100 protein-coding genes, 1 tRNA gene and 18 pseudogenes (2 of these 119 running past the window's edge) are annotated in these 114,051 nt (G+C 56.8%); 58 read left to right on the top strand and 61 right to left on the bottom strand.

Annotated features, from left to right (window positions below):
* Positions 1-508, bottom strand: the 5' portion of a protein-coding gene (locus N8E89_RS06955; RefSeq protein ID WP_262261533.1) for a LysR family transcriptional regulator. The gene continues 383 nt to the left of window position 1, outside the view; only the first 508 of its 891 coding nucleotides appear in the window; it begins with the start codon at positions 506-508; its stop codon lies beyond the left edge, outside the window.
* Between the two features lie 98 nt (positions 509-606).
* On the opposite strand from N8E89_RS06955, the gene N8E89_RS06950 reads away from it, so the two are divergent.
* Positions 607-1,602 carry an aldo/keto reductase gene (locus N8E89_RS06950; RefSeq protein WP_262261532.1) on the top strand — a complete coding sequence of 332 codons (996 nt, stop codon included), beginning with the start codon at positions 607-609 and terminating at the stop codon, positions 1,600-1,602.
* On the opposite strand, the gene N8E89_RS06945 is transcribed toward N8E89_RS06950, so the two are convergent.
* Both N8E89_RS06945 and N8E89_RS29270 read right to left on the bottom strand, forming a co-directional pair.
* Complete coding sequence (locus N8E89_RS06945; RefSeq protein WP_262261531.1) at positions 1,592-2,131, bottom strand: MmyB family transcriptional regulator; 540 nt, start codon at positions 2,129-2,131, stop codon at positions 1,592-1,594. The two genes, N8E89_RS06950 and N8E89_RS06945, sit on opposite strands and share 11 nt — an antisense overlap.
* Entirely contained in the window at positions 2,058-2,417 is a 360-nt protein-coding gene (locus N8E89_RS29270; protein WP_410010345.1) for a helix-turn-helix domain-containing protein, read from the bottom strand. Before N8E89_RS29270 ends, N8E89_RS06945 begins: the two co-directional genes overlap by 74 nt.
* A 126-nt stretch (positions 2,418-2,543) precedes the next feature.
* Between N8E89_RS29270 and N8E89_RS06935 the strand changes: the two genes are divergently transcribed.
* Together N8E89_RS06935 and N8E89_RS06930 are read left to right on the top strand one after the other, a co-directional pair.
* Positions 2,544-2,942: a hypothetical protein gene (locus tag N8E89_RS06935; RefSeq protein WP_106662227.1), complete on the top strand. Its 399-nt coding sequence runs from the start codon at positions 2,544-2,546 to the stop codon at positions 2,940-2,942.
* A 465-nt stretch (positions 2,943-3,407) separates the two neighbouring features.
* Positions 3,408-4,220, top strand: coding sequence for an aspartyl/asparaginyl beta-hydroxylase domain-containing protein (locus N8E89_RS06930; RefSeq protein WP_106662226.1), 813 nt, complete (start codon positions 3,408-3,410; stop codon positions 4,218-4,220).
* Positions 4,221-4,290: 70 nt separating this feature from the next.
* Here N8E89_RS06930 and pheT read toward each other — a convergent pair.
* From pheT to infC, 7 genes and pseudogenes are all read right to left on the bottom strand, one after another.
* Positions 4,291-6,706, bottom strand: a pseudogene (gene pheT / locus N8E89_RS06925) (phenylalanine--tRNA ligase subunit beta).
* 21 nt (positions 6,707-6,727) lie between these two features.
* Positions 6,728-7,138: an ASCH domain-containing protein gene (locus tag N8E89_RS06920; protein ID WP_106662224.1), complete on the bottom strand. Its 411-nt coding sequence runs from the start codon at positions 7,136-7,138 to the stop codon at positions 6,728-6,730.
* Positions 7,135-8,217: a phenylalanine--tRNA ligase subunit alpha gene (gene pheS / locus N8E89_RS06915; protein WP_262261529.1), complete on the bottom strand. Its 1,083-nt coding sequence runs from the start codon at positions 8,215-8,217 to the stop codon at positions 7,135-7,137. The genes N8E89_RS06920 and pheS overlap by 4 nt, the downstream gene beginning before the upstream one ends.
* 129 nt (positions 8,218-8,346) lie before the next feature.
* Entirely contained in the window at positions 8,347-8,748 is a 402-nt protein-coding gene (rplT, locus tag N8E89_RS06910) for a 50S ribosomal protein L20 (RefSeq protein ID WP_106662222.1), read from the bottom strand.
* A gap of 42 nt (positions 8,749-8,790) precedes the next feature.
* A complete protein-coding gene (gene rpmI / locus N8E89_RS06905) occupies positions 8,791-8,991 on the bottom strand; it encodes a 50S ribosomal protein L35 (protein ID WP_106662221.1) in 201 nt (66 codons plus the stop codon).
* A gap of 194 nt (positions 8,992-9,185) precedes the next feature.
* Positions 9,186-9,804: pseudogene (locus tag N8E89_RS06900) on the bottom strand (methyltransferase family protein).
* 78 nt (positions 9,805-9,882) lie between these two features.
* Complete coding sequence (gene infC, locus N8E89_RS06895; protein ID WP_100000798.1) at positions 9,883-10,419, bottom strand: translation initiation factor IF-3; 537 nt, start codon at positions 10,417-10,419, stop codon at positions 9,883-9,885.
* A 215-nt stretch (positions 10,420-10,634) separates the two neighbouring features.
* Between infC and N8E89_RS06890 the strand changes: the two are divergent.
* The 10 genes and pseudogenes from N8E89_RS06890 to N8E89_RS06845 all read left to right on the top strand — a co-directional run bounded on the left by N8E89_RS06890 (position 10,635) and on the right by N8E89_RS06845 (position 19,924).
* A pseudogene (locus N8E89_RS06890) lies at positions 10,635-11,427 on the top strand (alpha/beta hydrolase).
* A 23-nt stretch (positions 11,428-11,450) separates the two neighbouring features.
* Positions 11,451-12,596: a benzoate/H(+) symporter BenE family transporter gene (locus tag N8E89_RS06885; RefSeq protein WP_113172624.1), complete on the top strand. Its 1,146-nt coding sequence runs from the start codon at positions 11,451-11,453 to the stop codon at positions 12,594-12,596.
* Positions 12,597-12,713: 117 nt separating this feature from the next.
* Positions 12,714-13,166 (top strand): DUF2852 domain-containing protein, encoded by a 453-nt coding sequence (locus tag N8E89_RS06880; RefSeq protein WP_262261528.1) that lies wholly within the window; start codon positions 12,714-12,716, stop codon positions 13,164-13,166.
* A gap of 120 nt (positions 13,167-13,286) precedes the next feature.
* Positions 13,287-14,045 (top strand): M48 family metallopeptidase, encoded by a 759-nt coding sequence (locus tag N8E89_RS06875; protein ID WP_262261527.1) that lies wholly within the window; start codon positions 13,287-13,289, stop codon positions 14,043-14,045.
* Entirely contained in the window at positions 14,045-14,686 is a 642-nt protein-coding gene (locus N8E89_RS06870) for a YdcF family protein (RefSeq protein WP_262261525.1), read from the top strand. Before N8E89_RS06875 ends, N8E89_RS06870 begins: the two co-directional genes overlap by 1 nt.
* Positions 14,687-14,744: 58 nt before the next feature.
* Complete coding sequence (locus tag N8E89_RS06865) at positions 14,745-15,404, top strand: phosphoribosylanthranilate isomerase (protein ID WP_262261524.1); 660 nt, start codon at positions 14,745-14,747, stop codon at positions 15,402-15,404.
* Between the two features lie 100 nt (positions 15,405-15,504).
* Entirely contained in the window at positions 15,505-16,755 is a 1,251-nt protein-coding gene (trpB, locus tag N8E89_RS06860) for a tryptophan synthase subunit beta (RefSeq protein WP_262261523.1), read from the top strand.
* A gap of 2 nt (positions 16,756-16,757) precedes the next feature.
* Positions 16,758-17,597 (top strand): tryptophan synthase subunit alpha, encoded by an 840-nt coding sequence (gene trpA, locus N8E89_RS06855; RefSeq protein WP_106662215.1) that lies wholly within the window; start codon positions 16,758-16,760, stop codon positions 17,595-17,597.
* Between the two features lie 44 nt (positions 17,598-17,641).
* Entirely contained in the window at positions 17,642-18,565 is a 924-nt protein-coding gene (gene accD, locus N8E89_RS06850) for an acetyl-CoA carboxylase, carboxyltransferase subunit beta (protein ID WP_113172628.1), read from the top strand.
* 30 nt (positions 18,566-18,595) lie between these two features.
* Positions 18,596-19,924 (top strand): bifunctional folylpolyglutamate synthase/dihydrofolate synthase, encoded by a 1,329-nt coding sequence (locus tag N8E89_RS06845; protein ID WP_106662213.1) that lies wholly within the window; start codon positions 18,596-18,598, stop codon positions 19,922-19,924.
* A 65-nt stretch (positions 19,925-19,989) separates the two neighbouring features.
* On the opposite strand, the gene trxA (N8E89_RS06840) is transcribed toward N8E89_RS06845, so the two are convergent.
* The 12 genes and pseudogenes from trxA (N8E89_RS06840) to N8E89_RS06785 all read right to left on the bottom strand — a co-directional run bounded on the left by trxA (N8E89_RS06840) (position 19,990) and on the right by N8E89_RS06785 (position 37,616).
* Entirely contained in the window at positions 19,990-20,313 is a 324-nt protein-coding gene (gene trxA, locus N8E89_RS06840; RefSeq protein ID WP_106662212.1) for a thioredoxin, read from the bottom strand.
* 77 nt (positions 20,314-20,390) lie between these two features.
* Positions 20,391-23,894: a double-strand break repair helicase AddA gene (gene addA, locus N8E89_RS06835; protein ID WP_262261521.1), complete on the bottom strand. Its 3,504-nt coding sequence runs from the start codon at positions 23,892-23,894 to the stop codon at positions 20,391-20,393.
* A pseudogene (addB, locus tag N8E89_RS06830) lies at positions 23,891-27,032 on the bottom strand (double-strand break repair protein AddB). The gene addA and the pseudogene addB overlap by 4 nt, the downstream one beginning before the upstream one ends.
* The gene (locus N8E89_RS06825) at positions 27,025-27,756 is read right to left on the bottom strand and encodes a nucleotidyltransferase family protein (RefSeq protein WP_113172631.1); all 732 of its coding nucleotides are present in this window, start codon (positions 27,754-27,756) and stop codon (positions 27,025-27,027) included. The pseudogene addB and the gene N8E89_RS06825 overlap by 8 nt, the downstream one beginning before the upstream one ends.
* Positions 27,757-27,761: 5 nt before the next feature.
* A complete protein-coding gene (gene tsaE / locus N8E89_RS06820) occupies positions 27,762-29,270 on the bottom strand; it encodes a tRNA (adenosine(37)-N6)-threonylcarbamoyltransferase complex ATPase subunit type 1 TsaE (protein ID WP_262261520.1) in 1,509 nt (502 codons plus the stop codon).
* Between the two features lie 7 nt (positions 29,271-29,277).
* Positions 29,278-31,810, bottom strand: a pseudogene (locus tag N8E89_RS06815) (ATP-binding protein).
* A 199-nt stretch (positions 31,811-32,009) separates the two neighbouring features.
* On the bottom strand, positions 32,010-33,410 hold the full coding sequence (gene ahcY / locus N8E89_RS06810; RefSeq protein WP_262261519.1) for an adenosylhomocysteinase: 1,401 nt from the start codon (positions 33,408-33,410) through the stop codon (positions 32,010-32,012).
* A gap of 173 nt (positions 33,411-33,583) precedes the next feature.
* On the bottom strand, positions 33,584-33,898 hold the full coding sequence (locus N8E89_RS06805; RefSeq protein ID WP_106662206.1) for an HPr family phosphocarrier protein: 315 nt from the start codon (positions 33,896-33,898) through the stop codon (positions 33,584-33,586).
* Positions 33,899-33,922: 24 nt separating this feature from the next.
* The gene (locus tag N8E89_RS06800) at positions 33,923-34,324 is read right to left on the bottom strand and encodes a PTS sugar transporter subunit IIA (protein WP_100000814.1); all 402 of its coding nucleotides are present in this window, start codon (positions 34,322-34,324) and stop codon (positions 33,923-33,925) included.
* Between the two features lie 182 nt (positions 34,325-34,506).
* Positions 34,507-34,965 carry an HPr kinase/phosphorylase gene (locus tag N8E89_RS06795; protein ID WP_262261516.1) on the bottom strand — a complete coding sequence of 153 codons (459 nt, stop codon included), beginning with the start codon at positions 34,963-34,965 and terminating at the stop codon, positions 34,507-34,509.
* Complete coding sequence (locus N8E89_RS06790) at positions 34,965-36,752, bottom strand: sensor histidine kinase (protein WP_106662204.1); 1,788 nt, start codon at positions 36,750-36,752, stop codon at positions 34,965-34,967. The genes N8E89_RS06795 and N8E89_RS06790 overlap by 1 nt, the downstream gene beginning before the upstream one ends.
* 144 nt (positions 36,753-36,896) lie before the next feature.
* Positions 36,897-37,616, bottom strand: coding sequence for a response regulator transcription factor (locus N8E89_RS06785; protein WP_162707175.1), 720 nt, complete (start codon positions 37,614-37,616; stop codon positions 36,897-36,899).
* Between the two features lie 308 nt (positions 37,617-37,924).
* Between N8E89_RS06785 and N8E89_RS06780 the strand changes: the two genes are divergently transcribed.
* From N8E89_RS06780 to N8E89_RS06765, 4 genes and pseudogenes are all read left to right on the top strand, one after another.
* Positions 37,925-39,538, top strand: a complete 1,614-nt coding sequence (locus N8E89_RS06780; RefSeq protein ID WP_113172636.1) for a phosphoenolpyruvate carboxykinase — start codon at positions 37,925-37,927, stop codon at positions 39,536-39,538.
* A gap of 116 nt (positions 39,539-39,654) precedes the next feature.
* Positions 39,655-40,093: pseudogene (arfB, locus tag N8E89_RS06775) on the top strand (alternative ribosome rescue aminoacyl-tRNA hydrolase ArfB).
* A gap of 107 nt (positions 40,094-40,200) precedes the next feature.
* Positions 40,201-40,659, top strand: coding sequence for a peptidoglycan-binding protein LysM (gene lysM, locus N8E89_RS06770; RefSeq protein WP_106662200.1), 459 nt, complete (start codon positions 40,201-40,203; stop codon positions 40,657-40,659).
* A 72-nt stretch (positions 40,660-40,731) separates the two neighbouring features.
* Positions 40,732-41,346: an alpha-ketoglutarate-dependent dioxygenase AlkB family protein gene (locus tag N8E89_RS06765; RefSeq protein ID WP_106662612.1), complete on the top strand. Its 615-nt coding sequence runs from the start codon at positions 40,732-40,734 to the stop codon at positions 41,344-41,346.
* Here the strand turns inward: N8E89_RS06765 and coaA are convergent.
* From coaA to hisB, 7 genes are read right to left on the bottom strand one after another with little or no spacing between them, the layout of a single operon-like run.
* Positions 41,333-42,334, bottom strand: coding sequence for a type I pantothenate kinase (gene coaA / locus N8E89_RS06760; protein ID WP_262261515.1), 1,002 nt, complete (start codon positions 42,332-42,334; stop codon positions 41,333-41,335). The genes N8E89_RS06765 and coaA overlap by 14 nt on opposite strands.
* A 2-nt stretch (positions 42,335-42,336) precedes the next feature.
* Positions 42,337-42,660, bottom strand: a complete 324-nt coding sequence (locus N8E89_RS06755) for a phosphoribosyl-ATP diphosphatase (RefSeq protein WP_113172638.1) — start codon at positions 42,658-42,660, stop codon at positions 42,337-42,339.
* A gap of 16 nt (positions 42,661-42,676) precedes the next feature.
* On the bottom strand, positions 42,677-43,462 hold the full coding sequence (gene hisF / locus N8E89_RS06750; protein ID WP_106662198.1) for an imidazole glycerol phosphate synthase subunit HisF: 786 nt from the start codon (positions 43,460-43,462) through the stop codon (positions 42,677-42,679).
* Positions 43,459-44,202 (bottom strand): 1-(5-phosphoribosyl)-5-[(5-phosphoribosylamino)methylideneamino]imidazole-4-carboxamide isomerase, encoded by a 744-nt coding sequence (hisA, locus tag N8E89_RS06745; protein WP_113172639.1) that lies wholly within the window; start codon positions 44,200-44,202, stop codon positions 43,459-43,461. Before hisA ends, hisF begins: the two co-directional genes overlap by 4 nt.
* Positions 44,199-44,849: an imidazole glycerol phosphate synthase subunit HisH gene (gene hisH, locus N8E89_RS06740; RefSeq protein WP_106662196.1), complete on the bottom strand. Its 651-nt coding sequence runs from the start codon at positions 44,847-44,849 to the stop codon at positions 44,199-44,201. Before hisH ends, hisA begins: the two co-directional genes overlap by 4 nt.
* Positions 44,850-44,851: 2 nt before the next feature.
* Positions 44,852-45,346 (bottom strand): DUF2628 domain-containing protein, encoded by a 495-nt coding sequence (locus N8E89_RS06735; RefSeq protein ID WP_106662195.1) that lies wholly within the window; start codon positions 45,344-45,346, stop codon positions 44,852-44,854.
* A 15-nt stretch (positions 45,347-45,361) separates the two neighbouring features.
* On the bottom strand, positions 45,362-45,970 hold the full coding sequence (gene hisB / locus N8E89_RS06730) for an imidazoleglycerol-phosphate dehydratase HisB (RefSeq protein WP_113172640.1): 609 nt from the start codon (positions 45,968-45,970) through the stop codon (positions 45,362-45,364).
* Between the two features lie 198 nt (positions 45,971-46,168).
* On the opposite strand from hisB, the gene hslV reads away from it, so the two are divergent.
* The 4 genes and pseudogenes from hslV to N8E89_RS06710 all read left to right on the top strand — a co-directional run bounded on the left by hslV (position 46,169) and on the right by N8E89_RS06710 (position 49,657).
* The gene (gene hslV / locus N8E89_RS06725; protein ID WP_113172680.1) at positions 46,169-46,723 is read left to right on the top strand and encodes an ATP-dependent protease subunit HslV; all 555 of its coding nucleotides are present in this window, start codon (positions 46,169-46,171) and stop codon (positions 46,721-46,723) included.
* A complete protein-coding gene (locus N8E89_RS06720) occupies positions 46,713-47,249 on the top strand; it encodes a GNAT family N-acetyltransferase (protein WP_113172641.1) in 537 nt (178 codons plus the stop codon). Before hslV ends, N8E89_RS06720 begins: the two co-directional genes overlap by 11 nt.
* A pseudogene (hslU, locus tag N8E89_RS06715) lies at positions 47,230-48,551 on the top strand (ATP-dependent protease ATPase subunit HslU). Before N8E89_RS06720 ends, hslU begins: the two are co-directional and overlap by 20 nt.
* Before the next feature lie 143 nt (positions 48,552-48,694).
* Complete coding sequence (locus tag N8E89_RS06710) at positions 48,695-49,657, top strand: DUF1402 family protein (protein ID WP_106662609.1); 963 nt, start codon at positions 48,695-48,697, stop codon at positions 49,655-49,657.
* A 9-nt stretch (positions 49,658-49,666) separates the two neighbouring features.
* Here the strand turns inward: N8E89_RS06710 and N8E89_RS06705 are convergent, their stop codons facing one another.
* The 4 genes from N8E89_RS06705 to N8E89_RS06690 are packed head-to-tail and all read right to left on the bottom strand — an operon-like array spanning position 49,667 to position 52,408.
* Complete coding sequence (locus N8E89_RS06705; RefSeq protein ID WP_106662191.1) at positions 49,667-50,038, bottom strand: type II toxin-antitoxin system RelB family anti-toxin; 372 nt, start codon at positions 50,036-50,038, stop codon at positions 49,667-49,669.
* Complete coding sequence (locus N8E89_RS06700; protein ID WP_262261511.1) at positions 50,035-50,592, bottom strand: Smr/MutS family protein; 558 nt, start codon at positions 50,590-50,592, stop codon at positions 50,035-50,037. Before N8E89_RS06700 ends, N8E89_RS06705 begins: the two co-directional genes overlap by 4 nt.
* Positions 50,589-51,689 (bottom strand): murein transglycosylase A, encoded by a 1,101-nt coding sequence (locus tag N8E89_RS06695; RefSeq protein ID WP_410010360.1) that lies wholly within the window; start codon positions 51,687-51,689, stop codon positions 50,589-50,591. Before N8E89_RS06695 ends, N8E89_RS06700 begins: the two co-directional genes overlap by 4 nt.
* A gap of 23 nt (positions 51,690-51,712) precedes the next feature.
* Positions 51,713-52,408, bottom strand: a complete 696-nt coding sequence (locus N8E89_RS06690) for a Tim44/TimA family putative adaptor protein (protein ID WP_106662607.1) — start codon at positions 52,406-52,408, stop codon at positions 51,713-51,715.
* Positions 52,409-52,585: 177 nt separating this feature from the next.
* Between N8E89_RS06690 and N8E89_RS06685 the strand changes: the two genes are divergently transcribed.
* Positions 52,586-53,071 carry an FxsA family protein gene (locus N8E89_RS06685; RefSeq protein ID WP_262261509.1) on the top strand — a complete coding sequence of 162 codons (486 nt, stop codon included), beginning with the start codon at positions 52,586-52,588 and terminating at the stop codon, positions 53,069-53,071.
* Between the two features lie 119 nt (positions 53,072-53,190).
* The gene (secB, locus tag N8E89_RS06680) at positions 53,191-53,697 is read left to right on the top strand and encodes a protein-export chaperone SecB (protein ID WP_262261507.1); all 507 of its coding nucleotides are present in this window, start codon (positions 53,191-53,193) and stop codon (positions 53,695-53,697) included.
* 47 nt (positions 53,698-53,744) lie between these two features.
* Here secB and dnaQ read toward each other — a convergent pair whose 3' ends face one another.
* From dnaQ to N8E89_RS06655, 5 genes are all read right to left on the bottom strand, one after another.
* On the bottom strand, positions 53,745-54,461 hold the full coding sequence (gene dnaQ / locus N8E89_RS06675; protein WP_106662188.1) for a DNA polymerase III subunit epsilon: 717 nt from the start codon (positions 54,459-54,461) through the stop codon (positions 53,745-53,747).
* Positions 54,462-54,532: 71 nt separating this feature from the next.
* Positions 54,533-55,114 (bottom strand): dephospho-CoA kinase, encoded by a 582-nt coding sequence (coaE, locus tag N8E89_RS06670; protein ID WP_262261506.1) that lies wholly within the window; start codon positions 55,112-55,114, stop codon positions 54,533-54,535.
* Entirely contained in the window at positions 55,111-55,959 is an 849-nt protein-coding gene (locus N8E89_RS06665) for a shikimate dehydrogenase (RefSeq protein WP_262261504.1), read from the bottom strand. Before N8E89_RS06665 ends, coaE begins: the two co-directional genes overlap by 4 nt.
* Positions 55,952-56,551 carry a Maf-like protein gene (locus N8E89_RS06660; RefSeq protein ID WP_113172647.1) on the bottom strand — a complete coding sequence of 200 codons (600 nt, stop codon included), beginning with the start codon at positions 56,549-56,551 and terminating at the stop codon, positions 55,952-55,954. The genes N8E89_RS06665 and N8E89_RS06660 overlap by 8 nt, the downstream gene beginning before the upstream one ends.
* A 36-nt stretch (positions 56,552-56,587) precedes the next feature.
* Positions 56,588-57,409: a pyruvate, water dikinase regulatory protein gene (locus N8E89_RS06655; protein WP_106662605.1), complete on the bottom strand. Its 822-nt coding sequence runs from the start codon at positions 57,407-57,409 to the stop codon at positions 56,588-56,590.
* A 413-nt stretch (positions 57,410-57,822) separates the two neighbouring features.
* Between N8E89_RS06655 and hemE the strand changes: the two are divergent.
* The 3 genes and pseudogenes from hemE (at position 57,823) to rho (ending at position 60,873) form a co-directional block, all read left to right on the top strand.
* Positions 57,823-58,855: pseudogene (gene hemE, locus N8E89_RS06650) on the top strand (uroporphyrinogen decarboxylase).
* Positions 58,856-58,872: 17 nt separating this feature from the next.
* Positions 58,873-59,412, top strand: a complete 540-nt coding sequence (hemJ, locus tag N8E89_RS06645) for a protoporphyrinogen oxidase HemJ (RefSeq protein ID WP_113172648.1) — start codon at positions 58,873-58,875, stop codon at positions 59,410-59,412.
* Positions 59,413-59,607: 195 nt separating this feature from the next.
* Positions 59,608-60,873, top strand: a complete 1,266-nt coding sequence (gene rho / locus N8E89_RS06640; protein WP_027230937.1) for a transcription termination factor Rho — start codon at positions 59,608-59,610, stop codon at positions 60,871-60,873.
* A 2-nt stretch (positions 60,874-60,875) separates the two neighbouring features.
* Here rho and N8E89_RS06635 read toward each other — a convergent pair whose 3' ends face one another.
* Positions 60,876-62,882, bottom strand: a complete 2,007-nt coding sequence (locus N8E89_RS06635) for a thioredoxin domain-containing protein (RefSeq protein WP_262261501.1) — start codon at positions 62,880-62,882, stop codon at positions 60,876-60,878.
* Between the two features lie 74 nt (positions 62,883-62,956).
* Between N8E89_RS06635 and mnmE the strand changes: the two genes are divergently transcribed.
* The 5 genes and pseudogenes from mnmE (at position 62,957) to N8E89_RS06610 (ending at position 69,290) form a co-directional block, all read left to right on the top strand.
* Positions 62,957-64,291 (top strand): tRNA uridine-5-carboxymethylaminomethyl(34) synthesis GTPase MnmE, encoded by a 1,335-nt coding sequence (gene mnmE / locus N8E89_RS06630; protein WP_262261500.1) that lies wholly within the window; start codon positions 62,957-62,959, stop codon positions 64,289-64,291.
* A gap of 716 nt (positions 64,292-65,007) precedes the next feature.
* Entirely contained in the window at positions 65,008-66,882 is a 1,875-nt protein-coding gene (gene mnmG / locus N8E89_RS06625; protein ID WP_410010344.1) for a tRNA uridine-5-carboxymethylaminomethyl(34) synthesis enzyme MnmG, read from the top strand.
* Positions 66,879-67,521 (top strand): annotated as a pseudogene (gene rsmG, locus N8E89_RS06620) (16S rRNA (guanine(527)-N(7))-methyltransferase RsmG). The gene mnmG and the pseudogene rsmG overlap by 4 nt, the downstream one beginning before the upstream one ends.
* A gap of 54 nt (positions 67,522-67,575) precedes the next feature.
* Entirely contained in the window at positions 67,576-68,370 is a 795-nt protein-coding gene (locus N8E89_RS06615) for a ParA family protein (protein ID WP_262261498.1), read from the top strand.
* Between the two features lie 38 nt (positions 68,371-68,408).
* Positions 68,409-69,290 (top strand): ParB/RepB/Spo0J family partition protein, encoded by an 882-nt coding sequence (locus N8E89_RS06610; RefSeq protein WP_106662177.1) that lies wholly within the window; start codon positions 68,409-68,411, stop codon positions 69,288-69,290.
* Between the two features lie 8 nt (positions 69,291-69,298).
* Here N8E89_RS06610 and holA read toward each other — a convergent pair whose 3' ends face one another.
* From holA to N8E89_RS29265, 3 genes and pseudogenes are all read right to left on the bottom strand, one after another.
* Entirely contained in the window at positions 69,299-70,348 is a 1,050-nt protein-coding gene (holA, locus tag N8E89_RS06605) for a DNA polymerase III subunit delta (RefSeq protein ID WP_262261497.1), read from the bottom strand.
* Positions 70,349-70,428: 80 nt separating this feature from the next.
* A complete protein-coding gene (locus N8E89_RS06600; RefSeq protein ID WP_262261496.1) occupies positions 70,429-70,911 on the bottom strand; it encodes a LysR substrate-binding domain-containing protein in 483 nt (160 codons plus the stop codon).
* Positions 70,910-71,338, bottom strand: a pseudogene (locus N8E89_RS29265) (LysR family transcriptional regulator); the annotation flags it as partial. The pseudogene N8E89_RS29265 and the gene N8E89_RS06600, both read right to left, overlap by 2 nt.
* A 132-nt stretch (positions 71,339-71,470) precedes the next feature.
* Here N8E89_RS29265 and argH point away from each other — a divergent pair.
* The 5 genes from argH to N8E89_RS06570 all read left to right on the top strand — a co-directional run bounded on the left by argH (position 71,471) and on the right by N8E89_RS06570 (position 76,024).
* The gene (gene argH / locus N8E89_RS06590; RefSeq protein WP_262261495.1) at positions 71,471-72,904 is read left to right on the top strand and encodes an argininosuccinate lyase; all 1,434 of its coding nucleotides are present in this window, start codon (positions 71,471-71,473) and stop codon (positions 72,902-72,904) included.
* 43 nt (positions 72,905-72,947) lie between these two features.
* Positions 72,948-73,847 (top strand): amino acid ABC transporter permease, encoded by a 900-nt coding sequence (locus tag N8E89_RS06585; protein ID WP_262261494.1) that lies wholly within the window; start codon positions 72,948-72,950, stop codon positions 73,845-73,847.
* Complete coding sequence (locus tag N8E89_RS06580; RefSeq protein WP_315975678.1) at positions 73,844-74,614, top strand: amino acid ABC transporter ATP-binding protein; 771 nt, start codon at positions 73,844-73,846, stop codon at positions 74,612-74,614. The genes N8E89_RS06585 and N8E89_RS06580 overlap by 4 nt, the downstream gene beginning before the upstream one ends.
* 35 nt (positions 74,615-74,649) lie before the next feature.
* On the top strand, positions 74,650-75,480 hold the full coding sequence (locus N8E89_RS06575) for an ABC transporter substrate-binding protein (RefSeq protein ID WP_262261493.1): 831 nt from the start codon (positions 74,650-74,652) through the stop codon (positions 75,478-75,480).
* A gap of 73 nt (positions 75,481-75,553) precedes the next feature.
* The gene (locus tag N8E89_RS06570) at positions 75,554-76,024 is read left to right on the top strand and encodes a GNAT family N-acetyltransferase (RefSeq protein WP_410010359.1); all 471 of its coding nucleotides are present in this window, start codon (positions 75,554-75,556) and stop codon (positions 76,022-76,024) included.
* A 95-nt stretch (positions 76,025-76,119) separates the two neighbouring features.
* Here the strand turns inward: N8E89_RS06570 and N8E89_RS06565 are convergent.
* Positions 76,120-76,194 (bottom strand) — tRNA-Gly (locus N8E89_RS06565).
* A 201-nt stretch (positions 76,195-76,395) separates the two neighbouring features.
* On the opposite strand from N8E89_RS06565, the gene N8E89_RS06560 reads away from it, so the two are divergent.
* From N8E89_RS06560 to N8E89_RS06535, 6 genes are all read left to right on the top strand, one after another.
* A complete protein-coding gene (locus N8E89_RS06560; RefSeq protein ID WP_262261492.1) occupies positions 76,396-76,908 on the top strand; it encodes a prolyl-tRNA synthetase associated domain-containing protein in 513 nt (170 codons plus the stop codon).
* 61 nt (positions 76,909-76,969) lie between these two features.
* The gene (trxA, locus tag N8E89_RS06555; protein ID WP_410010343.1) at positions 76,970-77,950 is read left to right on the top strand and encodes a thioredoxin; all 981 of its coding nucleotides are present in this window, start codon (positions 76,970-76,972) and stop codon (positions 77,948-77,950) included.
* Positions 77,951-78,011: 61 nt separating this feature from the next.
* Positions 78,012-78,674: an LON peptidase substrate-binding domain-containing protein gene (locus N8E89_RS06550; protein WP_106662169.1), complete on the top strand. Its 663-nt coding sequence runs from the start codon at positions 78,012-78,014 to the stop codon at positions 78,672-78,674.
* Positions 78,675-78,696: 22 nt separating this feature from the next.
* Positions 78,697-78,891 (top strand): Trm112 family protein, encoded by a 195-nt coding sequence (locus tag N8E89_RS06545; protein ID WP_262261490.1) that lies wholly within the window; start codon positions 78,697-78,699, stop codon positions 78,889-78,891.
* A gap of 74 nt (positions 78,892-78,965) precedes the next feature.
* Positions 78,966-79,544 carry a TetR/AcrR family transcriptional regulator gene (locus tag N8E89_RS06540; protein ID WP_262261488.1) on the top strand — a complete coding sequence of 193 codons (579 nt, stop codon included), beginning with the start codon at positions 78,966-78,968 and terminating at the stop codon, positions 79,542-79,544.
* A gap of 78 nt (positions 79,545-79,622) precedes the next feature.
* Positions 79,623-80,045, top strand: a complete 423-nt coding sequence (locus N8E89_RS06535; protein ID WP_106662166.1) for a metallopeptidase family protein — start codon at positions 79,623-79,625, stop codon at positions 80,043-80,045.
* Between the two features lie 187 nt (positions 80,046-80,232).
* Here N8E89_RS06535 and N8E89_RS06530 read toward each other — a convergent pair whose 3' ends face one another.
* Entirely contained in the window at positions 80,233-80,439 is a 207-nt protein-coding gene (locus N8E89_RS06530) for a DUF1737 domain-containing protein (protein WP_106662165.1), read from the bottom strand.
* A 60-nt stretch (positions 80,440-80,499) separates the two neighbouring features.
* Entirely contained in the window at positions 80,500-81,381 is an 882-nt protein-coding gene (locus N8E89_RS06525; RefSeq protein WP_262261485.1) for an HpcH/HpaI aldolase/citrate lyase family protein, read from the bottom strand.
* A gap of 155 nt (positions 81,382-81,536) precedes the next feature.
* On the opposite strand from N8E89_RS06525, the gene leuD reads away from it, so the two are divergent.
* Complete coding sequence (leuD, locus tag N8E89_RS06520; RefSeq protein WP_262261484.1) at positions 81,537-82,142, top strand: 3-isopropylmalate dehydratase small subunit; 606 nt, start codon at positions 81,537-81,539, stop codon at positions 82,140-82,142.
* Between the two features lie 178 nt (positions 82,143-82,320).
* Positions 82,321-83,433: a 3-isopropylmalate dehydrogenase gene (gene leuB / locus N8E89_RS06515; RefSeq protein WP_113171540.1), complete on the top strand. Its 1,113-nt coding sequence runs from the start codon at positions 82,321-82,323 to the stop codon at positions 83,431-83,433.
* A gap of 69 nt (positions 83,434-83,502) precedes the next feature.
* Here the strand turns inward: leuB and N8E89_RS06510 are convergent.
* A pseudogene (locus tag N8E89_RS06510) lies at positions 83,503-85,390 on the bottom strand (MFS transporter).
* A gap of 571 nt (positions 85,391-85,961) precedes the next feature.
* On the opposite strand from N8E89_RS06510, the pseudogene N8E89_RS06505 reads away from it, so the two are divergent.
* A pseudogene (locus N8E89_RS06505) lies at positions 85,962-86,997 on the top strand (aspartate-semialdehyde dehydrogenase).
* Between the two features lie 46 nt (positions 86,998-87,043).
* Here the strand turns inward: N8E89_RS06505 and N8E89_RS06500 are convergent.
* On the bottom strand, positions 87,044-87,514 hold the full coding sequence (locus tag N8E89_RS06500; RefSeq protein ID WP_113171551.1) for a MarR family winged helix-turn-helix transcriptional regulator: 471 nt from the start codon (positions 87,512-87,514) through the stop codon (positions 87,044-87,046).
* A 154-nt stretch (positions 87,515-87,668) separates the two neighbouring features.
* On the opposite strand from N8E89_RS06500, the gene N8E89_RS06495 reads away from it, so the two are divergent.
* Positions 87,669-88,091: an organic hydroperoxide resistance protein gene (locus N8E89_RS06495; RefSeq protein WP_113171537.1), complete on the top strand. Its 423-nt coding sequence runs from the start codon at positions 87,669-87,671 to the stop codon at positions 88,089-88,091.
* Positions 88,092-88,281: 190 nt separating this feature from the next.
* Positions 88,282-89,103 carry an alpha/beta fold hydrolase gene (locus N8E89_RS06490; RefSeq protein WP_262261849.1) on the top strand — a complete coding sequence of 274 codons (822 nt, stop codon included), beginning with the start codon at positions 88,282-88,284 and terminating at the stop codon, positions 89,101-89,103.
* 6 nt (positions 89,104-89,109) lie between these two features.
* Here N8E89_RS06490 and N8E89_RS06485 read toward each other — a convergent pair whose 3' ends face one another.
* The 3 genes from N8E89_RS06485 to N8E89_RS06475 form a co-directional block, all read right to left on the bottom strand.
* Positions 89,110-91,161 carry a M3 family metallopeptidase gene (locus N8E89_RS06485; protein WP_262261482.1) on the bottom strand — a complete coding sequence of 684 codons (2,052 nt, stop codon included), beginning with the start codon at positions 91,159-91,161 and terminating at the stop codon, positions 89,110-89,112.
* A gap of 146 nt (positions 91,162-91,307) precedes the next feature.
* On the bottom strand, positions 91,308-92,531 hold the full coding sequence (locus N8E89_RS06480; protein WP_262261480.1) for an argininosuccinate synthase: 1,224 nt from the start codon (positions 92,529-92,531) through the stop codon (positions 91,308-91,310).
* A gap of 115 nt (positions 92,532-92,646) precedes the next feature.
* Positions 92,647-94,353 (bottom strand): ArnT family glycosyltransferase, encoded by a 1,707-nt coding sequence (locus N8E89_RS06475; RefSeq protein ID WP_262261479.1) that lies wholly within the window; start codon positions 94,351-94,353, stop codon positions 92,647-92,649.
* Positions 94,354-94,646: 293 nt separating this feature from the next.
* On the opposite strand from N8E89_RS06475, the gene N8E89_RS06470 reads away from it, so the two are divergent.
* On the top strand, positions 94,647-95,288 hold the full coding sequence (locus tag N8E89_RS06470; protein ID WP_106662155.1) for a LysE family translocator: 642 nt from the start codon (positions 94,647-94,649) through the stop codon (positions 95,286-95,288).
* 6 nt (positions 95,289-95,294) lie between these two features.
* Here N8E89_RS06470 and N8E89_RS06465 read toward each other — a convergent pair whose 3' ends face one another.
* The 4 genes and pseudogenes from N8E89_RS06465 to N8E89_RS06450 all read right to left on the bottom strand — a co-directional run.
* Positions 95,295-95,729 (bottom strand): hypothetical protein, encoded by a 435-nt coding sequence (locus N8E89_RS06465; RefSeq protein ID WP_106662154.1) that lies wholly within the window; start codon positions 95,727-95,729, stop codon positions 95,295-95,297.
* Positions 95,726-96,966, bottom strand: a pseudogene (rlmN, locus tag N8E89_RS06460) (23S rRNA (adenine(2503)-C(2))-methyltransferase RlmN). The gene N8E89_RS06465 and the pseudogene rlmN overlap by 4 nt, the downstream one beginning before the upstream one ends.
* A 124-nt stretch (positions 96,967-97,090) precedes the next feature.
* The gene (locus tag N8E89_RS06455; protein ID WP_106662152.1) at positions 97,091-97,594 is read right to left on the bottom strand and encodes an invasion associated locus B family protein; all 504 of its coding nucleotides are present in this window, start codon (positions 97,592-97,594) and stop codon (positions 97,091-97,093) included.
* 303 nt (positions 97,595-97,897) lie between these two features.
* Positions 97,898-98,254: pseudogene (locus N8E89_RS06450) on the bottom strand (YkvA family protein); the annotation flags it as partial.
* Positions 98,255-98,408: 154 nt separating this feature from the next.
* Between N8E89_RS06450 and N8E89_RS06445 the strand changes: the two are divergent.
* Positions 98,409-98,879, top strand: coding sequence for a low molecular weight protein-tyrosine-phosphatase (locus N8E89_RS06445; RefSeq protein WP_106662150.1), 471 nt, complete (start codon positions 98,409-98,411; stop codon positions 98,877-98,879).
* On the opposite strand, the gene thpR is transcribed toward N8E89_RS06445, so the two are convergent.
* Positions 98,831-99,427 (bottom strand): RNA 2',3'-cyclic phosphodiesterase, encoded by a 597-nt coding sequence (thpR, locus tag N8E89_RS06440; RefSeq protein WP_262261474.1) that lies wholly within the window; start codon positions 99,425-99,427, stop codon positions 98,831-98,833. The two genes, N8E89_RS06445 and thpR, sit on opposite strands and share 49 nt — an antisense overlap.
* Positions 99,428-99,597: 170 nt before the next feature.
* Positions 99,598-100,269: an arylesterase gene (locus N8E89_RS06435; protein WP_113171532.1), complete on the bottom strand. Its 672-nt coding sequence runs from the start codon at positions 100,267-100,269 to the stop codon at positions 99,598-99,600.
* A gap of 70 nt (positions 100,270-100,339) precedes the next feature.
* On the opposite strand from N8E89_RS06435, the gene N8E89_RS06430 reads away from it, so the two are divergent.
* The 4 genes and pseudogenes from N8E89_RS06430 (at position 100,340) to N8E89_RS06415 (ending at position 105,306) form a co-directional block, all read left to right on the top strand.
* Positions 100,340-101,044: an ABC transporter ATP-binding protein gene (locus tag N8E89_RS06430; protein ID WP_262261472.1), complete on the top strand. Its 705-nt coding sequence runs from the start codon at positions 100,340-100,342 to the stop codon at positions 101,042-101,044.
* A pseudogene (locus tag N8E89_RS06425) lies at positions 101,041-103,609 on the top strand (ABC transporter permease). Before N8E89_RS06430 ends, N8E89_RS06425 begins: the two are co-directional and overlap by 4 nt.
* 192 nt (positions 103,610-103,801) lie before the next feature.
* Entirely contained in the window at positions 103,802-104,578 is a 777-nt protein-coding gene (locus N8E89_RS06420; protein WP_106662144.1) for a Bax inhibitor-1/YccA family protein, read from the top strand.
* Between the two features lie 167 nt (positions 104,579-104,745).
* Positions 104,746-105,306 (top strand): GNAT family N-acetyltransferase, encoded by a 561-nt coding sequence (locus N8E89_RS06415; protein ID WP_262261471.1) that lies wholly within the window; start codon positions 104,746-104,748, stop codon positions 105,304-105,306.
* On the opposite strand, the gene N8E89_RS06410 is transcribed toward N8E89_RS06415, so the two are convergent.
* From N8E89_RS06410 to acnA, 3 genes and pseudogenes are all read right to left on the bottom strand, one after another.
* Positions 105,303-105,674, bottom strand: coding sequence for a DUF2794 domain-containing protein (locus tag N8E89_RS06410; protein ID WP_106662142.1), 372 nt, complete (start codon positions 105,672-105,674; stop codon positions 105,303-105,305). The two genes, N8E89_RS06415 and N8E89_RS06410, sit on opposite strands and share 4 nt — an antisense overlap.
* A 393-nt stretch (positions 105,675-106,067) precedes the next feature.
* Positions 106,068-106,793, bottom strand: a complete 726-nt coding sequence (locus N8E89_RS06405) for a DUF1223 domain-containing protein (protein ID WP_262261470.1) — start codon at positions 106,791-106,793, stop codon at positions 106,068-106,070.
* A gap of 237 nt (positions 106,794-107,030) precedes the next feature.
* Positions 107,031-109,719: pseudogene (gene acnA / locus N8E89_RS06400) on the bottom strand (aconitate hydratase AcnA).
* 290 nt (positions 109,720-110,009) lie between these two features.
* On the opposite strand from acnA, the pseudogene ccmA reads away from it, so the two are divergent.
* The 5 genes and pseudogenes from ccmA (at position 110,010) to N8E89_RS06375 (ending at position 112,866) form a co-directional block, all read left to right on the top strand.
* Positions 110,010-110,619: pseudogene (gene ccmA / locus N8E89_RS06395) on the top strand (heme ABC exporter ATP-binding protein CcmA).
* Complete coding sequence (gene ccmB / locus N8E89_RS06390; RefSeq protein WP_106662139.1) at positions 110,619-111,284, top strand: heme exporter protein CcmB; 666 nt, start codon at positions 110,619-110,621, stop codon at positions 111,282-111,284. The pseudogene ccmA and the gene ccmB overlap by 1 nt, the downstream one beginning before the upstream one ends.
* A gap of 47 nt (positions 111,285-111,331) precedes the next feature.
* Positions 111,332-112,099, top strand: coding sequence for a heme ABC transporter permease (locus tag N8E89_RS06385; protein ID WP_106662138.1), 768 nt, complete (start codon positions 111,332-111,334; stop codon positions 112,097-112,099).
* On the top strand, positions 112,096-112,269 hold the full coding sequence (gene ccmD, locus N8E89_RS06380; RefSeq protein ID WP_106662137.1) for a heme exporter protein CcmD: 174 nt from the start codon (positions 112,096-112,098) through the stop codon (positions 112,267-112,269). Before N8E89_RS06385 ends, ccmD begins: the two co-directional genes overlap by 4 nt.
* Positions 112,266-112,866: pseudogene (locus N8E89_RS06375) on the top strand (DsbE family thiol:disulfide interchange protein). Before ccmD ends, N8E89_RS06375 begins: the two are co-directional and overlap by 4 nt.
* A 7-nt stretch (positions 112,867-112,873) precedes the next feature.
* On the opposite strand, the gene N8E89_RS06370 reads toward N8E89_RS06375, so the two are convergent.
* Together N8E89_RS06370 and N8E89_RS06365 are read right to left on the bottom strand one after the other, a co-directional pair.
* Complete coding sequence (locus N8E89_RS06370; protein WP_262261469.1) at positions 112,874-113,221, bottom strand: hypothetical protein; 348 nt, start codon at positions 113,219-113,221, stop codon at positions 112,874-112,876.
* 183 nt (positions 113,222-113,404) lie between these two features.
* A protein-coding gene (locus N8E89_RS06365) for a septation protein A (RefSeq protein ID WP_106662134.1) crosses the window boundary here: on the bottom strand, positions 113,405-114,051 show its 3' portion. 22 nt of this gene lie beyond the right edge of the window; 647 of the gene's 669 nt are visible here — the last part of the coding sequence; the start codon falls outside the window, past its right edge; it ends in the stop codon at positions 113,405-113,407.

Raw genomic sequence — 114,051 nt, 5'->3', positions numbered from 1 at the left:
CAACAATGCTGGCCCGGATCGGCCGGCTCATTGGCACGGCGATCATGTCCGGCTCCAGGCTTTCACCAAGCCGCATGCCGGCATCGACGCCCGCCGCGACGATGTCCTTGAAGGGCTCTTCGACCCGCAATTCCAGCGTGACCCCGGGGTAGATCTCGCTGAAGGCCGCCAGACGCGGCGCAAGCAGCCAGTGGGCGGCAAAGGGCGGAACACTCAGGCGCAGATTGCCGGCAACGCGGTTGTTCGCTTCCTTTACCGCATCGAGCGCCAGGTCGATCTCCCCCAGGGCCGGGCGAAGCCGCTTGAGCAGCAGCGCACCCTCCTCTGTAACGGCGACGCTGCGCGTGGTGCGGGCCAGAAGCCGCACGCCGAGGCTTTGCTCGAGACTGGAGATGGCATGACTGACGGCAGAGGGCGCAATGCCCAGTTCCTTTGCCGCGCCACGAAAGCCGCCGGACGCAGCAACGGTGGCAAATATTGCCAGTTGGGGAAGCCGGGATCGATCCATTGATCTATCATATAGAACAAGCTGTAAAAAATTAAGGCAATTATCGAACAACGTTTACCCGCTTACCTTCGCCTCACCACACCAGAAGGAGCTCAGTGATGGAAAAACGCAAACTCGGAACGGAACTCAGCGTCTCGGCTATCGGACTTGGATGCATGGGCATGACGTTCGCCTATGGCGGCCAGGACGAAGCCGATGCGATCCGGACGCTGCATCGTGCGGTGGATATTGGCGTTACCTTTTTCGACACGGCCGAAGTGTATGGGCCGTTCGACAATGAAATCCTCGTCGGCAAGGCGATGAAAGGCCGCCGTGACAAGGTTGTAATCGCCACCAAATTCGGTTTCAAGATTGCCGACGAGGGCGAAGGTCCCTCGCGCATGGTCGGCGTGGACAGCCGTCCGGAACATCTGAAAGCTGTCGCGGAGTCTTCGCTTGGGCGGCTCGGCATCGAACAGATCGACCTGTTCTACCAGCACCGCGTCGACCCGAACGTGCCGATCGAAGATACGGTTGGCGCCATGGCCGACCTCGTCAAGCAGGGGAAGGTGAAGGCGCTTGGGCTTTCCGAAGCCAGTGCCGCCACGATCCGCCGTGCCCACAAAGTCCATCCGATCGCCGCCGTCCAAAGCGAATACTCGCTGTGGAGCCGCGAGCCGGAAGACGAGGTCCTCTCCGTCTGCCGCGAACTTGGCATCGGCTTCGTGCCCTATAGCCCGCTAGGACGCGGTCTTCTAACCGGCACGATCAACAAGCCCGATGAACTCGGCGCCGATGACTGGCGCAAGACCCTGCCGCGCTTCCAGGCGGAAAACATGGACGCCAATGCCGTACTGATCGCCACGCTGAAGGGCCTGGCGGCCGACAAGGGTGTCACGCCGGCACAACTTGCGCTCGCCTGGGTCTTGCATCAGGGCGATTTCATCGTGCCGATCCCCGGTGCGCGCAAGATCAAGCATCTGGAAGAGAATGCGGCCGCGGCAGATATTTCCCTCTCCGCAGCCGACCATGCAAAGATCGGCGACGCGCTTTCCCCGACCCGCGTCGCGGGCAAGCGTTACACGGATGCCTCGCTCGCTCTTGTCAACGGCTGATTTCAAAACGCGGGGCGCTGAGCAATCGGCACCCCGCACTGTCTGCAATGGCCCGCGTTGCGTCATCCGCCGGGAAATATTGCTCGATGAAAATCCCCTCCGTCAAAACCTCCTGCGCCGAGCCAAAAGCCGTGAGCGTGGTGATCCAGTTGGTGACCGCTTCACCCAGGCGCAGTTGCACCGTAATCACCGGAGGCGGGTTGCGTTCGCTTTCGTCGTTGCGCAATAGCGCTGCAAACTCAGCATCATTTTCATAGATGGCGATGCGTCTGGCGAGTTCGCTCCGCGGACCGTAAAGCCGCGCCTCGTTGCGTGCCCGCTTGAGAAACAAAACGGCGACCTCAGGCCAGTTGGTTATCGCTGAACGTACTGGCCCATTTTCCAGCACCAGCGCCAATATGTTGATGCCCGGCGCAATGCCAATGCCGAGCGCATCGACAAGTCCCGTGAAACCGTCATTGGCAGCAAGGATGTTGTGATCTGCGTCGAAGGCGACCGCCGGCCACGGCGCATGGCGCGCAAGAATCATAAGCAACGTATCGCGTAGCAACGGCGGCAGACCAGCAATACCCTCGCGCTCGGCGGAAAGATAACGCGGCGCAAATCCGGCGGCAGTGAACAGCTCGTTGCAGAATCTTGAATGGCAATTCGAGCGTCTCGCAGATGCGGACGATCATGCCTTCGGAAGGACGGGCGCGGCCGGTTTCGAGAAAGGACAAATGCCGAGCCGAAATGCCGGCATCGAGGGCGGCCAGATCCAGCTGGCTTAGATGCCTGTGCGAACGCCATTGCTTCAGTTGATCACCAAATTCCATGGATGCTTCCCATTTTCGAACAGGATGCCATTCAACCTGCAGTGTATCCATTACCTCAGAGGTAATTGTTTCGCCTACCTCTTTCTCGCAATGTGCGGTCATCAACACGAACAAAGGAGAATGAACATGATCAATATCAATCTGAAAACTGGCCTGATGATCAATGCGGTCCTGACAGGCATAACCGGGCTCGGTCTTGTGCTATTTGCCGAACTTTCAGCGATTTATTTGATGCCTGGGGCACCGGTCTGGCTCATTGCCACGCTCGGCGTTGCGCTCATTCTGTTCGCAGTGGATGTCGGCCTCATCGCCCGGTGGAAATCCGCATCCGCGTTGCTCGTCGGCTTTGTCTTCGCCGCGGATCTGCTCTGGGTCGTTGGCGTCCCGGCGATCCTGATGCTGATGCCATCGGCATTTACAGCTCTTGGCGTTATTGCCAGTCTTGCCGTAACGGCTGCCGTTGGCTGCTTTGCCCTTGTCGAATGGCAAGGCCTGAAGGCAATTGGTTCCAGTGAACCAGCTTGATCTGACGCATGCAAGCTAAAGGGCGGCCCCCGGGCCTCCTTTCGCGTGCTCTTGACAGACGAATTGCGGTAAGGCCTATTCCTGACCGCCATTGGCGACTTTAAAAAAACCCGCCGGTGGCTCTAGGGTCAGGACCTGTTAATATGATCGAAATGGCGCCTGAAACGGCAAGAAGATGCGAGGAGAAACGTGAAGGGCGGGGCCTTCCCCCGGCCGAACGGTTCTACACTGCAGCTCGCAGACGATTCGGCGCCCGCAGGATATGGTCTTTTCGCCCGGCTACTTTGTCGCAAAGGCTCGAAAATGGATAGACATTTCCATCGCCTTTGCTCCTCGTATCCGAACGAAAAGCCTCATACCATTTCGACCAGATCAACAGGTCCTGACCCTTTATCGCGCAAGATCGATTTGTCTCAACAAGCCGCGCCAACGGTCTCGCATCGCTGGCGCTGAACCTGGAATACCATGGAAAAAGCAACGAAAAAGTCCCTTCGCCGTTGGGCCGTCGGATTGGTTCTTTTGGGCGTCATCGCCTATTTTGTCCCGTATCTGGTGATTTTCTACGTGATCTGCGGCATCTATGATCTGTCGCGCAACAAGAATTTGAACCGTGATGTGGTCGAGCAATATTTCTTTGGTAACGGCATGTTCACCTGGCTTCTGTCGCCGCTGAACATCGTTCTCGACATCCTGTCGCTGCCCTATGTCAACAAGGGCGTTTACAAGTTGCAGGATCTGCCATCCGATTATCAGGCAGAAGTGAAGCGGCTGATTACGGCGACGCAAAAGGAAAATATCGTAGGCCAACTGCAGGCGCGTGCGGAGCAGCAAGCGCGGAGCATGTTTTTCTTCAAGTGGTATGGCAAGGACCAGCCTAGCTTCGCCAATGTGCCGTCCTTCTATGAGAAGTATAATTTCGTCAAGACGATCGGCGTGTCGGTCTTCAACAAGAAGAATTCGACATCGAAGCATTTCGGACCGGTACGCGCGACGATCCGCGTGCTCTACAACATCAACGACATGAATGACCGCACCGCCTATATCTGGTGCGGCGATACAACGAGCTACTGGAAAGACGACAAGCTTTTCATCTTCGATGACACACTGATGCACCAGTCGGTCAACCAGACCGACCAGACGCGCTACTGCCTGTTCGTGGATATCCTGCGCCCGTCCCATATGCCGGCGTTGTTCGCGGCCATCGTCTCGTTCATGGGTGTGATTTTGAAGGGCAGCAATTCGATTTTCTACAAGAACTGGAAAGTTATCCAGAAATAGGTCCGGGCAAATCAAATGAAAGGGGCGCAACGCGCCCCTTTTTTGTATCTGAGATTTTCGGATGGCAGCGTTAGCCCCGCAACACACCGCCGGTTTGCTTGCTGACGCTCTCGACAACGCGTCTGGTCAGCGCTTCCAGGTCCTCGTCGTTCAAGGTGCGTTCCTGCGGCTGGATCGCGACTTCGATTGCCACGGATTTCTTGCCGTCGCCAAGCGATGCGCCTTCGAACAGATCGAAGACCTGAACGCCGGTGATCAGCTTCCTGTCGCTGGCGAGTGCCGCCCGGACAATGGCAGCTGCTTCCACGGACTTGTCGACGATGAACGCGAAATCGCGGCGCACCGCCTGGAAATCCGAAAGGTTGAGCGCCGGCTTGGTACGGGTTGCCTTCTGCTTCGGCTCAGGGATGGCGTCGATGAAGACTTCGAAGCCGCAGAGAATGCCTGCCACGTCGAGTGTTTCCAGTGTCTTCGGATGAAACTCGCCGAAGGTTCCAAGAATGACCTTGGGTCCGAGCTTGATCGTGCCAGAGCGACCGGGATGATACCAGGCCGGTCCGCCGCTTTCGATCTGCAGCTTGTCCACCGGTGCGCCGGAGGCTTCGAGCACCGCCAGCGCATCGGCCTTGGCATCGAAAACACTAACCGGAGCGGCATTGCCCGCCCAGTGACGGCCCGGGCCTTCAAGTTTGGCCGTGCCGCGGCGAACGCCGGCAGCAACGCGGCGCTGGGCTTCCGGCGTGTTGCCTTCATAGGTGCCGGAAACCTCGAACAGCGCCAGATCGTTGAACCCGCGATCGGCATTGCGCTGGGCAGCGGCAAGCAAGCCTGGCAGCAGCGACGGACGCATGTCGGACATGTCGGCCGCGATGGGGTTGGCAAGCTTCAGTTCGCTCTGGCCGCCGCCAAAAGCCCTGGCGGACTCTTCGGAAATGAACGACCAGGTGACCGCCTCCATCATGCCACGCGAGGCCAGCGCCCTGCGGGCATTGCGGGTGCGGATTTGCAAGGTGGTCAGGATCTTGCCGTTCACTGCCGCGTGGCTGAGCAGCGGCTGCGGATCGATGCGATCTACGCCATGGATGCGCATCACTTCCTCGACCAGATCGGCTTTGCCATCGATGTCCGGGCGCCATGACGGCACCACGACATCCACCACCTCGCCCGTACCCTGCGGTACGAAGCCGAGACGCGACAGGATATCGAGACTTGTTTCGGCGGTAACGTCGATGCCGGTGAGGCGCTTGACCTCCGATGCCGGGAACTGCACCGTCTTTGGCGCATGGCCCTTATACCCAACAAGCTGCGTCCCGGAGGGCGTTCCACCGCAGAATTTCAGCACCAATTGCGTGGCAAGTTCGAGCCCCGGGACCATGAACTCAGGATCGACGCCGCGTTCGAACCGGTAACGGGCATCGGTGATAATACCGAGTGTCCGGCCCGTGCGGGCAATGTTCATCGCATCCCAAAGCGCCGATTCAACCACGACATTGGTGGTATTCTCGTCGCAGCCGGAATGTTCGCCGCCCATGATGCCGCCAATCGATTCAACGCCATCAGCGTCGGCGATGACGACATTGTCCGGCCCCAGCGTGTATTCCTTGCCATTGAGACCGAGAATTTGCTCCCCTGCCCTGGCGCGGCGCACCGTGAGACCGCCCTCGACCTTGTCCGCATCGAAAACGTGCAGCGGACGGCCGCGATCGAAGGTGAGGTAATTGGTGATATCGACCAGTGCATTGATCGGGCGCAGGCCAATGGCGATCAGCCGCTGCTGCAGCCATTTCGGGCTGTGACCATTCTTTACGCCCCTGATCGTGCGCCAGGCGAAACCCGGGCAAAGATGCTTATCGTCGCCAAGATCAAGCGAGACATTGACCTGCGCCGGGCCGGCACCTTTGACAGGTTCGACCGGCTGGCCCTTGAGCGTGCCGAGACCGGCCGCGGCAAGATCGCGGGCAATGCCGTATACACTGGTGCAGTCCGGGCGGTTCGGCGTCAAGTTGATCTCGATGACAGGATCGTCCAGACCCGCATAAGCGGCAAAGCTGGTGCCGACCGGTGCATCCGCCGGCAGGTCGATGATGCCGTTGTGCTCGTCCGACATCTGCAATTCGCGCTCGGAGCACATCATGCCATGGCTCTCGACGCCGCGAGATCTTGCCGACCGACAAGGTCAGATCGATGCCCGGGACATAGGCACCTGGCGCAGCGAAGGCGCCAATGAGTCCGGCACGTGCGTTGGGCGCGCCGCAGACAACCTGCAGCGGCTTGCCGTCGCCCGTATCGACGGTGAGGACCTGCAGCTTGTCGGCATCCGGATGCCGGGAAGCGGTCAGCACCTTCGCAATAACGAAGGGCTTCAACGCGGCCTTGTCGTCAAGCTGCTCGACCTCCAGACCGATCATGGTCAAGGTCTCGACGATCTTGTCGAGCGAAGCCTCGGTCTCAAGATGACCTTTCAGCCAGGAGAGTGTGAATTTCATGATTTCACTCGTTTCTCAATTTTAGCGTTTGAGGATTTCGACGAGGCGAAACCGCTCACACAGAAGGTCCATATCCGGCGAAAAACCGCCATTGCGACGAAAATAGCTCTCGTGGCCGTGCCGCCACTGTTCGAGCGTGCCATCGCCTTCACCCTCGTCGCGGGCAAAGGCTGGATCGACCTCGTCGAACCGGCGATAGCTGACCTCGACGGTCTCGATGACCGCCGCTGGCTTGCCCGCGCCGTCGAGCACCACATCACGCCGGCCCACGACAGGCTTGCCGGCGCTGTCCGAAGCATAGTCACGCAGCGCCGAACAGGTCGCCGTCTTCTTGCCGGCAAGCACAAGCGCCAGCAATTCGTCGGCAAGAGCGGGAGAATCGCCGAACGCGAACGTCACCGCATCCCGATACGGATCAGGCAATCCGCTCACGCGCTCAGGCCTCCGAACAGCGTGGGCATGTCGAGCGGGCGGAAGCCGTAATGCTGCAGCCAGCGGACATCGGCATCGAAAAAGGCGCGCAGATCGGGCATGCCATACTTCAGCATGGCGATGCGATCGATGCCCATGCCCCAGGCAAAGCCCTGATATTCATCCGGATCGAGCCCGCCGGCACGCAGCACATTCGGGTGCACCATGCCGCAGCCGAGGATCTCCATCCAGTCCGTACCTTCGCCGAATTTCACTTCCTTGCCGGAGCGGTCGCATTGGATATCGACTTCCAGCGACGGCTCGGTGAAGGGGAAGTAGGACGGACGGAACCGCATCTTCAGCGACGGCACTTCGAAGAACGCCTTGCAGAACTCTTCCAGCACCCACTTCATATTGGCGACGTTGGCGGTCTTGTCGATTACGAGGCCTTCAACCTGATGAAACATCGGCGAGTGGGTGGCGTCGCTATCCATGCGATAGGTCTTGCCTGGAATGACGATGCGGATCGGCGGTTTCTGGCTTTCCATGGTACGGATCTGCACGGGGCTCGTATGGGTGCGCAATACCCGCCGCTCGCCAGTCTCGTCCGGGTTGAAGAAGAACGTGTCGTGCATCTCGCGTGCCGGATGTCCTTCGGGGAAATTCAACGCTGTGAAGTTGTAATAGTCCGTCTCGACATCTGGACCTTCGGCAATGGAAAATCCCATATCGGCGAAGATGGCGGTAATTTCGTCAACGACCTGGCTGATCGGATGGATGCGGCCGCGCTCGGCTGGAGCAGCGCGGACGGGAAGCGTAACGTCGACCTTTTCCTTTTCAAGGCGCAAGCCGATTGCAACATCCTTGAGTGCATTCTTGCGCGCGGTCAGCGCTTCGGCAATGCGATTCTTTAGCCCGTTGATGGCGGGGCCCTGGAACTGGCGCTCTTCCGGCGACATCGAGCCCAGCAATTTCAGCTTTTCCGAAATCGAGCCCTTCTTGCCGAGAGCTGCGACACGGACGGCTTCGATGGCCGCTTCATCATTCGCGGCCTCAATCTGCGCGGCAAGCACGCTTTCCAGTTGTACCAGATCGTCCATGGTTCTTCACCCGTTTCGCGGTTTGCGACTGATCGTAATAGTGCAGAAAATCGAAAAACCCGCGCTAGCCGAGCCAGCGCGGGTTTCCCAAGTCTTAATTTCCGAAATGCTTTGGGAGCGGCGGCTGGCTTAGTGGACAGCGCCTTCAAAAGCGTTCGGAGTGGTGTTCTTCAAGTATTCGAGCGCCTTCTTGGCAGAAGCCACGAGTGCACCGAATGCTTCCGGCTCGTGGATCGCGAGATCCGACAGAACCTTGCGGTCAACCTCGATACCCGACTTCGACAGGCCGTCGATGAAACGGCTGTAGGTCAGGCCATGCTCGCGCACAGCGGCGTTGATGCGCTGGGTCCAAAGCGCGCGGAACGTGCGCTTCTTGTTCTTGCGGTCGCGGTAAGCGTACTGCTTCGAGCGATCGACAGCGGCCTTGGCGGTCTTGATTGTATTCTTGCGGCGGCCACGGAAACCCTCGGCCTGCTTCAGAACTTTTTTATGCTTGGCGTGAGACGTAACGCCCCGTTTTACACGTGCCATGATATGATCTCCTTGTCTTAAGGACTAAATAACGCGCCCGGCTCAGAGGCCGTTGGGCAGGAACTTCTTCACGATTTTCGCATCGGCATCGGCGAGAACCATTGTGCCACGTGCGTCACGAATGAATTTGTTCGAACGTTTGATCATGCCATGGCGTTTGCCAGCGGCGGCGGCTTTGACTTTGCCAGTCCCGGTGATCTTGAACCGTTTCTTGGCAGCAGATTTGGTCTTCATCTTGGGCATTTTGCTACTCCTAATCTTATGAGCCCCGCTTCGCTCTTTTGGAGTTTTGGGGCTTTTGTTTTAATTTCAGGCTGACCAAAGCCTGAAAGCATACAAAACCGCCACGGCATGCCCTGCCGGGCGGTTTGAACGGGTGCTTATTAGCAGAAGTAAGGAAAAGCGCAACTGTTGAATCGCCTTGACCGGCGAAAAGCTCAATAGAGCCGCAACAGAACCGGCAAAGCGCCTGTCGTTTGCAGATACTCCACGAACTCAAGCAACGGATACGAAACGAAGAACACCAGTCCATCGAATAGCGTCTTGTAGAGCACCGACGACCTGACGCTGAGCACGTCGGCTTCCCTGTACAGTGAAATCTTCGGGAAGAAGCGCGGCACCTCGCGCTTGTATGCGCGGTAGGGCTCACCGAATACGTTCTCGAGATAGCCCTCTTCCGCGGCAATGACGAACCGGAAGGCCACGTAACAAAGGATGGCAAGGACCAAGGCAACTGTCAGGCTGCCCGTCAGCATGCCGATGCCGGCGGCACCCAAAGTGCTGAATGCGTAAAGCGGATTGCGACTCATGGAGTAAGGTCCGAGCCGAACAATCTCCGCGCTCTTGCGTCCGCCGATATAGAGCGTACACCACATCCGGCCGAGGATCGCGAGCACAATCGCGCCTATACCGAAGTCCTCGATGTATTCATGGACCCAGTCATTACTCCATGCGGAGCGAGATCGTCAGCAACGCAACGAGAATCAATCCGATGACGACTGCAATCGCGAGGCGTCTGCGCTGCTGATACCGAGCCATTTCGGTGGGAGAATTCAGTGCCATTACGGACTCACATCTGTATCACTCAAGAGAAAAGCCGCCCGTAGGCGGCTTTGTCTTCACGAACGGCTGAATTCAGCGCGGCGCCAGAACCATCATCATCTGGCGGCCCTCGAGCCTTGGTTCGGCTTCGACCTTGGAAATCTCGACCGTGTCCTCCTTGACCCGATCCAGCAACCGCATGCCGAGCTCCTGGTGAGCCATTTCGCGGCCGCGGAAGCGCAATGTCACTTTGACCTTGTCACCCTCGTCGAAGAAACGCTTGATGGCCTTCATCTTCACATCGTAGTCATGCGTATCGATGTTCGGGCGCATCTTGATTTCTTTGATCTCGACCGTCTTCTGCTTCTTACGCGCTTCGGCAGCCTTCTTTTGCCCCTGGTACTTCAATTTCCCAAGGTCAACGATCTTGCACACCGGCGGCTCGGCATTGGGCACGATCTCGACGAGATCGAGACCAGCCTCATCGGCCATGGCCAGTGCTGCTTGTATGGTGACAATGCCGTGGTTTTCACCTTCGGCATCAATGAGCTGTACCTGAGGTACCCGGATATCACGGTTGGAACGAGGTCCATCTTTCTGGACCACCTGTGCTCTAAAGGGTCGGCGAATGGCAGTAGTCTCCTTGAATTATTTCGGTCACGCAAATAGCACCGTCAGACCGTAGCCGCAATGCTTTGAATACGCTGGCTCAAGCCAATATCACTATTTTCAGGATAAATCACTCCAATCCAACATAGGATTATTTCAGTTTTATGCAATGTTGCGGACTTTATCGGTGCAATTGGCCGTGGCAAAAGGCAGTACACCGGTTAGGAGTTCGGCTTATGATTACATCACCACCGCAGTTTCTTGACGTTAACGGTACGAATATTGCTCTGCGCCTCCGTGCCGGGCGTGAACCCGGTATTGTCTGGCTCGGAGGCTACCGCTCGGACATGCTGGGCACCAAGGCCGATTGGCTGGATCGATACGCATCCGAGAAAGGTGTGGCTTTTCTCCGGTTTGATTATTCCGGTCATGGCGAGATCGGGCGGCGAATTCCGTGACGGTACAATTTCGCTGTGGCTCGAACAGAGTCTGGCAGTCTTCAGGCAATTCTCATCCGGTCCGCAGATTCTCGTGGGCTCATCCATGGGCGGCTGGATCGCACTGCGCCTGATCCAGGAGCTGCAAAAGTCAGGCGAAAGTGAACGTGCCGCCGGTCTCGTACTCATTGCCCCGGCGCCAGACTTCACCTCGGAACTGGTCGAGCCGCAACTGACCAACGACCAGCGCCGGCAGATAGCGGAGCGCGGCTTTATGGAAGAGGCGTCTGACTATTCGCCCGAGCCCTATATCTACACGAAGGCGCTCCTCGAAGATGGCAAGGCGAACCAGGTTCTGAAGGGCGTGATCCAGACTGATTGTCCAGTTCATATTCTTCAGGGCATGGAAGACAAGGACGTACCCTATACCCATGCGTTGCGGCTGGTGGATCATCTGCCCGTCGATGATGTGACGATTACGCTGGTGCGCGATGGCGATCATCGTCTTTCCCGCCAGCAAGATCTTGAACTTCTTTCCCGAACCGTGTCTTCAATGGTCGATCGCACCAGAACCCGCTATTCCATCCAATAAATCCCCAACATCAGGTTTTCAGCATGCGCTTCTCCGTGATTGCTTCAGCCGTCGTCGCTGCCGTCGTCGGATTTGGTGGGACGCTTGCACTCATCATCGCCGCGGCGCAGGCGCTTGGTGCGACGCAGGCGGAGACTGCCAGCTGGGTAACCGCGATCTGTCTCGCAATGTTCATCGCCACGGGTTATCTGAGCTGGCGCTACAAAATGCCGATCATCAGCGCATGGTCGACCCCCGGACTGGCGCTGATAGGCGGATCAATCGGCTTCAGCATGCAGCAGGCGGTTGGTGCCTTCATCGTGACGGCCGTCGCGATCATCATTACGGGGCTGATCAAGCCAATTTCGGCGTTTGTTTCAAGGATCCCCGCATCTATTGCCTCGGGCATGCTGGCTGGCGTCCTTTTTGCCTTCCTTACCGGCGCCGCGCGGACGATCCCCGTAGACCCGCTTTTCGTATTGCCGCTCGTCGCGCTGTTCTTCATCATCCGCCTGTTCAATCCGGCCATGGCCGTGCTTGCCGTGCTATTCGGCGGTGTCATCTTTGCCATTCTCAGCGGACGCGTTGCGAGCATACCCGACATCGAACTTTCGACTGTGACGGTGATCATGCCGGTCTTCGATGTGCGCGCCATGATCGGTCTCGCGCTGCCGCTTTACCTCGTCACAATGGCCTCGCAGAACCTGCCAGGCTTCGCAGTCCTGCGTGCGGCAGGTTATGAGCCCCCGACGTCCGCTGCGCTTCTCGTTACAGGTCTCGTCTCGTTGATAAGCGCGCCGTTCGGTGCCCACACCAGCAACATGGCGGCAATCTCCGCTGCAATCTGCACCGGACCCGACGCCCATCCCGACCCGGAAAAGCGCTGGTTGACGGGCCCATTCTATGCGCTGTCCTATTTGATATTTGCGATTTTCGGTGCATCGCTCGTTGCCTTGTTCGCAGTCTTACCCCCGCCTCTGATCGCGCTTGTGGCAGGACTTGCGCTGATCGGGGCATTTACCAATGCGCTGGCACTCGCGCTCAAGACCGAACCTGAACGCCTGGCAGCGATCGTCACTTTTGCGGTTACGGCTTCAGGCATCACGATCGGCGGGATCGGCGCAGCATTCTGGGCACTCGTTGCCGGGCTGGCTGTTGTTTTCGTCGATCACGCAAAGAAAAGGTTCTGAATCCAAGGCCTTGCCGCATTTGGGATCACACTTTCTTGAAAAGCCCAAATATCTTTCCCATGTCGTTATCAATCGACCAATCAGGGTCGGGACTTTCTTGATAGGGAAGGGCTTTAGATGAACAATGCTGCATTGATCCGGCCAGGCTGGACCCCGGCGACCATCGCTTTGATGATTCTCGGTTTCATGCTGTTCTGGCCACTTGGTTTAGCCATGCTCGCCTATATTGTCTGGGGCAACCGTTTCGGTGGCTTCAGGCACGAAATGAGCAACGCAACCGACAATGTCTGCGGTGCGTTCCGTCGTCACCGGCGCAATCATCACTTCGGCAGAGGTCCGTTTGGTACCGGTAACGTTGCCTTTGATGAATGGCGTGAAAAAGAGCTGGAGCGCCTCGACGAAGAGCGCCGCAAGCTCGAAGAAATGCGTAGCGAGTTTGAAGAGTATGCGAGTGAACTGCGCCGCGCCAAGGACCGCGAAGAATTCGACCGCTTCATGGCCGGGCGGAACGCTGCGCCAAAGAAGCCTTCGGGTTCTGTTCCCGGCGTAAACGATACCGACGGAGAATAGCGGCTGGTTGCAGTCAGTTCCACCAGTCCTGATTGCGAAATGTAGCTCCATGGCGGCGCCTTCCGGCGCCGCTTCTGTTTTGTCTCACCGCTTTTGTTCAGAATCAATTAATGTGGTCCCATGGTCCTGTCCCTCTTCCGGAGTCCGCCGAAAAAATCCGCAACGCTTAAAGCCGAGCGGAGCTACGAGGTTGCGGGCCGTGTCCTGCCCTTGCGCGTGATGGAGAATCCGCGGGCGACGCGTCTGACCTTGCGCATCGATGCAGGCGGCAAGGGCCTTCGCATGACCGTCCCTCCGGGCATGCCTGCCCGCGAGATCGACAAGTTTCTGACGCGGCATGAAGGCTGGATCGAAACACGTCTTGCCAAGATGCCCGACCAGCCGAAGGTGCGCCCCGGGGTGAAGATCCCCATACGCGGCGTGCCGCACCTCATCGTCCATGAGCCGGCCAAGCGCGGAACTGTCCGGCAGGAGAACGGAGCAGAGGGCCCAAGACTGATTGTCTATGGCGACCGCCCGCATCTGGCGCGGCGGGTGGGCGATTTCCTGAAGCGCGAGGCCCGGCGTGACCTGGAAACGCTGGTGGCGCGTCACACAGTAGCGGTCGGGCGGCGCGCCAAGGTCATTCGCCTCAAGGATACGAAGAGCCGCTGGGGTTCTTGCACATCGGATGGCACGCTGTCCTTTTCCTGGCGCATCATGATGGCTCCCCCGCCGATCATCGACTATCTTGTCGCACATGAAGTTGCGCACTTGAAAGAAATGAACCACGGGCCGAAATTCTGGAAGCTGTGCGGCGAGCTGTGCCCGGATACCGAACGTTGCAAGGCCTGGCTTAAGCGCAATGGTGGCGCGCTACAAGCCATCGATTTCACCTGATGCGAGCGGCGATTTCTCCTGCCGTCCTGCAGGCGGCCCGAACCCTGTGGGACTTTCATCGCATTCACGACCAATTGTCGTGCGCCGACCTGATCATTGGGCTTGGCAGCTATGATCTGCGTGTCGCGGATCGCTGTGCAGAATTGTTCCATCAGGGTCTGGCCAAGCGGATCATCTTCACCGGCAAATCCGGCAACTGGACAGGCGCACTTTATCCCGGAACCGAAGCGGAAGCATTTGCAGCGCGCGCCAATGATTTGGGTGTTCCTGACGACGCCATTCTGATTGAGCAGCAAGCCACCAACATCGGCGAGAATATAAGGTTTGCGAAGGCAATGGCGGACGATACCGTTCGCCGTGTCATCCTCGTGACCAAGCCGCAGACCCAGCGCCGCGCCTTTGCAACCGTACGGGCCCAATGGCCCGGGATTGAAGCTCTGGTTACCGCACCGCCGACCCGTTTCGAGGACCAGCCAACTGCAGCCTATCCGCTCGATATGTTCATCCATGAAATGGTCGGTGACGTGCAACGGATGATCGACTATCCGGCTAAAGGCTTCCAGATAGCGCAATCCGTCCCTGCATCTGTCGCAGATGCGTTCGATTTCCTTGTCAAAGAGGGCTATCACCACCATCTCTAATAGTTGATCCATGCGCAAAATCCTCGACTTTGACGCATTTTCGTGCGAGTGGCGGCTTATGAGCTTTGATATCAAGATTTGCGGGTTGAAAACCGACGAAGCAGTTGCGGCAGCGCTGGACGGCGGTGCATCGCATGTCGGCTTTATCTTCTTCCCGAAGAGTCCCCGCAATATCGATCCCGCCTTGGCTGGCCGCCTGCGCCGCGCTGCCGAGGGCCGCGCCCAGGCCGTTGCCGTAACGGTCGATGCTGATGATGCGGCGCTCGACACAATCGTCACGGCGATGCGGCCGGACATGCTGCAACTGCACGGCAAGGAGAGCGTCCAGCGGGTCAAAGAGGTCAAGGCGCGCTTCGGATTGCCGGTCATGAAGGCGTTTTCACTGTGTGAACGCAGCGACCTCGACCAGATCAAGCCCTTTATCGGTGTTGCTGACCGCTTCCTTTTTGATGCCAAACCGCCCAGGGGATCCGAACTTCCTGGCGGAAATGGCGTATCTTTCGACTGGCAGGTGCTGTGCGAGCTTGACGCGTCTGTCGATTACATGCTTTCCGGTGGTCTCAATGCTGGCAATGTCCGTGAAGCCCTGGCGGCGAGATTGCCAGGCGGCATCGATGTTTCGTCGGGCGTCGAGTCTGATCCAGGCGTAAAGGATGTCAGGCTGATCGGAGAATTCTTCCGGGCTGTGCGCGCTGCCGGGAGCACCGGCGCAGCCTGAACCATAGAGGCAGTCATTTCGAGAAAGTGACGGGGACCCTTAAGAACAGGGCGGGCGTTTCGGAAAAAACGATACGGACCGCCAACAACGGAGCGAAGCAGTGAACAAGGTGGTTGAGCCCAATTCATTCAAGACAGGTCCAGACGAAGAGGGCATGTTCGGCATTTTCGGCGGCCGTTTTGTCGCAGAGACACTGATGCCGCTGATCCTTGAATTGCAGCAGGCCTATGACGACGCGAAGAACGATCCGTCGTTCAAGGCGGAGCTCCAGGAGTTGTCGACCCATTATGCCGGCCGCCCCTCGAAGCTCTATTATGCCGAAGGTCTGACGCGGCACGTGCGCCAGCTTGCCAGGGACCAGGGTCTCGACGGCGGCGCCAAAATCTATTTCAAGCGCGAAGATCTGAACCATACGGGAAGCCACAAGATCAACAATTGCCTCGGCCAGATCCTGCTGGCCAAGCGAATGGGCAAGACGCGCATCATCGCCGAGACTGGTGCTGGTCAGCACGGCGTTGCATCCGCTACGGTTTCCGCACGTTTTGGACTGCCTTGCGTTGTCTATATGGGCGCGACCGATGTCGAGCGGCAAAAGCCGAACGTCTTCCGCATGAAACTGCTCGGCGCCGAAGTCAAGCCGGTGTCCTCGGGCCACGGCACGCTGAAGGATGCTATGAACGAAGCCCTGCGCGACTGGGTCTCCAATGTCGAAGACACTTATTACCTGATCGGCACGGCCGCCGGCCCGCATCCCTACCCGGAACTGGTGCGCGATTTCCAGTCGGTCATCGGCACGGAAGCCCGCGAGCAGATTCTTGAGCGGGAAGGCCGCCTGCCGGATACCATCATCGCGGCCGTTGGCGGTGGATCCAATGCGATCGGCCTGTTCCATCCCTTCCTCGATGACAAGAGCGTCGAAATCATCGGTATCGAAGCAGGTGGGCGCGGCCTTGATGGCGAGGAGCATTGTGCCTCGATGAGCGCCGGCCGGCCCGGTGTGTTGCATGGCAACCGTACCTATCTGCTGCAGAATGCCGATGGGCAGATTCTCGATGGCCATTCAGTATCGGCCGGCCTCGATTATCCGGGGGTCGGCCCGGAACATTCCTGGCTGCGCGACACGGGCCGCGTATCCTATGTGCCGATCCTCGACAATGAAGCCCTGGATGCTTTCCAGCTGACCACTCGGGCCGAGGGTATCATCCCGGCATTGGAATCGGCCCACGCGATTGCCCACGCGGTGAAGATTGCTCCCCGGATGGCGCAGGACAAGATCATGATCGTCAATCTTTCAGGCCGCGGCGACAAGGATGTGCACACGGTCGGTCAACTGCTTGGAATGGATATCTGATCATGACGACGCGTATCGACCGAAAATTCGCAGCCCTCAAGGCAGAGGGGCGCCCAGCCCTCGTCACCTATTTCATGGGCGGCGATCCTGATTTCGACACTTCACTGAAGATCATGAAGGCCCTGCCAGGCTCCGGTTCCGATATTATCGAACTTGGCGTTCCCTTTTCCGATCCGATGGCCGATGGCCCGGCCATCCAGGCAGCGGGTTTGCGCGCGCTGAAAAAAGGTATGTCGCTGACGAAGACGCTGGACCTCGCCGCACGTTTTCGGACAAGTGACAACACCACGCCGATCGTCCTGATGGGTTATTACAACCCGATCTATATTTACGGTGTCGAACGCTTCCTGAAGGATGCCGTCATTTCGGGCATTGACGGACTGATCATCGTCGATCTGCCGCCGGAAATGGACGAAGAGCTCTGCATTCCTGCGATCAAGGCCGGCATTAACTTTATTCGGCTGGCAACACCGACGACCGATGACAAGCGCTTGCCGAAAGTGCTGCAGAACACGTCGGGCTTCGTCTACTACGTATCCATGAACGGCATTACGGGTTCGGCCTTGCCGGATACGAGCAGGGTTGCCGCCGCCGTCGAGCGCATCAAGAAGCACACGGATCTGCCGGTGGTCGTCGGCTTCGGCGTCAAGACCGCTGAACAGGCCAAGGTGATCGGCTCTGCCGCGGACGGCGTGGTTGTGGGCACTGCAATCGTCAATGCCGTGGCCAATACGATCAACCCCGACGGCTCGCTGGTTGCCGATCCGGCTGAAGCAGTTGCAACCATGGTGCAGGGACTTTCCAGCGGTGTGCGGGCGTCAAGGCTTGCCGCGGCTGAGTAGAAGCCCTAAATCACCGGAACAACGACAGAAGAACAGGACCGATCATGAACTGGATCACAAATTACGTCCGGCCGAAGATCAATTCGATGCTTGGCCGCCGTGAAATGCCGGAAAATCTCTGGATCAAGGATCCGGAATCCGGCGAAATGGTCTTTCACACGGATCTGGAGAAAAACCAATGGGTCGTCCCCTCTTCCGGCCATCACATGCGTATTCCGGCCAGGGACCGGTTGAGGTTCTTCTTCGATGACGGCGTGTTCGAAACACTTGAGCAGCCGAAAGTTGCGACCGATCCGCTGAAATTCCGCGATGAAAAGCGCTATGTCGATCGTCTGAAGGAACATCGCGCCAAGACTGGCCAGGACGACACGATCATCAATGCTCTTGGGTCGATTGAAGGCCTGCCGATCGTCGTCACCATCCATGATTTCAATTTCATCGGCGGTTCGCTTGGCATGGCAGCAGGAGAAGCGATCATCAAGGGTTTTGAAACCGCAATTGCCCAGAAGAAACCCCTGGTACTCTTTGCCGCGTCAGGCGGCGCCCGCATGCAGGAGGGCATCCTCTCGCTGATGCAATTGCCGCGTACAACAGTTGCAGTGGAGATGCTGAAGGAAGCCGGTCTGCCCTATATCGTGGTTTTGACCAATCCGACGACAGGCGGCGTAACTGCTTCCTACGCGATGCTCGGCGATATTCACATCGCTGAACCGGGGGCGATGATCGGTTTTGCCGGCCAGCGTGTCATCGAACAGACCGTCCGCGAAAAGCTGCCGGAAGGGTTCCAGCGTGCCGAATATCTGAAGACGCACGGGATGGTTGACATGGTCGTGCCGCGTACGGAATTGAAGGCAACCATCGCACGCCTATTGAAAATGTTGATGGGCGAACCGGCGACTGAGATCCCTGAAGGATTGCCAAACGGACTGGCGGCCACAATGCCCGTACCGGCCGAAGCCCAATCTTGATGCCATCCTATTTGCTGGATCGGGTGTGCAATGCCGTCGCGTGCTGAACAAGAGATAGAACGGCTGCTGGGCTTGCACCCCAAGGGCTTTGATCTGTCGCTGGGGCGCATTACCCGCCTTCTCGACACACTCGGCAACCCGCATCTGAGGATACCACCGGTAATCCATGTCGCGGGAACCAATGGCAAGGGTTCCGCTGTCGCCTTCTCCCGTGCGCTGCTCGAAGCCGCTGGCTACACGGTTCATGTCCACACCTCTCCGCATCTCGTACGCTGGCACGAACGCTATCGGCTTGGCGCTCCCGGCGGTGGCAAGATAGTCGAAGATGATGTACTCGCCGAGGCGGTCAAGCGGGTCGCCGATGCCAATGCCGGACAGGCCATCACCGTTTTCGAGATTTTGACCGCCGTCACGTTCGTCCTGTTTTCTGAACATCCTGCCGATGCCGTCATCCTCGAAGTCGGTCTTGGCGGCCGCTTTGATGCGACGAATGTAATTCCTGAGCCTGCCGTCAGCGTTATCATGCCGATTTCACTGGACCATCAACCCTATCTTGGCGATCGGGTCGAACTGATCGCGGCGGAAAAAGCTGGAATTATCAAACCGCGCTGCTCCGTGGTCATTGGGGCGCAGGAAGAAGAAGCCGTGCGGATGGTGCTGATCGAGACCGCCGAACGGCGCGATTGCCAATACGCGGTCTATGGACAGGATTTCCTCAGCTTTGAGGAGCGCGGCCGCATGATCTACCAGGACAATACCGGACTGATGGACCTCCCCTTGCCCGCTTTGCTCGGCCGCCATCAACTTGCCAACGCTGCCGCTGCTATCCAAGCTGTCAGAACTGCGGGATTTACCGTTCCCGAATACGCCGTCGAGACGGCAATGACCACGGTGGAGTGGCCTGCACGCATGCAACGGCTCATCAAAGGCAAGCTGGTGGATCTGGCGGTTCCGGGATCAGAGATCTGGCTTGATGGCGGACATAATCCCGGTGCAGGCCTGGTGATTGCCGAGGCTATTGCCACACTCGAGGATCGCACCCAGCGGCCGCTGTTCCTGATAACCGGGATGATCAACACCAAAGACCCCGTAGGCTATTTCCAAGCCTTCACCGGCATGGCGCGGCATGTCTATACGGTGCCCATCCGCTCCAGTGGAGCGGGCATCCCGCACGACGAGCTGGCGCTGGCAGCCAACGAAGCGGGGCTTTCGGCAGAACCCGTTCACTCCGTGGAGAACGCGCTCAAAATACTGCGCGACAGCTGGGACAAATCCGAGCCGGCGCCGCGCATACTCATTGGCGGTTCGCTTTATCTTGCCGGCGATGTTCTCTCGGACAATGGCACACTCCCACAATAATTGTTCTGGACAACAAAAAGCCCGGCAAAGAGCCGGGCTTCTTAATTTCAGACAGGCCTAGCAAATCAGGCCGCCGAATTCTTGATCCAGTCGGTCAACTTGCTCTTGGGAGCGGCTCCAACCAGATTGGCCGCCAGTTCGCCATCCTTGAACATCAGCAAGGTCGGGATCGAACGCACACCGAACTGAGCGGCAAGTTCTGGATTCTCGTCGATATTGACTTTGGCAATCGTAACCTTGCCTTCCATCTCCGAAGCGATTTCTTCAAGGGCGGGTGCGATCATCTTGCACGGTCCGCACCATTCTGCCCAGAAATCAACAACGACAGGCTGGCCTGACTGGATTACATCGGACTGGAAGTTGCTGGTGTCGATCTTGACGGTAGCCATAGGCTTTTCCTTGTGGGTTTGTGAATGTGTTGCACATCATGTGGTGAGTCGGCTCGCCCTCGTCAAGTTTCGTCTTCTCACGATGCGGTGAGACGGGCAAGGGCATCCTGCATCGCGTTCACGGGAATATCGATCAGATAGGGACCTTCAGTAAAAAGCAGTGCTGCCTCGACGATTTTACCGGGATACAGCGGTTCCAGCAATTGCCGATAAAGCGCTAACTGCGCCACGTAAGTATCGGGCACCCCTGCCAATGTATGGGGAGGAGGCCGGTTGGTCTTGTAGTCCACGATGAGTACGCGGCTTTCGCTGACCGCCAGCCGGTCGATCACTCCTGAAACGGCGTGATCCTTGCCGCGCAGATGCAGCGTCCCCATGACCGCTACTTCGGCCAGCGACCCTGATGCAAAGACGGGAGCAAAACCTGAATCATTCATGACGGCGAGAACCGATTGCAGGGCGTTTTCGACCTCCTCTGGCTTCCAGCCGAAAGCGGCACGCGAAAGATAGCGCCGCGCGGCCGGTACGCGTTGATCCGATGGGAGATTGGGCAGCGTCTGCAATAGCGCGTGAATAACCGTACCGCGCCGGATGGCAAAAGACGGATCGCCGCTCTCCCTCACGAGCACCGGTGAACCGGTCACCAAAGGTGCTTCGTCGTCGGGCTCGATCAAAACGGAGACACCCGATGGCGCAAGCGGTCTTGGTAGACCAGCTTCGCGCGGCATCGGCCTTCGATACGCCGCTGGAAAAGGGGCTGCACTGATCTCAGTTGCGATGTCAGGCTCGACAATGGCTGCAGGAACGCGCTCCGTGACGCGGTAGCGCTTGGCAACCACTCCCTCAACCGCATGCTGGAACGGCTCGCTCGCCTCGGCCAGCGCCGCTTCCACCAGATCGTGCCAGGTTCCGGGCGCGCGCCGCGTTCCGCGGTAGCCGCAAACGATCAGGCGGTCTTCGGCCCGGGTCATGCCGACATAGAGCAGGCGGCGATACTCTTCTTCTGCGCGGACTTTCAGGTTGTCAATTATATTTGCCGTGAACGCCGTCGCATGGGTTTTGGACGGAGCGAACAAAAATCCCTTGCCACGCCATCCCTCTTCCTCTGCCATATCGAAAGAAAGCAGATTTGGCGCACGCCCGCCCGCGGAAGCAGCGCTGCCGGAATCGACCAGGAATACAACGGCCGCCTCAAGTCCCTTGGAGGCATGTACCGTCATGATGCGTACTTCGTTGCGGCTCTGATCGAGTTCGCGTTTGATTTCCGGAGCCGCCGCATCCAGCGTTTCGAGGAACGCCTGCAGGCCCGGCAATCCTGTCTTCTCTGTCGCAACAGCATAGTTCTGGAACTCGTCGATGACATCGCCCGCCTCCTGGCCGAGCCGTGCGAGAAGGTCGCGCCTTGCTCCGCCGGGCCCAAGAATATCGGCGTAGAACTCGAACACCGGCACTGTGTCAGCGCGATTTCGCCAATCCTGCAGCCGTTGTGCAATACCATAGAGCGTGAGGTCGTCCTCGGCCTGCGCAAGCAGGCGCTGATAAAGCGTTACATTTTCCGCCCGGTCATGGGCGAGGGCAAACAACTGATCATCGCCCAATTTGAACAATGGGCTCTTGAGGACTGCCGCGAGCGACAAATCATCGGACGACAACAGCATGAACCGGCCAAGCGCCATCAGATCCTTGACAGCGATATGATCAGTTAGCCTCAACCGGTCCGCGCCAGCAACGGGAACATGACGCTTCTTCAGTTCGCGCGACAGGGCCGGCATGAACTGATCACGCTTGCGCACCAGAACCATGATGTCGCGTGCCTCGAGCCGGCGGCCTTGCCCGTCGAGGATTTCGCCATTCTTGAGCCAGAGGTCGATCGTTCGTGCGATCTGCTCGGCGAGACGCACCGGCGGCGCAGGCAGGCTGTCAACGGGCGTACGCCAGTCGTCCTCCTCTGGCGTTGTGACCGGGTCAAGCATGTCCCATATCTGCACTTCGCCCGGATCATGATCGCGTATCGCCGTGTGCACCGTCGCGCCGTGATCCGCGCCGAAACCTCGATTGGCTTCCGGCCGGGCAAAGACCTTGTCCACGGCAGACAGCACATCTGGAGCAGACCGGAAGGAGAAGTTGAGATTGACCCGGGCGAAGCTTAGCTCGGATTGACGGGTCTTCCGTTCGGTTGCCTTGCCATGCTCGGCAAAGTCCTCCGGTACCGCGCCCTGGAATGAATAGATCGATTGCTTCTCATCGCCGACAGCAAAAAGTGTGCGGCGAACGGTACGCGCCGTCTTCCCTGCGAAAAATTCCTCGCTCAACAGACGTATGACGCGCCATTGGTTGGGGCTCGTATCCTGCGCCTCGTCGACCAGTATGTGGTCAATGCCCTTATCGAGCTTGTACTGGACCCAGGGCCCCGCATCCTGCCGCCCGAGGAGCATCATCGTCCGCACGATCAGATCGTCGAAATCGAGAAGACCGTGCGCCCTTTTCATCTGCTGATAGCGACTGAGCAGATCATCAACCAGCGCGAGTGCAGAGAGGGTCAGCCGGACAAGGCGCAATTGCTTAAGCCTGTCGAGCCCTTCGAACACCTGCTGCGCCGCGCGATCATAGCGGTCAATGAAATCCGGTACCCGGTCCGTCACCGCCTTGGACGAAATAAATGAGCCGTTCTTGGGCTCTCCGCTCGCCTTCAGAAATGCCGTCTTCAGGGCCTCTTCGCGCTGGTCAATCTGGTCATTGACCTTGGCAAAACGCAAGGTCAGCGCGAACTCCTGCGCCCGCGTGGCGCTTCTTGGGATGTCGAGGATTTCTCCAAGAATGCCGCCATCAAATTCGCGTACCGGCCAAAGCGTTGACAGGATGCTGTCTTCTGTCTCCGTGCCGGTGAAGCCGAAATGCGCGTAGAAGGTCTGGCGGCGCAACTCATCATGGCCAATATCGCGGATGAATTGTGTCAGGTCATGCCGCTTGTTCACGGCTTCGTCGAGCAGTGCCTGCAAGCCAAATTCTCCGGCAGCATCGAGCACGTCGGCGAAGGCAGCGGCAAGCTCTGTGTTGCTGTCCAAGCGCGCAGACTGCAGCAACTGGCGGCGCGCTTCACCAACGAGTGCAACTTGCATCAGATCGTCCATCAACTCGAAATGGCCGGCGATGTTGGCCTCCAGCGGAAACTGATGAAGAATGGCCTCGCAGAAGGCGTGGATCGTCTGGATCTTGAGACCACCCGGGGTTTCCAGGGCACGCGCAAACAGGCGGCGCGCCTGCGCAAGGCGGTTTTGATCGGGAACCCGGCCGTCAATCTGGTGTATCGTTTCTGACAACGTGGCTTCATCGGTGGTCGCCCATTCGGAAAGCCGGGCAAAAACGCGGTTTTGCATCACCGCGGCGGCTGCCTTCGTATAAGTGAGGCAGAGGATTTTCGATGGATCGGTTCCGTCAAGCAGCAGCCGGATCACGCGCTCGGTGAGAACATGGGTCTTGCCCGACCCGGCATTGGCCGAAACCCAGACCGAATCATTTGGATCTGCCGCCTTGTTTTGGTTCGCTATCGTTTCGAAAGGAATGACACGAGGCTTTTTCATTCCCCCTCGCTGCCATCATCTGCACCGCCTGCTGACCATTCCAGCACCCGGGCGAGATGGTCATAGTCCCCGGTCAGATCAGTTTCCTTGAATGGCAGGGCACGTGACAGGTAGCCTTTTTGCGAATCGCGATAGGCGTTGAGCAATTCATTAAGCCGTTGCCAGGAAAGTTCCCCGAGTTCCGGCGCCGATTTCTCGCTGCCATTCGCTGCGGTGCCAATTTTCAGGATCGATTCCGGGTCCACCCTGCCATTCGGCCGGAGGCGAACATAGAGGAGGTCAGAGGCGTAGCGGTTGCCAACTTCATGAAACGCTCCGCGCGCAAGAAGCGCTGCCTCCAGCGCAAGCTGCGGCGACAGAAGCACATGGGCCTGCCGTTTCGACGGCGTTGAACCGGTCTTGTAATCGATAATGTCCACCGTTCCGTCCCGCCTGAGGTCGAGGCGATCCGCGCGTCCGGAAAGCGTCACGCCTGTCGTCCCCACGGAAATTTTCTTCGAGGCAATTTCGGGATGGCGTTCGGCAATCAATGGAGCACGAACGCTTTCCCAGTCGAGAAATTCGGGTACCAGGGACTGGAACCGCGGCCACCAAACCGCATCGATCTCCTCGGGCAGCGCGATATCGTCGAAATATTGTCTGCCTATGTCCAGCAGCCGTGCCGGAGCATCGGGGCGGACCGGGTCGATACCCTCTTCGGTAAAATGTGCCAGAATGTTGTGGAACAGCGAGCCGCGTTCTGCCACATCCGGATCGCGGATCAGCGGATCGATCGGGCGCAGCCGCAGGATACGCCGCGCGAATATTGCATAGGGATCGCGCCTCAATGTTTCTATTTCCGTCACCGAAAAATGCTTTGGCCGCGCCTCGAAGCGGTGGCCTGGGTTCTGGCCGCCTGACGAAATCTTCGTCCGCCGCATGATCGATCTCGCGTGCCCAATTCAGATACTTTGCGCCGCGCGTCCGCAATTCCGCCGCAGCGGTCTTGCCAAGCACCGTCTCGAGCCGCTGCAGCCAGCGCGAGGCGACTGTCGGCGCATTGGCGGAACGCTGCGACCTGGTAAGGATGACGCGATCCATGCCCATCGCCATCTGGAAATCGTGGGCGGCCAGACCGGTGCGCCGCTCCGGCGGTTCAAGATTGATGATGGATTTCATCGGGCGCGACATGAATGGGTCGTTGCGCGTCTTTCCCGGCCACGAACCTTCATTGAGACCGCCGATGATTACCGTATCGACCGTCTGCAGCCGCGCCTCGAGCGCCCCCCATATGAACAGGCGGGGGTGGGCGCCGGCCTTCGGCTTCACAACCTCGCCTGACATCAGCGCTTCGACCATTCCCGGCCATTCCGGGGCCAGAAAATCCAGTCCGGTATTGGCCGAAACCAGATTGCGCAGAAAGCCGGCAAACTGCTCGCCGGCCGCACCGGAATAGAGCGCGGCGATATCACCCTTGTCGTCGCGCGCCAGATTTTCCAGGCTCGATACGCTGGCGTGAATGATCTCGGCCATCTGCACCGGCTCGGTCCTGTCAACAATGACAGTGAGTGGTTCCATACTATGACTGAGAGCAGCGCAGGCTATCCGGGCTGCTTCGATCTGAGCAACGGAAATCTGCCGCAGCCAGACCGGTTCGAACGGCGCATTACTACCCTCTGCCAGACGTAGCTCGAAGAACGCGGCAAGACCGGAAAGCGAAGCGCGGCCAGTGCCGCCGCGCAAGGATACGAGCTCAATGGTTTCGGCGGCCTGCCGCACCGCCGGGCGTTGCAGCCCAAGCCGCGTCAAGGGATGTTTGAGCAGCGCGAGAAGCGCAACCGGATCACCTGGGTTGAATGCAGTTTCGATCGCCAGCCGCATCAGTGTCGCCGGTTGCGTTTCGCGCAGGGCATGGCCGCCGGAATCGTCTGCAGCAATGTTGAAGCGTGCAAGTTCGGTCGACACACGACGTGCCAGGTCGCGGTCAGCTGTGATCAGGGCCGCAGTCTTGCCCGGCTGATCGATGGCATCACGCAATGCGACGGCCACGGCGAGCGCCTCTTCGCGCTCATTGGCCGCCTCGATCAGGGCCACCGGCGCGACGGCTTCAGAAAATTGGCCGCTGGTGCGGTCGATAGTGCTCCAGGCCTCGCTCGTATCCGCCGGGCGCATGGCCTCGGCGAGCAAATGCTCGCGAGCTCTCTTTTGCGGCGTGACTTTTCCCAAACGGACGACATCGTGGCGCAGCACGCCGAGTTCGCTCAAGAGTTTTCTCAGGCCATATTGCGGATGACCGAAAATCGACGGATTGCCGTCAATATTTGCCAAGACGTCCCAGCTCGCTGCATCCATATCGCGGTCAAGGCCTGGCAGGATGACGGCACCATGCGGCAGTGACGCGATGGATGCAAGGAGCCTGGCTGTGGCAGGTATGGAACCCGTGGAACCGGCAGCGATAACGTGGCCGTCCGGAGGGTTGCGCATCAGACGCTCAGCTTCCAGTTCAATCAGCCGGTTGCGATGGGCCGCGGGGTTCGATCGATGAACATCGGCGAGAATATCGGGCCAGAGACTGGTGACTATGCCTAGAAAATCAAGTGTCACCTGCCACCAGTTCGGCAGTTCCTCCGACACGATGTTCGAGAGAGTCGCCCAGCCGCTGGCTTCGGTTTCCACTTGATCCATCAGTGCGGCAAGGTCACGCGCCAGCCAGATCGCGTCGGCGGTCGTAGCAGGGATGGCAATTTCCTCATTTCCGAACAGAGCCCGGACATGGTCCGGCAAGCGCTCACGCCACGGCCTCACCAGCCGTGCGAGCAGCAGCAGCCGTTCCGTGGAGCTTATCGGTGGCAAGAGATCGAAGAAGGCGTCCGATCCCATATCAAACATCGCTGCATCTTCGTCCACATCACCTAGTGGGCGAATGACGGGAAGAATCGCGGATCTGACTGGACTTTTTTCAACAAGCAGTGAGCGCAAAGTGCGCGCAGCGCGGCGCGTCGGCACGTAGATCGTCACACGCGCCAGCGCCATCGGATCTGTGGGATTGTCGGGGAAGCCAGGTATGAGCGTTCCCGACCGCAGCGCATCTACGAGAGCAGGCAGGAACGGTATGCCGGGCGCGATGGAAAATACCCGTGAATGTTTGTGGTCAGCCATGGATCCCTTGACCGGCGCGGGCGATAGCGGCTTCCGCATCACCGATGGCGCCGGGTGTCCCGACCGTCAGCCAAATACCCTCCATTGGCACACCGTAAAGCCGGTCCGCAGCAATTGCTGCGTCAAAATAATGGTTCAGCGAAGCCTTGCCTGCCGATGCTTCGGCAAAGATGCGCGGGTGGATGATGGCTGCACCGGCATAGATATAGGGCGATGTCTCATCCGCTGCGAGCCGGCGCAACTTACCCTCCGCGTTCATGTTGAAATCCCCGCGGCCGTCATAGCCGGTCGCCTGGTCCTTCGTCGCGATCATCAGGAGAATGTCCATGCGCGCATCATCCCATCCTTCCGCCAGGAGGACAAGATTTGGTATCGCCCCGTCAATCCAGAAAGTGTCCGCATTGATGACGTAAAACGGCTCGGTCCCTATCTGCGGCAGTGCATTGACGATGCCACCTGCAGAATCAAGCAGCTCTGTACGTTCATCTGAAACGAGAATCTCCGGAACGCTCCTCTTCACCAAATGCGCATCCAATTGATCAGCGAGATAGTGCGTATTGACGATCGCACGCTCGACACCATTATTTGCGAGCGCGTCCAGCCCCCAGTCAATTAATGGTTTGCCGGCTACCTTTACCAGGGGCTTGGGGATCGTGTCTGTAATCGGAGCCATGCGCTTGCCGAGACCGGCTGCCAGAACCATTGCGGTACGGGGCTTCGTCATTAAAATCAACTCTCCGAATTTACGATACCTGCCTTTTCGCACCAATCCTTGACCGGCGCCAGTGCAGGGTGGCCAATGACGCGATTGAGGTAAGCCTGGATGCGAGGAAGGTGCTGCAGATAGAAAGGTTTGCCGTCCCGTTCGTCAAGGCGGACAAAGATACCGAGAATCTTGGCATTGCGCTGCGCCGCCATTATGGCAAAAGCCCTGCGGAATCCCTCTTCATCAAAATCCGCATTGCCTGATCGACGCTCGTCGAAATAGGCGGCAAGCAAATGATCCTGCAGTTCCAACGGAATGGTCACCCGCGCATCGAAAACCAGAGATGCCACGTCATAGGCCGACGGGCCGATCATCGCGTCCTGAAAATCGATCAAACCAATGCGGTCGGTGGCTGTCGCGCTGCTGCGCCAGAGAATATTGGGCGAATGCACGTCCCGCAGCAGCAGACTTTGCTCGGCATTGATTAATTGGCTAAATACTTCGTCCCAGGCGGCGACATAGTCCGATATTTTCGCAGATCCAAGTGGCGTTCCGCGCATGCGGGGAACATACCAGTCCGAAAGCAGCTCAACTTCAATCATCATCGCGTCGCGATCGAAGTTGTGGATATGATGTGAATAACCTTCGGCCGCCTCGATATCCCGCGGCCATGATTGCTGATGCACTTTCGCCAGCAGACGAACTACCGCCTCGTAGCGTTCAGGAATTGGTGCACCCGTGGCATCCAGCACTCCATCACTACCGAGGTTTTCCAGGAGCAGAAACCCCCTCTCGAGATCTTCGGCGAGGATCGCGGGCACCTTGAATTTCTTCGATTGCAACAATCTATCGAGGGCAACAAATGCCGTCACCGACTGGGACAGATGAGCGATCTGCATGTAAGTCTTGCCGTCGCGCAAAACAGGTCCGCCAGGATTATATGGCGAGTTCATCAGGATGAGCGGAAGCTCGTCTCCGGTCGAAACTGTTTCATAGCCCCGTGCTGACGCGTCGCCGAGCAGATAGCGCCGACGGGCGGTTCCCAACCCGGCTTCCGTCAGGAAATTTCGAATTTCCAATGAGCGCTGCAGCCGAGCTATCGCGGCGGGTTCACCATCAACCAATGCTTTTCGCCCGTCGCCATCGCTGATCAGGGACAGGTGAAGGCTTGCTGTTGGCAGGACTTGGCCTGCCCGTTCCGGCCACTCGACCAGGACAACACCGTCTTCCAATGCTTCATCCAGGCCAAGCTCATCAATTTCATCGGCAGAGGAAAGGCGGTAGAGATCGACATGGCTGACCGGCACGCGCAGTTCCGGATACGACTGAACGATGGTGAAGGTCGGGCTTGGCACCTCGTAGTCAGTATCGTCGGCAATCGCACGGATCAAACCGCGCGCCAGCGTCGACTTACCCGCGCCGAGGTCGCCGGAAAGCGTGACGAGATCGCCTTTTCTTAACGCAAGCGCCAAGTCCTGGCCAAGGCGTTCGGTTTCTTCTGTCGTTGCGAGCTGAATGCTGATTGACGTCATAGGTGCCTTATTCGGCAGCGATGCTGAATGTCCGCGCTTCCAGGGGGAAGCGACAAGTAACCTGCGTACCCATCCCGGCGGCGCTGCTGATATCGACCGTGCCGCCATGCAGCTCGACAAATCCCTTCACGATTGAAAGTCCCAACCCGGCGCCGCGCTTGCGCCCGCCATTGGGATAGGGCTGGAAGCGTTTGAAAATGCTGTCGAGGACATAATCAGGCATGCCAGGGCCACTGTCGTGTACACTGAAGACCATTTCGGCCTGCTCCCGCCGGCAAGCGAGCGTCACCGTACTACCTTCCGGAGCGTAATTGGCGGCATTGCTCAGCAGATTTGACAGGACCTGTTTGACACGGCTGGCATCGGCACGAAAGGAGCCTGTTCCAGGCTCGATGCGAATATCCAGCAGGATATTATGCTCCTTCAACCGCTCGGCGACCTTTTCGGAGGCCGTCGTCACGGCATCTGTGACCGAGACATCGCTTATGTCGAGCTCCATAATGCCGGCGTCGACGGTGGCAAGATCCAGAATATCATTGACGATGGTCAACAACACCGAAGAGGAGGTGCCGATGTGATCGAGGTAATCGCGCTGGCGATCGTTGAGCGGTCCGGTCATCGGCGTCTGCAGAAGTTCGGTAAAGCCAATGATGTTGGTCAGAGGCGAGCGCAGTTCGTAGGATACGTGCTGCACGAAATCGTTCTTCAGTTCATCCGTTCTTTCCAGCGCCTCGTTCTTTTCCTTCAATGCGCGCTCGACTTGGACTGAGTCGGTAACGTCGACGAAAGTGAGCATGGTTTGGCCGTTCGGCAACGGCGCTGTCGCGTAAAACAGGATCTTGCCGGTGCTGAGTTCGATATGGCCGGAGAGCGATTGACGTTCGTCATCGAAACCGGTGACCGTCGTGACGAAGGTTTCCCAGTGAGCAGCGTCCGAGACAGGCTCGCACAGCCGGCGGATCGCCGAAATATGCAAGCCTTCGGCGATCTGTTCGCGTTTCAACGACCACAACGATGCAAAAGCGGGATTGGAGAGGCGGATCTTGCCATCGGAGCCGAATACGGCAACGCCTTCAGCGAGGTGATCCAGTGTCTGGCCCTGAACCTTGATGAGTGTGTTATAGCGGCTCTGCAGTTCGAGCTTTTCCGTCAGGTTCTCGAAGACCCATGTGACACCGCCCTTCGGCTGCGGATTGACGATGACACGCAGCGTGCGGCCGTCGGTAAGATACCAGACATGTTCCTGCGACTCGACAGAGTGATAGGCCGCTAGAACCTGGTCTTTCCAACGCCGCCAGTCCGGTTGCTCCGGCAGTATGCCGTCGCTGCGGAAGCGATCGAGCAGCATGGCATTGTCGGGGCTGCTCTCAAGAAAAGCTGTTTCCAACCCCCATAGCTTGGCAAAGGCCTGATTGAAGAATTGCAGCTTGCGGTTGGCGTCGAACATCGCGACGGCAGAATTCAACTGATCCAGCGTGTCCGAATGATTTAGCACGGTTCGCTTGAACTCTTCGCGAATCAATTCGATTTCGCTGATATCGGCCGCGAGCCCTGCGGAGCCGGCGCTACCGGCAACGTCTGTCACCCGGAAGACGTGACGGTCTCCGCCGACGACCGTCGATAGCTGATCGTGGAATCGACGGTTCGCTGCTTTGTCCCGCTCAATGCGCTCGCGGGCTTGCGAACCAAACAGTTCACGCGCATCGCTGACTGCAGTGCGCGCGTCGCGAACGTCCACCGCCTTGGCGTAAGCCATGTTCACCCAGGTAAGACGGCCATCGCCATCGCGGTGCCAGGCCGGCATATCAACCGCCTCCAGGAGCCCGCGCAGCGTACCGACGGCTTCACTGAGTTGATAATTCTCGGTCTTGAGCAACGCCTGTGCCGCCCGCGCCTCCCCGAGATTGATGAAGCGGACGATAGCATAGCCGCCGGAGGTGCGACCTTGAACTTCCAGCGGTGCGCCCTTCGAAGTCTCGATCGCAATATCAAACGGCCGCGCCTTTTTCGCGCAATGCCGAGATCGAGCGATCAAGCAATGTCGCCGAGTCGATCTGGAGCCAGCGGCCAAACGCCAGGAATAGTGCCCGCGCCTCCGGAACACCGATCTCGGGCGGCAGGGTGCCGACAAGATTTGGTGTGCTTGAAGCGCCTTCCCAGACGATTATGCGCTGGTCCTTGAGATTGAGCATGGCCTCATTGCGCTGAACGGTGACATTGAGATCTGCGACCTTGTCGCGTAGCTGGCGATTTTCATTGGCAATGCGGCTGCGCTCACGGATCAGCCAACCCGCCGAGAGCAGCGCCGCGCCCATGGCGCCGAGAAACATCGCGAATTGCACGACTTCGAATGTGCCCACCTCCACACCGAATGGCGTGCTGATTTTACCCAGCGCATCCTGGGCGTGCGCGGCAGATGAAGCGGCCAAAACAATGGGCATTGCCGAACTCGCACTGGCAAGCAGTGTCCGCAACTTTCTCAGCACAGGTCGTCCGTATGCTGCATGTTTACTGCGAACATCACCTTCACCAATCGTCATATCAGCCCCATCCTGACGAATGTGGTTGCTTCGATCCTCGCGATTTTTCAACCACTTGGCCCATCCGAAACAACGCCATCCCGAATCACTACAATAAACCTTGAGCGAGATCGACGGGAAGAACTGCGTGCAAAAAAAGAAAGCCGGAGAATTTGTCAATTCTCCGGCTTCCATATCTTGTGGGTATATACTGATCAGATCAATATCTGTAGTGGTCCGACTTGAACGGGCCGCTCGGCGTTACACCGATATAGGCAGCCTGTTCTTCGGAAAGAACCGACAATTTCGCGCCGAGCTTGTCGAGATGCAAACGGGCGACTTTTTCGTCCAGGTGCTTCGGCAGGACGTAAACCTCATTCTTGTACTGTTCACCGCGGCTGTATAGCTCGATCTGAGCCAAAACCTGGTTGGTGAACGAGGCTGACATGACAAAGCTTGGATGACCTGTTGCATTGCCAAGGTTAAGCAGCCTTCCTTCGGAAAGGAGCAGCAAGCGCTTGCCGTCCGGGAACGAAATCATATCGACCTGAGGCTTGATGTTGCTCCACTTCAGATTGCGCAATGCGGCGACCTGGATCTCGTTGTCGAAGTGGCCGATATTACCGACGATCACCATGTCCTTCATCTTGCGCATGGTATCGATGGTGATGACATCTTTATTGCCGGTTGTGGTGATGATGATGTCGGCCGTTGGAGCCGCATCTTCGAGGGTTACCACTTCGAAACCGTCCATCGCGGCCTGCAGTGCGCAAATGGGATCGACTTCCGTCACCTTGACGCGAGCGCCGGCCCCAAGCAACGACGCGGCCGAACCCTTGCCGACGTCGCCGTAGCCGCAAACAACAGCAACCTTGCCAGCCATCATGACGTCGGTGGCGCGGCGGATACCGTCAACCAGCGATTCCTTGCAGCCGTACTTGTTGTCGAATTTCGACTTGGTGACACTGTCGTTGACGTTGATCGCCGGGAAAGGCAGTAGGCCCTTCTTCTGCAGCTGATACAAACGATTGACGCCGGTCGTGGTTTCTTCAGTCACGCCCTTGATCGCATCGCGCTGCTTGGTGAAGAAGCCCGGGGTTTCCTTCATGCGCTTCTTGATCTGCGCGAAGAGGATTTCTTCTTCTTCGCCGCCCGGGTTGGACAGGACGTCTTCCCCGGCTTCCGCGCGTGCGCCAATCAGGATGTACATGGTGGCGTCGCCGCCATCATCGAGAATCATATTGGAAGGCTGGCCATCCGGCCATTGAAAAATCTGATCGGTGTAGGTCCAATACTCTTCAAGAGTCTCGCCCTTGACGGCGAAGACCGGCGTGCCGGTTGCAGCAATAGCTGCAGCGGCATGATCCTGGGTCGAGAAGATGTTGCACGATGCCCACCGGACCTTGGCGCCGAGTGCCTGCAGGGTTTCGATCAGGACGGCGGTCTGGATCGTCATGTGCAGGGACCCGGTAATGCGGGCACCCTTAAGCGGCTGCGACGTGCCAAATTCTTCGCGGCTGGCCATCAGGCCAGGCATTTCGGTTTCGGCGATTTCGATTTCCTTGCGGCCCCAAGCAGCCAGTTCAAGGTCCTTGACGATGTAGTCCTGTTTCTCGGCCATCTAAGTCAGCTCCGTCTTGTGTGTTCCATTTGGCCGCGCGTTTAGAGGCGACCGGAGATGCCGTTGACTAGCAGATTAGGCATCAACGCACAATGGGATATAAAGAAATCCTTATGCGTGCATATGGTGGCGATGATTTAGCCGCGATATTGCCCTTGAGATATGGTTCGACGTCAGGCTTCTTCGCCGAATTTATCAGCTATCAAAGCGCCGAGAGCCTTCATCACTTCAGGCGCCTGAAGTCCGGAAGCGCTGATCTTAATACAGCAGCCCGGGGAGGCTGCAAGCATCATCAGACCCATGATAGATGTGCCGCCAACCGTCATGCCATCCTTTTCGACACGGACGTGGGCATCATAGCCATCAACCAGCTGGACGAACTTTGCCGAGGCGCGCGCATGCAGCCCGCGCCGGTTGATGATCTCGAATGACTCCACAAGGGCATTGTCCGGATCAAATGTGCCGGTCGTTTCAGCAGTCAGGCGCATTTATTACCTCTATGGGGCATAACCCTATTTGGCTGTCAGCACCTGGCTGGCCACGTTGATATATTTCCGTCCCGCATCCTGGCCTTCCCGCAACGACGCCGCCATGTCATTGGTAACGCGGACACTGGAAAGCTTGATCAGCATCGGCAGATTAACTCCGGCGATGACTTCGATCCGCCCTGACTCCATCACGGAAATCGCCAGATTGGAAGGCGTTCCGCCAAACATATCTGTCAGGATGATAACGCCCGAGCCATTGTCAGCCCGGGCCACGGCATCGACGATATCCCGCCGGCGCTGTTCCATATCATCATCTGCACCGATTGATACGGTTTCCAGATATTCCTGCTGGCCGACAACATGCTCCACGGCATGATGAAATTCTTCAGCCAGTCTTCCGTGCGTCACAAGCACGAGTCCGATCATTCTGAAACTGCTCCTGTCGCGCCAGCCCCTTGGATTGGGCTTTTGTCTGCGCCTTGAATGCCCCGTTTGGCAGGTGTCGCATTCTGGCAGGACGAATCGTGAAGGCAAGTGGAAAAATGGCGTTAACAAGACAGAGGGTCATTTTCTCGCAGCTTAATAGGTCAACTATTTGGATTGTTAAGCTATTTTTTCCACTGGGGGCAAAAAAGTCTCGCTTCCACAGCACGGCAGGCAGCCTCGATTTCCCGTTTTGGTAGAAGAATGTGTGGGATCGCGACACCCTGTAGTTGTGCCGTGGCGCCATCCGCAAATCGAACCGCATGATCTCGTTCGATCAATTCAACAACGAGATGTATGACCGCGGCCGTCTCAAAATCCACAGAATGAAGGCCTGAACCGCGGACCTCCAATCCGCCTTGCAACGCGGCGGGGGTGGTGCACATCAGGCGGCCCGACGCTCGCCAAATCTGACATTGATCATCACTGATCAATGCTGCAAACAGCCCCCTGGTCGACGCCCTGTCCATCAGAGCGCGCGCAATCGACGATTTGCCCGACCCGGAGGGCCCACTGATCAGAACGCCGCGGTCGCCGACCAGAACAGCGGTCGCGTGCAAAAGTTCACCACTTTGCTTTTCCATCAGACCTCGACCGGGAGGATAGCGATAAATCGCGCGCCGAGGTAATTGTCCGGATCCTTGGGATCGATAATGTTCTCGGCGTTCAGCGTGCCGCCATGGGCCTCGATGATCTGACGGCTGATGGACAGGCCGAGCCCGGAATTCTGGCCAAAGGCTTCGCCAGAAGGCCGGTCCGTATAGAACCGCTCAAATATCCGGTCGATCTGTTCAACGCGGATGCCCGGGCCATTGTCATCGACAAGAATGCGGATACGGTCGCCCATATGCTGAAGCGTGACTGTAATGACGCCATCTTCTTCCGGAACAAAGGAGCGTGCATTCTCGATCAGGTTGGAGACGACCTGGCCCAGGCGCAAATCATGACCGACAACGTAGAAGCCCTTCTTGTTGTTCGGAAGCTTGCCAACCACGAATTCGATCCGCGTGTCCTTTTTGTTGCGCCTGACCTCGCGCGCCGCAGTAACGAGATTGCCGAGCAGAAATTTCAGATCGACATGTTCTGAATCCTCACGCGCGAGTTCGGCATCGAGCCGTGATGCATCGGAGATATCTGTGATCAGACGGTCGAGGCGGCGCACATCGTGCTGAATCACGTCCATGAGCCGCTTGCGCGACTCGTCGTTCTTGGCGAGCGGCAGCGTCTCGACGGCGCTGCGCAGCGAGGTCAGCGGGTTTTTCAACTCGTGGCTGACATCCGCCGCAAAACTCTCGATTGACTCGATCCGGGCGTACAATGCATTGGTCATGTCGCGGATCGATGTGGAAAGATGGCCGATTTCGTCCTGGCGCTCGGAGAAGTCGGGAATTTCTTCGCGGTTCTTTACGCCATGGCGGACCCGATCGGCAGCTGCCGCAAGACGGCGCAGCGGATTGGCGATGGTCGAAGCCAGAAACAGCGACAGGATAGCCATGACCAGCGCGGCAACCGTGAACACGCGGATGATCGCGAAGCGTTCGCCCTGAACGATCTTGTCGATGTCACCGCCTTCTGTCGAAAGCAGCAGCACACCAAGCACCGCGCGGAAGCGCTGGATGGGCACGGCAACCGAGACGATCTGCTCGCCTTTTTCCGTCATGCGCACAACGGTGGCCGGTGAGCCGGTCAGGGCCTTGACGATTTCGGGATAGGACGAGCCGTTACCGCCTGGCTGTTCCTGATAAATCGGCAAGTCGCTTCGGCGGAGAAGCCGCGTCATCCGGTTGGTCAGACGCTCAAAGAAACTGGGCTCCTCGCCATCGATCGGCGGAAGCTCGTAACGCAGCACCTGGCCGCGCGAATAAAGATGGCGGGAGTCGAGCAGGAGGTTCGAGTCACGATCGTAAATGCGGGCCCGGGTGCGTGTCGGCGAAATCAGCCGGCGCAGGACCGGCGCCACACGTTCCGGATTGATCGGAAAATCGAGATTGTCCAGAACGTCCGGCGACGGGGTCAGGCTTTGACCCGCCTGTAGTTCCAGGAGCTTTTCGGGATCGATCGCAATGGAGTTGGTGTCGACCGTTGCCGACGAGGCGATTGCGCCGGCGATGATCTCTCCCTGTGTCATCAGGCTTTCGACGCGCGCATCAATCAGTCCGTCGCGAAACTGATTGAGATACATTATGCCGGACAAAAGGACTGCCAAGCCAGCGAGATTAAGAAAGAGTATTCGCCGGGTAAGGCTTGAAAACAGGTAATTGCCGAAGACGCGATTAAGCGGCTTGAAGAAGCGCCTCAAGGCAAGCGAACGCTTCCGGCGCATAACGGCGCTCTTGCGCGTAATATTGCCGCTTTGAAGCCCGGCTACCATTTCTGCCTCAGAAACTTGTAAATTGCGTTGCCTCATCGCATTCACGGCGCGTTGAGACAACCTTGTTTAGCGCGGATAACGTGCCTGTGAAAGCTCAGGCTGGTTCCGCGTCATGCATTAAGCAATATTCGCCCGCAAACAATATCAGGTTTCGCGGAAACGATAGCCCACGCCATAGAGGGTCTCGATCATATCGAAATCGTCATCGACGACCTTGAACTTCTTGCGCAGTCGCTTGATGTGGCTGTCGATGGTGCGATCATCCACATAGACCTGTTCATCATAGGCCGCATCCATCAAAGCGTCACGGCTTTTGACGACACCGGGTCGTTGGGCCAGGGAATGCAGGATCAAGAACTCTGTTACGGTGAGAGTGACGGGCTCGCCCATCCAGGTACAGGTATGACGTTCCTGATCCATGACGAGTTGGCCTCGCTCAAGTGATTTTGCCTGGGGACTGCCGGGCTTCACCACGGTATCCCTCGCCGCGACACGGCGCAGGACTGCCTTGACCCGCTCGACCAGCAACCGCTGTGAGAACGGTTTGGTGATGAAATCATCGGCGCCCATCTTAAGGCCGAAGAGTTCGTCGATCTCATCATCTTTTGATGTGAGGAAGATCACCGGCAGATCGGATTTCTGGCGCAGGCGGCGCAAGAGCTCCATCCCATCCATCCGCGGCATCTTGATGTCGAATATGGCAAGATTTGGCGGACGGGCCATCAAACCATCGAGCGCGGACGCGCCATCGGTATAAGTCTCGACCCGGTAGCCTTCGGATTCAAGCGCGATCGATACGGAGGTCAGAATGTTGCGATCGTCATCGACGAGCGCGATTGTCTGCATTGCGGGTACTTCCCTCATGCCCTGCCTTTCCTTGTGCCATTACATTGAGGCTGCTTGTGCCGGACAAATTAGGTACAAAATGTGGCACAGTTCGCGAGTGATGTCATCTTCACCACATTTGGTTACTTTTACGCGCACGGAAGAATCGCGGAAATTTCTCTTACTTAAACCGATTTAAAAAAATTTAAATTCTTTAAATCGATTAAACATTTGATAGTATTCAATTTTTCTGCTTTTGACCAAGTATGACCGCATTCCCGTTGGAAGATGCGAGGTGCGGCATAATCCGAACTTTACCCTTGAACCATCTTAACAACGGCGGACACATGACTAGAGAGACCGGTATTCACAACGCGGCGATCGCGCTCGGCACCTCAGGCTTGAAGGGGCTTTCGGCGGTCTATTATAATCTCGGAGCAGCAGAGCTTTATGAGGAGACATTGCGCCGGGGTGAAGCAGAATTGACGGCACAGGGTGCACTTGTTGCCCGCACCGGCCAGCACACCGGCCGTTCGCCAAAGGATAAGTTTGTTGTCCGCGACGGATCAACCGAAGATCACGTCTGGTGGGAAAACAATTCACCCATGTCGCCTGAGGCTTTCGAGCTCCTCTACGCGGACTTCATGGAGCAGGCAAAAGGCAAAGAACTGTTCGTCCAGGATCTGGTCGGCGGTGCCGATGAAGATTACAAACTGAACACTCGTGTGATCACCGAATTCGCCTGGCATTCGCTGTTCATTCGCAACTTGCTGATCCGTCCGGAGCGGGGATCGCTCACAAGCTTCGTGCCGCAGATGACCATTATCGACCTGCCGTCATTTCGTGCTGACCCGGCAAGACATGGCACACGGACGGAAACGGTTATCGCCGTCGATCTGAAGCGTTTGATCGTGCTCATCGGTGGCTCGGCCTATGCGGGCGAGATGAAGAAATCGGTGTTCACCGCACTTAACTACATTCTGCCGGCCAAGGGCGTCATGCCTATGCATTGCTCGGCCAATGAAGGCCCGGATGGCGACACTGCTGTCTTCTTCGGCCTGTCGGGCACGGGCAAGACGACACTTTCGGCCGATCCGAGCCGTACATTGATCGGCGATGACGAGCATGGCTGGGGCGAACACGGCGTCTTCAATTTCGAGGGCGGCTGCTATGCCAAGACGATTCGCCTTTCAGCCGAAGCCGAGCCGGAAATCTTTGCAACGACCCAGCGTTTCGGCACCGTACTTGAAAACGTCGTTCTCGATGAAAACCGCCAGCCGGATTTCAATGACGGCTCGTTGACGGAAAACACGCGGTGCGCCTACCCACTCGATTTCATTCCAAATGCATCGAAGTCCGGCAAGGCCGGGCACCCAAAGAACATCATCATGCTGACCGCTGATGCCTTTGGCGTAATGCCGCCCATCGCCAAGCTTACCCCGGCGCAGGCCATGTACCACTTCCTGTCCGGCTATACCGCCAAGGTCGCCGGCACCGAACGCGGCGTGACCGAGCCAGAGGCGACGTTCTCAACCTGCTTCGGCGCCCCGTTCATGCCGCGTCACCCCTCGGAATATGGCAATCTCCTGCGCCAGCTCATTGCCGATCACGGCGTCGATTGCTGGCTCGTGAATACGGGCTGGACCGGCGGCGCTTACGGGACAGGCAAGCGCATGCCAATCAAGGCCACCCGCGCACTGCTGACGGCGGCGCTGGACGGTTCGCTAAAGAATGTCCAGTTTCGCACGGATCCGAATTTCGGCTTTGCTGTCCCGGTTTCCGTGCCAGGCGTCGATGAGGCCATTCTAGATCCGCGTTCGACCTGGGTGGACAAGGCCGGCTACGATGTTCAGGCAAACAAGCTGGTCGATATGTTCATTCGCAATTTCGGCAAGTTCGAAAGTCACGTCGATAGCGATATCAAGGCCGCTGCCCCGCACACACCGGTCGCCGCGGAGTAATTCCACGGCAATCCTGACAATCCAAAAGGCCCCGTTGCAAACAACGGGGCCTTTTGCATATGCGGCAATTTTCTGATGCTTTGCTCAGAATCAAAGTTTGGTTTACCAATCCAGTCATGGAAGAGAGCCGGAGCCGAATAAAAATCACCAATCGAGATCTGGATTGACGAGGACGATCTGGAGGAAAATTTCATTCGCTCGGCTGGTCCTGGCGGACAAAACGTCAACAAGGTCTCCACAGCGGTGCAATTGCGGTTTCTGGCCGCGCGAGCGGGGCTGCCGGATGATGTGTTTGCACGGCTGATAAAGCTTGCCGGCCAGAAAGCGACCAAGGATGGCGATGTGCTCATTGAAGCCAATCGCTTTCGGACACAGGAACGCAACCGTCAGGATGCGCTCGAACGCATGATTGCGCTGGTTGCGAAGGCGGCTGAACCACCGCCGCCGCCCCGCAAGAAGACGCGGCCAACGAAGGGCTCCATCGAACGCCGCCTCAAAGCAAAATCCGGCCGTGCCGATGTGAAAAAAATGCGTGGCAGGGTCAAAGGAGATTGAGCGCGCGTCCCTAATATTAACTGCGCCCGTTATTCTCGGCTTTTCAAGCTCTTCGCGGAGTGCCACAACAGCATCTGTCGGTTTGAACAATCAACAAGGAGCCAGACATGGGACTATTTGATTTCGTTAAATCCGTAGGAAAGAAAATCGGCATCGGCGATGACGAGCCCGACGCAGAGGCGCTGAAGAAAGAGCTGGATTCGCACAAGCTTGGCACGGACAATGTCCAGGTCGTTGTTGAAGGCGACAAGGCAGTCCTGAAAGGCAATGTCACCAACCAGGAAATTCTTGAAAAGGCCATCATTGCCGTTGGTAACTCGCTCGGTATCTCCAAGGTAGAGACTGACGGATTGAAGGTTGATGAGACAACCACCGGTTCCGTCACCAAGGCAGCCGTGTTCTACACGGTGAAGAAAGGCGACAATCTGTGGAAGATCGCCGAGTCCCAATATGGCAAAGGCAAAGGCGCGAAGAACACGGTTATCTTCGAAGCCAACAAGCCGATGCTGAGCCATCCCGACAAGATCTATCCGGGTCAGGTACTGCGTATCCCGCCGCTCGACTGAGTCTAACCCTTACGCAATCGCCCGGCTCTGCTTGCAGCCGGGCCGTTGCTTTCGAAAGCCGCGCCCAATCCGATGCTCCTGCTTGCACCCGGCATTCGCTACTATCCGGATCATTTCGATCCGGCCGAACAGGCGGTGCTGGTGGAGGACATCCGAGGTGTCGTCACTGAAGCACCACTCTATGTCCCAGCCATGCCGAAAACCGGCAAGGAAATGAGCGTGCGCATGACCAATTGCGGCCCGCTTGGCTGGGTCACCGACAAGGAGTCGGGCTACCGCTATCAAGCGCGGCATCCGGTGACGCAGAAGCCTTGGCCGGCCATTCCGCCGCGCCTGCTGGCACTGTGGCAGGCGGTCGGTGACTTTCCGCTGCCGCCGGAAGCCTGCCTGGTGAATTTCTATTCGGAAACGGCAAAGATGGGCCTGCACCAGGATCGTGACGAGCAAAACTTTCAGGCGCCGGTCGTTTCCGTGTCGCTCGGCGACGCCTGCCTGTTCCGCTTCGGCGGTGCAAATCGCAAAGACAAGACACAGTCGATACGGCTATCAAGCGGCGATGTGATTGTTCTCGGTGGCGAGGGCCGTCTGGCGTTCCATGGTGTCGATCGTATTTATCCGGGCACGTCGACGCTGCTGAAGAGCCCAGGGCGGATAAATCTCACTTTGCGCCGGGTCACAGCTTCCTGAGCGCGACTTCCTCGACGAGGTGATTGTCGCCCTTGCGCAGGATCAGATCAGCACGCGGCCGGGTCGGAAGGATGTTTTCTCTCAAATTCTTCAGATTGATGTTGGCCCACAGGCTTTCGCCGATAGTGAGGGCAGAATCATCCGAAATAGTCGAATAGCGATGGAAGAATGAGCTCGGATCCTTGAACGCCGTTTCCCGCAGCCGCATGAAACGGCTGATGTACCATTTGTGGATCTGCTCTTCATCCGCATCGATATAGATGGAAAAATCGAAAAAATCCGAGACGAACGGTACCATCTTGCCGTCTTCGGGCAGATCGCGAACCTGAAGTACGTTGATGCCCTCGAAGATCAGTATATCGGGTGCATCCACTGTTTGAAATTCACCCGGCAGCACGTCGTAGGTCAGGTGTGAATAGAGCGGCGCGTTGACATTGCGCTGGCCGGCCTTGATCTGCGACAGGAAGCGCAGGACCATGCCGACATCATAGCTCTCCGGAAAGCCCTTGCGCTCCATCAGGCCCTTGGCGCGCAGGACCTCGTTCGGATAGAGGAACCCGTCGGTGGTTACCAGATCGACCTTCGGGCTCGATGGCCAGCGGGCCAGCAATTCTTTCAGGACACGCGCGGTGGTGGATTTACCGACCGCCACCGAACCGGCAATGCCGATGATGAACGGCGTCTTGAAGGCGTCGCCGGTGTTGAGAAACTGCCGGCGCTGGTAGAACAGCAGCTGACTTGCCTCCACATGTGCGGAAAGCAACCGCGACAGCGAAAGATAAATCCGGCTCACCTCATCGAGATCGATCGGGTCCCCCAAAGAACGCAGACGCTTGACCTCGTCATAGGTCAACGTCATTGGCGTGTCGGCACGAAATTCTGCCCAGCGCTCGGCGCTGAAGAACCGGTAGGGCGAAAACTCGCTGGGTGCCAACTGATCCACGACTTCCCCTTCCGTCTGCCGTACGAATGCCGGTGCTTTGAACATGATCAGTCATGTCCTCGCGCGGCTTTTTCTTCGATTCCGGTCTGAGCCGTCCGCCGGTCGAGTTCCTCGAGGATTTCCTCAAGCTTTATGCCGGAAATCCCGAGAACGACGATGAGATGATAGAGCAAATCTGCACTTTCCGAAACAACACCCTGCCTGTCGCCGGAAACCGCTGCAATGACGGTTTCAACCGCCTCTTCTCCCAGTTTCTGGCTGGCCTTGCCAATGCCCTTGGCGTAGAGACTGGCCGTATAGGATTTGACATCCGCTGAGGCGGCGCGTTCCGCCACAATGCGTTCGAGATCAGCGAGGGTGAATGCGGTCATGAAAGCATTTCTCCATTCAGCGGACGGGGTCGAGGCGCATCGGAATACCCGCTGCCGCCATATGGGCTTTCGCCTCGCTGATCGTATAGGTGCCAAAGTGGAAAATCGATGCGGCCAGCACGGCCGAAGCGTGACCCTCGAGAATGCCTTCGACCATATGATCGAGATTGCCGACGCCGCCCGATGCGATTACTGGCACACGAACCGCATCGGCAATGGCGCGCGTCACCGGGATATCATACCCGATCTTCGAGCCATCCCGGTCCATCGAGGTCAGTAGGATTTCGCCTGCGCCGAGATCGACCACCTTGCGGGCAAATTCCACTGCATCGATGCCCGTCGCCTGCCGTCCGCCATGGGTGAAAATCTCCCAGCGGTCTGTCTCGCCCGCGTGTGACACTTTCTTGGCGTCGATGGCAACGACAATGCATTGATTGCCGAACTTGTCGGCCGCTTCGGCAATAAACTCAGGATTGTTCACTGCCGCTGTGTTGATCGAAACCTTGTCGGCGCCTGCGAGCAGCAGCTTGCGAATGTCGCCAACAGTACGCACCCCACCACCGACCGTCAGCGGCATGAAACATTGCTCGGCCGTGCGGGCGACAACATCGAAAATCGTCTCGCGATTATCCGACGAAGCGGTGATGTCGAGAAAGCAGAGCTCATCCGCCCCTGCTGCATCGTAGGCCTTCGCCGCCTCGACAGGATCACCGGCGTCAATGAGATCGACAAAGTTGACGCCCTTGACGACACGTCCGTCTTTCACGTCGAGACAGGGTATAACACGGGCTTTGAGGGTCATGCGGCGCGCTCCCGTGCTTCGCGAAGGACCTGCAGCGCTTCCGCTGGGTCAATCCGGCCATCATAGAGCGCGCGGCCGGAGATCGCGCCTTCAAGCTTCTTCGCATCCGGCATGGTCATGCGGACGATATCGGCGATCGAGGCAAGGCCGCCCGACGCGATGACCGGAATGGCGACTGTCTCTGCCAGTTGCAGCGTCGATTCCCAGTTGATGCCGGCGAGAACACCGTCGCGGTCGATATCCGTATAGATGATCGCAGCGACGCCAGCGCCTTCGAACTTCTTCGCCAGCTCGACAACGCCGAGTGTCGAGGCTTCTGCCCAGCCTTCAACGGCAACCTTGCCGCCCTTGGCGTCGATGCCAACCGCCACCTTGCCGGGAAAATGCTTGCAGGCCTCGATAACAAGCGCCGGATCGCGAACGGCGACCGTCCCAAGAATGACACGGGAGAGCCCCTTTGCCAGCCAGTCCTCTATATGATCGAGCGTGCGGATACCGCCGCCAAGCTGTACAGGATTTTTCGTGGCCTTGAGGATCGCATCAACCGCAGCACCGTTGACGGACTGACCGGCAAAGGCACCGTTCAGATCGACCACATGCAACCATTCAAAGCCTTGCGTCTCAAAAGCTTTGGCCTGTGCAGCTGGATCGGCATTGTAGACCGTGGCCTGATCCATATCGCCAAGCTTGAGGCGCACACACTGACCGTCTTTCAGATCGATTGCAGGAAAAAGGATCACGGATTCCACCTCAGAAAATTGGCAATGAGGGCGAGGCCCAGCGCCTGGCTCTTTTCCGGATGAAACTGCGTCCCGGCCATATTGTCGTTGGCTACGGCAGCGGTGACTGTCCCGCCATAGTCAGTGACGGCAACCACGTCATTTTCAATCTCGGCATCAAGAAAATAGGAATGGACGAAATAGGCGTGCAGGCCCTGCGGCCCCGTCTTGATCCCATCGAACAGCGGATGCGGACGAGTGAGACGTATGGTGTTCCAGCCAATCTGTGGAATCTTCAGCGCTGGATCTGATGGCACCATCTCGCGGACATCACCCTTGATCCAGTCGAATCCGGTGGAGATCGTCTTCTCCAGACCGCGCGACGACATCAACTGCATGCCAACGCAGATGCCAAGGAATGGCCGTGCCTTTTCCACCGCCACCTCGTGAATGGCATCGACCATGCCCTCGACAGCATGAAGCCCGCGGCGGCAATCGGCGTAGGCGCCAACGCCCGGCAGGACAATACGATCGGCGGTGCGCACCCGAGATGCATCGTCGGTCAGATCAATCGTCGCATTGATGCCGCTTTCCCGCGCTGCCCGTTCGAAAGCCTTGGTGGCCGATCGAAGATTACCGGAACCATAATCGATTATGGCGACACGCATGTTCAATTGTCTCCCCGGTGGCTGACCAGCCCCACCATGCTACCGAGTACCGGATTTGGTCCGCCTCGAAGCGGCGGCATAACCACTTTGGGACCAGCCGCCTCCTGCCGCATCATTGCCGGGGCGAATTTCGGCCCGAGAAACCATGCGGTTTCGGCATCCGCCGCACTGTCTGAATCAACAATTCCTATCTGTTCAAACCCGCGCCGTTCAAGCCGCGACGCCCGCCAGTTATTCGCCTCGAACCCCACCAAAAGCGATAGCAGCGCCGTGGCGAAGGCCGCCATATTGTCGTGACCGGTCAAATTGCCCACAGCTGAAATCACGACCGTCAATCCCATCACGAGCGCCGCCTCGAACCATAGCCGGTGCACCAGCAGCCAAGGGACCGGCAGCACGAAAGCCAGGAAGGCAAAACCATCCCGTATGAAAACAGTGCTGTCGTCGTCACGCTGGCCATTCTGCGGCCGTGGTGCCAATACAAGGAAACTGGCCATGTCTCAGCCCTCTCGTCAGCCGTTCAGCGTGCCCTTGGTTGAAGGAATGGCATCCTTCTGGCGCGGATCGGTTTCGATGGCGCTGCGCAGCGCGCGCGCAACCGCCTTGAAACAGGTCTCGGCAATATGGTGATTATTGGCACCATAGAGGGTCGACACATGCAAGGTGATACCGGCATTCTGCGCCAGTGCCTGGAAAAATTCCCGCACCAGCTCCGTATCGAATGTTCCGATCTTCGGGCTTGAGAACTCCACCTGCCATATGAGAAAAGGCCGTCCCGAGACGTCGAGCGCGGCACGTGTCAACGTTTCATCCATGGCGAGATCAAGGGAAGCATAGCGGTTGATACCACGCCGGTCACCCAGCGCCTTGGCGATAGCCTGTCCTACGGCGATGCCTGCGTCCTCGACCGTATGGTGGTCATCGATATGCAGATCGCCTTTCGCCTTGATGTCCATGTCGATCAGCGAATGACGCGAGAGCTGCTCCAGCATATGATCAAAGAAGCCAACGCCGGTGGAAATGTCGAATCTGCCTGTCCCATCCAGATTGACCGAAACGGCAATACTGGTTTCCTTGGTGCTACGCTCGATCCTGGCACTGCGTGTGCTGACGTTGGTCATTGCTGTTTCCCGCCCCTTGGGTTCTGGAAGCTTGATTGAGGCCTTCTAAAACACGAACGGCGAATCTCCAAATGCTTTGATGGCGCAGCTTCGAATGGCCATTTGCAATTCCGTGACTGCTTCATACATAAGTGTCACATAAGGGGTTCGATCTGCAGCCAATTGGAGCATAATCGAATCCGCTTGAAGGAGCTGAATATGCAAGAACACAATCCCTCGACGATGTATGGCACGACGATTGTCACCGTCCGCAAGAACGGTAAGGTGGTCATCGCCGGTGACGGACAGGTCAGTCTCGGCAACACCGTCATGAAAGGCAATGCCCGCAAGGTACGCCGCATCGGCAAAGGAAACGTCATAGCCGGTTTTGCTGGCGCAACCGCCGATGCCTTCACCCTGCTTGAGCGGCTCGAAAGCAAACTCGAACAATATCCCGATCAGCTGATGCGCGCCTGCGTCGAGCTTGCCAAGGATTGGCGGACCGATCGATATCTGCGCCGTCTCGAAGCGATGATGCTTGTCGCGGACAAGTCGGTGACGCTGGCGCTTACCGGCACCGGCGATGTGCTCGAGCCTGAGCATGGTATCATGGCTATCGGTTCCGGCGGCAATTATGCGCTGGCGGCTGCACGGGCGCTCGCTGATACGGACTTGAGCGCTGAAGAGATTGCCCGCCGCGCCATGCAGATTGCTGCCGACATCTGCATTTACACGAACACGAGCGTCACACTCGAGACCATCGATGCCGAATGAGTCCGACTACCACTATCGCTTCATACCGGTTGAGCCACGCCACCTGAACATGATCTCGGATTGGCTGGCAGAACCGCATGTGGCGAAATGGTGGGGCGAAGATCCCGAGGATGAGATGGCATTGATTGTGGAGCATTTGGACAGCGTCTCGGTCGAGCCGTTTATCATCATGCTTGGCGACGAAGCCATCGGTTATCTCCAGACCTATGACCCACATCTGGAAGATGATCATCCGTACCAGGATCAGCCGACCGGTACGCTCGGCCTCGACCAGTTCATCGGTGAACCCGATTTGATCGGCAAGGGCCATGGGGCCCGGCTGCTCGACGAGTTCGTATCGCTGCTGTTTGAAGAAGGCGTGCCTCGCGTGATCGTCGATCCGGATCCCGCCAACGAGCAGGCTATCAAGGCATACAAGAAGGCGGGCTTCATTGCTTTCGACACCCGCACATCAATTTACGGTCCCGCCCTGTTAATGGCGCGAGACAATCCTGAACTATGGCCAGATGAAACGAGAATACAATGACAACATTTTCCCCCGCGAAATCGTCTCTGAACTCGACCGCTACATTATCGGTCAGAATGATGCGAAACGTGCCGTCGCCATCGCATTGCGCAATCGCTGGCGCCGCCAGCGCTGGAAGGCCAGATGCGCGAAGAGGTCATGCCAAAGAACATCCTGATGATCGGACCGACGGGCGTCGGCAAGACGGAAATTTCCCGCCGCCTGGCCAAGCTGGCTGGAGCACCCTTCATCAAGGTGGAAGCGACCAAGTTCACCGAAGTCGGTTATGTCGGCCGGGACGTCGAGCAGATCATCCGCGATCTGGTAGAAGTCGCCATCGGCCTTGTGCGTGAAAGGAAACGCGAAGAGGTGAAGGCAAAGGCGCATATGAATGCGGAAGAGCGTGTGCTGGATGCACTGGTTGGCAAGACCGCGAGCCCGGCGACACGCGACAGCTTCCGCAAGAAGCTGCGCGACGGACTTATAGACGACAAGGAAATCGAGGTCGAAGTCGCGGATACCGGTTCGGGTATGCCAAATTTCGAGCTTCCGGGTATGCCGGGCGCCAACATCGGTGTGCTCAATCTCAGCGACATGTTGGGCAAGGCCATGGGCGGACGAACCAAAACCGTCAAGACCACCGTCAAGGAATCTTATTCCGTGCTGATCAATGACGAGTCGGACAAGCTGCTCGATCAGGAACAGATTACTCAGGAAGCGTTGCGGTCGGCCGAGGATGATGGCATCGTCTTCCTTGACGAGATCGACAAGATCGCCGCTCGTGATGGCGGCGTCGGAGCCGGCGTGTCACGTGAAGGTGTCCAACGCGACTTGCTGCCGCTGGTGGAAGGAACAACGGTCGCGACCAAATACGGTCCGATCAAGACCGACCATATCCTGTTTATCGCGTCAGGCGCTTTTCATGTTTCCAAACCGTCGGACCTTCTGCCGGAATTGCAGGGGCGTCTCCCGATCCGTGTCGAACTCAGCGCCCTGACGCGCGATGACATGCGGCGTATCCTGACCGAGCCGGAAGCCAGCCTGCTGAAGCAATATATTGCATTGATGGCGACCGAAGAGGTTACGCTCAACATTACCGATGATGCGATCGACGCTTTGGCGGATATCGCCGTCGACCTCAATTCGACGGTGGAGAATATCGGTGCGCGGCGCCTGCAGACGGTGATGGAACGTGTGCTCGACGACATTTCGTTCAATGCACCAGATAAATCCGGTGCCGAGCATACAATCGATGCCAAATATGTCCGCGAGACCGTTGGAGATCTCGCCAAAAATGCGGATTTGTCGCGCTTCATCCTCTAGGGTGACGCATCGCATGTGACCAATGCCCCCTTGAGCTGCGAGGGGGCATTCTTGCGATTCAGCAATGCTGGCGGTGAGGTTTTTCTGGCTTTCGGAGAAGCAAGACGTTATTCGGAGCGCCTGACCGAAACTTTGGACCGATGATGAAACGCCACCTGATCCTTTTCGCGACAAGTTGTTTTTTGCTCTCCGCCATGCAACCGGCTGCAGCCGTAACTGTCGTGCCGGAAGGCAACCGCAACGCGAGCCAGCCCGGCGTTCCCGCCGCATCCGCCAAGCGGACGCGCGAGATGAACACGACCTACGAAGCGAAGTATGAGAAGATTTACAATCTATTGAAAAGCGATTCCAAACTGCGGTCGAAGATAGCCAGCGTTGCCCGCACCTATGGCATCGATCCCGTTCATATCGTCGGCGCGCTTATTGGCGAACACACCTATAATGTTGACGCCTATGACCGCTTGCAAACCTATTATGTAAAGGCAATTTCCTACGTGCAGCAGGGTTTAAGCTTCGACTACCAGGGCGAGAGCATTGGTACGTTTGTCAAGCGGCCGCAATTCGCCTCTTGTGCGCAGTTCAAGGATAGCCTGCGGCTCTGGACCTGCCGCGAAGATGTCTGGGAACAGGACTTCCGTGGCAAGACTGTCGACGGCAAGGGCTTCCCCGACAAGCGATTCAGTGCCGTATTCTTCCAGCCGTTTTACGCGGGACAGAGCTTTGGCCTTGGCCAGCTCAGCCCTTTGATTGCCCTGCAAATGACCGACATGGTCAACCGTTATTCCGGCCTGCCAAAGCTCGATGCAGACCATGCCGCCGATGTCTACAAGACGATCATGGACCCGGATCTGACGCTGCCCTACATGGCGGCAGCACTGAAACATTCGATCGACGTCTATCGCCGCATCGCTGATTTCGACATCTCCAATAATCCGGGCATCACCGCGACCCTTTACAATACCGGTGGCGCGGACAGCCGCGCGCATGCGCTGGCCAATGCCAATGCGGCCCGGCTCGCTAACGGTGAGGCGCTCCAACTGCCGGAAGAGAACTATTATGGCTGGCTGGTCAACGAAAAGATCAATCAGTTGCAGACGCTTTTCTGATCGAAGGACCTAGCGTCTGCGTTTTTCCGGCAAGGTTTTCAACTTCTGGATCAGGCTCTTGGCCATGTCTGTGTCAATCTCGCGGATTTTCGCCGCCAGGAGATTGGCAAGTTCCGTCACTACGGGTGAAAGACCACCCGTATCGATCGTGATGCGGGGGTCCGATATCATCGCCAATCGTTGCAGCTCTTCTGCTTCGTCCCAGATAATATTGAAATACTGGATAATGCGCTGCAGCTTGTCCCATGTTGGCTGACCACGTTTTCCGTGTTCCAGTGCCGAAAGATATGCCGCAGATACACCGATTGCCTTGGCCATGTCCTTTTGCGAAATGCCACGTTCGGCACGCAGGTCTCGGAGTTTCTCGCCGAACGGGGTCATGGCATCTCCATTGGCCGGCGCATACGCACATAGATTGCGCCGGTTCCGCCATGATTGCGCGCTGCATCTTCATAGCCATTGACCAGGATGCGGAAGGCGTGCGTTGCGAACCATAGGGGCACGGCCTGACGCAGCACCCCGTCGCTGCCCATGGACGATCCCTTGCCGGTGATCACCAGGACATGGCGCAACTTTCGCAGATGCGCGCGCTGCAGGAATCCAAGAAGCAAACCATAGGCCTCGCTTTGGGTGAGACCATGCAAATCGATCCGGGCTTCGATATCGACGCGGCCCTTTGCTATTTTCCGGTGCGTCGGCCGATCGATGGGGTGCAGGCGATTGGCAGGTTGAAGGCCAGGCTTTGGCGCGGGCGATGCTGCGGGTCTGGCGGTATCAGGGGCCGATGGATGAAGTGGCGCCGGTTGCTTTGGCGTGGCGATCAGGAAGGTCGGCTTTTCCTTGCCCTTCAGCGGACGCGCGGTCTTTGCTACCGTTTCCCAGAGGATCCGGTCTTCGAGTGTAGCAAACTCGTCTTGAACCACCTTCTTCTTCATAGCTGTTGAGCCAGAAGCGAACGCGGAACCAGAGCATAGAAATCAGCTTTGTTGCGGATACCACCCGCGATCTCACCTGCAGCATCACCGGAACCGGCGAATAGGTCGCCGCGTGCGGGACCGACAATGGCCGATCCGGTATCCTGGGCAATCATCAGACGGGCAAAGCAGTCGCCACCAAAAGCCTTCAGATCGGGGGCGTGGATGTAGAATGGCGTCCCGAACGTATGCAGCAGCCGATCAACGGCGAGCGACCGGCCGCCGGTCAGCGGCACCTTTGCGGCAGCAATCGGGCCAAGCGACTCGTCCTCCACGTCGGCTTCGCGGAAGAAAATATAGGACCGGTTGTTCCACATGAGCGCGCGGGCTTTTTCCTGATGATCGGCAAGCCAGCTGCAGATCGACCGCATGGACATATTTTCAGGCGCAATCTCGCCGCTGTCGAGCAGGATCTTGCCAATCCCGGTGAAACGATGCCCCGTTTTCGCTGCATAGGTGATGCGGCGCAGGGTCCCATCGGTCATCTTCAACTGAGCCGCGCCCTGAACATGCACAAAGAAGGCGTCCACAGGACTTTCGACGAACGCGATTTCCAGGCCCCGGTCGTTCAGAGCGCCGCTTTCAATTGCAGGACGGTCAAAATATTCGACAAGCCCTGCTGGCGTTTGCCGGGCAAAGGCAAAATAGGGATCAAGCCCATCGGGTCGATTGCCGTCATCGACATCAACGAGATCGTCAGGGCGGCGGAGAAACGGAACCACAAACCGCTCGGTGCGAACGGGAGAGGCAATGACCTGCGGTTCGTAGAAACCGGTGACGAAACCATCGTTTGGTTCAGTGCTTGTTACGAGAGCGGGACGAAACCATTTCTCGAAAAAATTCCGTGCCTGCTGATCGGTTTCGACCAATGTTTCACGTGAATCAGCAAAAATGGGAGCGAGTGCCTCGAAACTGATACCGAGTGCGCCGGACTTGTAGGGCTTTTCGCGGACACGCTCCGCCGATCGAACGAACGCACCGAAGGCTTCCAATTGCCTGTCGTCATCCCAGCCAGGACAGTCTTTGAAATCCACCGGCTTGAACAGGGGTGACAGCATGGCCATTACGTCTCAATCGCTGATCAATCTTCGGCTTCGGTCGCGACCAGCTTCCAATTGGGATCTTTCGAACGTGTGTCACGGGCGAAGGTCCAGACATCCTTGACCTCGGCAACGGATTCCTTGTCGCCATCGATCACGTTGCCGTCCTTGTCGAGCGTTGCCGAAATCAGCTCGCTGATAATTCGGACGGTGACGTGGGACTCGGTGCCCTTCATCTCCGCACCAATGATCTCCGCCTTGTTGATGCCAACAAACGACGACTGCACTTTCTCACCGCGCGATTCCCGGTCAGCAATCGCAGCGACGAAACCGTCGAAGACTTCGCGGGATAGCAAGGATTTGAGTGTCTTGCGATCGCCGTCGGCAAATGACATGACGATCATTTCGTAGGCCATCTTCGAGCCCTCAAGAAATTTTGAGGGTTCGAACGAAGGGTCGACGTTCTGAATCGCACGCAAACCGTCATTCAGCGGCGTGCCGGGCTTGGCGATCGCATCAACTTTTTCGAAGCTGCTTTCCTTCACTTCACCACGCCGCGGCAGGGAAACGACATTGTCGCCTGGCTTTGTCTTGTCATCGACTTCGGCGGTACGCGTATAAGGATTGAATGGAGGGCGTTCGTTGCCGGTGCGCCGGCCAAGGACCTTGCGCAGCTGGAGGAAGATCACCACTGCCGCCACGAAGAAAAAAATCGTTCCAAAGTCCAAATATTCCATGTCGCCTGCCATTCATCCCAAAGTTCGTTACGGCCTTCGATCTTCTGCCGAAATACCAAAATCATATAGATTGCCAGAGGCAATCATACAAATGCTCATCTTGCTTGCCTATATAGGCATGAAATTGACGCCGGGTATGGATAATAACCGGATATCTCATTCGAAAGGTAAATTAGTTTGCGATCGTCTCTCGTGCCTTTGCTCTTTCTGGCGCTGCCGTTTCTGGAAATCGCCGGTTTTATTGTGGTCGGCAGCGAGATCGGCGTGCTGGCAACGCTCGGTCTTATCGTCCTGTCGATCTTTCTCGGCGTCTTCCTGCTGCGTTTTCAAGGATTTGGGCTCATTCGGAAAATTCGCGAGGAAACAGCCGCTGGCCGAACGCCAAAACGCGAGCTCGTTCACGGCGTGATGCTGGTCTTTGCCGCATTCCTGTTGATCATTCCTGGCTTCATCACCGACATTATCGGTCTCCTGCTGTTCATACCGGCGGTGCGAGACATTGGCTGGCGCTTCGTCAGCGACCGGGTGGTTGTGATGCGGCCCGGCAGCCATGGAACATCTGGATCCGGAGCATCGCGTCGAAAGGACCGGGTTATCGAACTCGATCCCCAAGAATATTCCCGTAAGCCCGACCCGGACTCCCCATGGAACCCCAAGCCGTAGCCGGAATGAAACGATAGGATTAGAGTGCGTGCCTTGCCTCGCTAAGGCACACATGCTAGCGAGCCATCATTCATTCGATACCGTGCATAACGGACGTAACAGAAGAAGGTTTCCAGACAATGGCTCAAAAGCCTGATGAAAAGGCCGGGAACGGCAATGAAGTGACCAATGGCGAGGGAACTGGCCAGCAGCAGTCGTTGAATATACTGGCACAGTATGTGAAGGACCTGTCTTTCGAGAGCCCCGGCGCTCCGCTGTCTTTGCGGCCGCGCGACAAGGCTCCCGGCATCAGCATCAATGTCAACGTCAATGCCAATCCAATTGCGGAGAACGACTTTGATGTAGTTCTGACGCTGACGGCCAAAGCCGGTGAAGGCAAGGAAGTCCTCTTCAACGCGGAACTCGTCTATGGAGGCGTTTTCCGTCTTGTCGGTTTCCCGCAGGAGCATTTGCTGCCGCTGCTGTTCATCGAATGCCCGCGCCTGCTGTTCCCGTTCGCCCGTCAGATCATTGCCGAGGCGACGCGCAATGGCGGTTTCCCGCCGCTGATGATCGACCCGATCGATTTCGCGCAGATGTTCCAGCAGCGCATGGCCGAAGAACAGGCCAAGGCGAAAGTCAGCTAAGCCAGCTGTTTCGAGACAGTGAGAACCCGGGTCCAGGCCCGGGTTTTTTATTGGAGTTCAACGGCGGCGCGGCGCTCGTTCCAGATGGCTTTCTCACCAATCTTTTCCACCAGTTTGGCGTGGGCCAGTTTCTCCGATTCGGTCAGACGTGGCGCAAGCGGTACAGGCCGGCGTGATATCACGATCGGTCCCGATGCATCGCTGGTCTGTTGGTTGTTGGATTGCTCTGCAATCGTGAGGCCCAATGCCGCCTGCTTGCCGCCGATCAGCTCGATATACACTTCCGCGAGAAGCTGCGAGTCCAGCAGCGCGCCGTGCATGGTCCGGTGGCTGTTGTCGATGCCATAGCGACGGCACAAAGCATCGAGAGAATTCGGGCCCATCGGGTGCTTTCGCCGCGCAAGCGCCAACGTGTCAACCACGCGATCATTGTGTATCGGTGGATGTCCAAGGCGATTTAGTTCCGCATTGATGAAGCCCATATCGAACATCGCATTGTGCGCGATCAGCTTGGCGCCATCGATGAAATCGAGGAAATCATGGAGGATGCCGGCGAAAAGCGGCTTGTCGGCAAGCTGGTCATTGCTGATGCCGTGCACGGCCAGCGCGTCCGGATGCACAACCTTGCCCTCGGGATTGATATAGACGTGAAATGTGCGGCCTGTCGGGAAGCGGTTTACCAGTTCGACGCCGCCAATTTCGATGACCCGGTCATCCAGCCGGTCAAGCCCTGTCGTCTCCGTATCGAATATAATTTCGCGCATGGAATCATCCTTTTGCCCAAATTCCACGAATTGGCCAATTCGGGCAAGGGGAGATGGGTCCTGTCCCCCGCCTATCCTGACAAGAGGCCGATAATTTTGCGGACCTCGGCCCGGGTCACATCGAAATCATGGCGGGTGTCGATGATGAAATCCGCCCGCGCGCGCTTTTCCGCATCCGGTGTCTGGCGGGCAAGGATCGCATCGAATTTTTCTGGCGTCATGCCGGGACGTTCAAGAACGCGCTTTCGCTGGACATCCTCGGGTGCCGTAACGACGAGTATCTTGTCCACCCGACGATCGGCACCGGTTTCAAACAGCAGTGGAATATCGAGAACGATCAGTTTTGCGTCACGCGACTGTGCGTCATCGCGAAACCTGTTTTCCTCGGCGCGTACCAGCGGATGGATAATTGCCTCCAGTTTTTCCAGCGCTTTTGGCTTACCCACGACTGCCGTCGAGAGCTTCGTGCGATCGACTTTGCCATTCTTGGTGGTTCCGGGAAATGCCGCTTCAATCAGCGGAACCGCCGCACCCGTATAGAGCGAATGAACGGCCTCGTCAGCCGAGTAAACCGGTATCCCTTCATCGTCAAACATCTGCGCCGATGTGGATTTTCCCATGCCAATCGAGCCGGTGAGGCCAAGGACGATCATTTGGATCGCCTGCTTAAGCTGTGTGGGTTCATATCTGCCAGGATCAGGTCACGCAGCGCCGGCGTCACCTCCGGCCTGACGCCAAACCAACGCTCGAACCCTGGTACTGCCTGGTGCAGCAGCATGCCGAGGCCGTCGGCGGTTTTCAGGCCAAGTTCCCCTGCCGCCCTCAGCAGCGGCGTTTCAAGTGGTACATAGACGATGTCGGTTACCAGCGCATCCGGCTCGGCTCGCGACAGATCAACGGCGGCATCAGCGTTGCCTTCCATCCCGAGCGAAGTCGTATTGACAATCAATGCGGCGCCTTTCAGCAGTTCTGGAATTGCGCGCCATTCATGCGCAGTGATCCCAGCGCCAAAACGGTCTTCCAGCTGCTTGGCCCGGCCGACCGTGCGATTAACGATGCGAATGTCGTCGAAACCTCGCTGCTTCAACGCATAGACCACTGCGCGGCTAGCACCGCCCGCGCCCAATACCATTGCTGATTTATTCCTGTCCCAGCCAGGACGGAGCGCATCGAGATTGGCAACGAAACCATAGGCATCGGTATTGCCACCACAGAGTTTTCCGTGGTCGAACCACAATGTGTTGACTGCACCGATCTCTTCGGCGGCCGGGTCATGCCGATCGGACAGCGCAAATGCACTTTCCTTATGCGGAATCGTGACATTGCCGCCGGCATAGCCATTTCGTTGAAGGCTCTGCACGAAATCGGCAAAGCCTTCTGGCGCGACTTCGATAGCCTGATAGGAACCGCTCAACCCGTATTGATTCAACCAATGGCCGTGGATCAGCGGTGAGCGCGAATGGCGAATGGGGAAACCTGTAACAAAAGCCTTAGCCATCGATGGCACCTTCGCGGCGCAATTCTTCAAGCAGCGGCAAAAGCGGCAAGCCGACAATCGTGAAGTAGTCGCCTTCGACCTTTTCGAAAAGCTGCACCCCTTCCCCCTCATATTGGTAAGCGCCCACACTCTGCAGGGCCGCCGTTCCGACACGCGACAGGTGCCTGCCGATGAAACCCGGGTCGAGATCGCGCAATGTCATGCGGGCGACAGACACGTGACGCCACAATGTTTGACCATCCCTGGCGAGCACCACCGCACTGTTGAGATGATGCGTCCGGCCCGACAGTTTCAGCAACTGCCGCCGCGCGGCTTCCATACTATCCGGCTTGTGCAAAACTTCGTCACCAAGGGAGAGGGTCTGGTCCGAGCCTATCACCAGTGCTGAAGGATTTCGCTCGCTGACGTCGATCGCCTTGGCTTCCGCGAGCACCAGTGCAACATCTTCAGGCGTCGCGCCACTGTCATAGAGTGGCGCCTCTACCGCCCGCTCATCGATACCGGCTGAATTCGCCGTGAACGCGACGCCAGCATTCTTCAGCAACGTTGCTCGGAACGGGCTTTTGGAGGCTAGAATGATGTTCATTGTCATATCTTCGTTGCCTGAAATCGTTTTGCCCCAATTCCGTTATCGTCCCTCTGCGCGCAGGGCAAGAACAGCAGCAGCAGTTTCTTCGATTGAGCGGCGGGAAACATCGATCATCGGCCAATTGTGCCGGTGGCAGATCTGCCGTGCATAGGTGAGTTCCTCGATAATATTGGCCCGGTCGAGGTATTGGTCGGCGTCAAACCCATGCGTTGCACCGAGCACGCGATGCTGGCGCACCTGCGATATTCGTTCCGCCGAGGCTACCAGCCCGACAATCAGCGGCCTTTCGGAGTTTATCAAAACGTCGGGAATAGGAACACCGATTACGATGGGGACATTCACGGTCTTGATGCCGCGATTGGCGAGATAAATACTCGTTGGTGTTTTGGATGTGCGTGATATGCCAATCAGAATCACGTCCGCCTCTTCGATGTCTGGCGGCAATTGGCCGTCATCGTGTTCCATGGTGAAGTTGAGCGCATCGATCCGCCGGAAATATTCGGCATTGAGAACATGCTGGGCGCCGACACGCCTTCCCGCCGGCGCACCCAGATAGGATTGAAAGATGGTCAGGACTGGTTCGAGAACCGATACGCAGGGAACTCCCAGCGCGGCACAGCCATCATTAATCATCGCCGCAAGCCGCTGATCGATGATTGTATAGAGGACGATGCCAGGCTCGGCATCTATGCCATCCAGCACCCGCTTCATCTGCTTTTCCGTACGGATCAATGGATAAACATGCTCTATCGCTCGTGCATGCGCATATTGCGCCGCAGCAGCGCGTCCAGCCGCGATGAGAGTCTCGCCGGTCGCATCAGAAATCATGTGAAGATGAAAGTAATTTACTGGTTTCGTCACAGAAATTTTGCACTCCTGTTGATGGCTGGGGACAATCAGCCAAAGCATCCACAACTGATGGCAGCCATGTGAATTATTGGCAAGTCATCCACAGCGAACCCGATTGTGGGCCGTTGTTCCGGCGCTTCCGGAAAACTGGGGATTGTTGCGACTCTTCGTCTTTCATTCCCCGACTTTCCACATATTTATTCACAATTAGCATTATCTTAAACCATTGTAATGATTATGTTTATGGAGCTTTCCACGTTCTTCCCGGATTTCAACCTTTGGTTTTCCGGATTTATGGCAGAAACTCCGGACTGTGGGAAAATGCTGGCAAATTGGTAATTCCCGATACAAACAGACTCTAAGAATCAGAAAACCCAAAGAAATCTAAATTTCTTTTTTAAAGAGTAAGGGTGGAGAGACTGACAATGGTTCGCAAAGTGCTGAAAGTCCTTGGGGGCGAGACTGTCTTTCCTCCTCCTGTCTGGATGATGCGCCAAGCTGGACGTTATCTTCCCGAGTACAGGCAGGTAAGGAAAACGGCTGGCAGTTTTCTCGACCTCTGTTACTCGCCCGATCTTGCGGTGGAAGTGACACTGCAGCCCATCCGCCGTTTTGGCTTCGACGCAGCAATTCTCTTTTCCGATATTCTTGTCGTCCCCCATGCGCTCGGCCGGGATCTCCGCTTTGAGGAGGGGCGCGGCCCTTTGATGACGCCAATCGACGTTGATGGAATATTCTGGCTGGAATCCGGTGGCGCTGCTGATCGCCTGGAGCCGGTCTATGAGACGGTGCGGCTTCTGCGGCAGCAACTCCCTACGGAAACAACACTGCTAGGCTTCTGTGGGGCTCCCTGGACCGTGGCGACCTATATGATTGCCGGCCATGGAACGCCTGATCAGGCCCCTGCCCGGCTTTTCGCCTATCGCAATGCTGAGGCGTTCCAGAAATTGCTGGATGTGCTAGCAGATGTTTCTGCTGAATATCTGATCCGGCAGATCGATGCCGGCGCGGATGCGGTGCAGATTTTCGATTCCTGGGCGGGCGTTCTCGATGAAACCTGCTTCGAGCAGTTTTGCGTGGCACCGGTGGCACGCATCGTCAAGAAAGTTCGCGCAGTTCATCCGGGCGTACCTGTTATCGGTTTTCCGAAGGGTGCAGGCGCGCTCTACGTCAACTACCGCGAGCGAACCGGCATTACTGCGCTCGGGCTGGATTGGTCAGTACCGCTGTCCATGGCGTCTTCGCTGCAAGGCGGCGGTGCGGTTCAGGGAAATCTTGATCCACTGCGGGTCGTTGCCGGTGGCCGTGCGCTTGATGAGGGGGTCGATGCCATTCTCGATCTCGCTGGGTCATGGACCGCTAATCTTCAATCTCGGTCATGGGATTACCCCGGATGCGCCTGTGTCGCACGTGGAACAGATGGTTCACCGTGTTCGCCAAGCCGCGCCGCGAAAATAGCACGGAAGGAAATTCGCATGACGACAACAAAACCGGATGAGGGCAGCGTCAGAAAAATTCCGGTGTTGCCACGGACCATCGCGGCTCTTGTGGCGATTGGTGGTATAACGCTTGCCGTCCTGTATCCGGCCGAATCCTACCTCTGGGTGAAGGCGATCCATGTCATCGCCGTTATCTCATGGATGGCAGGGATGCTCTATTTGCCGCGGCTGTTCGTCTATCATTGTGCTGCCGAACCCGGCTCTGTCCAGTCAGAGACATTCAAAGTCATGGAACAGCGGCTGCTCAAGGCAATTATCGATCCGGCCATGGGGATAACCTGGCTCGCGGGTTTGTGGCTCGCGTGGCAATCGGCAGCCTATATGGATGGGTGGTTTCACGTAAAATTCCTGGCAGTCTTGATCTTGTCGGGTGCGCATGGCTATTTTTCCAAGGCAGTGCGGCTGTTTGCGCAAGACCGGAATGAAAAACCGGCACGCTTCTGGCGCATGATGAACGAAGTGCCGGCTGTGCTCATGATCATCATCGTCCTTATGGTCATTATAAAGCCATTTTGATCTATCATAAAAACTGCAGTCTCATATCAAATCCACTCATGAAACCTCTTGCCCTTGCTGACATGATTGGCTAGATAGGGGCCTCCTCTCTGGAAATACCGCCACAGCAATATCCAGCCATTTTCAGTGGCACTGCATTCAGGCATCGTCATTTCCCTTCCCCATTTCAAACATAGAATTAAGAGTTCCGCACACATGCAGGAAATGAAACTACAAGAACTCAAGAACAAGACAGCGGTCGACCTCCTTGCCTTTGCAGAGTCGCTTGAAGTCGAGAACGCTAGCGTCATGCGCAAACAGGAATTGATGTTTGCCATTTTGAAGAAGCTGGCTTCGCAGGAAGTCGAAATCATCGGCGAAGGTGTGGTCGAGATTTTGCAGGACGGCTTCGGCTTCATGCGATCCGCCAATGCCAATTATCTCCCGGGTCCCGATGATATCTATATTTCACCATCGCAAATCCGGCGTTTCTCGCTGAAGACCGGCGATACGGTGGAGGGCCCCATCCGGGGACCCAAGGAAGGTGAGCGCTATTTCGCCCTTCTGAAGGTCAACACGATCAATTTCGAAGATCCGGAAAAAATCCGGCACAAGATCCACTTCGACAATCTGACGCCGCTCTATCCGAATGAGCGTTTCAAGATGGAGTTGGAAAATCCGACGACAAAGGATCTCTCCGCGCGGGTGATCGATCTGGTAGCGCCGCTCGGCAAAGGCCAGCGTGGGCTGATCGTCGCGCCGCCACGGACCGGTAAGACCGTTCTGCTACAGAATATCGCGCATTCAATCACGGCCAACCATCCGGAATGCTACCTCATCGTGCTTCTGATCGACGAGCGCCCCGAAGAAGTGACCGACATGCAGCGCTCGGTGAAGGGCGAAGTTGTATCATCGACCTTCGATGAGCCGGCGTCGCGCCACGTCCAGGTTGCGGAAATGGTCATCGAGAAGGCCAAGCGCCTTGTCGAACATGGCCGCGACGTGGTCATTCTGCTCGATTCCATCACCCGTCTCGGCCGCGCCTACAACACTGTTGTGCCTTCATCCGGCAAGGTCCTGACTGGTGGCGTCGACGCCAACGCCCTCCAGCGCCCGAAGCGCTTCTTCGGTGCCGCACGCAATATCGAGGAAGGCGGTTCGCTCACGATTATCGCGACGGCACTGATCGATACCGGTAGCCGCATGGACGAAGTCATCTTTGAAGAGTTCAAGGGAACCGGCAACTCGGAAATCGTGCTCGACCGCAAGGTCGCTGACAAGCGCATCTTTCCGGCCATGGACATCCTCAAGTCCGGTACACGCAAGGAAGACCTCCTCGTGCCACGTCAGGATCTGCAGAAGATCTTCGTTCTTCGCCGCATTCTCGCGCCTATGGGTACGACGGACGCGATCGAGTTCCTCATCGACAAGCTCAAGCAAACCAAGACCAATGGCGAGTTCTTCGACTCGATGAATACATAACCCTACGAAGTTGGGCGAAGAAGCGCTTCGAGTGCTCCTTCTGTTTCTACTGGTGCAAGACAGACAAGCCCGCGGCACAAATAAGCCGTGGGTTTTTTTATCGTTATCTCACCCCCGCCGGGCACGAGTACAATCTTCTTTTCCCTGTCGAAGGGAATCCAGATGTCCACGCGCCGCGGATCCGGATGACGGTTAGCCACCTGCATCAATGAATGCTCCTTGTCTGGCGTAACCAGTACGAGCTTCACCGGCTCGAGCAATAGGCTGGCGCTGTTGAGAACGCCAGCCTGGCCATAGCGTTGCTGCAGGACCCGGCCGAGCGCATTCTCGGCAATTCGTTCCGCATGCTGCCGCAATGTCTCGTCACTGGTGACAATCGCCAGACGGCTGATGGCTTCGATAATCTGGCTGGTCGCGCTTGGGATTGCCTCATCCTGATCCCCTCGCACGCGAACAATCACGTCCGCGCTGTCCGAAGCGCTGAGGGCATAATTACCGTCCTCAGTCCTATGCCATTCATCCAGCGCGGCAAGCCAGTGGCGTGCGTCCGTGACAAGCGCTTCATCCTGCGTCGCTTGGTAAAGCGACAGGGCGGCGTTGATCATTGCCGCGTAGTCCGAAGAAAGTCCGGGGAACAGGCGCAAATCGCCCAATACCGAATGGGGGAGCCGTTCATCAACCATCGATTCGGAGATGGAACGGTATGCAATAAGGCTGCGATCAAGCCAATCCTTTCGCTCGAACGCACGTCCGGCTTCGGCAAGGGCGCGGATCATCAGGCCATTCCAGTCCGTCAATGCCTTGTCGTCCCGGCCAGGACGAATACGGTTCTCGCGCAGGGCAAAGAGCGCCTGACGCGCCTGCTTCAATTGTTCCTCGCTTTCAAGATCAAGAGCGTCGAGTGAATGCAAGCGATTAAGGATCGATTTGCCTTCCCAATTCCCCTGATCGCTCACATCATAAACGCGGCGAAACGCATCGAACTCGGAACTTCCCGGAATTTCGCCTGCCGTCCAGACATAGAACCGACCTTCCTCTCCTTCGCTGTCTGCATCGAGGCTGGAGGCGAAGCGTCCGTCAACCAGCATTTCCCGCTGCAGCCAGGCGACCGTCTCTTCGATTCGGAAGCGGAACAATTCATCACCGGTTTCGGCGAAGCCAAATGTCGCATGGCGAATAAATTGTGCATTGTCGTAAAGCATTTTTTCGAAATGCGGCACTAGCCATGAATCATCCACCGCGTAACGGGACAGTCCCCCGCCAAGATGATCATAGATTCCACCTTGCAGCATAGTCCTGAGACTAAGCAGAAACGCATCTCTATGGCGCTTTTCGCCGGTGCGCAGCCAGGACAGCCACAATGTATCCATGAAAGGAGCGTTTGGAAATTTTGGCGCTCCCGCGAGACCGCCTCTGACATGATCGACCATCCCATGGATATTCTCGGAGAATTGATCAAACAGGTGCTTGTCAAGCGGCGAGGCATCCGCCTTGGCATCAAGCCGAGCAGTGACATGCGTTGTCAACGCGTCGACATTCTGCTCGACGCGGCCGCGATCCTCATTCCAGACTCGGGCAATCGATTGGAGGACGTCGACAAAGCCGGGCCGGCCATAGCGCGAATGCTTGGGAAAATAGGTTCCGCCCCAGAATGGTTTTGCTTCCGGCGTCAGGAACATCGTAAGCGGCCAGCCACCCTGCTCACCCATGGCGGCCAGTGCAGCCATGTAGATCTGATCGATGTCCGGACGCTCTTCGCGGTCTACCTTGATGTTGACATAGAGCGCATTCATGAGAGCAGCTACTTCCGCATCCTCGAAACATTCATGTGCCATGACATGGCACCAATGACAGGCGGCGTAGCCGACCGACAGAAGTATGGGCTTTCCGGTCTCACGTGACTCTTCAAGCGCCGCCTTGCCCCATGGCCGCCAGTGAACCGGATTGTCCGCATGCTGACGCAGATATGGACTGGATTCGTGACCAAGAAGATTGGCTTGCTGAGACATAGGATTTTTCATGCCCTTTTGGTATGAAGCGCGGCGGTCTACAACACTTCCAGTGTAAGCCTGGACGGATTGAAATGAAACAGAACCATGTTTTCGCCGAGACGATTTTCGCCCTCTCCAGCGGCAGATTGCCGTCGGGGGTGGCAGTGGTCCGGATTTCGGGACCAAAGACTCGATTCGCCATCGAAACAATCTGCGGCAACCTTCCGGAGGCGCGCCACGCCGCTTTGCGGGTGTTCAAGGACGCCGAAGGCGGGGCAATCGACAGGGGCCTGGTCCTCTATTTCCCGGCTCCACATAGCTTCACCGGCGAGGATAGCTGTGAGTTTCATCTGCACGGCGGCAAAGCGGTCGTCGATGCAATGCTATCGGCGTTGTATGCATTCGAGGGTTGCCGGATGGCAGAGGCCGGAGAATTCACGCGCCGGGCTTATGCTAATGGAAAATTCGATCTGACGGCTGCCGAAGGACTAGCCGATCTCATTGCCGCTGAAACCGATAGCCAGCGCCGGCTCGCGCTGCAGATCTCGTCGGGCGCACAGGCGGAGCTATACTCGACTTGGCGAAACGAGCTGATCCGCGCTCGCGCGTTGATAGAAGCGGAGCTTGATTTTGCAGATGAATCCGACGTACCCGGCTCAGTGTCCGATCAGGTATGGCACTCCATGCGCGAACTTGCTGATCGGATTGGCAAACACATTGCGGATGGAAAGCGCGGCGCCATCGTCCGCGATGGCTTCCGCGTGGTTATCGTCGGCGCGCCCAACGCCGGAAAGTCGAGTTTGCTCAATGCATTGGCTGGAAGCGACGTTGCCATCGTATCGGACGAGCCGGGTACGACACGCGATCTGATAGAGATCAAACTTGATCTCGCTGGTCTCCCAGTCCTGGTGACGGATACAGCTGGTTTGAGGGAAACCCAAGGCAAGGTTGAAAAGATTGGCATCGGCCGCGCGCTTGAACGAGCATCCTCGGCCGATGTGGTCCTGGCGCTCACCGACCTGTCCGATCCAATCGCGCCTGCTCTCAACGTTATAGAGACCGGTGCCATGCTCCGGGTTGGTACGAAGTCGGATTTGGCTCCTGCGTCAGTTGCAGCAGACTATGATCTGACGATTTCGACGCGGAACGGAACAGGGCTTGAGGATCTCCTGAGAGTTCTTGCCCATCGAGCGGAGTTGGCCGCTGGCGATCTCTCGGACCCATTACCGACCCGGCGCCGGCACCTGGAGCTGCTCGTTGAAACGAGCAAGGAGATCGACGCTGCTATCTGCGAGGAGACAGCTCCTCTTGAAGTCCGGGCCGAGTTCCTGCGCCGGGCGTCACATTCGTTGGGGCGCATCACGGGCGACGTAGACGTCGAGGATATATTGGATGTGGTTTTCTCGCAGTTTTGCATTGGCAAATGATTCACGTGAAACACATGGATTTCATGGATAACTCTTCGCCACAGAATACAGTGCCCCGATCCCACCCGCACCTGCGGCACGACCTGCTCCATCGAGCGCGGAGGTGGCGATCCCTGCTTCGACCCTGCCCCTGGACGGGGGGTCGGATTGCGGGTCCGGGGTGGAGTGGAGCAGTTGTTCCTGCCTTGCACGAAAATAATGCCGCCAACTTATCCACGTCCTCCAAACCTCGTTTATTCTAAGCCGGTCCTTTCCACGGGGAAATGCTTCCGGAGCCGTTCGAAGCGGGGAGAAGACCGGCGCCTCCGATGGCGGGGAACGGACCCGCTGTCTGGGGACGTTCTGTCCAAGGGTTCCCCTGCCGGTACTAGGACCGGCGCGTGCCGGACGAGCACTCTAAGGGGCACGTAGGTGACGCATGGAATGCCGCAAATGGCCTTCCCCGGTGCCGAAGCCTCCCAAGCGGAACGGACGGGATGAAAAGTCGCCGGACGGACGGCCTTCGGATCGCATTACTTAACTACCAAGACGCGCTTCGGCGACCGCCCGTCTTCCCCAACCACTCGATGGCCAGACTCAGAGAATGAGGGCGTGGCGGGGGGTCGTCGCGAGCCGAGTTGAGCGTGGAATGTTTCACGTGAAACACTGTTTAGCGACTCATACTTGACTCACGACGCGGTTTTGCCCATCAAGGCTCAGATTCAGAATCTCTGAAAGTGTTAGCCGTGGAAGACGTTTTTGATGTCATCATCATTGGTGGTGGTCATGCCGGCTGTGAAGCAGCGGCTGCTTCCGCGCGCCTTGGCGCCAAGACAGCGCTCGTGACCCATCGTGCGGATACGATCGGCGTGATGTCTTGCAATCCGGCGATCGGCGGCCTTGGTAAGGGGCACCTCGTTCGTGAGATTGATGCCTTGGACGGCCTGATGGCGCGTGTTGCGGATGCCGCAGGTATCCAGTTCCGGTTGCTCAATCGCCGCAAAGGACCGGCGGTCCGTGGACCGCGCGCACAGGCGGACAGGAAGCTATATCGCCTTGCCATGGGTCAATTGATAGCTGAGCAAGCCAATCTAACTGTCGTTGAAGGTGGCGCGAATGACCTCGTCGTGAACGACGGCGAGGTTGCTGGCGTTCAATTGATGGACGGCCGAGTGCTGACATGTGGCGCAGTCGTCCTGACGACAGGAACGTTTTTGCGCGGCCTGATCCACATCGGCAAGCAGAAGATCCCTGCGGGGCGAATGGGCGAGGCACCTGCCCTTGGCCTGTCTGACACGCTGGCCCGCCACGCGTTCGCTCTTGGCCGATTGAAGACCGGGACACCGCCGCGGCTCGATGGCCGTACGATTGATTGGCGGAGCTTGGAAGTCCAATCAGCCGATGAAGACCCATTGCCATTCTCGTTGATGACGGATTCAATCGAGAACCCGCAGATAGATTGCGGAATTACGCGTACGACGCCGGAAACTCATGCGATCATTCGCGCCAATCTCCATCGTTCCGCCATGTATTCGGGTTCGATCGAAGGAATTGGACCGCGATATTGCCCTTCGGTTGAAGACAAGATCGTGAAGTTTGGGGACCGTGATGGTCACCAGATATTCCTTGAACCGGAAGGTCTTGATGATCACACTGTCTACCCCAACGGCATTTCAACTTCGCTGCCCGAAGACGTGCAACTGGATCTGCTGAAGACGATTCCGGGCTTGGAGCGCGCAACGATGCTGCAGCCTGGCTATGCGATCGAGTATGATTTCATTGATCCGCGCGAGCTCGATCGGAGTTTGCAGACGCGACGTATCGGCGGCCTGTTCCTGGCTGGCCAGATCAATGGCACTACCGGTTATGAAGAAGCTGCGGCACAAGGGTTGCTCGCCGGTCTAAATGCTGCACGGCGCGCTGGTGGTGCAGAACCGGTTATTATCCAGCGGACGGAGGCATATATAGGCGTCATGGTTGATGACCTGACGTCTCGTGGCGTAAGTGAGCCGTACCGCATGTTCACTTCCCGTGCCGAGTTTCGGCTGTCGTTGCGAGCAGACAATGCGGATGAGCGTTTGACGCCGATGGCAGAGCGGCTCGGCATTCTCGGTACCGCGCGCAGGGATCGCTTCCGCGTTAGGACACATGATCTCGAGCGCGCGCGTGCGTTGGCGAAAGAACTGACGATTACACCAAGTGCTGCTGCGGCGCATGATCTTCATCTCAATCAGGATGGAATCCGGCGGTCAGCCTACGATCTGCTGGCCTTTCCGGACATTGACCTTGATCGGATCAAGCGCATCTGGCCGGAGCTTGGCAACATCGATAAGCGCATAGCTGACGCGCTGGAGATCGAAGCGCAGTATGCGGTCTATCTCGAACGCCAGCGAGCCGACGTGGCGGCCATGGAGCGCGAAGAATCGCTGCTTATTCCACAGTCGATCGATTTTTCCGAAACATCGGGCCTGTCGAATGAGTTGAAGCAGAAGCTCAAGCTGCGAGCGCCGCGCTCCATTGCCGAGGCCCAGCGTATTGACGGCATGACGCCTGCAGCCTTGGCTTTGATCATCACTCAGATACGGCGAGCCACCGCGCGGGACGTAGCGTGAGTTCTGACCGGGAAAAACGCCTGCAAGAAGTATTAGTCCATGTTTCACGTGAAACAGTGGATAACCTGTGCGCTTTCGAAGAACTCTTTCGTAAATGGTCGAGAGCCATCAATCTGGCCTCACCCTCCACACTCGATCACCTCTGGGAACGCCATATTATCGATAGCGCCCAGCTTTTTGAAATGGCACCAACGGCAACGCGTTGGCTGGATTTGGGCTCGGGCGGAGGATTTCCCGGCGTAGTGCTGGCGATCTTGCTGAAAGAGCGCCTAGGTGGCCGAATCGATCTGGTGGAAAGCAACGGAAAGAAAGCTGCTTTTTTGCGGACAGCCCTTGGCCAATTTTCGGCGCCCGGAATTGTTCATGCCGCGCGAGATCGATGCCGTTTGGGCCGAAATACGAGGCCCGGAAGTCATTACCGCCCGCGCACTCGCACCATTAGGCGACCTGTTTGTGCTTGCGGAGCCATGGCTGACTGCCGGTGCGACGGCCCTTTTTCAAAAAGGACGGGATTACCGCAGGGAAATTGTGGAAAGCCGTGACGCATGGACGTTTGATCTGGTAGAACGAGCAAGTGTGGTCGACCGAGATTCGGTCGTGTTGCAGATCAGCAATTTGCGGCGCGCCAACGTGAACTGACTATGACTGCACCCATCCGATTGCCAGGAACGGTGTTTTGCGCAGGAAACAGTGATGAACAGCCAGACTCGTATCATTACCATAGCCAATCAAAAGGGCGGTGTCGGAAAAACCACGACGGCAATCAACCTTGCTACAGCGCTGGCGGCGATCGGGGAAAATGTCCTCATCGTCGACCTCGATCCGCAGGGCAACGCAAGCACGGGCCTCGGCATTGATCGGAAGAATCGCGAGATATCTTCTTATGACGTCTTGATGCAGACCGCCTCTGTTGAAGCGGCCGCCGTGTCGACTGCCGTCCCCAGCTTGTCATTGATCCCATCAACGCTTGATCTTCTTGGTGTTGAAATGGAAATTGCTAATGCGCCAGACCGCGCAACGCGTTTGCGCAAGGCTTTTCGCGGTAATCCAGCTGCTTCGCCGTTTACATACATACTGATTGATTGTCCGCCATCTCTCAATCTGTTGACGATGAACGCCATGGCTGCTGCGGATTCGGTTCTGGTTCCTTTGCAGTGCGAATTTTTTGCGCTCGAGGGTCTGAGCCAGCTCCTTGAAACCGTAAACCAGGTGCGGACTGCGCTCAACCCTAACCTCACCATTCAGGGTATTGTGCTCACCATGTATGATGGGCGCAACAATCTGGCGACTCAGGTGGTCGACGATGTGCGGTCTTTTATGGGCGACAAGGTCTATCGCACTGTCATTCCGCGTAATGTGCGGGTTTCAGAAGCTCCGTCTTATGGTATCCCGGCCATCCTATATGACCTGAAATGCGCTGGAAGCCAGGCCTATCTGCAACTGGCGTCTGAAGTTATCCAGCGGGAGCGGCATTTACGCGCCGCATGATCGATTCGAATACGAAACATTTATGAGAGCCTGTGACAATGAATGAAGATCTGTCAAAAAAGCGCCTTGGTCGCGGCCTTGCGGCACTGATCGGCGAGATGGACCGTCTGCCGGAAGAAAATGCAGCCCCCGTTGCCACTCTCGATCGTCAGGTTCCTATCGAGTTCGTCACGCGTAACCCGCGCAATCCGCGGCGCTTGTTCACAGAGGGTGATCTTGAAGATCTGACCCAATCCATCCGGGAGCACGGCATCGTGCAGCCCGTCGTGGTCCGTCCGGTCAAAGACTCGCCAGATCACTATGAGCTGATTGCCGGTGAGCGTCGCTGGCGCGCCGCCCAGCGGGCTGGACTTACCACCGTTCCCGTTATTATCCGTGAGGTCAATGACCGCGTCGCGCTGGAACTGGCGATCATCGAAAACGTCCAGCGTGCAGATCTAAATCCCATCGAAGAAGGCATGGGATATCAACAGCTTATTGATGACCACGAGTATACTCAGGCAGATCTGGCACAGGTGATTGGCAAGAGCCGTAGCCATGTTGCCAATACGCTTCGGCTGCTGAAACTGCCTGAGCCGGTCCGCGACATGATCACCAATGGCGCATTGTCGGCTGGGCACGCGCGGACACTGATCACGGCCGAAAATCCTGGTCCCCTCGCGGACAGGATAGTTCGGGACGGCCTCTCGGTACGCCAGGCGGAGGCACTTGCACAAGGCGGTGGCGCCAAACCATCGGTCGCGAAGGTCAAAGCGGACGCGGACGACAAGGACGCTGATACGCGCGCTTTGGAGAAACTATTGTCGGATGTTACCGGTATGCGCGTGACGGTGAACCATCAGACCAAGGGTGGGGATGTTCGCATCCATTATACGACGCTGGAGCAGCTCGACGAGATTTGCCGCCGGCTGCAAAGCTAGTTCGTCCTTCAGCGATTATTCCGGGACGCCCGTGCGGCCTCCGCTGCAAGCGCGATCAAAGATTGCCGGATGACCGGAATTGCCAGAGCAGCGTTGCGCCGGCTTTCCAGTACGGTGCGTTGCAGGCGCTCGATAGCCTGGGAACAGGATTGTGTGGTCCAGCGCTGCAGGGCGGTCTCAACCAGTTTTTTCCTTGCAAAGAATATCGGTGGCCGTGCCGTAGCAACGGCTGACGCCGCGTTCTTTCCCTCGCCCTCCATGCCGTAACGTAACGTTTGTAACGACTGGAACTGACGAATCGCTGCGCTCAGGATGAGAAAGCTGGAGGATCCGGTTCCGATCACGCGATCAAAGGCGTGGGTAAAATCCGTCATGTTGCCGATCATCACGGCATCGATAATTGTTTCGTAAGATGTGGCGCTGACGTCGCCAATGATATCGCGCACGTCATTGATGGTGATGCGCTCCCGACCAAGCGCATAAAGGCATATCTTGTCGAGCTCGGCGCGGGTCGCCAGGCGGTCGCCGCCAAGGCTTTCCTTGAGCAGGTTGCGTGCATCAAGTGTTATCTGCAGCCGGTTCCTGGCGAGCATGTCGTCGATTGTGGCGTCGATCCCGCGAGCATCATCGCTGTAGCATGGCAGGGCCATGGCGCTGGCGCTTTGCTCGACTGTTCCACGTAACCCGGCGCCCTTTTTTAAATCCCCTGCTTCGATCAAAATGTATGTGCTGGCTGGAGGGCTTTTCGCAAGGTAGGCGACGGCGTCCACCAGTCCTTTTTGACCCGCTGCATTGCGCACCCAGATCAATCGCTCCCCGCCAAACATGGATATAGTGTTGGCTTCATCGGAAAGCCGGCCGGGCTCGGCTTGAATTTCGTCCGCATCAAGGCGAATCACAGCAAACGGATCATCCTGGGCGAGCCCGGTCAGTCTGATGAACAGCCCGGCTCGTTCGCTCACCAAACCCTTATCGGGGCCATAAAGCAAGACGATGGGATAGGCACGGTCCAACCGTTTCAGGAATGAATCAACTTCGTGTGCTTTCTTCTGTGCCATGGGAGTCGGGTTTACTGGTTTGTGCGGAGATTGCAAATAACATGAAGGATAACGGCCATATAAATGTATGAATTAGTTGGCTAACGATATTCTGCAGGCATCAAACTCACTTCGTGAAGGAGCCAATCAAGAAAGACCCGCATGGCTGGCCGCTGCGGTCTGTCGAGGGGGCATGTTAGCCAATAGGCATGGCGGCTGACGAAGCCAAACCCTTTGGGATTCGCCAGTTTTCCGCTCTCGAGTTCGTCGGCAATGAGACCACGCGGAACCAGCGCAAGTCCCTGTCCCGCGATGGCGGCACGAATAACCAAAGCATAGAAACCAAAATGGGTGATGCGCTCTGGTGTGAAGTCCGAAATTGCATGGGCGTCTGCAAACTCGCCCCAGCGCAACGGGGTATGCTTGTGATCCAGTAGCGGAAACTTTTGAATGTCGTCGGGTCGGTCGACACCACCAAGACGGGCAATGAAATGCGGCGCGCCGACAAGCGCAACGTTTTGGCCGAAAAAGGTAATGGTTGCTTTGCCCCGGCCAGTCGCCCTCGCCAAACCGGAACGCTGCATCTGCCTGGTTGATCAATTCATTGTTCGCGAAGGTGGATAGCTCCACGTCGATTTCCGGATGTGCTTCTGCAAAGCCGGCAAATCGCGGAATCACCCAGCGATCACCCATGATTGGAAGAATGTGGAGTTTGATGGCGTTTGGCGATGAGCCGAGTGCCGCGACCCTCAGCACAGCATTTTCCATGGCACCAAGCGCTGCACGGGCTTCGGTCACGTAGATGCGGCCCGCCTCCGTCGTTGAAAGGCCGTAGGGTGTCCGAATGAAAAGCGGCAAGCCCGCGAGTTGTTCCAGCGCCAGCAACTGTTTGCTGACGGCGCTCTGCGTCATGTTCAGAGCCTTGGCACAGGCGGTCGTACTGCCATGCTCAGCAATGGTTACGACCACCTGCAGAGCGCGGGTTGAGGGATAGATGCGAGCAGATACCATTGCCTCAATCCTGGTTCCGGATCATTGGATAGGGTATTCCATTTCGGAATGGATATGCGAATTCATTTCGTTTGTCGTCCCCAAAAGGCGGCCATAAGCTTCAAACAACAAAAAACAAGGGAACTGAACGAAATGACCGAACAGTCCGTCCGTCTGTGGGGGGCTCGTTTCAGGACGAGTCCGTCGCCAGAATTAATCGCTCTCTCCCGTTCGGAGAGCAGCTACTTCCGGCTGGTTCGCTATGATCTAACCTCGTCCATGACCCATGCCAGGGAGCTGGTCCGGGCAGGCATCCTGACGGCGGCGGAGGCAGACGAGGTTTGCGCGACGCTTGAAACCATTGGTGCGGACTACGAGGCGGGGAGGATCAAGCCATCGCCAAGCGATGAAGACATCCACACGTTCCTCGAGCGCATTCTTGGCGAGCGCGTAGGTATTCTCGGCGGCAAGCTGCGCGCTGGCCGGTCGCGCAATGATCAGGCCGCAAATGACCTGAAACTTTATCTTCGCGATGTCGCCCGTCACATCGGTTCAGATATTCTCAACCTTCAAAACGCGCTTGTCGAGCAAGCAGAAGCCCACATCACGACACTGACCACAGGCTTTACCCACCTGCAGCCGGCGCAACCAGTAAGCTTTGCCCACCAGCTTCTGGCCCACGCCCAGACATTTGCCCGCGATCTCGACCGCCTTCGCGATTGGGACAAGCGCGCGGCACGCTCGCCCTTGGGGGCCGCCGCCTTGGCGGGATCAGCAATTGCCCTGCAGCCAGAACTCTCCGCGCGGGAGCTTGGCTACGACGCGCCTTGCGAAAACTCGATAGATGCGGTGGGCAGCCGTGACCACGTGGCGGAATTCCTCTTCGTCATGGCAATGTTTGGCGTCCACCTGTCGCGGCTCGCCGAGGAATTGTTCCTATGGTCATCACGTCAGTTCCGCTGGATCGAAATGGATGATGGCTATGCGACCGGCTCGTCGATTATGCCGCAGAAAAAAAACTGCGATATCGCCGAACTGACGCGCGGTCGCGCCTCGCGGTTAATCGGCAGTCTGACTACCATGCTGGTGGCGCTCAAAGGCCTCCCTTTCGCCTATAATCGTGACTTGGCTGAAGACAAACATGCAGCCTTCGATACGATTGATGCGCTGACGCTGGTCGTGCCGGCAATGGCCGGATTGATCCGCACCATGCGCGTCAATGCCGATATCATGCGGCGGCAGTCCGTTGAAGGCTTCACCCTTGCGACCGAAGTCGCTGACTGGCTGGCGAAAAGTGGTGTTCCATTCTCCGAAGCCCATGAAATCACCGGGGCTCTCGTTCGCTATTGCGAGGATAAATCAATCGGTCTGGAAGATTTGAGTGACGCCGACCTTGCCGCTGTCGACGAGCGGCTATTGCCGTCGATCAAGATGAGCCTGTCACCGCAGGCGGCAATCGAAGCGCGAAAGGCCTACGGTGGCACGGCGCCTGATCGTGTGAGGGAACAGATCGCCCGGCTAAAAAGCGTTCTGGATGGTCAAAAAGAGTGGCTTTCGTCCTATGCAGGTCCCAGAGCTGAGCGTTAGTCTCAAGTTTCCCCCATACCGCGACCCCCGAAAGGTGAGAACAATGGCGAACACCCAAAGTGCAGCTTCCATTCCACCGATAAAATATTCCGTAGCGCATTTACACCACCAGCCGCGCCGGCATTACGGCCGCTGGCTCGCGGCGACCCTGATTTTCCTGGCGCTCGCGCTCATCATCAATGCTTTTGCGCATGGACAGATCGCTTGGCCCGTGGTTGGCCAGTTCCTTACTGCTCCAGCAATACTCTCCGGTCTGTGGAGCACGATCCTGATGACAGGCTGTGCCATGGCGTTGGGCCTCGCGCTCGGGGTCATTTTCGCGATCATGATCATGTCACCGAACCCGGTACTCAAATACGTGGCGGTATTCTACATCTGGTTCTTCCGCGGTACGCCATTGCTGTTGCAGCTGTTGCTCTGGTTCAACCTTGCGTTGATTTTTCCAACGCTTGGAATTCCGGGATTTTTCGAGATACGCACGGTCGATTTCATGACACCTTTCATGGCAACGCTACTCGGCCTCGGCATCAATCAGGGAGCTTATACGGCGGAGGTAGTGCGAGGAGGCATCCTTTCGGTCGACAATGGGCAGATCGAGGCGGCAAAGGTGATCGGCATGACACGCCTCACGATGCTGCGCCGGATTATCTTGCCGCAAGCCATGCGCGTCATCATTCCTCCGGTCGGCAATGAGGTGATCAGCATGGTGAAGCTGACTTCGGTTGCGAGCGTCATCCAGTATGCAGAAATTCTGCGCAATGCCCAGACGATCTACTATGCCAACAACCGCGTCATGGAACTGCTCATTGTGTCGGCCATCTGGTACCTGGCAGTCGTGACAATCCTTTCCATCGGACAGCACCTGCTTGAAAAGCACTATTCAAAGAGCCTCGGACGCCGAAACGCCAAGCGCGTCGCACCAGCCGCAGCGGAAGGAGCATGAATATGCCAGCCATGGTCGTCGCTGTCGATCTGCATAAATATTTCGGAAATTTCCATGCGCTCGATGAGGTCTCGCTTGAGATTCAGCACGGGGAGGTGCTTTGCATCATCGGTCCGTCCGGCTCGGGCAAGAGCACGCTTCTGCGCTGCATCAACCAGCTGGAACGTATCGACTCCGGCGCTGTCTGGATCGATGACGAACTGGTCGGCTTCAGGCAGGAGGGCGACAAGCTCTATGAGTTGAACGATGCGGAAATCGCACGGCAGCGCCTATCGAGCGGCATGGTCTTCCAGCGCTTCAACCTTTTTGCACATATGACAGTGCTCGAAAACATCATCGAGGGACCGGTCATCGTCCAGAAGCGCGCGAAGAGCGCCGTTATTCCCGAGGCGCTAGCGCTGCTGGAACGGGTTGGCCTCAAAGACAAGCAACATGCCTATCCGAGTGAACTCTCGGGCGGACAACAGCAACGCATCGCCATTGCCCGCGCGCTCGCGATGAAACCGAAGCTTATGCTGTTTGACGAACCGACGTCGGCGCTTGATCCGGAGCTTGTGAGCGAGGTTCTTGCAGTGATGCGCGATCTCGCCAACAGCGGCATGACCATGATCGTCGTCACTCATGAGTTGGGTTTTGCCCGCGAGGTAGCCCACCGCGTCGTGTTCATGGATCAGGGCCGTATTATTGAAACGGGACCGCCGCAGCAGGTTCTGAACAATCCGCAAGAAAAACGCACCCGGGACTTTATCGCAGCTGTTCTGGCCTGAGACCAAACAAATTCAAACAGAGAGGAACAAAAAACATGAAACGCATTACGAAACTTGCCACGATCAGCGCGGCAATTGCCTTCAGCTTTCCTGTCGTGGCGCAGGAGCTTCCTGCCCGGATAAAGGACGCCGGGAAGATCATCATTGCGACCATGCCGAATTATCCGCCGATTACCTACAAGGATCCTGCGACGAACGAACTGCAGGGCTTTGATATCGAGCTCGGTGAGGCCATTGGCAAGGAACTGGGCATCAAGGTCGAGTGGCAGGAAATCGCCTTTGCGCAAATGCTCCCCTCCCTCCAGACTGGCCGCGTGGACCTCGCCATGGCGGGTATGAGCGACAAGAAAGCGCGCCAGGAGACCGCCGATTTTGTCGATTACCTTACATCTGGCGCGCAGTTCTACACTTCCAAAGCACTCGCTGACGAAATCAAGACTGTCGACGATCTTTGCGGAAAGTCCGTCGGCGCCAGCCGTTCCACCGATTGGCCCGCACAGATCACTGCATGGAGTGATGCCAATTGCGTTGCCAAAGGCAAGCCAGCCATCATGGTGATGGGCACGGAAGGCTCAGCTGACGCGCGTACGCAAATCAAGAGCCAGCGCTTGCAGGCAGCTGCCCAAGGCAATGAAACATTGCCGTACAATCAGAAGCTTGAGCCGGACACCTATGTGGCACTAGGGGAACCCTTTAGCCAGTCCCTGGCGGGAATTCCTGTTCTGAAAACGGAAACGCAGCTTCGTGACGCTGTCAAGATCGCGCTTGAGAGGCTGCAAGCCAATGGGACCTATGATGCGCTCCTGGACAAATATGGCCTGAAGGCCAACAAACTCGCGCCGGTCACTGTCAACCAGGGCAATTAGGCCTGCCTGAAAGTATTATCACATTGGGCGGTTCTGGCATGGTGCCGGGCCGCCCTTTTAGCAATGAAGGGGAATCGAAGTGATCAAGGTGAGCCTCTCAAATCCATCGGATCATGCAGCACTCGCGGTCCTTTTTGAAGAGATGCAGGCATATTATCAAGTGTCGTGTCCAGCGCGTGATAGGATCCTGGAAGGCCTTCAGAATATCCCCCGCGGGACGGAAATTCTGGTTGCTGAAACGGACCAGATTATCGGTTTCGCCGCTTTTTCATCCGTTTACCCGGGACCAGGTCTCCAATCCGGCATGTTTCTCAAAGAGCTCTTCGTTTCCGGAGCCCACCGTGGCAGCGGCGCGGGAACACGTTTGATAAAAACGATGGCACGCCTTGCAATCGAACGTGGACATAACCGCGTTGATTGGACTGCCGACCGCAACAATCCTGGGCTTAGAGCTTTCTATGAGAGACTAGGCGCCTTGCCAAAACCAGAAAAGGTATTTTACCGGCTCGATGGTGCGGCGCTTCGCGCCACCGCAGAGCAATGAATTTCAGGCCTGCGGCTTAGTACATGCCTTGACGACAAAGCAAAAAGGCGTCCCGAAAGACGCCCTTTTTAAGTGCTTCAAATGTTTAAGCAAACTGGAGCGGGAAATGGGATTCGAACCCACGACCCCAACCTTGGCAAGGTTGTGCTCTACCCCTGAGCTACTCCCGCATGTGCCAGTCTGTCTTGCGAAGCGGGGCTTATATGACCCAAGCGCCGGCTAATTGCAACAGGGAATTTTCGACTTCTGAACGATATCTCGAAAAATTGGCAAAAGATGTTGCGGTAGTTTGGTTTTTCGCTTGAGACCCTGTTACCGAGTGATTACGAAATAGCGCAAATCAGCACCAAAGCGAGTTCAAGAAAGCCATCATGCCCAAGACGTTCGAAGAATTGATGCGATATCTCGGCAAACTTGAAATAAACGTGTCGACGATTCGCCATGCTCCTGTGTTTACCGTTGCCGAAGCGCAGGAACTGCGAGGACAGGTCGCCGGTGCCCATACCAAAAATCTGTTTTTGAAAGACAAGAAGGACAATTTCTTTCTCGTGACGGTGGATGAAGAAGCAGAGGTTGACCTCAAGACAATCCACACAAGGATTGGCGCTGCGAGCCGGGTGTCGTTCGGCAAACCGGAGAAGCTTATGGAATATCTCGGCTTGACCCCCGGCGCAGTGAGCCTTTTTGGTGCAATCAATGACACACACCATCAGGTCAGAGTGGTGCTGGATGAAAGCCTGATGAAGCACGACATCATCAATGCGCACCCGCTGACCAATGAGGCTACGACATCGATTGGCCGCGAGGACCTGGTAACCTTCCTGAAGGCTACTGGCCATGAACCATTGATCTTGAAAATAGACGGATCGATCCCAAACTTATAGCTGATACTATCGACAGGAATTAAGCAGAGCATGCTGGTTGGGCAGATGACGGGAGAGTTTCATGAGCAGCACAGATAACCCGTTCGGCAGAGGCTATGGCGCGACGTCTGGCGCCATGACTGTATCGTTTGGAACTGAGGCGCCAAACGGACCGGCTCAAGCCGCCGCCGGCCTGATCAAGGATACGACGACAGCGTCATTTTCTGCTGATGTGATTGCTGAATCGAAGCATCAGCCGGTGCTGGTGGATTTCTGGGCACCTTGGTGCGGTCCCTGCAAGCAGCTCACACCCGTTCTCGAGAAAGTTGTTCGCGGTGCCGGCGGACGCGTCAAGCTCGTCAAGATGAATATCGACGATCATCCTGCCATTGCGGGACAACTTGGCATTCAGTCCATTCCCGCTGTCATTGCCTTTGCCGATGGCAAACCAGTTGATGGTTTCATGGGCGCCTTACCCGAATCCAAAGTGAACGAATTCATTGACCGTATTGCGTCTCCTGATGGTGGCCGTGAAGCGGCCGTTCAGTCGGCGCTCGAGGCGGCGGCGCAGGCCGTCGAGGCCGGTGCTGTCGAGCAGGCGGGGCAGCTGTATAGAGCCGTCCTGGAAGAAGCGCCTGACAACATCGCCGCGCTCGCGGGTCTCGCCAACTGCCTGATCGACCTTGGCGACGCCGAGCAGGCGAGGGGTGTGCTCGACCTTGTACCTGGCGACAAGCGGCAGGATGCCGGAGTCCGAACAGCGGAGGCCAAAATCGCGCTGGCCGAGCAGGTAGCGAAGCTGGGAGACCCCGTGGCACTCGAGGCACGATTGCAAGCCAACCCAAACGATCACCAGGCGCGTTTTGACCTTGCGATGATCCTGAACGCCAAGGGCCAGCGCCATGAAGCGGCCGATCATCTTCTCGCCATTATGAAGGCCGATCGTGCATGGAATGATGATGGTGCCCGCAAGCAGCTGTTGCAGTTCTTTGACGCGTGGGGTCCGGGGGATGAGGCTTCTGTCGCCGCACGCCGCAGATTGTCTTCCTTGCTGTTTTCCTGACAAAAATCAGGCACTATAGCCGGCGAACTTGATCTTCTTGGGTCCTGGCGCGGAGAGAGTGATGCAAGCAGGAAATGTACGCTACCGGACGCTGGACGATATTCCGGAAACTGTGCCGATTTTCCCCTTATCGGGCGCACTGTTGCTTCCGGGCGGCCAATTGCCGTTGAATATTTTCGAGCTTCGTTATCTTGCCATGATCGATGCGGCGCTAAGCAGCAAACGAATCATCGGCATGATCCAGCCACGCTTCGATCAGGACAATCAGGAAGACGGCGACTTGTGCGAAGTGGGCTGTCTCGGGCGGATCACGTCTTTTGCCGAAACTGGTGACGGTCGGTTACTGATCACGCTTCAGGGCATATGCCGTTTCCGTGTCATCAAGGAAATCACCACCAGAACCCCTTTCCGGCAATGCAAGATCGCACCACTTCGCGCTGATCTCGACGAGGCCGATGATTCCGAAGTCGACAGATCCGCGCTATTGCGCGTGTTTCGCGCCTATCTCGATGCCAACAGTCTAGAGGCGGATTGGGATGGCATTTCGCGGGCTGGTAACGAGACTCTCGTGAATGCGCTCGCCATGATGTCGCCCTTTGGTGCTGCGGAAAAACAGGCCCTGCTGGAAGCGGCCGATCTAAAAACCAGGGCGGAAACATTGATCGCAATCACCGAAATTGCGCTGGCCAAGGATCAGGATGATTTCGAGGGAAGTTTGCAGTGATCAGTTGCAGGAGGAATGCGCCTTGACGGATGAGAAACGCGATACAGCGATTGATCGCAAACTGCTCGATCTCCTGGTCTGCCCGCTGACCAAAGGACCGCTTGTGTACGATCAGGGTAAATCGGAACTGATCTCCAAATCGGCGCATCTAGCCTATCCGGTGCGAGACGGTATTCCCATCATGTTGCCATCCGAGGCGCGAACCATCACGGATTGACGTCAGGTTCTTTCGTTCGCGGGCATCGTGCGCCATAATCGGAGTCAGTTGCATAACTGACTATGGATACAACAATGGCGAAACAAAATGAGAAACGCGATGTTCTGATTGCTACTGCGGCGGGTCTGTTCTGGCGTCAGGGATATACCGTTACGAGTCTTGCTGACATTGCGACACATTCCGGTGTTCCACTCGGCAATATCTACTACTACTTCAAGAGCAAGGCCGAGCTCGCGCGTGGCGTGGCGGATATTTTTGTCACAGAAACCGAAGGCATGCTGGTGGAGATCACCGAAGCTGACCAGAACCCGCGAACGCGGTTGCAACTTCTCATTGAAAAACTGACCCAATCGCTGAAAAGCCGTGTTGAACATGGCTGTCCCATTGCCCTTGGAATCCGCGACTTTCGACATGAGTCGCCCGAGGCGGCCAATCGTGCTGCAGAAGCGTTCAGCCTTCTGATTGGTTTCATCGGCAGAGAACTCGGACGGTCCGGCATCCGCCCATCGACCGCATTGAGCATCGCACGCAATGCGCTGACGGAGTGGCAGGGCGGTATCATGCTTGCACACGGCCTAAGAGATCCAACGGTACTTGCCGAGAGTTTTCGACGGATGGAGCGGTTGCTTATGGTGGCCCGGTCCCGAAGCTGAAAGCGTGAAGTTCAGAGCTCTCGCATCTGCCGCTCAAACGCACTATATGGAGCGGGAAGCAGCCTTCCAGGAGTTCTGATGGCCCGAAGTAATCAAACTGCAGACTGGGGCAATCGCTTGTCACCGTCGCTCGGCGAGATCGAATCGCTGGCGATCAATGCATATGCGCACTTGCCGGAAACCTTTCGCAGCCTGTGCGGCGATATTACCATTCAGGTTTCTGAGTTTCCTGACGAACAGATCATTGAAGACATGGGGTTGGAATCACCCTTTGATCTTCTTGGTCTTTTTGAAGGAACCGGTATTGGCGAACGTTTTTCCCTGCAGACGGGAGAGCAGGCCAATCGCATCACAATCTACCGCCGTGCCGTACTCGATTACTGGGCGGAATATGAAGAAGCATTGGGCGATATCGTCACCCATGTGCTCATTCACGAAATCGGCCATCATTTCGGTCTGTCAGACGAGGATATGGAACGAATTGAAGCCACGGTCGAATAGAGGCTGTCTTGCCTGAATCAGGCTGCGGTTTGCTTCGCCCGCGCTGGCGTCAAATGGGAATCTGACGGTGAGCCAGTTCGGCCGGCCGATCCCCTTTTTAGGACAGGCCGGCCAAGCGCGCGGAGGCGGCCATGGCCGACACATCCGAGCAACATATCAGCGCTCAAACGTCGCTTGGCCGAACGCTTCAATAGTCGCTCAGTTTGATGCCGGGCTCGTAGTCCACGCCGTCTATATCTTTTACCACGGCCTGACCGCACTGCATCACTCCGGTCGCCGAGTTGAACGCATAGGTCGGTGATCCGTAAATATGCCAGCCCTTGTTCACCGCTGCCGTCACCTTATGACAGAAGCTCGCATCGTCGGGACCTGTCAGAAGCCGGTATAGTTTCATGGTTTTCTTTCCCAAGTTTTGGCCGAAATAGGCCTATGCTGTTGTACCGCGGTTCAGATTCTAATTTCTGCCTATTGTCTCGATTTTTGCTAGTAGTTTTTGAGCCGCCTCGAGATGCAGGCGCTCCACCATCCTGCCGCCCAGTGCGATGACGCCTTTATCCTTGTTGGCGGCATGGGAAAACGCGTCCACAATGGACCGGGCCTCGCCAATGGCATTTTCGTCAGGATGAAACGCTGCATTCGCCGGTTCAATCTGCGATGGATGGATAAGACTCTTGCCGTCGAACCCCATTTGAACCGCTTGGGTGCATTCGTCAGAAAAACCGTCCGGATCGGAAAAATCGTTATATACCCCGTCAATTACGTCGAGCTTCCCGGCTCTGGCGCTCAACAGTATTTGCATAAGCCAAGGGATGAAAGGTGCGCGGCCCCTGATCAACTTTGCGCCGGTTTCCCTGGCGATATCGTTGGTTCCGACAACAAAGCAGTCAAGACGAGCTGTCGAACGCAGACCAAGTTCAGCGATTTCATCAGCGTTAAGAACGCCTCGCGGCGTTTCGATCATCGCCCACAGGCGAATGTTCTCAGAGGCATCGGTCTCCTCGAGAATTTCGGCAACGCCGGTGATGTCATATGGGGTCTCGACCTTTGGCAGGAGAATCGCGTCCGGCTTGCAGGCCCTGGCGGCGAGCAGGTCCTCTCCGCCCCATTCGCTGGAAAGACCGTTGATCCGGACAATCCGCTCGGCCTTGCTCGTTGGGTGTCCGAGAAAGTAATCCCGCAATGCCTCACGGGATTGTTCCTTGGCGTCGGGGGCGACGGCATCCTCCAGGTCGAAGATCACTGCATCGGCGGTCAGCGAAACGACTTTGGCTAGAGCCTTGGCATTCGAGGCTGGAACATAAAGGACGGAGCGGCGAGGGCGGAACGGTTTGCTCATCTGGACTTTTTGCCTTGATCGCGCGACCAAGACAAGCGCAATCATGCGTGATTGTCTATCTGCCTAATGTGCCACAGGCGAAACTCTTTGATTCGCGGCCAAGCTGGTGTAAAGCGAAACGTAAAATCATTACCCAGGATCTACAGGCAGATATCATGGACAAATTCACCAAGCTCACCGGCGTTGCCGCCCCGCTGCCGATCATCAATGTCGACACGGACATGATTATCCCCAAGGATTACCTGAAGACCATCAAGCGGACTGGTCTTGGCACCGGTCTGTTTGCCGAGATGCGTTACAATGATGATGGCAGCGAGAACCTGGAATTTGTCCTGAACAAACCAGCGTATCGCAAGGCTCAAATTCTTGTCGCTGGCGATAATTTCGGTTGCGGATCCAGCCGTGAACACGCGCCGTGGGCGTTGCTGGATTTCGGCATTCGTTGCGTGATCTCGACGAGCTTTGCTGACATCTTCTACAATAACTGCTTCAAGAACGGCATTTTGCCCATCCGTGTCAGCCAGGAAAATCTGGACAAACTGATGGACGATGCACGGCGCGGCGCCAATGCGACACTTTCCATTGATCTCGAAGAATTGACGATCAAGGGGCCAGACGGCGGGACAATCAGTTTCGAGCTCGACGAATTCCGTCGCTATTGCATGCTCAACGGTCTCGACGACATTGGTCTGACGATGGAAAAGGCGGCAAAGATAGACAGTTTCGAAACCGCCAACGCGGAAAAGCATCCCTGGGCGTAAGCTTTTATCTCGAAAAATGAAATGGCCCGGGTTTTCCGGGCCTTTTTGAATCTATCGGTCAATCGACGCGCTGTCGGAATTCAGAAAATTACGTGGAAAGCTTTCCATCTTTGCTGAACTTGCGCTAAGTACGCGCCATCCCGACTAGAGCGCTCTTCAATCAACGAGGTTTCCCAGCATGGTATCGAAAAAGCTCCTTCTTCTCCCTGGCGACGGCATTGGACCCGAGGCAATGGCCGAAGTCCGCAAGATCATCGCATATATGAACGCCGAGCTGGAAAGCGGCTTCGAGCTGGACGAGGGGCTGGTTGGCGGCTCTGCCTATGACGCCCATGGCCTGGCGATTTCGGAAGCCGATATGGCCAAAGCATTGGCCTCCGATGCCGTCCTGTTTGGTGCCGTTGGTGGCCCGAAGTGGGACAGCGTTCCTTATGACGTGCGCCCGGAAGCAGGACTCCTGCGCTTGCGCAAGGATATGGAACTATTCGCAAATCTGCGCCCGGCAATCTGCTATCCGGCTTTGGCCGATTCATCGTCCCTCAAGAAGGAAATCGTGGAGGGTCTGGATATTCTGATTGTGCGCGAATTGACCGGGGGCGTTTACTTCGGCGAGCCGAAGGAAATCCGCGATTTGGGCAATGGCCAGAAGCGTGGCATCGATACCCAGGTCTATGACACGTACGAGATCGAGCGGATTTCCGGCGTTGCCTTCGAACTGGCGCGCACGCGCGGCAACAAGGTGACGTCGATGGAAAAGCGCAACGTCATGAAGTCGGGCGTCCTGTGGAACGAAGTCGTTACGGCGACTCACAAGGCGAAATATGCCGACGTCACGCTCGAACATATGCTGGCCGATGCGGGTGGCATGCAACTCGTCCGCTGGCCCAAGCAGTTCGACGTGATCGTTACGGATAACCTGTTCGGCGATATGCTTTCCGATATCGCTGCGATGCTCACAGGATCACTTGGTATGCTTCCGTCGGCATCACTGGGCGCTCCCGACGCCAGGACTGGCAGCCGCAAGGCACTTTACGAGCCGGTGCATGGGTCAGCGCCGGACATTGCCGGTACTGGTGCGGCCAATCCGATCGCCATGATCGCTTCCTTCGCCATGTGCCTGCGTTATTCCTTCAACATGGTTGTCGAGGCCGACAGGCTGGAGGCTGCGATTGCCGGCGTGCTTGATGACGGGATTCGCACCGCAGACATCATGTCGGAAGGCAAGACCAGAGTTGGCACCACCGAAATGGGTGATGCCATTCTGGCCAAGTTCAAGGCATTGGCCGCCTGATCCGGAAAATCTGAACTATGAAAAAGCCCGGCGCGATCACTCGCGCCGGGCTTTTGTTGTGTTTGCCGACTACTTGATTGCGTCGAGATCGGTGTCTTTCGTATCCCGTACGAAGATGAGACCGATAACCAGGGTCATCGCCGCGATGACGATCGGATACCAGAGGCCATAATAAATATCGCCCTTGGCCGCGCTCATCGCGAAGACTGTTGCCGGAAGCAGACCACCGAACCAGCCGTTACCGATGTGATATGGCAAGGACATGCCCGTGTAGCGGATGCGGGTCGGGAACATTTCGACCAGAATCGCCGCAATCGGCCCATAGACCATGGTCACATAGATCACGAGCACAAACAGGATCGCAATGACCTTTGGCCAGCTGACGGCAGCCGGATCGGCAACCATCTTAAATGCGCCAGCGCCGGGAACCGTGTAGACCGGAACCTCGGTCGCGCCGGCCGCCTCTTCTGCGGTCAGGAGCTTGTCCTTGATCGCCTGATCGACAGGAACCATGGTCTTTGCACCTCCACGGATCGCGGCCGGGTCGAGCGCTAGTTTCGGATTGGCAGCGATCAATGCATCAAGCTTCGAGATCGACCACCTTGACTGGATCGCGGACGAGGGGATAGCCGCCGTCCTGAAGCGCTACGTTGATGCCCTTTGCAAAAGCGGTTTCCTTTGCCTTTGCATCGGCTCCAGCGGCAACGGCGTCGTAGGATTCGACCGTTTCATTACCGATCTTGACTGTGGCTGCCGTGCCGGGTGCTGCGGTGGCAACAACGTCATAGGGAACCGAGTTGCGGGTCAGGAACGATGTCGCGATGTCGCAGGACGTGGTGAACTTCGCCGTGCCCGTCGGGTTGAACTGGAACTTGCAGTCGCCGGGTGCCGCGGTGACGGTCGCGCGAACATTCTGCTGCGCGGCGGCAAGTGCCGGATTTGCAGCCCAGGTCAAGGCCTTGAACAACGGGAAGTAGGTGAAGATGGCAAGTGCAAGTCCGGCCATGATGATTGGCTTACGGCCGATCTTGTCGGACAGCCAGCCGAAGAATACGAAGAAACCGGTGCCGAGCAAGAGTGCTATTGCAATCATGATGTTGACCGACTGCGCGTCGACCTTCAGCACATTCTGCAAAAAGAACAGCGCATAGAACTGCCCAGAATACCAGACGACAGCCTGACCTGCAGTGAGCCCGAAAAGCGCGAGCAAAGCAATCCTGGCATTCTTCCATTGGCCGAAAGCCTCGGAAAGCGGAGCCTTGGAGCCCTTGCCTTCTTCCTTCATCTTCTTGAAGGCAGGTGATTCACTCAAGGACAGTCGAATCCACACGGAAATTCCGAGAAGAACAAATGAAAGCAAGAACGGAATGCGCCAGCCCCAAGCAGCAAATGCTTCCTTGCTGAGCGAATTCTGGATGATCAGGATGACGATAAGCGAGAGGAACAAACCAAGGGTGGCCGTAGTCTGAATCCATGATGTGTAATAGCCGCGTCTGTTACTCGGCGCGTGTTCGGCGACGTAGGTTGCCGCACCGCCATATTCACCGCCCAGAGCAAGACCTTGAAGCATGCGCAGGGCGATCAGGATGATCGGTGCGGCAATGCCCCAGCTGGCTGATCCCGGGAGTACACCAACCAGGAAGGTTGACAAACCCATGATGAGGATGGTGACAAGGAATGTATACTTGCGGCCGACCAGATCGCCGATGCGGCCAAAGACAAGCGCGCCGAAGGGCCGGACAAGAAAACCCGCCGCAAAGGCGAGCAGCGCAAAGATATTGCGGGTTGCTTCCGGATACTCACTAAAAAAGGCAGCGCCGATAAAGGCGGCGAGAGAACCATAAAGATAAAAATCGTACCACTCGAAAACAGTCCCGAGCGAAGAAGCGAAGATAACCTTCTTTTCTTCCCTCGTCATTCCCCGACTAGAACTGTCGGCCACAGACGTGGTTGCCATTACTATTCCTCCCAGATAACCGCAGTTAAACCGAGAACGCGATCAGTTTTACCCCTCGATCATGTTCTCAACCATTGACATTGCGCATGGCCGTTTGCCGCGATTGCTTGTTGCGGCAAACCACGCGCCGGTGAACGGCCCTCGGAATTTTCTCCCCCAAAGGTCACGCACCTGATGCACGCGCGGAGTGTTCAACAAATATTGCTGAAAGCAAAGCCCGCATCTTACGTCAATTGTCTAAAATTGTGCGTAACACGACATATTCTTCTCTTTTGATGAGACAATTGACTCTTTTCGGAAACCGCGTACAAGCACAATCGGACAAGGAGACACCCAGGTGGGTAGCGAATCAAAAGCGCTGTTTTCGACGAACGATACCGGCAGGATTGCCGGATGCGCTGGTGCGCCTGCTCTTTTCCGCAAAATTTCGGCCAAACAGACTGCGAAAACGACCACCAAAACGGTCTGATTTCCCTTGGCCTGCTCGCCCCCTCCCGGGTCCGGCCCGGGGGAAAAGACCCGCAGTGGCCAGCGGGTTTCTGAACAGCTGAGAGGGACAGGAGATACACAGATGAGTTTCAAGGTTGCAGTTGTTGGCGCCACGGGCAATGTGGGCCGCGAAATGCTTACAATACTGGAGGAGCGCGGCTTCCCCGTCAGTGAAGTCGTTGCACTCGCGCTCGCGCCGGTCGCAGGGGACCGAAGTGTCCTTTGGTGACAAAACGCTTAAGGTCAAGGCGCTGGATACCTTTGACTTTTCCGATACGGATATCTGCCTCATGTCGGCAGGCGGCAATATTTCCAAGGAATGGTCACCCAAGATCGGCGCGCAAGGCTGCGTCGTCATCGATAATTCCTCGGCCTGGCGCTACGATTCCAACGTACCGCTGATCGTGCCGGAAGTGAATCCCGACGCGATTTCCGGTTTCACCAAGAAGAACATCATTGCCAATCCGAATTGCTCGACCGCACAGCTTGTCGTTGCCCTGAAGCCTTTGCATGACAAGGCAAGGATCAAGCGTGTCGTTGTCTCGACCTATCAATCCGTGTCGGGTGCCGGCAAGGAAGGCATGGACGAGCTGTTCGAACAGTCCCGCGCAGTGTTCGTTGCCGATCCGGTGACAGCGAGGAAGTTCACCAAGCGCATCGCCTTCAATGTGATTCCGCACATCGACGTGTTCATGGAAGATGGCTACACCAAGGAAGAGTGGAAGATGGTCGCCGAGACCAAGAAGATGCTCGATCCCAAGATCAAGCTCACGGCGACCTGCGTGCGCGTTCCGGTTTTCATTGGTCATTCGGAAGCGGTCAACATCGAATTCGAAAGCCCGATGAGTGCAGAAGAAGCCCGGGAAATCCTGAGCGATGCGCCAGGTTGCCTGGTCATCGATCGCCATGAAGATGGCGGCTATATAACGCCATATGAAGCTGCGGGCGAGGATGCGACCTATATTTCGCGTATCCGTGAGGATATCACGGTCGAAAACGGTCTTTCGATCTGGATTGTATCGGACAATCTGCGCAAGGGCGCCGCGCTCAATACGATCCAGATTGCAGAGCTTCTGGTTGCACGCGGGCTGATTCAGCCGAAGAAGATTGCAGCCTGATCGCATAGCGCAATCGGCACAGAAAGGGCGCGGGATATCGCGCCCTTTATTTTGTCTCTCCGATGCTAGCGACGAGATTATCTCGCATCGTGATCAGTTCGGACCGCAGTGACTGCGCTTCGTCCATGCTACAGCCAAATGCCTGACCCATGGCGACAGGCACAGCTTCGGCACGCTCGCGCATCTTGCGGCCCTCATTTGTCAATCCAATCAGGACCTGTCGCTCGTCAACGGTGTTGCGCCGTCTTGTAATCAGACCTGCCGTTTCAAGGCGTTTCAACAGGGGTGTCAGTGTGCCTGAATCAAGGCTGAGCTTGTCGCCTATGGCCTTCACTGTCTGATTTTCCTGCTCCCACAATACCACCATCACCAGATATTGCGGATAGGTCAGCCCAAGCGCAGCAAGGCGCGGCTGATAGGCGCGCGTAACCGCATTTGCGGTGGAGTAAATGGCGAAACAAAGAAAGTTCGACAGCTTCAGCTGCGACTCCTGCGCGTTTCCTATCGCATTTTCCATCCTGGTCACTCCTACCGGTTCGGTCTGCGCAAGATAGCCAAACGCATTAGATTGCGCATCATTTAATTTTTCGCCACTCGTAACAAAATTTCTATTGCACACAATTAAATTGTGTGCAATCTAATCAAGCAAATCCAGTCAGGGAAACAAACCAATGAGCATTCTCTATACGACAAAGGCGACAGCAACCGGCGGCCGTGATGGCCGCGCCACCAGCGAAGATGGCCGGTTGGCCGTCACGCTTTCGACCCCCAGGGAACTTGGCGGCAATGGTGCCGAGGGGACCAACCCCGAGCAGCTCTTTGCGGCCGGCTATTCCGCTTGCTTCCTCGGCGCAATCAAATATGTAGCCTCGCAAAAGAAGGTCAAACTGTCGGAGGACACAGGAGTCACCGCCACAGTCGGCATTGGTCCCCGCGACGATGGCAAGGGTTTTGGCCTCGATGTCGCGCTGGCTGTCACTCTGCCAGGTGTGGAAGCGGAACAAGCGCGCGAAATCGTCGATGGCGCACACGTGGTCTGCCCCTATTCCGAAGCAACCCGCAGCAATCTGAATGTACGTATTTCAATTAATTGACACCCTGGGTTGTCAAGCTAGGGTCAACTGGACCAGTATCATGAGCAATTCTCATTTGACGTCACGCCGTTCCTTCCTGACCGCCGGCGCGGGCCTTATTGCCGCCGCCAGCTTTCCAGCGAGCGGTGCAATGGCGGCGCAGACACCCAAGACATCAAAATCCAGCCAACCAGTGAAAGGACACAATGCGATGACCACGATCACGACAAAAGACGGAACCGAGATCTATTACAAGGATTGGGGCAAGGGACAGCCGGTCGTCTTCAGCCATGGCTGGCCGCTCACTGCTGATGCCTGGGAAGACCAGATGTTCTTTCTGGCGTCGCATGGCTACCGGGCAATCGCCCATGACCGCCGCGGCCATGGTCGTTCGAGTCAGCCGTGGAACGGCAATGACATGGACCAATACGCCGACGATCTGGCAGAGCTGTTTGAAAAGCTCGATCTGAAGAACGCAATCATGATCGGTCATTCGACGGGCGGTGGCGAAGTGGCGCGCTATATCGGTCGTCATGGCACGAAACGAGTCGCCAAAGCGGTGCTGGTCGGCGCCGTCCCGCCGTTGATGCTGAAGACCGACGCCAATCCGGAAGGCCTGCCGATCGATGTCTTCAATGGCATCCGCGACGGTGTCATCGCGGACCGCTCGCAGTTCTTCAAGGATCTGTCATTGCCGTTCTATAGCTACAATCGGCCCGGTGCAAAAGCCTCTGAAGGTGTCAGGGATTCCTTCTGGCTGCAGGGTATGATGGCAGGGATGCCAGCTTCCTATTTCTGCATCAAGGCGTTCTCGGAAACCGACTTCACTGAAGACCTCAAGAAAATTGACGTGCCGACATTGTTCATCCACGGCGATGACGACCAGATCGTGCCGATTGACGATGCCGCCCGCAAAGCGGTCAAGCTTGTCAAGAATGCCACACTGAAGGTCTATCCGGGCGCTCCGCATGGTCTTGCGACGACCCACAAGGACCAGCTCAACGAAGATTTGCTGGCCTTCGCCAAAGCCTGATCTGGCTCAAGCAAGCCCACGTTTCTCGATCATTGCATCGGGCGTGGGCATCTTGCCGCGGAAAGCCTTGTAAAGCTCTTCCGGATCACGGCTTCCTCCCGCCGAATAGATATACTGCTTCAGCTTTGCCGCGAGATCGGCGTTGAAAACATCGCCGGTTTCCTCAAATGCCTTGAAGGCATCCGCATCGAGTACTTCCGACCACATATAGGAATAGTAGCCGGCCGAATAGCCATCGCCGGAGAACACGTGCGTGAAATGCGGCGTGCGGTGACGCATGATGATCGCATCCGGCATCTCCAACTGTTTCAATGTTTCCGCTTCGAACTTGATCGGATCGGCTGGTGGTGTGCCGTCAGCATGGAACGCCATGTCCACCAATGCGGAAGAGGTGAACTCCACCGTATTGAACCCTGCATTGAACGTGTTCGCTGCCAGCACCTTGTCGAGTAGCGCCTTCGGCATGGCTTCGCCCGTGCGGTAGTGGATGGCATATTTTTCCAGGATAGCCGGTACGGTCAACCAATGCTCGTAAAGCTGCGATGGCAGTTCGACAAAGTCGCGCGATACCGATGTGCCGGAAATAGCGGGCCAGGTGACGTCCGACAAAAGCCCATGCAACGCGTGGCCGAATTCGTGAAACAGTGTTCGCGCGCCATCGAGCGAAAGCAAAGCGGGTTCGCCCTTGGGTGGCTTGGCGAAATTCATGACGTTATAAATGATTGGCTTGTGTTCGCCGTCGAGCTTGTGCTGCGATTGCAAGGCGCTCATCCAGGCGCCCGAGCGTTTCGATTGACGATTGAAATAGTCGCCAAGGAAGAGACCCCGCTTGCTGCCATCCGGATTAAGGACTTCCCAGACGCGCACATCAGGATGCCAAGTCGGGATGCCGGTTTTCTCTTCGAAACGGATACCGAACAGGCGTGTGGCGACATCGAAGCAGGCCTCGATGATCTTCTCCAACTGCAGATAGGGCTTCAACTCGGTCTCATCGAAGGCAAAGCGCTCATTGCGCAGCTTTTCAGCGTAGTACCGCCAGTCCCATGGCTCAACCTTGTGGTTGTGGCCTTCACCAGCAATGAGCCGTTGCAGGTCGATTTCTTCTTCGGCGGCGCGTGATCGCGCTTTGTCCCATACTGGTTCCAGCAGGTCCATGACTGCTTTTGGTGTTTTGGCCATCGTATCGTCGAGCTTATAGGCAGCAAAACTCTGATAACCCAAAAGCCCGGCCTTCTCGGCGCGCAACTTCACCATCTCGGCAACGATGCGGGTATTGTCCGTTTCACCGCCATTCTCGCCGCGCGCTGCCCACGCCCTGAAGGCCTTCTCGCGCAAGGCGCGGTTTTGGGAAAAGGACAGAAAGGGCTCGATGATCGAACGCGACAGCGTAACCGCCCATGCATCAGCACGGTCGCGCTCCTCGGCCGCGCCGCGCATCGCGTCGCGCACGAAGTTTGGCAGGCCGGCCAATTCCGTTTCATCCGTAATGAACAGCGCCCAGTCGGCCTCATCCTTCAGGACATTCTGACCGAATTGCGCTCCAAGACTTGCAAGTCTCTCATTAATGTCGGCAAGCCGCGCCTTGCCTTGCACATCCAGCCTTGCACCGCTGCGCACAAAACCTTTCCACGTTTTCTCCAGCACGCGGTCGGTTTCAGGGTCGAGACCGAGCAGGTCGCGCTGTTGGTAGAGAGAGTCGATGCGGGCGAAGAGCAGTGGATTCATCATGATCGATGAAGAATGCCGTGACATTTTGGGGGCAATGACCCGTTCCAGCGCCTGGATCTTGTCATTGGTGTGGGCTCCGGCCCTCAGCCAGAAAATTGCCGAAACACGGTCAAGGGCCTTGCCTGAGAGTTGTAATGCCTTCAGTGTATTCTCGATTGTCGGGGCCTCGTGATGAGTCACAATCGCTTCGATATCTGCCAGATCAGATGTGAGAGCCGCGTCGAAGACGTCAGCGAAATCATCGTCTTTGAAAGCTGTGAAATCTGGCAATCCCAGAGGGCCAGTCCATTCGGTCAGTGCGGGATTGATGGCCGGTTTTGTCGAGGACATGGGGCGCTCCGTCATATGGCAAGAACAGTTTGGTTCCAACATCTAGGACGGCGACGCGATGGCCACAAGCGGGAGGGGCGATAAAGTATGTCTCCGGCGCGAAACAAAAGGCGGGGCAGGGCCCCGCTCTATTGCGTTGAGAACTATCAGCTGTTGCGCTTGCGGGCAGCAAGTGTGCGCAAGCGCAATGCGTTGAGGCGAATAAACCCGGCTGCATCCTTTTGGTCGTAGGCGCCGCGGTCATCCTCGAAGGTTACAAGCGCATCGGAATAGAGTGACTTCTTCGATTTGCGGCCGGACACCATGACATTGCCCTTGTAGAGCTTCAAACGAACGGTGCCTTCGACATCTTCCTGGCTCTTGTCGATCATCGCCTGAAGCATTTCGCGCTCCGGCGAGAACCAGAAGCCGCTATAGATGAGCTCAGCGTAACGTGGCATGAATTCATCCTTCAAATGAGCCGCACCGCGATCGAGAGTGATTGATTCCATGGCACGGTGCGCGGCCAAGAGAATCGTGCCGCCCGGTGTTTCATAGACACCGCGTGATTTCATGCCGACGAAACGGTTCTCAACCAGATCAAGACGTCCGATGCCATTGTCACGGCCCAGATCATTGAGTGTCTTTAGCAGCGTTGCCGGTGAAAGCGGCTTGCCGTCGATGGCGACTGCATCGCCCTTCTCAAAGGCGATCTCGATTTCCGTCACCTTGTCGGGCGCATCCATCGGTGAGATGGTGCGCTGGTGCACATATTCCGGCGCTTCCTGCCACGGATCCTCAAGAACCTTGCCTTCGGACGACGAGTGCAGAAGGTTGGCATCGACCGAGAACGGCGCTTCACCGAGCTTGTCCTTGGCGATCGGGATCTGATGCTCGCGAGCAAATTCCAGCAGATCCGTGCGGGATTTGAAGGTCCAGTCGCGCCAAGGGGCGATTACCTTGATATCGGGATTGAGCGCGTAGGCAGATAGTTCGAAGCGCACCTGATCGTTGCCCTTGCCGGTCGCACCATGGGAGATGGCATCAGCGCCAGTGCGGGCAGCAATCTCCACGAGATGCTTGGAAATCAGCGGGCGGGCGATGGAAGTGCCGAGCAGATAGACACCCTCGTAGACAGCATTGGCGCGGAACATCGGGAAAACAAAGTCACGCACGAATTCTTCGCGCACGTCCTCGATATAAATTTCCTTGATGCCAAGCATCTCAGCTTTCTTGCGCGCCGGCTCGAGTTCCTCGCCCTGGCCAAGGTCGGCGGTGAAAGTCACGACTTCGGCGCCGAGTTCCGTCTGCAGCCATTTCAGGATGATCGATGTATCGAGACCGCCCGAGTAGGCCAGCACGACTTTCTTGACGTCTTTCCACTTGTTCATTGTATTTCCCTGAATATTGACCGCCATGAGGCGCGATAGGCATCTGTTGCGGGTCTTTTAGCAGTTGGTGCGATGTTGGCAAGTTTTGCCTTGCAACGAACGATAGCGCGCTTGGCTATTTTCGAGTTCCGATCCAGCCATGCTGACCATACCGCTCGCGCGCCTCGATCAGTTGACGAGATTTGAGCGCAGCAATGAAGGGTTGCCATTGGACACGACGCCAGCCGGCGACAACCTCTTCGACGGAGAATCCTTGTGTGCCGAGCGTGTCTGCGACCGATTTCTCGTTGGTCATCACCAACTTGATTTCCGGAGCTATCCCGGCCGCAGGAAAATGGCGCGTCTGCTTGAAAGGCGTGTCGCGATTTGTATGCAGACGGACTTTTGCCGCATCAAGGTGAGAGCCAATGAATAAAACTTCATTTTCAGGCAGATGGAGAGAGGTTGCCTTCGCAGCCAGAGCTTCACCAATGTCAGGCAACAGGAGGCCACTCAGGATCGGCGTGGCGATAAATACGCCTCCAAGCAGTAGAAGCGCGAAACACAACACCAGTTGGTCAGTCCTGGCGTTGCTGCTCGAGAGCCAGAGAGCAGCCAGCCCCATGAACGTTGCTATCGTGAGACCAACAATGATGACCGGTGAGAGAAGGAGCAATCCAATTATTAGAACTACTGCCAGCACGCCGGCAGTCAGGATTATGCACAAACGCAAAACCACCCGCAACAGATTGTCTGACCTTTGGTCCATAACGCTTTGCAGTGCGCATGCCAGAAGTACGCATACCAGCGGTACGACGGGCATGACATAGCGGTGAGACGTGTATTCTGCGAGGGCAAATATGATGGCAACGCTAGCGATCCAGCCGGCGATGAATGGGGCGCCTTCAACCGAACTCAAATTTGGACGCTTGCCGCTCGTCCTGCTGCCGACAAGGAGCATGATAAGCCACAGAACAACAGGTAGAAACAGCCCGGCGAGATTGTCACCCATACCGTTCAGAAAGGTGCTTATGCCGAAGGTAACTTTTTCGGAAATCTGGTCACCGACAAAGTCCGAGGCGAGTTCCCGTGATGCGGTGAAAGATTGATAAACAAACCATGCACCGGACAGCATGAACGAAGGCAATATTGCCACGGGGACCCAAAGCCGGCGCGCACGCTGGCGCATTGAAGGTAAGCCAACGCTAAAAGCAACGACATAGGTCACCATGGCCAGCGGCAGCAGGCCCTTGGTGAGAACGGCCAACCCGGTACCGCCATATGCAAGCAGGCCGTAATAGGTCTGGCGATCTTGGCGGAAGAGGAGGCAAGTGAACCCGATGAAGCTCAAAAGCATGAACAATGTCAGCGGTAGATCTGGAATTGCGTTGATGCTTGCGCGCAGGAAAACAAAATTGCAGGCAAGCATCGCGGCTGCGAGCAATGCCGTTTGGTCACTGCGGGACAGCATGTGGGTGAATTGGAATGTCGCGAAAAGGATTGTGGCGCCACCGATCAGCCAGAAGAACCGTGAGCCGAGCACGGAGATGCCAAAAATCTTCATGCCAGCGAGGCTCATCCAGTAGGTGAAGGGCGGCTTTTTCAGCCGCACCTCACCCTCTGCAGTGTGCGGGGTGAGGTAATCGCCGCTTTGGATCATTATCACTGCGCCATTGGAGTAGTAGCGCTCGTCGGGGAAATGTAGAACGAGGCTTGAGCAAAGCGGCAAGAGGCCGACAATGAACGCCAAGGCAAGAAAAACAACCAGTTTGGTTCTCGATATCCTATCGTATCGAAGGCCCGGATGATCGGCCGCTATCGTGGCGGTGTCATTCTGAAACATCAGTTATCTATGGCATCTGTCCCTGTCGTTCGGCTTCATATCCGTATCAATGGCTATCCCCAACGTAAAGATGCAATTGTAATAAGATTGAGTGGAGGGGAGCCTGAAAATCGCGCCGGACCGTCTTAGGCCGGATAGAATCGGCTGGTAAGAACTTCGCTCTGCCAGGTCATGCCCGGGAATACGGTTTGTGGGACACAGGATTCTTGCATGCGATGTTCTGCCTTGCTTAAACCGGATGGCCAAGTTCGAGCTTTCGCGTTAGGTTTCGGCAGTTTCAGACGGAGCCCACAATGAACTTCATCCCAGATTGGCCGATTATACTGCAGTTCGCTATCGCGACCTTCGTATTGTCTATTACGCCGGGGCCCGATATGACGCTTTTTGTCGGCAGGGCTCTGTCGGAAGGAAAGGCGGCGGGTTTTGCGTGTCTTGCGGGCGCGAGTAGCGGCATTGTCGTGCACACGACGATGGTTGCCGTTGGCCTATCGGCGCTCATTGTGGCTTCGCCGAGTGCGTTTTTTGCGCTGAAGATAGTGGGGGCGGCTTATCTTGTCTGGCTTGCCTATCAGGCCATTCGCAATGGATCAGCGTTCTCACCGGAAAAGCAAGCAGGGCAATCGCACACGCTGCTGCAAAACTGGCTGACCGGATTCGGGATAAACCTTCTGAATCCGAAGATCATCCTGTTCTTTATGACGTTTCTGCCGCAATTCGTATCGGCGAGTGATCCTCATGCTCCGGGCAAGCTGTTCTTCCTTGGTGTGCTATTCATCCCCTTGGCGCTTCCTGTGGTTGCGCCAATGATTATCGCCGCTGACACATTCTCAAAATTGCTCAAGAAGAATCCAACCGTGACGCGTATCACCGACTGGCTGTTCGCCGGGGTGTTCTCGGCGTTTGCGGCAAAGATCCTGATGGCACAGGCGAAGTAGCCTATCCTAGCCTTCGCGGTCGTCGGGACGTTGCACGATCAGACCCGCGCTGCGTCCCGAAATTAGCCAGTAGACGAAACCGCCGACAACACCGGTGGCAAGAATAGCTGCGAAGGTACTGATGTCTTCCGTTTGCGGCCGCCATTTCCAGACGATAACGAATACAGCCGTACCCGCGCCGCCCAGGGCGTAAAACAGCCAGTCACGCCAGCTCGTGAGCTCGGCATAGAGGATCAGGACAGCGGCAGGAATGAAAACGCTGTACCCGATGACCACGGCAAATGCCGGAACGGTCATATAGAGGAATGGGCCCTCATCACCAATCCACTCAGAGCCGCCGATGAGCAGCATATTGAGGAATATCGAGGCCGCAACAATGGCACAAATAAATCCAAAAATGATCAGCGCAAACCGGAATAGATAATGCAGGAGCTGGCTCAATCTTCGCCGTGCCCGGCAATCATGGCGGCTTCGAATGCCAGACGCTCCGTCTTTTTCATGCGCTCCGATTCCTGACTTCAACTGACCGCAAGCCGCCAGGATATCGCGACCGCGCGGTGTGCGGATTGGCGAGGCATAGCCGGCATTGTTGACGTAGTCTGCGAATTTCTCGATTTGCTCCCAATCGGAGCATTGGTAGTTGACGCCGGGCCACGGATTAAACGGGATCAGGTTTATTTTGGCCGGGATGCCCCTCAGAAGCCGCACCAGTTCCTTCGCATCCGCGAGCAGAGTCGTTGACGCCTTTGAGCATTACATATTCAAAAGTAATGCGCTTCGAGTTGGATAAGCTCGGATAGGCGCGGCATGCGTCGAGCAGTTCCTTCAGCGGATACTTCTTATTGATCGGTACCAGCATATCGCGCAAGTCGTCGTTTACCGCATGCAACGAGATTGCCAGCATGACGCCGATCTCCTCACCCGTACGATAAATCTCCGGTACGACACCGGAAGTCGAAAGCGTAATCCGCCGCTTGGATAGTGAGAGCCCGTCGCCGTCGGAGGCGATCAGCAGCGCTTTTTTCACATTCTCGAAATTGTAGAGGGGCTCGCCCATGCCCATCATGACAATATTGGAAACCTTACGGCCTTCGGCCGGAACGATGGCGCCATCAGGTGTATTTCTATCGGGAAAATCGCCGAGACGATCGCGCGCAATCAGCAATTGGGACAGAATCTCTTCCGCAGTCAAATTGCGAACCAGCTTCTGGGTTCCGGTATGGCAAAAGGAGCATGTGAGGGTGCAACCGACTTGGCTGGAGATACACAGCGTACCGCGACCTTCCTCGGGAATGTAAACAGTCTCGATCTCCACCGGCCTTCCAGCTCCGCGTGGCGGAAAGCGGAAAAGCCATTTGCGCGTACCGTCATTGGAAATCTGTTCTTCAACGATTTCCGGGCGCGCCACAGTAAAATGACGGGCAAGCAGTTCGCGCATGTCACGCGAAATGTTCAACATGTCGGCGAAATCAGATACACCTCGCACATAGAGCCAGTGCCAGAGCTGAGCGACCCGCATCTTTACTTGCCGCTCTGGTACACCAATGGCGATGAGGGCCTCGCCCATTTCCGCGCGCGACAAGCCAATCAGTGAAGGCACTTCCTTCATCGAAGCGAGGAATGCATCACGGGATTTGTCCCGGGCAACAGGAGGTGTCAGGTCAAGCGATACGGACATGGGGTTTTCTAACGTTCTTATCGGAAGCGCGGCTCATATCACGTTCTGGCGCGCGCGTCACCTCCACAAGCGCATAAGCCGGACAGGGTGTGTCCGGCTTCTCAAACACGAGAGCAGAATGTGACTACTTGCAGGTCGCAATTGCTTTCAATGCAGCCGATACACCTTTCAGTGAATAGCCATAACTCGTCTTCGTCCCGCGCTTCGAAACCGCATTGATCGTCATTTTTTGACCGGAGCGGAGAGCGGCAACAAGCTGCGGTTCTTCAGCGGCATTTTCCATCCAGCCATGGCTGCCATTGGTGAACATCGAGAAAGTGCGATCATCGATGGTCACGACTACTTTCGAATTTTCCTGCAGGTCGTACCCTGCTTTGAATTGTGGCTCGAAGCTGACATTTTGACCCGGCTTCTGGCTTACCATGAAAAAATTATCGCCATGGTCAATCTTGGCCGGCTGCTTGTCCACCGGAACCGAGAGGACGTAGCATACTTTCCCCTTGCCCTGCTGATAGCTGTAGGCACCCCAAGCGTTGAACTGGCTGATTTGACTCGGGGTTTGGGCAAGAGCTGTTCCTGTCAGCCCAAGGATGAGCACAGACATCGCTACAATTGATTTTCCAAACATATTACCTACCAGTTTCTTTCGTTCACTTCATAACTCGTGAACCGGCAATGGCCCGGAGAAAATCCAGATGCCGCATTGTCCAGTTCGCTTTCTCTTAATTTGACTTAATCTGGGTTACCAAACGGTGAAGACAGGGTCAAAAAAGCGATTTTCAGAGCCATGACGGGGGCACATTCCGCTCGAAGTTTCATTCGCAAACTCCAGCCAGCCAAAAGCGGCGAGACTTTGACGTTTGACGCTATCACAAGCTTGTGATGGTGCCGATATCAATCGCCAAGCGAACCACCCCGATCCAAATCCTCGAAGCGCTTTCCTGGCGGCCGCCCGATGTGCTGGCGTAATATTAGTGCGGATTGCTGTCAGTGCCGCCATCAAGACGGCGACGTCGTCGGTAAAACCAAGGCCGAGGATAATGTCGGGAATAAAATCCAGCGGCACCACGAAATAGGCGAGGGAAGCCAAGAGAATCCCCCGCACCTTCGTTGGCGTTGCGGGGTCAAGAGCGCAAAAATACCCGGCTACGACCTCTTCCAGAAACGGCACGGCCTTTGCGGCCTTGCGAACGGTTTTCCAAAAACGCGCGCGAACGCGTTCCTCGCGGGAACGGCGCTGATCATCGCTCCCTGGCTCAAGAATTTCACCGATCTTCACGTCGTCCATTCTCATTCCTTCAACCTATTCCGTGACAACATGGGAAGGACTTTGACGGGGTGCAAGACTTTCGATCAAATTGCTGTGACATTGCCCATCAAAGATTTCGTTGCATACGATGGTGTGGTTACCCGCGCTGCTCGTCCCCAATCAAGCTGTACTCATGAAAAACCACCCGTTTCGCTCTGTTCTCTTCGTTTGTCTTGGCAATATCTGCCGTTCGCCGTTGGCCGAAGGCGTGTTCAGGGCATTTCTCGTAGCGGAGGGCAAGGGCGAGGGCATTCTCATCGATTCCGCTGGTACGAATGGCTATCACACGGACGAACCTCCGGATCCGCGGTCAATCGCGGTCGCAGGCAAGTACGGAATTGACATTTCGAGTCAACGCTGCCGCCAACTAACAGCAGACGACTATACGCGCTTTGATTTGATCGCCGGCATGGACCGCACCAACGTTGCAGCAATCGAAGCGCGCCGGCCGCTGAATGCACGCGCTCAAATAGGGCTCTTCTACGGGATCGCGTCCGGCGCAACCCTCGATATCCCCGATCCCTATTACGGCACGAATGGCGATTTCGAGCGGGTCTACCGAATGATTCTGGCAGCTTCAACGGGTCTTTCGAAGGCGTTCTGATAGGAAGAGCGCGGCGCCTCCAGTGGCCAGGCTTCCTCGACGATGTAAGGTCCGCCACCGATTGAATCGCGCGACGACATCAGCACAAACCGTCCAATCGTAAACGGTGCCGTTGAGAAGTTGCCACGCGACGACAGATAGTGCGCGACCTCTTCATTACGAACGTTGCGCAACCGGGCCAACGTCACGTGTGGTGTGAATTTGCGCGGATCTGCGGGCAGCATCAGGCGCTGACATATACGTTCGATCTCGGACTGCAGCGCTTGAATATCCGGCGATGCCGAGATGCCGGCAAAGATGCTGTGCGGCTTTTTCGAACCGAATGCATTGACGCCAGAAAGCTTGAGGGTGAATTCTGGCCGCCGGATACGATCGAGCGCATTGGCTACCTCATCGGCGACATGGCCTTCGACGTCGCCGATAAAGCGCAATGTGATGTGATAGTTTTCGACATCAATCCATCGGGCACCGGGCAAACCACCGCGCAAAAGCGATAGTGAGAGAGCGGCGTCCCTCGGGATTTCGAGGGCAGTAAAGAGACGCGGCATAAGGCATCCTCCCCGAATCGAGTTGTAACTCTAGAGAATCATTGAATGAGTCTGGGAGCAAGGCATTAGTTCAGATTATCTTCTGGCGCGACAAATTAGACACGCTTAATGCGTAAGCATCATAGCGGCTGTATTTGCACAGCCGCGTGGCTGCAATCCGGGATGATTGCTTACTGCGCTGCGCCAGTCGCAATGCTGGACTCGGCGATGGCTTTTTCGATGACAGGCATAAATCCTTCGACCATTTTAGCGACGCCCTTGGCGTTGGGATGCATCCCATCCTCAAGCTGCAGTGACTTTTCGGTAGCGACACCTTCCATGAAGAACGGATAAAGCGGCACGTTATATTTTGCAGCCAGTCTCGGAAAAATCGCGTTGAATTTTTTTTCGTAGTCATCGCCCATGTTTGGCGGTGCGAGCATGCCTGCGAGAATAACCTGTACGTTGCGCTGTTTCAGCTTTTCAATAATGTCAGCGAGGTTTTTCTCGCTAATTTGCGGTGAGATGCCGCGCAACGCATCATTGGCACCGAATTCGAGAATGACGAGGTCTGTTCCATCCGGAATCGACCATTCGAGGCGGGAAAGACCATCAGTCGTCGTCTCGCCGGCCACTCCGGCATTGGCGATCGTGACATTGACACCCTTGTCTTTCAGAGCCTTTTCAAGTTGCGCAGTGAAGGAGTCCTGAACGGGCAGCTCGAAGCCTGACATCAGGCTGTCACCGAAACCCACCACTGCCAGCGGGTGGCTGGACACGGCATTTTGATTGGCCAAAGCCAGCGACGGCAAGGCAACAAGACCAAGTGAAACCAGTATTTGTATCAATGGTTTGAATCTCATTCTCGGGTACCCATATCAGACCAGCTGCAACCATAATTGGTGTCGACCATATCGCAAAGGAAGTCATCTCGTGACTAAATCTGTCATCGCACTTGATCACATTGAGTTGACACTGGGCAGCGGGCCTTCCTCGGTACACGTGCTGAAAGGTATCTCGCTCAACATCAACTCCGGACAGTCCGTCGGTATTGTCGGGCCGTCTGGCTCCGGCAAATCCACGTTGCTGATGGTGCTTGCCGGTCTGGAGCGCGTGGATTACGGATCCGTACAGATTGCCGGCGAGAGGCTCGAGACTATGGATGAGGATGCTGCTGCCGCGTTTCGCGGCAAGAATATAGGCATCGTCTTTCAGTCCTTTCACCTCATTCCCAATATGACTGCGCTCGAAAATGTTGCCGTTCCGCTGGAACTTGCGGGCAATCCGGATGCTTTTGCCATTGCTGAACGGGTACTCGCAGCAGTCGGACTTGCTGACCGCGTGACCCATTATCCGGGCGAACTCTCCGGGGGCGAACAGCAGCGGGTGGCAATTGCCCGAGCGCTAGCGCCTTCGCCAAAAATCCTCATTGCTGATGAGCCAACCGGGAACCTTGACACAGCGACGGGTCGTCAAATCACCGACCTCCTCTTCGAAAAACAAAAGGAACTTGGACTTACCCTCGTCCTGGTTACGCATGATGCTACGCTTGCAGCACGCTGCGACCGGGAAGTTCGTGTGCGATCAGGTTTGATCGAAACAGACGAAGCTGCCCGAGAGCTGGCGAAAACCGCATGAGCGAGCTGCTTTCCACCCGCACGTCACCATCACTTAAATTGGCTCTGCGTTTTGCGTTGCGCGAAATGCGCAGCGGGTTGTCCGGCTTCTATGTATTTCTTGCGTGCATCGCTCTGGGTGTCGCCGCCATCGGCGGCGTCAATTCCGTGGCCAATGCCGTTACTGCAGGCATTTCCGCACAAGGACAGAGTATTCTTGGGGGAGACATCCGCTTTCAACTGAACCAGCGTGAAGTCACACCCGGAGAGCGAGCATTCCTGGCCGGCAAGGGTAAAGTCGCCGTGAGTGCCAACATGCGTTCGATGGCAAGACTTGCCGATGGCTCCGACCAGTCGCTGGTAGAGGTGAAGGCAGTGGATAATGCTTATCCGCTCTATGGCAGGCTGGAAACAACACCCGCATTTGATCACAATACGCTATTTGCTGAAAAAGACGGTGTTTTCGGCGCGGCCGTGGCGCAAATTTTTCTGGACCGTCTCAATCTCAAGCTCGGTGACCGCGTTCTGATGGGCTCGGCGACGTTCGAGCTGCGTTCCGTCATCACCAATGAGCCGGATCTACTGTCCGATGGTTTCGGCTTTGCGCCACGTTTCATGGTATCGCTGGACGGCCTTGCTGCCGCAGGACTGGTTCAACCGGGAAGTCTGGTCGACCATAGCTACAAGATCGCGCTGCCCGTACAGGCGAGCGAAGCCACCATCACGGCGATCCGCGACGAAGCCCGGCAAATGTTTCCCGAAGCTGGCTGGACGATACGCAGCCGGACCAATGCAGCGCCATCGCTCAGCGCCAATATCGAGCGGTTCTCCCAATTCCTCACGCTGGTGGGGCTTACCGCACTCATCGTTGGCGGTGTCGGTGTTGCCAATGCCGTCAGAGCCTATCTCGATGGCAAGCGCGGCGTCATAGCAACCTTCAAATCACTCGGGGCACCGGGCTGGTTTGTCATAGCTGTCTATCTGATTCAGATCTTGATCATCGCCCTGATTGGGATACTTCTCGGCCTCGTGATCGCCGCCATCATTCCTTATGCGGCGGGTTATGCGTTGCAAAATGTCCTGCCTATTGCGGCCAAGGGCGGATTCTACCCTGGCGCATTATCGTGGGCGGCCCTGTTTGGACTTTTGACAACACTGAGCTTTGCAATCCTGCCACTCGGGCGCGCCAGGGATGTCCCGGCAACGGCGCTCTTCCGCGAACAGGGATTTGAACAAAGGGGGTGGCCAAAGACCTTCTACATCGTTGTTGCGGTCGCGCTGATCGCCATTCTTTGCCTGCTTGCGGTATTTTTCGCCTATGACCGAAGGATCGCCACAATCTTCATCGGTGCGGTGATTTTTTCATTTCTGGTTTTGCGGGCAGTTTCGAGCCTGGTTCAGTGGTTGGCGCGGCGTGCGCCACGGGTTCGCTCGACCGCGCTGAGGCTCGCCATTGGCAATATCCACCGACCCGGTGCACTCACGCCGTCAGTCGTGCTGTCGCTCGGGTTGGGGTTGACGCTCCTCGTTACGCTTGGGCTTATTGATGGCAGTCTGCGCCAGCAGCTGGCCGGCAACCTGCCCGAACGGGCCCCGAACTTCTTCTTCGTGGACATCCAGAGCAAGCAGGTGGACCAGTTTACCGATCTTGTGCAAAAGGCGGCGCCCAACGGCAAAATCGTCAGCGCGCCGATGCTGCGCGGCCGCATAGTCGCGTTCAATGGCACCGATATCAGCAAGATGACCATTTCTCCCGAAGGCGCGTGGGTGTTGCGTGGCGATCGTGGCATTACCTACGCCAAAAGCGTTCCTGAAAATTCGGCGCTGACGCAAGGCAGTTGGTGGCCGGCGAACTATACCGGCGAGCCGCTTGTATCGTTCTCGGCGGAAGAGGCTGGTAATCTTGGTCTCAAGATTGGCGATACGGTGACGGTGAACGTGCTTGGCCGAAACGTCACCGCACGCATCGCCAATTTGCGCCAACTGCAATGGGAATCGCTGGCCATCAATTTCGTCATGGTATTTTCCCCCAATACGTTCGCAGGGGCACCGCATGCCTGGCTGGCGACTTTGACAGATAGTGCTTCGACTCCACAAGAGGAGGCAACTGTTATGCGCGAGGTGACCCGAACCTTCCCTGCAGTAACGACGGTTCGCGTCAAGGACGCGATCACCATCGCCAATGAACTTGTCGGTCAATTGGCCGTGGCGATCCGTGCGGCTGCATCGGTCGCGCTGATTGCCTCAATACTTGTACTGGGCGGTGCGCTAGCAGCGGGCAATCGGGCCCGTGTGCATGACGCAGTCGTGTTGAAAACGCTGGGCGCGACGAGACGCACGCTGATCAAAGCGTTCACGCTCGAATACATGCTCCTTGGCCTTTCGACGGCGATATTTGCGCTCATGGCGGGTGGCGTCGCGGCGTGGTACGTGATTGTACGGGTTATGACATTGCCGCCATATTTTCAGCCGGAAGTCGCGGTCATGACAGTGATTGTGGCTCTGGTTCTGACCGTCGGATTTGGACTTGCGGGTACATGGCGAGATCCTCGGTCAGAAGGCCGCTCCGGTCCTGCGAAACCTCTGAAATCGTTAAAAAAGTGTAATTTTTGAGCAATTCATCGCCTTTTGGCCGCGATACACGTATTCTTGAGTGAATAAGGTCTTGTTATGAGGCCACTGAATCCCCATAATTTGTCCCAAGGCATGCTGGGGTCCCGCCAGCGGCGCCTGGGGAATAAACCCGACACCCGACGGGACGAAGCAAATGAGGTTAATCATGGCTGACTATCGCAACATCCAGGCCCGTACATCGGCCGGAGTGCGTGTGGACGCGGGGATCGATCAGGGTCTGCGCAGCTACATGCTCAAAGTCTACAATCTGATGGGGATCGGTCTTGCAGTGACCGGTCTTGCTGCTCTTGCACTCGTTTATCTCACGACCACGAATGATCCTTCTCTGGCCGCAGCGACACTGCCGAACGGCAAGATGCTGACCAGCTTCGGCGTTGTCTTCTACACATCGCCGTTGAAATGGCTCGTGATGCTCGCACCGCTTGCCGCAGTGTTCTTCCTGAGTTTTCGTATCGAAAAGATGTCGGTATCGGCAGCTCAAACTACCTTCTGGGTTTATGCAGCCCTTGTTGGTGCTTCGCTGTCGTCGATCTTCCTCGTTTATACATCCGGAAGCATTGTTCAGACGTTCTTCATCACGGCTGCATCGTTCGGCGCGTTGTCGCTATATGGCTACACTACAAAGCGTGATCTATCCGGAATGGGCTCGTTCCTGTTCATGGGCCTGATCGGCATCATTCTTGCTTCTGTAGTCAATATTTTTCTTGCGTCGAGCGCGTTGCAGTTCGCCATCTCCGCGATCGGTGTTCTGGTCTTTGCGGGTCTTACCGCTTATGACACGCAGAACATCAAGGAGATGTACTACGAAGGCGATGCCTCGGACACCTATGGCCGCAAGGCGATCATGGGCGCGCTGCGGCTCTACCTCGACTTCATCAACATGTTCATGTTCCTACTGCAGTTCCTGGGCAACCGCGAATAATTCGATTGTGACGTGAACTGGGAATCGGGCAGCGGAAACGCTGCCCTTTTCTTTTGATCGGCAAATTGCCCAGCCATAGTGATGGCATTTTCGATACGGCACCTCTTCAAATTCGCGGCGAAGACGTGCATGACATTGGCAAGATTATCCTCTGCTTGTGAAACTCCATGTCCCAGATTCATATTCGTCCGGCGCAGCCTGCCGATCTTGGCCCCATCACCGAAATCTATCGCGATGCCGTCCTCCACGGAACAGCGACTTACGAAATCGACCCACCTGACCAGGAGGAGATGACCCGGCGGTTTCACGCGATCACGACCGGCGGATTTCCTTATATCGTTGGGGAACTTGATGGGACGGTGATCGGCTATGCCTATGCAAGTTATTTCAGGACCAGGCCAGCCTATTGGTGGACGGTTGAGGACTCGATCTATATCGCACCCGAAGCCAAGGGAAAGGGTCTCGGCAAGGCACTGCTGAGGCAACTGGTCGTCGACTGTACCGCCCTTGGGTTTCGTCAGTTCATTGCCGTGATCGGTGATGGCCACGACAATTCTGCCTCTGTGCGACTGCACGCCAGAGCCGGATTCAAACACTCAGGAACCATCAAAGGTTCAGGCTTCAAGCACGGACGCTGGCTGGATACAGTCCTGATGCAGCTCGACATGAACGGTGGTTCGCAAACGCTGCCCGGCAGACCACCATTGGAAGGGAGTGCGGGCACTTAACTGCGTACGACGCTTAAACTCTTGTCGAATATTTTGAGAACGCGGTCGAGTTCATGTCCGCGTTTGAGAATGAGGCCGCTAGCGGCTATGACGCTGTAGAGCCCTTGCTTGCGTGCCAGCCTTGGGTTCTTCTCTACCCGAAACATTGGAACTTCGCTGGTTCTGCGAAAAATCGAAAACACTGCACGATCCATCAAATGGTCGATGGCGTAATCGCGCCATTCTCCCGCAGAAACCATAAACCCATATATTCGCAGGATTTGATCAAGCTCGCGCCGATTGAAGGTGACGGGTAGTTCGCTGGTGCGGACAAGTGAAACGAGTTTTGCCTGATGTTGCGATTCGTCGCCACCTGCATTGCTGTCCATCAATCATCCGCCTCTGAAAATTGCCGTGTGACACCTGGATGACGTAAAGGTGACCTCATCTGCGTAAATTTACAAGTCCGGAGTCAATTTCGTGGTCATCTCCGGCCGGTTACGAACTGCTTTCTCTGCGTTCTCACGAAGCAATACGGCCTGTTTCCAATGGTGATGATCTGACACATTCTCGCCATTTTCTGTTCGCATTGCCGCCCGATTCGAAACCCAACATCCTCACATGTTGTCTGAGACGGTTCGGTCTTGACAGTCCGATACCCCAAGCCCCCCGCCCAACGGGTTGTTTGGGCCGAACCAATCAGTCTCCCTGAAAGGCAACATGCCCCAATATCTCAGGCCGGATTTATCCGGCCTGTTTTTGTTGGAACGGACACATCGGAACTAAGGCTTTGCAGCCATGATCGATGCGCCGATGATCGGTCCTGGTTTACCTTCGCCAAGCATCTCCTGAAGAAGCACGGCGCACCCCGTGGCCTTTTTGCTGGCGAGTTCGCTCAAAGGAATTTCGATCTTTTGAGCCTTGCCGTCCCACATGCCAACTGTTTCCATCGCTCGCACGCTGTTGGCATAACTGACCTTGCGCCCGACATTCTCGCCATCCGGAATTGCAACGATGCTTTCCCGGTTGAAGTAGGCGAGCAAAACCCGAACGGGGTTTGTCGCGCTGGGACCCGAGCCAATATCTATCAGCAAGCGATCAGGCGCTGCTTTCTCTATCGAGACAGGGACAATCAGGCCGCTTGGTGTGTCCCGCATTTCCGCGATGCGTCTGCGAATCTTCCGTCCATCCTGACCGTTCATGTGTTCGCGGCCATTCAGAATTACCTGAGGAGTATAGATCCCGTTTAGACCCAGAGCCGTGCGGTAGGCGTTCTGGCGATCGGTGTTTTCTGGCAGAGCAAGGTTGTCGGTCCAACCACGGTAGTCCCAATAATCAACGTGAAACGCGAGTGCTACGACCTTGCCTTCCGTGGCAAGTTCCTTCAGCACCGCGTCAGCTGGAGGACACGATCCACAACCCTGCGAGGTATAGAGTTCAACGACACCATCCGGTTTTTTGCCAACGTCCTGGGCACAGACGGGCAGCACATATACGGCAGCCGCCAAAAGCGGAGCACCGATCAAGATACGTCTGGACAAAGTGGGCAAGGGCACGGGTTCTATTTTCTTCCCAGTTTGAACGGGGTTGTTGTCGGACAAAATGATTGCGAGATGATTGATAGGAGCCGGTGGTTTCAAGAGGAAGTCACTTTGAGGTGAATTCGATCACGTTTCTACTGCCAGCCCAATCAAAAGGCCGCCGGGGTTGTCCGGCGGCCTTCGATTATTCGCAAAGTTTGCCGTTTATGCAGCGAGATCGCGCAGCACGTACTGCAAAATGCCGCCGTTCTTCAGATACTCGAGTTCGTCGATCGTATCGATGCGACAGATCAACGGAACCTTTTTGACGCTGCCATCGGCATAGGTCACCGTGGCAAATGTCTTCTGACGCGGCTGGATCGCGGCAAGACCTTCGATGGAGACGATTTCGTCACCTTTCAGACCCAGCGATTGCCAACTTGTGCCGTCTTCGAGAACGAATGGCACAATACCCATGCCGACCAGGTTCGAACGGTGGATGCGCTCAAAGGACTGGGCAATTACCGCGCGAACACCCAGCAGGTTGGTGCCCTTGGCTGCCCAGTCGCGTGACGAGCCATTGCCGTATTCCACACCGGCAAAGATCACCAGGGGCACGTTCTCGGTGCGGTATTGCATGGCCGCGTCGTAGATCGGCATCTCTTCCTTGGAAGGATAGTGGAACGTATAGCCGCCTTCGCGCCCATTCTCGCCGAGCATGTGGTTGCGTATGCGGATATTGGCGAATGTGCCCCGCATCATTACTTCATGATTGCCGCGACGTGTGCCGTACTGGTTGAAGTCGAGTGGAGCAACGCCGTGGTCGGTGAGGTACTTGCCAGCCGGCGAGGCCGCCTTGATTGAACCGGCCGGCGAGATGTGGTCGGTGGTGATCTTGTCGCCGAACAGACCAAGGATACGGGCTCCCTTGATGTCGTCGACCTTGCCGGGCGTCTTGCCCATACCAACGAAATAGGGCGGGTTCTGCACATAGGTCGATTGGTCGTCCCAGGCATAAGTCTGACCAGCTGGCACTTTGACCGCCTGCCAGTTCTCGTCGCCCTTGAACACGTCCGCATATTTGGCCGAAAACAGCTTGCGGGTTACGTTCTTGGTGATGAATTCCTGGATCTCATGCGAAGACGGCCAGATATCCTTGAGGAATACCGCGTTGCCGTTCTGATCTTCACCAAGTGGCTCGGTGGTCAAATCCTTGGTGACGGTACCGGCCAGCGCGTAGGCAACCACGAGCGGGGGTGAAGCCAGGTAGTTCGCCTGCACATCGGGCGACACACGGCCTTCGAAGTTGCGGTTGCCCGACAGCACGGCGGCAGCGATCAGGCCCTTGTCATTGATGGTCTTAGAGATCGGCGCCGGCAAAGGACCGGAATTGCCGATGCAGGTGGTGCAACCGAAACCGACGAGATTGAAGCCGAGCTTGTCGAGTTCCTTCTGCAGGCCGGCATTCTCGAGGTAGGCGGCAACAACCTGCGAGCCGGGCGCGAGCGATGTCTTGACCCACGGCTTGGATTTCAAACCCTTCGCGACGGCATTGCGGGCAAGAAGACCAGCCGCAATAAGCACACTTGGGTTCGAGGTGTTGGTGCAGGAGGTGATGGCGGCGATAGCGACATCGCCATGGCCGAGATCGTAGTTCTCGCCTTCGACTGCATATCGGGCGTCGAGCTGCGTGGTCTTCTTGTATTCCTTCTGCAGCGATTCATGGAAGCCCGATGCAATGCCCTCAAGAGCAATACGGCCCTCCGGACGCTTCGGTCCGGCCATGGACGGAACGACAGTGCCGAGGTCCAGTTCCAGCGTGTCCGTGAAAACCGGATCGGCCGAATTTGGTTCACGCCACATGCCTTGCGCCTTCGAATAGGCCTCGACGAGGGCCAGGCGGTCTTCGTCCCGACCGGACATGTGCATGTAGTTGATGGTTTCGCGGTCGATTGGGAAGAAGCCGCAGGTCGCGCCATATTCCGGACCCATATTGCCGATGGTGGCGCGATCGGCCAGCGTCATGCTTTCCAGGCCGGGGCCGAAGAACTCCACGAACTTGCCGACGACGCCCTTCTTGCGCAGCATCTGCACCACGGTGAGAACCAGATCAGTCGCCGTCACGCCTTCCTTGACCTTGCCGGTCAGGCGGAAACCGATAACTTCCGGCAGAAGCATGGAAACGGGCTGGCCAAGCATGGAAGCCTCAGCTTCGATACCACCAACACCCCAGCCAAGAACACCAAGTCCATTGACCATTGTCGTGTGCGAGTCTGTGCCCACGCAGGTGTCTGGATAGGCGACCGTGACGCCGTCTTCTTCTTTGGTCCATACGGCTTGGGCCAGATATTCGAGATTAACCTGATGGCAGATACCGGTGCCGGGCGGGACGACGCGGAAGTTCTTGAATGCCTGCTGGCCCCACTTCAGAAAGCGGTAGCGCTCGCCATTGCGCTCATATTCGAGGTCGACGTTGCGCTTGAATGCCTGTGGATTGCCAAACTCATCGACGATGACGGAATGGTCTATGACGAGGTCGACCGGAACGAGCGGGTTGATCTTCTCGGGATCGCCGCCGAGATTGACCATGGCGTCGCGCATCGCTGCGAGATCCACGACTGCTGGAACACCGGTAAAGTCCTGCATCAGGACGCGGGCGGGACGATAGGCGATTTCTGCGCCGGCACTGCCGCGGTCAACGAGCCATCTGGCGAGCGCTTTCAATGTCTTTCCTGAAAACCGAGCGGTTGTCTTCAAAGCGAAGCAGGTTTTCGAGAAGGATTTTCATCGAGAAGGGCAGCTTGGAGATGCCTTCCAAGCCGTTCTTCTCGGCTTCGGTCAGACTGTAATAGACATATTCCTTGTCCCCCACGATGAGGGTTTTACGGCATTTGAAACTGTCAATCTGTGACATTTTGCGTTCGTCCTTATGCTGAGGCCTAACCCGGGACGAACGCCTTTGCCGCGTTTCAAGGACGCGCTAAGGTGCGGGTGCAGTCATTTCCGCTGTCCGTCCCGCAACAGGTGTCCAAAACGGCACCGGTATCGAGATCGGCCAAAAATGGTTTCCACACCGACCGCTGGCATGGTTGACAGCTATATAGAGTTTTTCGTCGATCTGTGCCAGACCGACATTGGTCAAAAATGCATGCTGCGTCGAAATGATCGTGCGGTATTTGGGGACACGTAAAAAGCGGACTATTGATGCGGTTAATCGCTGAAAACTTGGGCGGGGAGCGGGGCGGAGAGCGATTGTTTTCCGGGCTCGATTTCACCGTCTCCGCCGGTGAAGCCTTGCTTGTTACCGGGCCCAACGGCGCCGGCAAATCCACCCTGCTGCGAGATCATCGCCGGGCTGCTGCTACAAGCCGACGGCACGCTTCGCCTTGAGGGCGCGCCCGACGCATACGAGGGTCTCGTTGCGGCCTCGCATTATCTCGGCCATCTCAATGCCATGAAACCGGTTTTGAGCATCAACGAAAACCTGCGCTTCTGGCAGGAGTTCAACGGGACAGGCCAGCATTCCATTGAAGAGGCACTCGAATTTGTGAGCCTCGGCGATATCGGCCATCTGCCGTTCGGCTATCTTTCCACCGGCCAAAAACGACGCGCCAGTATCGCTCGCCTTCTGATCAGCGATCGTCCGGTGTGGCTGCTCGATGAACCGACAGCGGGCTTGGACAAGGCATCAGAATTGCAATTTGCCCGATTGATGCAATCCCATCTCAATGAGGGCGGGATCATCGTTGCCGCCACGCATCTGCCACTTGGCCTCGACGGTGCAAGAGAATTATCGTTGGGGGCGGTTGTATAATGGGAGCCTTGTTCCTGCGGGATATCCGGTTGGGGTTGCGCGCCGGTGGCGGCGCGCTGGTCGGCATCCTGTTCTTCCTCGCGGTAATCGCCGTTGTTCCTTTCGGCGTTGGTCCTGACCTGAAACTGCTCGCCCGCATTGGCGCCGCGATGCTTTGGATCGGTGCCCTGCTAGCAACGCTGCTTGGTCTCGACCGTTTGTTTCAGGCAGACCGAGACGATGGCTCGCTCGACCTTCTGATCATGGCGCAGGGGCGGCATTTGCTGGCGCTCACCGTGCTGGTGAAATGCCTGGCGCACTGGACGGTGAGTGTGCTGCCGCTGGTGGTCGCCTCACCGCTGCTCGGTCTGTTCATGAACATGGAACCGGCAGCAATCGGTGCGACGACATTGACACTGTTGGTAGGTACGCCGGCAATCACGCTGATTGGTGCGGTGGGTGCGGCGGTCGCGGTTTCGCTCCCGCGTGGCGGCCTCCTGGTCTCGGTCATCATCCTGCCGCTGACGATACCGGTGCTGATTTTCGGAGTGTCTGCGTCCTATGGCGCAGTTGAAGACCCGGCACCTTTTCTGGCACCCTTCCTTATTCTTGCTGCGATTACGCTGTTTTTTGCGGTTCTGGGACCATTGGCAGCTGCGGCAGCGCTCAAATCCTCGGCGGACTGACAGAGAGGTGAATTGCGAAAAGGGCATCAGAAAGCTAAGAGAACATCATGAGTGATGCAGTTTCCAAAACCGGACGATGGATCGACCTGGCAAACCCGACAAGGTTTCTGAGCCTTGCCGGCGCTGTACTACCTTGGCTCAGCGGAATGACGATGATCGTGCTTGCCGCCGGCTTCTGGATGTCGATGCAGGCACCCGACGATTATCAGCAGGGGGCAACCGTCAAGATCATGTTCATCCACGTGCCTTTCGCCTGGCTGTCGATGATGTGCTACACGATCATGACCGTTGCCGCACTCGGCACGCTGGTCTGGCGTCATCCATTGGCGGATGTGTCTGCCAAGGCCGCTGCACCGATCGGCGCAGTGTTCACTGCGCTTGCCCTGATCACCGGTTCGCTCTGGGGCAAGCCGATGTGGGGCACCTGGTGGGTTTGGGACGCGCGCCTTACTTCTGTTTTCGTATTGTTCCTGATGTATCTCGGGATCATCGCTCTCACGCGCGCCATGGATGATCCCGCAAAGTCGGCCAAAGCCACGGCAATCCTGACATTGGTCGGTTTCATCAACATTCCAATCATCAAGTTTTCTGTCGACTGGTGGAACACATTGCATCAACCCGCATCGGTTATCCGCATCGGAGGCTCGACCATCGACCCCTCGCTGCTCTGGCCACTGCTGGTCATGGCTATTGGCTTTACCCTGCTGTTTTTCACCCTGCACATGATGGCCATGCGCAATGAAATCTGGCGCCGCCGGGTTGTTGCGATGCGCCGTGTCGCGGCGCGCAGCGCGGAGCGGAGGCCAGTGCAGTGACGAGCCACACCGCATTCATCGTCGCCTCCTATGGCGCGTCTATCCTTATCCTTGCCGGGTTGATTGGATGGATATTCATCGATCAGCGTACCCAGCGCCTGGCGTTGCAGGAACTCGAAACACGGGGTGTCAGGCGCAGATCCGACACCAAAGCGGACGACGCGTCGTGACCGGACAGGATCAATTGGAGAAATCACCGGCAAAACGCAGTTCATTGTTCGCGTTCCTGCCTCTTGTACTCTTTGCGGTATTGGCGGCCATATTCGCTTTTCAGCTCGCATCCGGCCGCGACGAGATCCGTAATTCCCTCGGCACTGATCGGCAAGCCTGCCCCGGCATTATCGCTTCCTGCCGTGAGTGGCCTGTTGAAGGACGGACAACCGGTTCCCGGGCTTGACCCCGCGAGTTTCAAAGGTCAAGTCACGCTCGTCAATGTCTTTGGTTCCTGGTGCGTGCCGTGCCGGGTGGAGCATCCGCTGCTGATGCAGTTGGCACAGGACAAGCGGATTCGTCTGGCGGGATTGAACTACAAGGACAAGAATGAGAACGCCCTGCGTTTTCTGGACGAACTCGGTAATCCCTATGCGGTGATCGGTGCAGACACCAGTGGCCGAGCGGCTATTGAATGGGGTGTTTACGGTGTGCCCGAGACCTTCCTGGTCGGCCGTGATGGCATCATAGCCTACAAGCATGTCGGGCCTTTCACCGAAGCTTCGATCAGCGATGATCTGATCCCCGCTGTCGAGGCGGCACTCAGGGCGAAGTAACGTTGTCTCAGTTTTCCAGCATGGCGTAGTGCCTCACCCAACCAGCAGCGCGGGTCGCGGCGGTGGCCGTCGTGTCGTAGGCGTGGGTGAGCGGGACGGTGATCATCCGATAGCCGAATGTCGTCTTCGTTGCGACCGTAACCGGCGCGTCAACAGGCGTGCCGAGCGCCAGCGTCTCGATTGGCCGTTCGGCAGCGGGCGCTGGCACGGCAAAGGACCTGCTGGCGACGGCTGTCCCCCGTGAAGCCTTTACCGTGCAAGTTGCAGTGATCAACGGATAATCGACTTTGGTGTTCTGACGAGATCTGGCTTTCGAGATCGGCACGGCAGCGCTCGATGCTGGTCCAGCCGGCATCCGCGGTCTTGATATATTCGCAGATTTTCGCATCGCAGTCGCAACCCATCAAGGTCATCACGATGAGAGCCGTTTTCATGGAGCGCGCTTTCTGAAGATTCGTTGCTGTTGCCGCGATTCTTGAGCGCAGATCGCGGCGGGATTTCGTCGCGATGAGGTGGAAATTATGGCCGTTTGACGGAATTACTTGTCTTTGCTTGCCGCTTTTTCGACTGCCTCTTGTTCAATGGAATATTTCATCACCAGTGGCATCTGCGCAAAGGTAAAAAGCAGCGTGATTGGCATGGTTCCCCAAACCTTGAACGCCACCCAGAAGTCTGTCGAGAAGCTGCGCCACACGACTTCGTTCAACACCGCGAGAACGAGGAAGAAGACACCCCAGCGCATGGTTAGCTTCCGCCAGCCCTCGGCATTCAATTTGAAGGCACTGTCGAACACATAACCGAGCAGTGATTTTCCGAAGTAAAGCCCGCCGAGAAGAATCATGCCGAACAGGGTGTTAACGATGGTCGGTTTCATCTTGATAAAGGTTTCATTGTGCAGCCAAAGGGTGAGGGCGCCAAAAACCAGAACGACGATTCCCGAAATCAGCGGCATGATTGGCAGGCTGCGGAGCAGGATCCAGGAAACGCTGAGCGCGATCAATGTCGCGGCCATGAACAGTGCTGTCGCGATGAATATCGGCTCGCCGATACTGGCCAGAACAGGAAAACGCTCGAGTAGCCATTCGCCGCGCGCATTGGCAAAGAAGAAGACCATGAGCGGGCCCAGCTCCAGAGCCAGTTTCAGCAGAGGATTGACTTCCTTATGTGCCGGATCGGACGGATCGC

Origin of the sequence: Phyllobacterium sp. A18/5-2, from assembly GCF_025452215.1 — a bacterium.
Classification (GTDB): Bacteria; Pseudomonadota; Alphaproteobacteria; order Rhizobiales; family Rhizobiaceae; genus Phyllobacterium; species Phyllobacterium sophorae.
The sequence above is the reverse complement of the archived record's forward strand: the minus strand, read 5'-3'. Positions and strand labels throughout refer to the sequence as shown.

Excerpts from the sequence above, each read along its gene's own strand:
- N8E89_RS06950 (WP_262261532.1), top strand. The coding sequence starts at position 607 with ATGGAAAAACGCAAACTCGGAACGGAACTCAGCGTCTCGGCTATCGGA.
- N8E89_RS06945 (WP_262261531.1), bottom strand. The coding sequence starts at position 2,131 with ATGATTCTTGCGCGCCATGCGCCGTGGCCGGCGGTCGCCTTCGACGCA.
- N8E89_RS29270 (WP_410010345.1), bottom strand. The coding sequence starts at position 2,417 with ATGGAATTTGGTGATCAACTGAAGCAATGGCGTTCGCACAGGCATCTA.
- N8E89_RS06935 (WP_106662227.1), top strand. The coding sequence starts at position 2,544 with ATGATCAATATCAATCTGAAAACTGGCCTGATGATCAATGCGGTCCTG.
- N8E89_RS06930 (WP_106662226.1), top strand. The coding sequence starts at position 3,408 with ATGGAAAAAGCAACGAAAAAGTCCCTTCGCCGTTGGGCCGTCGGATTG.
- pheS (WP_262261529.1), bottom strand. The coding sequence starts at position 8,217 with ATGGACGATCTGGTACAACTGGAAAGCGTGCTTGCCGCGCAGATTGAG.
- rplT (WP_106662222.1), bottom strand. The coding sequence starts at position 8,748 with ATGGCACGTGTAAAACGGGGCGTTACGTCTCACGCCAAGCATAAAAAA.
- rpmI (WP_106662221.1), bottom strand. The coding sequence starts at position 8,991 with ATGCCCAAGATGAAGACCAAATCTGCTGCCAAGAAACGGTTCAAGATC.
- N8E89_RS06885 (WP_113172624.1), top strand. The coding sequence starts at position 11,451 with ATGCGCTTCTCCGTGATTGCTTCAGCCGTCGTCGCTGCCGTCGTCGGA.
- N8E89_RS06880 (WP_262261528.1), top strand. The coding sequence starts at position 12,714 with ATGAACAATGCTGCATTGATCCGGCCAGGCTGGACCCCGGCGACCATC.
- N8E89_RS06875 (WP_262261527.1), top strand. The coding sequence starts at position 13,287 with ATGGTCCTGTCCCTCTTCCGGAGTCCGCCGAAAAAATCCGCAACGCTT.
- N8E89_RS06870 (WP_262261525.1), top strand. The coding sequence starts at position 14,045 with ATGCGAGCGGCGATTTCTCCTGCCGTCCTGCAGGCGGCCCGAACCCTG.
- N8E89_RS06865 (WP_262261524.1), top strand. The coding sequence starts at position 14,745 with ATGAGCTTTGATATCAAGATTTGCGGGTTGAAAACCGACGAAGCAGTT.
- trpA (WP_106662215.1), top strand. The coding sequence starts at position 16,758 with ATGACGACGCGTATCGACCGAAAATTCGCAGCCCTCAAGGCAGAGGGG.
- accD (WP_113172628.1), top strand. The coding sequence starts at position 17,642 with ATGAACTGGATCACAAATTACGTCCGGCCGAAGATCAATTCGATGCTT.
- N8E89_RS06845 (WP_106662213.1), top strand. The coding sequence starts at position 18,596 with ATGCCGTCGCGTGCTGAACAAGAGATAGAACGGCTGCTGGGCTTGCAC.
- trxA (WP_106662212.1), bottom strand. The coding sequence starts at position 20,313 with ATGGCTACCGTCAAGATCGACACCAGCAACTTCCAGTCCGATGTAATC.
- addA (WP_262261521.1), bottom strand. The coding sequence starts at position 23,894 with ATGAAAAAGCCTCGTGTCATTCCTTTCGAAACGATAGCGAACCAAAAC.
- N8E89_RS06825 (WP_113172631.1), bottom strand. The coding sequence starts at position 27,756 with ATGACGAAGCCCCGTACCGCAATGGTTCTGGCAGCCGGTCTCGGCAAG.
- tsaE (WP_262261520.1), bottom strand. The coding sequence starts at position 29,270 with ATGACGTCAATCAGCATTCAGCTCGCAACGACAGAAGAAACCGAACGC.
- ahcY (WP_262261519.1), bottom strand. The coding sequence starts at position 33,410 with ATGGCCGAGAAACAGGACTACATCGTCAAGGACCTTGAACTGGCTGCT.
- N8E89_RS06805 (WP_106662206.1), bottom strand. The coding sequence starts at position 33,898 with ATGCGCCTGACTGCTGAAACGACCGGCACATTTGATCCGGACAATGCC.
- N8E89_RS06800 (WP_100000814.1), bottom strand. The coding sequence starts at position 34,324 with ATGATCGGACTCGTGCTTGTGACGCACGGAAGACTGGCTGAAGAATTT.
- N8E89_RS06795 (WP_262261516.1), bottom strand. The coding sequence starts at position 34,965 with ATGGAAAAGCAAAGTGGTGAACTTTTGCACGCGACCGCTGTTCTGGTC.
- N8E89_RS06790 (WP_106662204.1), bottom strand. The coding sequence starts at position 36,752 with ATGGTAGCCGGGCTTCAAAGCGGCAATATTACGCGCAAGAGCGCCGTT.
- N8E89_RS06785 (WP_162707175.1), bottom strand. The coding sequence starts at position 37,616 with ATGAGGGAAGTACCCGCAATGCAGACAATCGCGCTCGTCGATGACGAT.
- N8E89_RS06780 (WP_113172636.1), top strand. The coding sequence starts at position 37,925 with ATGACTAGAGAGACCGGTATTCACAACGCGGCGATCGCGCTCGGCACC.
- lysM (WP_106662200.1), top strand. The coding sequence starts at position 40,201 with ATGGGACTATTTGATTTCGTTAAATCCGTAGGAAAGAAAATCGGCATC.
- N8E89_RS06765 (WP_106662612.1), top strand. The coding sequence starts at position 40,732 with ATGCTCCTGCTTGCACCCGGCATTCGCTACTATCCGGATCATTTCGAT.
- coaA (WP_262261515.1), bottom strand. The coding sequence starts at position 42,334 with ATGTTCAAAGCACCGGCATTCGTACGGCAGACGGAAGGGGAAGTCGTG.
- N8E89_RS06755 (WP_113172638.1), bottom strand. The coding sequence starts at position 42,660 with ATGACCGCATTCACCCTCGCTGATCTCGAACGCATTGTGGCGGAACGC.
- hisF (WP_106662198.1), bottom strand. The coding sequence starts at position 43,462 with ATGACCCTCAAAGCCCGTGTTATACCCTGTCTCGACGTGAAAGACGGA.
- hisH (WP_106662196.1), bottom strand. The coding sequence starts at position 44,849 with ATGCGTGTCGCCATAATCGATTATGGTTCCGGTAATCTTCGATCGGCC.
- N8E89_RS06735 (WP_106662195.1), bottom strand. The coding sequence starts at position 45,346 with ATGGCCAGTTTCCTTGTATTGGCACCACGGCCGCAGAATGGCCAGCGT.
- hisB (WP_113172640.1), bottom strand. The coding sequence starts at position 45,970 with ATGACCAACGTCAGCACACGCAGTGCCAGGATCGAGCGTAGCACCAAG.
- hslV (WP_113172680.1), top strand. The coding sequence starts at position 46,169 with ATGCAAGAACACAATCCCTCGACGATGTATGGCACGACGATTGTCACC.
- N8E89_RS06720 (WP_113172641.1), top strand. The coding sequence starts at position 46,713 with ATGCCGAATGAGTCCGACTACCACTATCGCTTCATACCGGTTGAGCCA.
- N8E89_RS06710 (WP_106662609.1), top strand. The coding sequence starts at position 48,695 with ATGAAACGCCACCTGATCCTTTTCGCGACAAGTTGTTTTTTGCTCTCC.
- N8E89_RS06705 (WP_106662191.1), bottom strand. The coding sequence starts at position 50,038 with ATGACCCCGTTCGGCGAGAAACTCCGAGACCTGCGTGCCGAACGTGGC.
- N8E89_RS06700 (WP_262261511.1), bottom strand. The coding sequence starts at position 50,592 with ATGAAGAAGAAGGTGGTTCAAGACGAGTTTGCTACACTCGAAGACCGG.
- N8E89_RS06695 (WP_410010360.1), bottom strand. The coding sequence starts at position 51,689 with ATGCTGTCACCCCTGTTCAAGCCGGTGGATTTCAAAGACTGTCCTGGC.
- N8E89_RS06690 (WP_106662607.1), bottom strand. The coding sequence starts at position 52,408 with ATGGAATATTTGGACTTTGGAACGATTTTTTTCTTCGTGGCGGCAGTG.
- secB (WP_262261507.1), top strand. The coding sequence starts at position 53,191 with ATGGCTCAAAAGCCTGATGAAAAGGCCGGGAACGGCAATGAAGTGACC.
- dnaQ (WP_106662188.1), bottom strand. The coding sequence starts at position 54,461 with ATGCGCGAAATTATATTCGATACGGAGACGACAGGGCTTGACCGGCTG.
- coaE (WP_262261506.1), bottom strand. The coding sequence starts at position 55,114 with ATGATCGTCCTTGGCCTCACCGGCTCGATTGGCATGGGAAAATCCACA.
- N8E89_RS06665 (WP_262261504.1), bottom strand. The coding sequence starts at position 55,959 with ATGGCTAAGGCTTTTGTTACAGGTTTCCCCATTCGCCATTCGCGCTCA.
- N8E89_RS06660 (WP_113172647.1), bottom strand. The coding sequence starts at position 56,551 with ATGACAATGAACATCATTCTAGCCTCCAAAAGCCCGTTCCGAGCAACG.
- hemJ (WP_113172648.1), top strand. The coding sequence starts at position 58,873 with ATGACGACAACAAAACCGGATGAGGGCAGCGTCAGAAAAATTCCGGTG.
- rho (WP_027230937.1), top strand. The coding sequence starts at position 59,608 with ATGCAGGAAATGAAACTACAAGAACTCAAGAACAAGACAGCGGTCGAC.
- N8E89_RS06635 (WP_262261501.1), bottom strand. The coding sequence starts at position 62,882 with ATGTCTCAGCAAGCCAATCTTCTTGGTCACGAATCCAGTCCATATCTG.
- mnmE (WP_262261500.1), top strand. The coding sequence starts at position 62,957 with ATGAAACAGAACCATGTTTTCGCCGAGACGATTTTCGCCCTCTCCAGC.
- N8E89_RS06615 (WP_262261498.1), top strand. The coding sequence starts at position 67,576 with ATGAACAGCCAGACTCGTATCATTACCATAGCCAATCAAAAGGGCGGT.
- N8E89_RS06610 (WP_106662177.1), top strand. The coding sequence starts at position 68,409 with ATGAATGAAGATCTGTCAAAAAAGCGCCTTGGTCGCGGCCTTGCGGCA.
- holA (WP_262261497.1), bottom strand. The coding sequence starts at position 70,348 with ATGGCACAGAAGAAAGCACACGAAGTTGATTCATTCCTGAAACGGTTG.
- N8E89_RS06600 (WP_262261496.1), bottom strand. The coding sequence starts at position 70,911 with ATGCAGCGTTCCGGTTTGGCGAGGGCGACTGGCCGGGGCAAAGCAACC.
- argH (WP_262261495.1), top strand. The coding sequence starts at position 71,471 with ATGACCGAACAGTCCGTCCGTCTGTGGGGGGCTCGTTTCAGGACGAGT.
- N8E89_RS06585 (WP_262261494.1), top strand. The coding sequence starts at position 72,948 with ATGGCGAACACCCAAAGTGCAGCTTCCATTCCACCGATAAAATATTCC.
- N8E89_RS06580 (WP_315975678.1), top strand. The coding sequence starts at position 73,844 with ATGAATATGCCAGCCATGGTCGTCGCTGTCGATCTGCATAAATATTTC.
- N8E89_RS06575 (WP_262261493.1), top strand. The coding sequence starts at position 74,650 with ATGAAACGCATTACGAAACTTGCCACGATCAGCGCGGCAATTGCCTTC.
- N8E89_RS06560 (WP_262261492.1), top strand. The coding sequence starts at position 76,396 with ATGCCCAAGACGTTCGAAGAATTGATGCGATATCTCGGCAAACTTGAA.
- trxA (WP_410010343.1), top strand. The coding sequence starts at position 76,970 with ATGAGCAGCACAGATAACCCGTTCGGCAGAGGCTATGGCGCGACGTCT.
- N8E89_RS06550 (WP_106662169.1), top strand. The coding sequence starts at position 78,012 with ATGCAAGCAGGAAATGTACGCTACCGGACGCTGGACGATATTCCGGAA.
- N8E89_RS06540 (WP_262261488.1), top strand. The coding sequence starts at position 78,966 with ATGGCGAAACAAAATGAGAAACGCGATGTTCTGATTGCTACTGCGGCG.
- N8E89_RS06535 (WP_106662166.1), top strand. The coding sequence starts at position 79,623 with ATGGCCCGAAGTAATCAAACTGCAGACTGGGGCAATCGCTTGTCACCG.
- N8E89_RS06530 (WP_106662165.1), bottom strand. The coding sequence starts at position 80,439 with ATGAAACTATACCGGCTTCTGACAGGTCCCGACGATGCGAGCTTCTGT.
- N8E89_RS06525 (WP_262261485.1), bottom strand. The coding sequence starts at position 81,381 with ATGAGCAAACCGTTCCGCCCTCGCCGCTCCGTCCTTTATGTTCCAGCC.
- leuD (WP_262261484.1), top strand. The coding sequence starts at position 81,537 with ATGGACAAATTCACCAAGCTCACCGGCGTTGCCGCCCCGCTGCCGATC.
- leuB (WP_113171540.1), top strand. The coding sequence starts at position 82,321 with ATGGTATCGAAAAAGCTCCTTCTTCTCCCTGGCGACGGCATTGGACCC.
- N8E89_RS06500 (WP_113171551.1), bottom strand. The coding sequence starts at position 87,514 with ATGGAAAATGCGATAGGAAACGCGCAGGAGTCGCAGCTGAAGCTGTCG.
- N8E89_RS06495 (WP_113171537.1), top strand. The coding sequence starts at position 87,669 with ATGAGCATTCTCTATACGACAAAGGCGACAGCAACCGGCGGCCGTGAT.
- N8E89_RS06490 (WP_262261849.1), top strand. The coding sequence starts at position 88,282 with ATGACCACGATCACGACAAAAGACGGAACCGAGATCTATTACAAGGAT.
- N8E89_RS06485 (WP_262261482.1), bottom strand. The coding sequence starts at position 91,161 with ATGTCCTCGACAAAACCGGCCATCAATCCCGCACTGACCGAATGGACT.
- N8E89_RS06480 (WP_262261480.1), bottom strand. The coding sequence starts at position 92,531 with ATGAACAAGTGGAAAGACGTCAAGAAAGTCGTGCTGGCCTACTCGGGC.
- N8E89_RS06475 (WP_262261479.1), bottom strand. The coding sequence starts at position 94,353 with ATGTTTCAGAATGACACCGCCACGATAGCGGCCGATCATCCGGGCCTT.
- N8E89_RS06470 (WP_106662155.1), top strand. The coding sequence starts at position 94,647 with ATGAACTTCATCCCAGATTGGCCGATTATACTGCAGTTCGCTATCGCG.
- N8E89_RS06455 (WP_106662152.1), bottom strand. The coding sequence starts at position 97,594 with ATGTTTGGAAAATCAATTGTAGCGATGTCTGTGCTCATCCTTGGGCTG.
- N8E89_RS06445 (WP_106662150.1), top strand. The coding sequence starts at position 98,409 with ATGAAAAACCACCCGTTTCGCTCTGTTCTCTTCGTTTGTCTTGGCAAT.
- thpR (WP_262261474.1), bottom strand. The coding sequence starts at position 99,427 with ATGCCGCGTCTCTTTACTGCCCTCGAAATCCCGAGGGACGCCGCTCTC.
- N8E89_RS06435 (WP_113171532.1), bottom strand. The coding sequence starts at position 100,269 with ATGAGATTCAAACCATTGATACAAATACTGGTTTCACTTGGTCTTGTT.
- N8E89_RS06420 (WP_106662144.1), top strand. The coding sequence starts at position 103,802 with ATGGCTGACTATCGCAACATCCAGGCCCGTACATCGGCCGGAGTGCGT.
- N8E89_RS06415 (WP_262261471.1), top strand. The coding sequence starts at position 104,746 with ATGTCCCAGATTCATATTCGTCCGGCGCAGCCTGCCGATCTTGGCCCC.
- N8E89_RS06410 (WP_106662142.1), bottom strand. The coding sequence starts at position 105,674 with ATGGACAGCAATGCAGGTGGCGACGAATCGCAACATCAGGCAAAACTC.
- ccmB (WP_106662139.1), top strand. The coding sequence starts at position 110,619 with ATGGGAGCCTTGTTCCTGCGGGATATCCGGTTGGGGTTGCGCGCCGGT.
- N8E89_RS06385 (WP_106662138.1), top strand. The coding sequence starts at position 111,332 with ATGAGTGATGCAGTTTCCAAAACCGGACGATGGATCGACCTGGCAAAC.
- N8E89_RS06370 (WP_262261469.1), bottom strand. The coding sequence starts at position 113,221 with ATGCCGGCTGGACCAGCATCGAGCGCTGCCGTGCCGATCTCGAAAGCC.